This is a genomic window from Allonocardiopsis opalescens, from assembly GCF_003002095.1.
GTDB classification, from domain to species: Bacteria; Actinomycetota; Actinomycetes; order Streptosporangiales; family Streptosporangiaceae; genus Allonocardiopsis; species Allonocardiopsis opalescens.
This window is the reverse complement of the sequence record NZ_PVZC01000001.1, coordinates 1,483,586-1,598,928: the sequence shown is the minus strand read 5'-3', so window position 1 is coordinate 1,598,928 and position 115,343 is coordinate 1,483,586. Positions and strand designations below refer to the sequence as shown.

Here is a 115,343-nt window from a genome sequence, read left to right as displayed (position 1 = left end):
CGAACGGCCCGCCGAACCGGAAGAGCCCGCCGTGCCACTCGGACCCGTGCCCGCGTCGGCGCTGCACGTCGACGAGGACGGCCACGACGCGGTCCGGTCGCTCGCCGAGCGGCTGGGCGTGGCCGACGCGGCCGAGGCGCTGCTGGCCCGTACGGACCTGCCCGTCCGCGCGGCGGTGGCGGACTACCTGGCGGTGGCCGGCTCGGAGCGGCTGGCCGGTTCGGAAGGACGGCGGAACGACGTGCTGCGCGATCTGCTCCGCTCCTTCGGCGGCGACCACGGCCACGCGGTGGGCGCGGCGGCCGAGGTCTGGGCGGCGCACCGGCTGCTGGCCGAGGACCGGCTCGCCCCGGGCAGCCGCCTGGCGCTGGACGCGCGGAAGGGCGAGCGGATCGCCCTGGGCTCGGGCACGCTGGTGGACACGGGGACGGTCCCGCAGGCTGACCTGGTGTACCGCACGGCGGACGGGGTGGTCCACTTGGACGAGGTCAAATACGCCGCCCAGACGCTCGCGGACAAGTTGCGCAAGGAGCCTCAGCAGCTGGAAAGGATGCTCAACTGGCGCGCCGGAGACGCCGACCATCGGCACTGCGGGGTGTGGATACGGACCGACCACAGGTGGACCGGTCTTTTCAGCCAGGTGATCCGGAACGGATTGAAGATGCCCGCCATCGAGGTGCTGATCAGGAACGCGGTGCCGGTGAGGGTCGGCGAGCGCGAGTTGCGGACTGATCACCTAGCGGCCCTGCGCGACGCGGTCAAGCGCGCCTTCGACGATCCGGCCAACGCCGTAGCGGGCAAATCGGGAGAATGGTTCAATCAGTACGTACCGGATCTCGATGCGGCACGAACATTTTTGCGGCCTTATGGAGCTGATTTCCTGTGAACTTCCCACCGTTCCCTGCTTCATTGCGACGGCTGCCCGGTCCTTGGTCCATCTCCAGCCCGGATTCGCGGCGCAAGGCGGTGGAAAGCCTGCCTCCCAGTTCGGAGCGCCGGTCGGAAGCGCTGGATGCGCTGGAACGCGTACTCGCCGCCGTCATCGACCTCTGGGACGCCCGCAAGGACGCCTACTCCATGCCGGGGCACTTCGACGACGCCTGGTGGACATATGACCATAACTTCGACCAGCGGATGCCTACGTTTGACGACGTCAGTCCTGAAGCGGTCAGTGATGTCCTGGCCGCCGAGGTCGATCCCCAGACCCTTTTCGGGCTGCCCTGGACCGGGCTTCCCGATGACATCGCCGAAAGGGTCGGGCGGATCTGGCTCTGGTCCAGAGTCGGCGACACCGCTGACCACCTGCTGAAGTGGCTGCACTTGGCGCTCCGCGCCGACGCTGCGGACGATCAGGGAATCGGCCGCGATCGCGCCCGCCTGCTGGTTCTGGTCAAGGAGGCCCTGCCCCGGCTGCCGGAGTGGACCGGATTCCTCGCACTGCTGGTGATCGAGACGCTGGGCGGATCGGACGAGATCGCCTACCTCACCGAACTCGCGAACGACCCGGACGTCCCGGAGCAGACCCGGGCGAACGCCGCCGAGTCGCTGGGCAACCTGCGGGACCGGCTGGCGAAGGAGGGCGGAGCGTCCGCCTCCCCGGAGCGCGCGAGCTGAGGGGGCGAGGGCCTCAGGCGAGGTAGTCGCGCAGCACCTGGGTGCGGGACGGGTGGCGGAGCTTGGCGAGGGTCTTGGACTCAATCTGGCGGATGCGCTCGCGGGTGACGCCGAACTCCTTGCCAACCTGCTCCAGGGTGCGCGGGTGGCCGTCGGCGAGGCCGAAGCGCAGCGCGATGATGCGCTGCTCGCGGTCGGAGAGGGTGTCCAGGATGGAGCCGAGCTGGTCCTGGAGCAGCAGGAAGGCGGCGGCTTCGACCGGGGACACGGCGTCGCCGTCCTCGATGAAGTCGCCGAGGTCGGAGTCCTCCTCGCCGATCGGCGCCTGGAGGGAGACCGGTTCCTGGGCGATCCGCTGGATCTCGATGACGCGCTCGCCGACCAGCCCCATCTCGTGGGCGATCTCGGCGGGGCTGGGCTCGCGGCCGAGCTGCTGGTGCAGCTGGCGCTGGACCCGGACCAGCTTGTTGATGGTCTCGACCATGTGCACCGGGATGCGGATGGTGCGCGCCTGGTCGGCGATCGCCCGGGTGATGGCCTGCCGGATCCACCAGGTGGCGTAGGTGGAGAACTTGTAGCCCTTGGCGTAGTCGAACTTCTCCACCGCGCGGATCAGGCCGAGATTGCCCTCCTGGATCAGGTCCAGGAACATCAGCCCCCGGCCGACGTAGCGCTTGGCGATGGAGACCACCAGCCGCAGATTGGCCTCGATCAGGCGTTCCTTGGCGCGCTCGCCGTCGTGCACCAGCTGTTCGAGGTCCCAGCGCTCGGCCGCGGAGAGGGGCTGGCTCCAGCTCAGCTTCTCCACCGCGAAGAGCCCGGCCTCGATCGATTTGGCAAGGTCGACTTCGTCTTCAGCCGTCAGCAGAGTCACACGGCCGATCTCACGCAGGTAGATCCGGACCAGGTCGCTGGTGGGTGCCCGTCTGCCCAGATCGGTGTCGACCGGGGCCGCGTCCTCGGGGTCCGCGGTCTCGATGACGTCCACGCCCTGCTCCGCGAGGTGGCGGACGACGCGTTCCATCGCGTCGGCAGAGACGTCTGGGCGGTCGAAGGCCGCCGCGATGTCGTCGACTGTGACGCCACCGCGGGCTTTACCACGCGCGACGAGGTCCGCCACCTGGTGGTCCGGCAGCGGCTCGCTCGGCAGCACCGAAAGGCCCACACCCCCAGTGTGCGTCACAATCGTCCGAAATGGTTAGATCTAATTTTGTCACCCTGGTGTTACACAGCCCCGCGACCCCGCTCGTTCAACATGCGTCGGCGCTGTTCAAGCTGGATCAGCTCCAGGAAGAGGGCGTTGTACTCCTCGGCCTGCGCCGCCGGGTCGATCCGCTGCAGGCGTGATTTGACGTTTGCGATCCGCGGATTGATGGAAAGCTCATTGATTCGATCAAGGACCGAGGCGGCGTATCGGTCCAGGGACTCGTCACTGCTGGGTCTGGGCGCCTCGACGGCCAGCTGCGCCACCCGGGCCCGCAGGGCGTCGTCGGCGGCGGCCTCGCGCAGGGCGCTCACCCAGTGCGCGCCGCCCTGCTGGGCGGCGGGCGATGCCAGGCCGCCGAGCTTGGCGATCAGCTGCGCCACGGCGGCGTGCTCGGGGAGTTCGAAGACCTCGGCCGGCAGCTCGTCGAAGCCGGGCAGCAGCGCGGGCTGCTGCACGGCGAGCTTCAGCGCCTCCCAGGCGAGGAATACCATCCGGCCGTCGGCGTTCAGCTGGCTGCGCAGCGGCGCGGGCGGGCGCGGGCGGGCCGGCGCCTCACCGGAGCGCTCGCGGCCGGACTGGTGGGCGTGCTGCCCGACCCGGCGCAGCACGAAGCGCTCGTCCATCAGGCCGAGCCAGCGGTCGAGGTTCACCGCGTAGCGCTGGCGGAGCCCTTCGTCCTTGATGGCGGCGACGATGGGGGCGGCGGCGTCGAGGGCGGCGAGGCGGCCCTCGGTGGTGTCGAGCCTGTGCTGCTCGATGGTGGACCGGATGGCGAACTCGTACAGCGGGGTGCGGGCGGCCACGAGGTCGCGCACGGCCGCCTCGCCCTGGCCGACCCGGAGGTCGCAGGGGTCGAGGCCGTCGGCCTGCACCGCGACGAAGGTCTGGGTGGCGAAGCGGTGCTCGTCGGCGAAGGCGCGCAGCGCGGCCTTGCGGCCGGCTTCGTCGCCGTCGAAGGTGAAGATGACCTCGCCGCTGAAGCGGTCCTGGTCCATCAGCAGCCGGCGCAGCACCTTGATGTGGTCGGCGCCGAAGGAGGTGCCGCAGGTGGCGACGGCGGTGCCGACGCCGGAGAGGTGGCAGGCCATGACGTCGGTGTAGCCCTCGACCACGACGGCCTGGCGCTGCCGGGAGATCTCGCGCTTGGCGGCGTCGATGCCGTAGAGCAGGGTGCTCTTCTTGAACAGCGGGGTCTCGGGGGTGTTGAGGTACTTGGGGCCGTCCTCGGCCGGGTCGAGCTTGCGGGCGCCGAAGCCGACGACATCGCCGGTGACGTCGCGGATGGGCCACATCAGGCGGTTGCGGAAGCGGTCGTAGACGCCGCGCCGGCCCTGGCTGGCGAGGCCGCCTCGGATCAGCTCCTCCTCGGTGAAGCCCTTGCCGCGCAGGTGCCGGGTCAGCGCGTCCCACTCGCGGGGGGCGAAGCCGACGCCGAAGCGCTCGGCGTCGGCCCGCTCGAAGCGGCGCTCGGTGAGGAAGGAGCGGCCCGCCGAGGCGTCGGGGGCGAGCAGGCGCTCGGCGTAGAACTCGGCGGCGGCGCGGTGGGCGTCGAGCAGCCGGGCCCGCTGGCCCTGCTCGTTGCGCGGGACGTACCCGCCCTGCTCGTAGCGGAGTTCGACCCCGGCGCGCTGGGCCAGCCGCTCGATGGCCTCGGCGAAGGTGAGGTGGTCGATCTTCTGCACGAAGGTGATGGCGTCGCCGCCCTCGCCGCAGCCGAAGCAGTAGTAGAGCCCGCGGGCGGGGGTGACGTTGAAGGAGGGCGAGCGCTCGTCGTGGAAGGGGCACAGGCCCTTCAGCGAGCCGCCGCCGGCGTTGCGCAGCTGGAGGTAGTCGCCCACGACCTCGTCGATGGGCGAGCGCTCGCGGACGAGGGCGATGTCCTCGTCACGGATCCGGCCGGCCATGGCCATGAGTCTAGGACGGCGGGCCGACGACGCGGTGCGCCGGAGTGAACTTCCTCCCGCGATGGGGAATCCTGCCCGGGCATGTTCTACTCTCTTCGGTGACAACGTTGTCAACGTCAGCGAGCAGGCGTGACGGCGCATGTCGCACCGGCTCGGCACCTTCGGCCCCCTGGGCAGCCTGGAAGGACCCTCGCACCGTGAGCGGCGCTACCACTCCTGTCGTCGGAGTCGACATCGGCGGGACCACCATTACGGCGGCACTCGTGCACCCCGACGGCACCGTGCTGCACACCAGGGGCACGGCCACCCCGCAGGCCGCCGACGACGGCTCGACCGTGTACGCCGCGCTGGCCGGCCTGGTCGGCGCGGTGATCGCCGACGCGGGCGGCCCGGACGCCGTCGGCGGGGTGGGCGTGGGCAGCGCGGGCCCGCTGGACGCCGCGGCGGGCACGGTCAGCCCGGTCAACATCCCCAGCTGGCGCGGCTTCGCCCTGCTCGACCGGCTGCGCGCGGACTTCCCCGGCCTGCGGGTCCGCCTGGACGGCGACGCCATCTGCTTCGCGCTCGGCGAGTACCGCCACGGCGCCGGGCACGGCAGCGACGGCCTGCTCGGCATGGTCGTGTCCACCGGGGTCGGCGGCGGCCTGATCCTGGACGGCGGCGTCTACCGCGGCCCGACCGGCAATGCCGGGCACATCGGCCACGCCATCGTGGACATGGACGGACCGCCCTGCCCGTGCGGCAGCAAGGGCTGCCTGGAGGTGCTGTCCAGCGGCCCGAACATGGTGCGCTGGGCGCGGGCCGAGGGCTGGGCTCCGCCCGAGGGGGCCGAGCCCACGGCGCGCGAGCTGGCCGAGGCGGCGCGGGCCGGCGATCCGACGGCGCTGCGGGCCTTCGCCCGGGCCGGGCGCGCGGTGGGCGCGGCGATCGTCTCGGCCGCCGCCGTGGTGGACTTCGAGCGCGTGGTCATCGGCGGCGGGGTGGCCCAGGCGGGCGAGCTGCTGTTCGCGCCGGTGCGGGAGGGAATGGCCGAGTTCGCGACGCTGGCCTTCCTGCGCCGGGTGACGGTGCTGCGGTCGGCGCTGGGCGACCGCGCGGGCCTGCTGGGCGCCGCCGAACTCGTCGCCTGAGCCGCACGGCCCGGGCGCTCAGCCTCCGTCGGCCGCCCGCCGGCGGGACCGGTAGGCGCGCATCTTGTGCCGGGCGCCGCAGATGGCCATGCTGCACCACACGCTGTTGTTGCCGGGCGAGCGGTCGTAGAAGACCCAGCGGCACTCCTGCGCCCGGCACACCTTCAGCCGGGCCCGCCGCCCGGCCAGCTCCTCGGCGGCGAGCACGGCCAGCAGCCGGCCCGCCAGCAGGTCCGGACCGGCGGACGCCGTCACGGGCAGCTCGGCGCCGCCGCCGGCCCGCCAGCGCGGCGGCCCGAGCACGGCGGCCGCCCGCGCGCTGAGTTCGGCGGCGGCCCGCTCCGAGCCGCCGGCCAGGTGGTCGCGGAGCGTCTCGCGGAAGCGCACCAACTCGGCGCGGCCGGACTCGTCCAGACCGCCGCCGACACCGGCCCGCTCCCGCAGCCAGGCGCGCGCCCCGGCGAGTTCGGCGAGCGCGTCGTCGCCGGTGAGCCGGTTCACGGTGTTGCAGAAGCGCTCGACGGGGGCCAAGGGGTCCGGCGCGGGCTCGCGGTCGTAGACCATAGCACCACGTTACCGCCTGAGGGTGTTCTGCAGTAACAGGAGCTGTTACCTTCAGATCTATATTGACGGTAACAATCAAGGAGGCCGAGATGACCTGGCAGCTGCCCGAGCGCTTCGACAGCCCGCACGGCGCCGTCCGCTGGACCAGCCGGGGGCGCGGCCGCCCGCTGGTCTTCCTGCACGGCACGCCCTTCTCCTCCTACGTCTGGCGGGAGGTCGCCGCCGCGCTCGCCGAGTCGCACACCGTCTACCTGTGGGACATGCCCGGCTACGGGCGGTCGGAGATGGCCGACGGGCAGGACGTCTCCCTGCCCGCCCAGCAGCGCGTCTTCACCGCGCTGCTGGACCACTGGGGGCTGCGCGAGCCCGACGTGGCCGCGCACGACTTCGGCGGCGCCGTCGCGCTGCGCGCCGCCGTGCTGGACAAGGTCCGCTACCGGCGGCTGGCGCTGCTGAACCCGGTCGCGCTGCGCCCGTGGGGCAGCGACTTCTTCCGGCTGGTGCGCGAGCACGCCGGCGTGTTCGGCGCGCTGCCCGCCGCCCTGCACGAGGCGCTGGTGCGCGGCTACCTCGCCTCCGCCACCCACGGCTCGATGCGTCCCGAGGTCGCCGACGCGCTGGTGGCGCCGTGGCTGGGCCCGGCCGGGCAGGCGGCCTTCGGCCGCCAGATCGCGCAGGCCGACGAGCGCTTCACCGCCGAGGTCGAGGACGGCTACGGCCGGATCGACGTACCTGCCCTGGTGCTGTGGGGGCGCGAGGACCGCTGGCTGCCCGCGAGCCACGCCGGGCGGCTGGCCGAGCGGCTGCCCCGCGCCCGGGTCCGGCTGCTCGACGGCGCCGGCCACCTGGTCCAGGAGGACGCGCCCGCGCGGCTGACCGCCGCCCTGTCCACCTTCCTGGACGCCGAGGACTAGAGCCCGCCGGGCGGGCTCAGCCGCCCGACAGGCGGCGGTGCCAGGCCAGCGCGGAGGTGTCGGTCAGCGAGGCGACCTGGTCCACCACCACCCGCAGCGCGGCGCCGTCGTCGGCCGCGGCCAGGTAAGCGGGGGCGAAGGCGGCGTCCAGGGTGCGCGGCGCGCCGACCCGGATGAGGTGCACCAGCTCCTCGACCAGCTCCCGCTCGCGCGCCTGCTGCTCCCTGGCGCCCGCCCGGGTCATCACGTAGTGGGCGGCGACGGCCTTGAGCACCGCGCACTCCAGCAGCCGACGGCGGGGCACCCGCAGCTCGGCGTCGTAGCGGCGCAGCGCCCCGGCGCCGTGGGCGGCCCGGGTGGCGTCCTCGGCCCCCTGGCAGAAGCGGCCGATCAGCTCGCTGGTGAGGTTCTTCAGCGCCGCCAGCGAACGGATGTCGCCGGTGTACTCGCGCGGCCAGAACGGCTCCGCCAGCAGCCGCTCGAAGACCTCGGCCAGCTCGGCGGGGTCGGCGTCGGTGTAGTCGGCCGCGGCCCGCTCGCACACCTCGCGGCGCTCGCCGGGGTCGCGCAGCGCGCCCAGCTTGATGTGCCCGGTCTGCAGGCCGTCCTCCAGGTCGTGGACGGAGTAGGCGACGTCGTCGGCCCAGTCCATCACCTGGGCCTCGAAGCAGGTGCGCCGGCCGGGCGCCCCCTGCCTGACCCAGGCGAACACCTCGGCGTCGTCGGCGTAGTGGCCGAACTTGCCCGACGGCTCCCCCGGCGCGCCCGCGCGCCGCGGCCAGGGGTACTTCACCGCGGCGTCCAGGGCGGCGCGGGTGAGGTTCAGCCCGGCGCTGGCGCCCTCGGCGGTGAAGACCTTCCCCTCCAGCCGGGTGAGCAGCCGCAGGGTCTGCGCGTTGCCCTCGAAGCCGCCGCACGGGCGGGCGATCGCGTCCAGCGCCGCCTCGCCGTTGTGGCCGAAGGGCGGGTGGCCGAGGTCGTGGGCCAGGCAGGCGGTCTCGACCAGGTCGGGGTCGCTGCCCAGCTCCTGGCCGAGTTCGCGGCCGATCTGCGCCACTTCCAGGGTGTGGGTGAGCCGGGTGCGCGGGAAGTCGCTGGCGCCGGGCTGCACCACCTGGGTCTTGGCCGCCAGCCGGCGCAGCGCCGAGCTGTGCAGCACCCTGGCCCGGTCGCGCCCGAAGGCGGTGCGCCGCCGGCTCTTGGCCGGCTCGGGCACCCAGCGTGCGCGGTCGGCGGGACGGTAGCCGTCGGGCAGGGTCTCGGGCATGGTCAGACGGCGTCGATGGCGACGTCGGTGCTGGTGCCGAAGATCCGGTAGTAGATCAGCGCCCCGGTCTCGCGGGTGATGTAGTTGATCTGGGTCTCGCGGCTCCACACCGCGGGCCCCGAGCGGGTCGGCGAGGTGACGGCGTCGATGCCGTAGTCGCCCGCGATCACCCGCGAGCGCAGGCTGTGCCAGGGGTCGGTGACGATGATCGCGGTGCTCCAGCCGCGTTCGGTGAAGACCTCGGAGACCGCCTGGATGCTCTGCAATGTGTCGCTGCCGACGTCCAGGGCGGTGATGCTGGTCTCGGGCACGCCCGTCTCGACCAGCCAGTCGCGTCCCGAACCGGCCTCGGTGAACAGGTCGCCCGGCTGGGAGCCGCCGACGGTGACGATCTGGTCGGCGACGCCGCTCTCGTACAGCTCGGCCGCGTGCTCGAGCCGGGCCTGGAAGATCTGCGACGGGGTGCCGTTGAACTGGCTCGCTCCGAGCACGATGATCGCGTCGGACGGCGGGCGGTCGTCCAGCCGCGCGGTGTACCAGATCGCGACCCAGGTGCCGCCCGGGATCAGCAGGGCGACCAGCAGGAGCAGCGCGATCGTCCAGAGCACGAAGCGGCGGACCGGGTGGCGCCGCCTGCGGGCCCTGGCCGGGCCCTCGGGCTCCTCGGCCTCGGCGGGCGTGCCGGCCGGACCGCCGCCGCGCTCGAACATCCGGGTCTCGCGCCGGTCCTCGTCGTCGGGTGCCGAGCGCGTGAACGAGCGGGTGCCGCCCCGCTCGGCGGCGCGGCGGAACACCTGGGTCTTGTCGTTGTCGGTCACGGAGCCTGCCAGCACTGATCAGCGGGACGGTGTGGGGAAGTCCTGTCTACGCTAGGGGTCCCCGGCCGCGTGGGCACTTACCAGTATCGGCCATGGCCGCACGGTGCGGGTCCTCAGCGGGCCCTCAGGGCGCCGAGCGCGCAGTTGAAGGCGCCGGGGTTCTCCAGCGGCGCCAGGTGGGCGGCGCCGGGGATCACCACCAGTTCGGCGCCGCCGATCCCGGCGGCCAGCGCGCGGGCGTTGTCGCGGATGCCGGGCAGGTCGTGCTCGCCGACCGCGACCAGTGCGGGCGCCGCGAGCTCCCCGAGCCGGGAGGCGAGCGAGGGGTCGGGCGGGACCTCGCGGGCGGTGTCGCCGAGCGCTACCTCCCTGGCCAGCGCGGCGCGGTTCATCTCGCGGGTCAGCGCGAAGACCTCGGGGCCGACGGCGTCCTCGCCCCGGGCGGAGACGGCCGGCCACAGCCGGGTCTCGGCCGGCGCGACCGTGTCGACGTCCTCGGGGTCGCCGTCGCCGAGTTCGGCGGCGAACAGCGCGTCCAGCCGCGCCGACCAGTCGCGCCCGGGCAGCGCCGAGCCGCTGAGGGCGAGCCGGGTGACCCGGTCGCGGTGGTCCGGCGCCACCTCGATCGCGGCGGCGCCGCTGAAGGAGCAGGCCACCAGGGTGGCGCGGTCGATCTCCAGCGCGTCGAGCAGCGCGAGCAGGTCGCCGGTGCGGCTGAACGGGCCCGCCGCGTCGGAGGAGTCGCCGAAGCCGCGCAGGTCGACCGCGATCGCCCGGCACGGCCCGCCGAACTCGGCCGGCTGCGCGCGCCACATCCTGCGGTCGGCGATGCCCGCGTGCAGGAACACGATCGGTTCGCCGGCGCCGCCTCGTCGTAGGCGAGGCGGGCGCCGTCGATCTCGGCGGTGCGCATGGCGGCCACCCTAGCGGCGATGATCGCGGCGCCGGGCGCGCTCAGCCGCCGGCGCCGTTCAGCGCGGCCCGGCCCGCCTCCAGCCGGGCGACGGGGACGCGGAAGGGCGAGCACGACACGTAGTCCAGGCCGCAGTCGTGGAAGAAGTGCACGGAGTCGGGGTCGCCGCCGTGCTCACCGCAGATCCCCAGCTTGATGCCGGGGCGGGCCGCCCGGCTCTCCTCGACCGCGACCCTGATCAGCCGGCCGACACCGTCGACGTCCAGCGACTCGAAGGGCGAGACGCCGAACACGCCGCGCTCCAGGTAGGCGGAGAAGAAGGACGCCTCCACGTCGTCGCGGGAGAAGCCCCAGGTCGTCTGGGTGAGGTCGTTGGTGCCGAAGGAGAAGAACTCGGCCCGCTCGGCGATCTCGCCCGCGGTGAGCGCGGCGCGCGGCAGCTCGATCATGGTGCCGATCGGGCACTCCAGTTCGACGCCGTAGTCCTCGCCGACCTTGCGCAGCACCTCGAGCGCGTCGTCGCGGACGATCTCCAGCTCCTGCACGGTGCCGACGAGCGGGATCATCACCTCGGGCCTGGGGTCGCCGCCCTCGCGCAGCCGCTGCGCGCAGGCCTCGGCGATCGCCTGCACCTGCATGGTGAACAGGCCCGGCACCACCAGGCCGAGGCGCACGCCGCGCAGGCCGAGCATCGGGTTCTGCTCGTGCAGGCGGTGCACGGCCTGCAGCAGCCGCAGGTCGTTCTCGTACTTCTCGCCGCGCGACTCGGCGACGGCCACGCGTACCGACAGCTCGGTGATGTCGGGCAGGAACTCGTGCAGCGGCGGGTCGAGCAGCCGCACCGTCACCGGCAGGCCGTCCATCGCGGCGAAGATGCCGACGAAGTCCTCGCGCTGGAGGGGCAGCAGCGCGGCCAGGGCCTGGTCGCGCTCCTTGTCGGTGTCGGCCAGGATCAGCCGCTCGACCAGGGACCTGCGGTCGCCCAGGAACATGTGCTCGGTGCGGCACAGGCCGACGCCCTTGGCGCCCATCCTGCGGGCCCGGGAGGAGTCGTCGGGGCTGTCGGCGTTCGCGCGCACCCCCAGCCGCCGGACGCCGTCGGCGTGGGCCATGATGCGGTGCACGGCCCGCACCAGCTCGCCGGCGTCGGCCGCCTCCGGGTCGATCTCGCCGTCGAAGTAGCGCACCACCGGCGAGGGGACCACCGGCACCTCGCCGAGGTAGACATTGCCGTTGGTGCCGTCGATGGAGATGACGTCGCCCTCCTCCACGACCGAGCCGTCGGGCGCGGTGAAGCGGCGGTTCTTGGTGTCCACCCGCAGGTCCTCGGCGCCGCACACGCAGGTCTTGCCCATGCCGCGGGCGACGACCGCGGCGTGCGAGGTCTTGCCGCCCCGGCTGGTCAGGATGCCGCGTGCGGCGATCATGCCGTCCAGGTCGTCGGGGTTGGTCTCCCGGCGGACCAGGATGACGTCCTCGCCGCTGCGCGACCACTTGATCGCGGTGTAGGAGTCGAAGACGGCCTTGCCGACGGCGGCGCCGGGCGAGGCGTTCATGCCGTGGGCGATGCGGTGCCGGCGCGCCTTCTCGTCGAAGCGAGGGAACATCAGCTGGGCCAGCTGGTCGCCGGTGACTCTGCGCACCGCCTCGTCCAGGTCGATCAGGCCCTGGTCGACCAGCTGGTCGGCGATGCGGAAGGCGGCGGCCGCGGTGCGCTTGCCGACGCGGGTCTGCAGCATCCACAGCTTGCCGCGCTCGATGGTGAACTCGATGTCGCACAGGTCGCGGTAGTGGTTCTCCAGCGTCTCCATGACGCCCAGCAGCTCGCGGTAGGAGGCCGGGTCGATGCGCTCCAGCTCGGCCAGCGGCACGGTGTTGCGGATGCCGGCGACGACGTCCTCGCCCTGGGCGTTTTGCAGGTAGTCGCCGTAGACGCCCTGCTGGCCGGTGGCGGGGTCGCGGGTGAAGGCGACGCCGGTGCCGGAGTCCATGCCGAGGTTGCCGAAGACCATCGAGCAGACCGACACGGCCGTGCCGAGGTCGCCGGGGATGCGCTCCTGGCGGCGGTACAGGATGGCGCGCGGCGCGTTCCAGGAGGTGAACACGGCCTGGACGGCGAGGAACAGCTGCTCGCGCGGGTCCTGCGGGAAGGGCTTGCCGGTGTGGTCGGCGACGATCTTCTTGAAGGCGTCGACCAGGCCGCTCAGGTCGGCCGCGGTCAGGTCGAGGTCGTCGGTGCTGCCCTTGGCGCTCTTGACCGCCTCGATGGCGTCCTCGAAGGCGCCGCCGTCGATGTCCAGCACGGTCTTGCCGAACATCTGGACCAGGCGGCGGTAGGAGTCCCAGGCGAAGCGCTCGTCGCCGGACTGGGCGGCCAGGCCGGCGACGGACTGGTCGTTGAGGCCGACGTTGAGGACGGTCTCCATCATGCCGGGCATCGAGTGCTTGGCGCCGGAGCGCACGCTCACCAGCAGCGGGTCGTCCGGCTCGCCGAGCCGCTTGCCCATCCGCCGCTCCAGGGCCGCCAGGTGCGCGGTGATCTCGTCGGCGAGGCCGTCGGGGAGTTCGCCGTGCGCCAGGTAGTGCCGGCAGGCCTCGGTGGTGATGGTGAAGCCGGGGGGTACCGGGAGCCCGAGGTTCGACATCTCGGCAAGATTGGCTCCCTTTCCGCCGAGCAGGTCCTTCAGTTCCTTGTTGCCCTCGGCGAAGTCGTACACGTATTTGGGCACCGCTACTCCTTTACCGGACGGCCTCGGGACGGCTGTCAGCAGCTCGCGCCAACCCGGAAGCAACCAACACCGGGACCTTACCCACACAGCAGGAACACATGTGCTACCGGCTGACCGTAGCGTCATCTGCGCAGCTCAGCACGGTACGATTGGTTTAGACCAAAGGTCTAGATGGGTGCTCCGGTATACACGCAGTTCAGAGCGGGTTCATCTCGCGGTCCGTGGACTAGACCATATATTTGACGCGAGCTTTTTCTGCTTCAATTCTGATCGTTCAGACCTCTGCACGCCTTTTGTTCTGGCGCGCAACTTAGGACCGGCCGAGACCCGAAAGAGAGACCGACGCCACAGCCGTGCCCCGGGAAAGTTCCGCACTTCTTCCCAAACCGAAGACCGGACGGGGAGCCGGCCCGCCCGCACCGCGGACGGCCCCGGCACCGCGCCACCTGCCCGGCGGCGGGCGTGACATTCGCCCCACTCACCCTGTACCGACGAGTAACCTACGATGCCGTAGGTTTAATGGAGATGATGATCCACTCCGACGCCACGCCGCAAAGGACTCCGGTATGACCCCCGATTCGGCGCACCGACCCGACGCCTCCGACGTGCTGGCGGCCGGGCAGGACGCGGTGGAGCGCGCCGGGCGCGCCGCCTCGGCCGCCGCCGCCGCGGTCAAGCCCCGGCTGCGCGGCTGGCTGCACCTGGGCGCCGCCCCCCTGGCCCTGGCCGCCGGGATCGTCCTGGTCGCACTGGCGCCCGCCGGGCTGCCCCGGATATCGGCCGCCGTCTACGCCGCCGCCTCCGTGCTGCTGTTCGGCACCTCGGCCGTCTACCACCTGGGCCGCTGGGGCGCCGCCACGCACGCCGTGCTGCGGCGGATGGACCACGCCAACATCTACCTGATCATCGCCGGCACCTACACGCCGTTCGTGCTGCTGGTGCTCGAAGGCCGGCTGCGGGTGTGGATGACCTCGCTGGTGTGGGGCGCCGCCCTGGCCGGGATGGTCTTCAAGGTGCTCTGGCTGAACGCGCCGCGCTGGCTGTCGACCGCCCTCTACATCGCCCTGGGCTGGGTGGCGGTCTTCTTCATCCCGCAGCTCGTCGGCGGCAGCGGCATGGCGGCCTGGATCCTGATCCTGGTCGGCGGCCTGCTGTACAGCCTCGGCGGGGTCGTCTACGCCACGAAGTGGCCCGACCCCGCGCCGCGCTGGTTCGGCTTCCACGAGGTCTTCCACGCGCTCACCGTCGCCGCCTACGTCGTGCAGTACGTCGCGGTGTCGTTCGTGGTCTACGCGGCGGCATGAGCGCGGCGGCGCCCGGACCGGGTCCGGGCGCCGCCGTCCGTTCGGGCCGCCGGGCTCACACGCCGGGCAGCCGGTCCAGCAGGTACCGCTCCACCTGGTCCAGCGCGATGCGCTCCTGCGCCATGGTGTCGCGCTCCCGGATGGTGACGGCGTCGTCCTGCAGGGTGTCGAAGTCGACGGTGACGCAGAACGGGGTGCCGATCTCGTCCTGGCGCCGGTAGCGGCGGCCGATGGCGCCGGCGTCGTCGAACTCGACGTTCCAGCGGCGGCGCAGCAGCGCGGCCAGGTCGCGCGCCTTGGGCGAGAGGTCGGCATTGCGCGACAGCGGCAGCACGGCGGCCTTGACCGGCGCGAGCCGGGGGTCGAGCCGCATCACGACCCGCTTCTCCATCTTGCCCTTGGCGTTGGGCGCCTCGTCCTCGGAGTAGGCGTCGATCATGAAGGTGAGCACGCAGCGGTCGACGCCGGCGGCCGGCTCGATGACGTACGGGACGTAGCGCTCGTTCTTCTCCTGGTCGAAGAAGGAGAGGTCGGCGCCTGATGCCTCGGCGTGGGTCTTCAGGTCGAAGTCGGTGCGGTTGGCGACGCCCTCCAGCTCGCCCCACTCGGTGCCGGTGAAGTTGAAGCGGTACTCCACGTCGACGGTGCGCTTGGCGTAGTGGGCCAGCTTCTCCTTGGGGTGCTCGTACAGCCGCAGGTTGTCCTTTGCGATGCCGAGGTCGACGTACCACTGGAGGCGGGTGTCGATCCAGTACTGGTGCCACTCCTCGTCGGTGCCGGGCACCACGAAGAACTCGCACTCCATCTGCTCGAACTCCCGGGTGCGGAAGATGAAGTTGCCCGGGGTGATCTCGTTGCGGAAGGACTTGCCGATCTGGCCGATGCCGAACGGGATCTTCTTGCGCGAGGACTGCTGGACGTTGAGGTAGTTGATGAAGATGCCCTGCGCGGTCTCAGGGCGCAGGTAGGCCAGGCCCGACTCGTCCTCGGTGGGGCCCAGGAAGGTCTTGAGCAGGCCGTTGAACATGCGCGGCTCGGTGAACGCGCCCTTGGTGCCGCAGTTGGGGCAGGTGATGTCGGCCAGGCCCTGCGCGGGCGGGCGGCCGTGCTTGGCCTCGTAGCCCTCTTCGAGGTGGTCGGCGCGGTAGCGCTTGTGGCAGGACTGGCACTCGGTGAGGGGGTCGACGAACTGCTTGACGTGGCCGGAGGCCACCCACACCTCGCGGGCCAGGATGACGCTGGAGTCCAGGCCGACGATGTCCTCGCGCTCGGTCACCATCGAGCGCCACCACTGGCGCTTGACGTTGTTCTTCAGCTCGACGCCGAGCGGACCGTAGTCCCACGACGCGCGCAGGCCGCCGTAGATCTCGCTGGAGGGGTAGACCAGGCCGCGGCGCTTGCTGAGGCTGACCAGGGTGTCCATGATGTCGGGAGTACGGGGCATGGAAGATACTCTCCATCCGGCTGGCGGTCGGTGGAGCTCGCTGGGATCCGGGATACGGGGTCGGCCGGGCCGCGATGCTCTCGAAGGGCTCGCCCGCGGGCGCGCCGCGTGCGAGTTGACGTGAGTCCAGCTTAGGGGAGGCCCACAGGGGCCACAGCCGGATTACCTGCGCGGCGGCTCAGCGGGCCGGAGCGGGGACGACGTCCAGCACCTCGTAGGCGGAGGGCTCGTCCAGCGCCTCCGATAGCAGCGGCACCGCCGAGACCTTCACCGTGTAGTCCGACAGGGCGCGGCGGTAGAAGCCGGGCCCCTCCCACTCGGTGACCAGCGCCCACAGCCCGGGGTCGTCGGCGTTGCGGCCGAGCCGGCCGCCGGTGTAGCCGGGGCGGGCGGCGAGCGCGGCCAACGCGGCCGCGGCGCGCTCGCGGAAGTCCGCGGCCGCCGGCTCGGCGACGCGGAAGCGGATGACGACGATCACCCGCCCATCGTCCCACGGCGCCGCCGCGCGCACGCGCCCGGCGGTGCGCGCTCAGGTGAGGCCGGCGAAGAGGCGGTCGGCCAGCCGCGCGGCGGCGTTCCCGTCGTCCAGCGGGCAGAAGCGGCGCACGAAGGCGTCGTAGCGCTCGGCGTGGGCGGCGTGCACGGCGTCGATGTCGCGGACCGCGCCGATCACCTCGTCGGAGGTCAGCAGCAGCGGGCCGGGGGCGGTGGCCGGGAAGTCGAAGTAGAAGCCGCGCAGGTCGTCGCGGTAGGCGTCGATGTCGTAGGTGAAGAACAGCATCGGGCGGCCGGTGTTGGCGAAGTCGAACATCATCGACGAGTAGTCGGTGATCAGCACGTCGGTGACCAGGAAGAGCTCCTGGATCTCCGGGTACAGCGACACGTCGAAGACGAAGTCGCGGCCCACGATCGGCACCCGGTCGACCACCCGGGGGTGGCGGCGCACCAGCAGGACGTGGTCCTCCCCCAGCAGCTCGTACATGCGCCGCAGGTCAAGGTGCAGGTCGAGCTTGTGCTTGCCGCGCGAGTAGTACTTGTCGTCGCGCCAGGTGGGCGCGTACAGCAGCACCTTCCTGCCCTCGGGGAGGCCCAGCACGCTCCGCACCCGCTCGGCCATGGCGTGGCGCTCGGGCCGGTGGAAGACGTCGTTGCGCGGATAGCCGGTCTCCAGGATCTCACCGTCGAAGCGGAAGGCCTGGCGCAGGATCGGGGTGGCCCACGGGCTGGGCGAGACGAGGTAGTCCCACTGGGCGACCTCCCAGGCCAGCTTGTCGTGGTAGTCGCGGGACTTGCCGCGCACCCGCTCGATGTCGAAGCCGATCCGCTTGAGCATGGAGCCGTGCCAGGTCTGCACGACGGTCTGCCCCGGGCGGCGCTCGAACCAGCCGGGCTGGCGGGAGTTGGTGACCACCCAGCGGGAGCGGCCCAGCGCCTCGTAGTACTCGCGCCCGGTGTAGCGGACGGTGCGCAGGTCGCCGGGGACGGCCGCCTGGCCGTCGCGGACCAGCCAGGCGCCGGGGTAGCCGATCCCGCGGCGGCGCAGCTCCTCGTACAGGGCGCGCGGGCTGTCGGAGAACTGGCGGCCGTTGTAGCTGTCGAAGTAGATCTCCTCGACCAGCGGCTCGGTGCGGGCGAGCGGGTAGCGCTCCTCGCGCAGCCGCCGCTGCGCGAAGGCGCCCCGCTCGGCGGGGAGCAGGTCGCTGCTGACCTTCAGCGCCGGGCTGTCGGCTCCGGTGTCGGTGAGGGAGACGGTGCGGCCGCCGGGCGCGGGGTCGGCGCCGCGCGGCATGTCGAGCGGGAGGCGGCCGATCAGCGCGGGGGCGATCTCGGCGCGCACGTCGGGCCGCCCCTCGCCTTCGCCGTCCCCGGCCGGGCGGGCGCGGGTGAACAGGTGGTAGGTGCCGGCGCCCAGCGGCAGGCTCGCGCCGAAGGCGGCCACGGCCGTGGGGGTCAGCTCCACCTGGAAGCGGCCCTGGCTCAGCGCCATCGGCACCAGGTGCTCCTCGTCGCGGCCGCGCGCCTTCAGCACCAGGTCGGCGCCTGCCGCCCCGGCGGCATCGGGGTGCTCGGCGGTGTCGTCGGCGCCGTAGTGGCCCGACAGCAGCAGTCGGGCGCCGTCCCAGCGGGCGTCGTCGAGGACCGGGCGGGCCGGGCCGATCTGCAGCAGCAGTTGGCCGGTGTGCTCGCGCTTGACCGCGATCTCCTCGGCGCCGACGGCGAAGCGGTGCTGGTCGACGCCGTCGGCCAGCACCAGCGGCAGGGCCTGGTCGCCGACGGCGATCTCGGCGGTCCACAGCTCGGAGCGGGCGGCGGCGCCGACGGTGGAGCGGGTCAGCTCGACGCCGTCCAGCAGCTCGGGCACCGGGACGCGGACGCCGAAGGCGCCCTCGCCGGCCGCCGGCCGCAGCGGGAACTCGCGGACCAGCGCGCCGGAGCGCCACGACAGCCGCAGGGCGGCGCGCTCGCGGCCGGCGAGCGCCTCGCCGCCGAGCACGCCGGCCAGCTCGACGGCCTCGCCGTCGAAGGAGCAGGCGGTGACGGCGGCGGGCCGGCGGTCCAGCCGGATCAGCAGGGTGCGGTCGCCGGTCCAGGAGGGGCGCGCCCACAGGCCGGGGGTGAGCTCGCGGTGCCCGGGGCGGCGGGCCGGCCCCTGCACCGGCGAGCCGACCGGGACGGTGCGGGTGAGGCCGCGGTTGAACAGGGACAGTTCGAGCCGCCAGGCCCCGGCCCGGCCGGCGGCGCGGCGCAGCACCTCGGCGTCGACGACGACCTCGAAGCCGCCCCAGTCGTGCCGGGCGGCGTTGTCGACATTGGGCAGCCGGTACTCCGCCGCCCGCACGCTGCTGACCGGCACCTTGACGCGGGCGCTCCCCTCGGCGTCGACCAGGTGGGCGGTGAGCAGCTGCTGCCAGCGCCGGCGCGGCGGCAGGAAGCGCAGCCCGACCCGGCCGGTGACCACGAGCGCGCCGTCGCGCCAGGCGACGCCCTCGGTCTTCAGCCGCGGGCGCAGCTCGTCGCCCAGGCGGTAGACGCTGCGTGGCACGCCGGCGGCGGGGTCGTCCAGGAACGGGTAGGCGACGTAGAAGCCCAGGCCGTGGCGGACCGCGCGGGCCTTGCGCAGCTCGACGCTCTTCTGGAAGGTCAGCACCTCCAGCAGCCGCGGGGTGAGGCGGCGGCGGACCAGGTGCCAGTTGAGCCGGTCGATGGCGCGCAGGCCGGTGAGCACCTCGGCGGGGACGGTGGCCAGGTACTTGCCGGCGCGGTCGTAGAAGGCGTCGCGGACGGCGTCGTCGGCCTCGTCCAGGCCGAGCAGGAGCCGGCGCAGGTCGCCGCCGAGGGCGGTGGCGTCCCACAGGCGCTTGGCGCGGTCGGAGGCGTGCTCGGCCAGGAAGGCGCTGAGCCCGGCGACGGCGGCGACCCGGTCGGCCACCGGGTCGGCGGGCACGGCGGTGTCCTCGGCCGCGGCGACGGCCTCGTCGCCCTCGTCCCCGTCGGCGGTGTCGGAGCCGTCGGCCGTATCGGCCGCCTCCGCCTGGTCCCCGAGGTCGCGGCGCAGGTAGACGGGGGCGGGCAGCACGTCGACGGCGTCGGCGAGGAAGTGGGCGGGCAGCGCGACCCGCAGGTCCTCGTGCTCGCCCACCGCCGTGCCGGTGCTCGGGGCCGGGGCGGTGAGCCCGGCACCCCGCGCGAGCAGGGAGTCGAAGAAGGCGCGGCGGAAGACCTTGTTGCCCAGCAGCCGGTCGGCGACGAGTTCTGGCCGGTCCAGGATGCGGACCCCGCGCCGCGTGGTGGTGAACGCGGCCCGGTGCGCCGCCGAGGCGCGGGTGCCCAGCTCGTTGACGCGGTGGACGTTGCCGGTGGCGAAGTCGGAGCCGCTGGCCGCCAGGCTGTCCAGCGCGTAGCGGTAGGCGTAGGGCGGGACCAGGTCGGTGGCCTCGGCGAAGGCCAGGTACTCGCCGGTCGCGGCGCGGGCCCCGGTGGCGCGCGCCTCGGCCGCGGTGGCGCCGGGCGCCTCGACCACCCGGAAGCGCGAGCCCGGCGCGGCCCAGCGGTCCAGCAGCGCGCCGACGGAGCGGGCCGCGCCGTATCTGACCAGCAGGATCTCCAGATCGGGCACGGTCTGGCGCTCCAGTGCCTCCAGACCGGCCCTGAGGTGCTCCTCTCCGCGGGCGTGCTCCCGGTCGGAGACGGGGACGACGACGCTGAGCGCGAGAACCAAGGAGACCTCCACAGGGACCGCCGCGAGCGGGCGGGACGGGAACGGGCGGGTGAACGCCAGGGGTCGGGTGGACGTCCACATCCGGACGAAGCGTCATCCTAGCGGCGTCCCCCGCGTCCGCCGCGGCGATCCGGCGGCTCCGCGGGCCGGCCCGGGCGCGGTGCGCGCGGGACCGGGGCGCTCGCGCGAGCCGCTAGAAAGTAAGGAAGCGGAAGCGGCCGGTGCGGGCCGCCGCGCGGGAACGCGGAGAGACGAGGAGTGTGCTGCCGATGTCACCCAAGCGCAAGCGGCGCGGCCGGGCGCCCGGCCGTCCGGGGCAGGGCGGACCGCGGCGGCCGCTGCCGGAGGGCGACTCCTTCTACACGCCCGCCTCCTCGCCGCTGCGCCGGGCGATCGAGCGGCGCAGCGCGGCCCCGCTGGTCTACCTGCACCAGGCGCCGCGCTGGCTGCTGCCGGTGGCGCTGACCGCGGTGCTGCTGGTCGGCATGCTGGTGGCCGGGCCGCTCGGGGCCCTCGCGCTGGTGGTGCTGGCCGCGTTCATCGCCTGGCTGTGCTACCTGTCGTGGCCGCGGCTCACGATGGGCAAGCGGCTGGTGCGCCTCGGCCTGGTGGCGCTGGTGCTGGTCGGGGCGCTGCTCCAGGCCGGCATCCGGTTTTGACAACCGTTTTCATTTTCATAATAATTGTCCGATGAGTGACGTGGCCTTCCGTACGGTCGGCTGCCGGGTCGAGTACGACCGGCAGCCGGTGCTGCACGGCATCGATCTGGAGGTGGCGTCCGGCGAGGTGCTGGCCGTGCTCGGCGCCAACGGCTCCGGCAAGTCCACTCTGGTCAAGGCGCTGCTCGGCCTGGTGCCGCTCGCGAGCGGCCGCGTCGAGGTGCACGGCCGCCCCCTGCGCGCCTTCCGCGACTGGTCCCGGATCGGGTACGTCCCGCAGCGGCTGAACGTCGGCGGCGGCGTGCCCGCCACCGTGCGCGAGGTCGTCGCGGCCGGGCGGGTGTCGGTGGCCAAGTACGGCTGGTTCTCCTCGCGCGCCGAGCGCGCCGCCGTGCACCGCGCTCTGGACCGGGTCGGCCTGGCCGACCGCGCCGCCGACGCGGTGCACGAACTCTCCGGCGGCCAGCAGCAGCGCGTGCTGATCGCGCGGGCGCTGGCCGCCGAGCCCGACACCTTCGTGATGGACGAGCCCATGGCCGGGGTCGACGCCGCCAGCCAGGCCGCGCTGGCCGGGACCGTCTCCGAACTCGCCTCCCGGGGCAGCACCGTCGTGGTGGTGCTGCACGAACTCGGTCCGCTCGCCCCGGTGATCCGGCGCTCCATCGTGCTGGCCGAGGGCCGGATCGCGCACGACGGCCGCGCCCCGGAGCCGGTCGGCGACTGCGCGCGGCCCGGCCACGACCACGTCCACCCGCACGCCGGCCCCCCGGCCCGCACCGGCCTGCCGCTGGCCCCGGTGCCCGGCGGCGGCGAGGAGGACGGGCTCCGATGATCGAGATGCTGGGCTTCGACTTCATGCAGCGGGCCATCCCGGCGGCCGTCCTGATCGGCCTGGCCGCGCCGGCCGTCGGCACCTTCATGGTGCAGCGGCGCCTGGCGCTGCTCGGCGACGGCATCGGCCACGTGGCGCTCACCGGGGTGGCCATCGGCTTCCTGACCGGCACCGCGCCGGTGCTCACCGCGATCATCGTGGCCGTGCTCGGCGCGGTGGCGATGGAGCTGATCCGGGTCCGCGCCCGCACCGGCGGCGACGTCGCGCTCGCCCTGCTGTTCTACGGCGGCATCGCGGGCGGCGTGCTGCTGATCGGCCTGGCGCCCGGGCAGAGCGGCTCCACCCTCACCGCCTACCTGTTCGGCTCCGTCACCAGCGTCGACCAGACCGACGTCTACCTGGTCGCCGCCCTGGCGGTGCTGGTGGTCGGGGTGATGCTGCTGTTCGGCAGGCAGCTGTTCGTGCTCTGCCAGGACGAGGAGGTCGCCCGCGCCCACGGCCTGCCGGTGCGCTTCCTGAGCCTGCTGATCGCGGTCACCGCGGCGCTCACCGTGGTGATCGCGATGCGGGTGGTCGGCCTGCTACTGGTCAGCGCGCTCATGGTGGTGCCGGTCGTCACCGCCCAGCAGCTCACCCGCAGCTTCCGCGTCACCCTCGTGCTCGCGATGGCCATCGGCGCGCTGTCCGCGCTGGCCGGCCTGAGCACCGCCTTCTACGTCGACGTCGCGCCGGGCGCCGCCATCGTGCTGATGGCGCTGAGCGGGTTTATCGTGGCCGTCGCGGTGGGATGGGCACTGCGCGGGCTCAGGGCCCGCCGCCTCGCCGCGCCCCGTCCGGCCGCCGCGCCGCCGCCTTCCGCCACCCCACGGGAGAGTGTGACCCGATGACCAACCGCCGCGATGCCGTACGGCAGGTGCTGAGCCACAGCGATGGCTTCCGCAGCGCCCAGGACCTCTACGCCGACCTGCGCGCCGACGGCGCCAAGATCGGCCTCACCACCGTGTACCGCGCTCTCCAGTCGCTGTGCGAGGCCGGCGAGATCGACGTGCTGCGCACCGACGACGGCGAGGCCGTCTACCGCGCCTGCGCCACCGGCGACCACCACCACCACCTCGTCTGCCGCCGCTGCGGCCGCACGGTGGAGGTGGCGGGCCCTGCGGTGGAGAAGTGGGCCGCGGCGCTCGGCGCCCGCCATGACTTCACCGATGTCACCCACACCATCGAAATCTTCGGCACCTGCCGGGAGTGCGCCGGGGCCGACCGCTGATCCGCCGCGCGGCGCCCGCTCCTCAGCCCGTGCTGGGGGCGGGCTCCACCGGGTTCGGCACCGCGCCGCCGTAGCGGCGGTCGCGGCTGGCGTAGATCTCGCAGGCGTGCCAGAGGTGGCGGCGGTCGAAGTCGGGCCAGAGGGTGTCCAGGAAGACGAACTCGGCGTAGGCGGACTGCCAGAGCAGGAAGTTGGAGAAGCGCTGCTCGCCCGAGGAGCGCAGGAAGAGGTCGACCGGCGGCATGTCGGGCTGGTAGAGGTAGCGGGCCAGGGTCTTCTCGGAGACCTTGTTCGGGCTCACCTTCCCGGCCGCCACGTCGCGGGCCAGCGCCGCGGCGGCGTCGGCGATCTCGGCGTGCCCGCCGTAGTTCACGCAGAACTGCAGGGTGAGCACGGAGTTGCGGCGGGTCATCTGCTCGGCCTCGGTCAGCTCCGCGATGACGCTCTTCCACAGCCGGCCCGGCCGCCCCGACCAGCGCACCCGCACGCCCATGGCGTTCAGGTCGTCGCGGCGGCGGCGGATCACCTCGCGGTTGAAGCCCATCAGGAAGCGGACCTCCTCGGGCGAGCGCCGCCAGTTCTCGGTGGAGAAGGCGTACGCCGAGAGGTTCGGGATGCCCATCTCGATGGCGCCCTCGATCACGTCGTACAGCGAGGACTCCCCGGCGCGGTGCCCCTCGGTGCGGGGCAGCCCGCGCTGCTTGGCCCACCGCCCGTTGCCGTCCATCACGATGGCGACGTGCCGGGGCACCAGGTCGGGCGGCAGCTCGGGCGGCCGCGCGCCGCTGGGGTGCGGAGCGGGTGGGCGGGCGGGGGCGGTCATGTTCGCTCCACGAGGCGCAGGGAACGGATGCTGTGCTCAAGGTGCCACTGGAGGTACGCGGCGACGAGGCCGCTGCACTCCGAGCGGTGGCGGTGCTCGCTGGCGTCGGCGACCTCCCAGTCGCCTCGGAGCAGCGCGATCATCAGCGTAACGGTCTCCGCGGCCGGGGAGGCCGCTCCGGGCGGCCGGCACTGCGCGCACATCAGTCCGCCGGACTGCACCGAGAACCAGCGCCGCTGCTCGGGCCGGCCGCAGCCGGCGCAGGCGTCCAGGGCGGGCGGGTACCCGGCCACCGAGAGCGAGCGCAGGAAGAAGGCGTCCAGGACCAGCCTGGCGTCGTGGTCGCGCTCCCCCAGGGTGCGCAGCCCGCCGATCAGCAGCAGGAACTGCCGCAGCGCCGGCTCCTTCTCGACCGCGACCAGGCGCTCGGCCGTCTCCAGCATGGCCGTGCCGGCGGTGAAGCGCGGATAGTCGGTGGCCAGCGGCTCACCGTAGGCGCGCAGGGTGTCGGCCTGGGTGACCACGTCGAGCGAGCGCCCGGCGTGCAGCTGGAGGTCGACGTGGGTGAAGGGCTCCAGCCGAGCGCCGAAGCGCGACTTGGTACGGCGCACCCCCTTGCCGACGGCGCGGACCAGGCCGGTGCGCCGGGTGAGCAGGGTGATGATCCGGTCGGCCTCTCCCAGCTTCTGGGTGCGCAGGACGACGCCCTCGTCGCGGTAGAGACTCACCCGCCCATTCTCGCACCGCGCGCCGACGCCCGCTCCCGAGCCGCCGGGACGGGCGCCGCCCGGCCCGGCTGTCTCGACTCGGGCACGGCGCCGTCACCGCTGGGGGAACACTCCACGCGAAGCGGGCGTACCGGGCTATCGTCGCGGCATGCGCCAGCGGACCGACATCTACTTCTCCGCCGACATCGAGGCCGACGGGCCGGTACCCGGCCCCTACTCCATGCTCAGCCTCGGACTGGCCGTCGCGGGCAGCTTCGACGGGCTGGTCTTCACGCCCGCCGACCCCGCCGAGCGCACCTTCTACGCCGAGCTCAAGCCGATCTCCCCGGACTTCGACGCCGAGGCGCTGGCCGTGAGCGGGCTGGACCGCGAACTGCTGGCCCGGCAGGGGCGGGAGCCGGCGGAGGCCATGACCGAGGCGGCCCGCTGGGTGCGCGGCGCGGCCGGGCGGATGAGCCCGGTGTTCGTGGCGTACCCGCTGGGCTTCGACTGGATGTGGTGCTACTGGTACTTCACCCGCTTCGCCGCGGGCGGCTCGCCCTTCGGGCACTCCCGCTGCCTGGACCTCAAAACCCTCTACGCGGCCCGCGCGGGGGTGCCGGTGACCGGCGCCGTGAAGCGGGCGATGCCGGCCGAGCTGCTGTCGTCGCGACCGCACACCCACCACGCCCTCGACGACGCCATCGAGCAGGCCGAGCTGTTCATCAACCTGATGACCTGGGGGGTCGGCCGCCCGGACCCGGACCGGCGGGCCGGGCTCCCGCCGGGTGCCGGGCCGGAGGGATCGATCGGCCCTACCCCGATCGGATGATCGGTTATCCCCACTTCCGTCCCAACAAGCTCACAATTGCTCCCTTATCGCACTATCATCCCACCGAAGCGGACAGACCCGAGCGGAGCGGGAGTCACCGGTGGATCCAAGCCCCACGAAACGACCGCGCGGCCGCCGCGCGGCGGCCCTGGCCGCCGCTGCCCTGGCGCTGAGCGGCTGCGAGGCCCCCTCCTCGCCGGCCGCCGCCCCGGCCGGCGACGGCGCCGCCTACGCGCTGTTCCCCGAGATCGCCGGCACCTCGCCGGCGGACGCCTCCCCGTCCCCCGAGGCGGCCCCCGAGCCCGAGCCGTCGGCCGCGGCGTCCGGCCCCGCGCACGGCGCCGCCATCCCCGAGGCGTCGGCGTCCGCGGTCGCCTCACCCCAGGCGCCGGCCGACGACGATGAGGAGGACGCCGACGGCGGCGGCGACACCGCCGAGCCCGCGCCCGAGCCCGGTGGCGGCGGCGCCGGGACCGAGCCCCCGCAGACGGGCCAGAGCCCCATCGAGGACGAGGTGGTGGCGCTCACCAACCGCGAGCGCACCGCCGCGGGCTGCCCGGCGCTGAGCGTCGACGAGCGCCTGCACGCCGCCGCCGAGGGCCACAGCGGCGACATGGCCGAGCGCGACTACTTCAGCCACGAGAGCCCCGAGGGCGACGGCCCCGGCGAGCGCGCCGCGGCCCAGGGCTACCCCCGCTGGTCGGGCGAGAACATCGCGATGGGCCAGCCCGACGCCGCCTCGGTGGTCCAGGCGTGGATGGACAGCCCCGGCCACCGCGACAACATCCTGAACTGCTCCTCCACCGACATCGGCGTCGGCGCCGTCGACAGCGGCCGGGGCATCTACTGGACCCAGTTGTTCGGCATGGCCTGAGGGCGGTGCCGCGGCCGCGCCGGGCGGACCCCGCCCGGCGCGGTGCGGCGGCTCAGCCGATGGCGCGGTTCACCGCGCTGCACACGGCGCGCATCGAGGCGGTCATCGTGTTGGGGTCGATGCCGACGCCCCAGTACACCGTCCCGCCCACCTCGCACTCCACATAGGCGGCGGCCAGGGCGTCCTCGCCGGCGCTGAGGGCGTGCTGGTGGTAGTCGAGCACCCGCGCCTCGACGCCGATGCCGCTCAGCGCGGCCACGAAGGCCGCCACCGGGCCGTTGCCGTGGCCGACGATGCGGCTGGCCGAGCCGTCGAACTCCACCGTGGCGTCGACCTCGGTCTTGTCCTCGCCCTGCGAGACGGTGTAGTCGGCGGCCGAAAGGCGGCCGCCGGCCAGGTAGGTGCCGGAGAAGATCTCCCAGATGCGGCCGGCCTCCACCTCGCCCCCCTCGGCGTCGCTGTGCGCCTGCACGACCCGGGAGAACTCGATCTGCAGCCGCCGCGGGAGGTCGAGGGAGTGCTCGGTCTTCAGGATGTAGGAGATGCCGCCCTTGCCGGACTGGCTGTTCACCCGGATGACGGCCTCGTAGCTGCGGCCGACGTCCTTGGGGTCGATGGGCAGGTACGGCACCTGCCAGCGATGATCGGCCGCCGGCACGCCCGCCGCCGCGGCGTCGGCGTCGTGGGCCTCCAGGCCCTTCTTGATGGCGTCCTGGTGGGAGCCGGAGAAGGCGGTGTAGACGAGGTCGCCGCCGTAGGGGTGGCGGGGGTGCACCGGCAGCTGGGTGCAGTACTCCACCACCCGGCGGATCTCGTCGATGTCGGAGAAGTCGATCCGCGGGTCGACGCCCTGGCTAAACAGGTTCAGGCCGAGGGTGACCAGGCAGACGTTGCCGGTGCGCTCGCCGTGGCCGAACAGGCAGCCCTCGATCCGGTCGGCGCCCGCCATCACCGCCAACTCGGCGGCGGCCACCCCGGTGCCGCGGTCGTTGTGGGGGTGCACCGACAGCGCCACGTGCTCCCGGTGCGACAGGTGGCGGTGCATCCACTCGATCTGGTCGGCGTAGACGTTGGGAGTGGCCCGCTCGACGGTGGCCGGCAGGTTCAGGATGATCTCCCGGTCGGGTCCCGGCCGCCAGACGTCCATGACGGACTCACAGACCTCCAGGGCGAAGTCCATCTCGGTGTCGATGAAGATCTCCGGGGAGTACTCGTAGCCGAAGACCTCGGTGCCGGCCAGGTACTTCTCCGCGAAGCGCATGACGTGGCGGGTGCCGTCGACGGCGATCCCGCGGCACTGCTCGCGGTCGACCTTGAACACCACCCGCCGGAACACCGGCGCGGTGGCGTTGTACAGGTGCACGGTGGCGCGCCTGGCGCCGACCAGGCTCTGCACGGTGCGCTCGATGAGGTCCTCGCGGGCCTGGGTCAGCACCGAGATCTGGACGTCGTCGGGGATGTGGTCGCCCTCGACCAGCTGGCGGACGAAGTCGAAGTCGGTCTGGCTGGCGGCCGGGAAGCCGACCTCGATCTCCTTGTAGCCCATCCGTACCAGCAGGTCGAACATTGCCCGCTTGCGCTCGGGGGTCATCGGGTCGATCAGCGCCTGGTTGCCGTCGCGCAGGTCGGTGGAGAGCCAGCGCGGCGCCGCGGTGATCGTCTTGGCGGGCCAGGTGCGGTCGGGGAGGTCGACCGGGCGGAACGGGGCGTACCTATGCACGGGCATGCCACTGGGCTGTTGCTGCGGAATCACGGAGGCTCCAGATGTCCGGACCGGCACTCGGGACCGGTCGGGCGAGCAGGTCATGGCCGACGCGCACACGGCAACCCCGCGGCGAGGGAGCCGGCCTATCGGCCCCCGCCGCGGCCGCTAAGGAGGAGCAGCTCGCGCAGCATGACGAGACGAGACTACCAAACGGCCGGGCGGAGCGCGGCCACCGGGGCGGGACCGACACCTCGCCCCGGCGCGGCCGCCCGCTGTCCGGCACCGGCCAGAGGGGGGCGCGAAACGGACGGGATGTCCGGCGGCACGTCCGTTCCGGCGCGCCGCCCGCCCCTTTTCCGGCGCAATCAATAAAGGATCTTGAAAAGGCGGGCCGGATGCGGACCGGAAACCGGCCGCGGAGACGCCGCGGAAATAACATGGCACAATCGGCTCACCATCGAAACGGTTCGGACAATCGGGGAGGCAGGGTGCCTGAGGTCGTCCGATTCGAGCTGAGCCCCGGTATGGCGGTCTATGTCGACGCCGACGACCTCGCGGACGGCCCCACCCACCTCTCCCGCCGCGGAGCCGAGGGCGCCCGCCCGGCGGCCCATTCGCTCCCCGCGGTTCTGGACCAGGTCGGAGCCACAATTGACGCGGCCATGACCCGCCTGCGCGCGCTCGGAGACGCGCCGGAAGAGGTCGAAATCGAATTCGCCGTCCGGCTCAGCGGCGAGTACGGCGCCGTGATCACCAAGATGACCGGCGAGGCCAGCATGCGCGTCCGAGCCGTCTGGAAGAAGGCGCAGGACTCATAGCGGTGGAGCGCTCCCCCGGCGCGCTGTGGCGCGCGGACATTCGCGATCGCGACGGATTCTCGCGGGGAGGGGGTGTCCTCATCGACGACCGCCACATCCTCACCTGCGCCCACGTCGTCGCCGACGCCCTGGGCATCCCCCGAGACGCCCGGGAGGCCGCCGGCGAGGTCTCCGTCTGGTTCCCGACCTCGCAGACGGAGCGCCCGGTCCCCGCCGAGGTGCTGCCGCAGTGCTGGGTGCCCGCCGCCGACCGCGTCAGCGGCGCCGACGTCGCACTGCTCCGGCTCGCCCGCGACCGCCCCCGTGACACCCACTACGCCTCGCTGGCCCGCTGGTACGACCTCGGTTTCGCCATCTCCGAGCTGCGGGTCTTCGGCCCCGTCGACACCGGGAGCCGGCGCTTCCACGAGTGGGAGTCGCTGCGGGCCCTGGGCACCGGCGGGCCCCGCGCCGAACTGGTGCAGCTGCGCGCCACCGGCCCCCGCCCGCTGGGCGGCGGCACCAGCGGCTCCGGGCTGATGGCCGTGGTCGGCAGCGCCTCCCCGGTGATCGGCTTCATCGTCGGCGGCGAGCCGGGCGTCCCCGACAGCAGTTCGTGGATGATCCCGATGGAGACGGCCGAGCGCTACCTGCCGCGGCTGGGCGACCTGCTGCCGCCGCACGGCGTGCCGCTGGACGCCTGGCGGGAGCTGATCCGGATCTTCGACGGCTTCCCGCGGATGCGCAAGGCCGCCGACCGCGACCTCCTCGTCGGCAACCTGGAGCGCGCCTACCCCCGGATGGCGGCGCTGCCCCGCTTCGCCGAGGCCGACCGCGACATCCGCGCGCTGCTGTCGGGCGCGCTGCGGCGGCCCGGCGGCCTGGTCGAACTGCACCGGCTGATCACCGGCGCGCCGCTGGAGCCCGAGCGCCCGGGGCCGCCGGGCTCCGCCGAGGCGGCGCTGGCCGGCTGGATCGCCGCGCAGGCGCTGGAGCCGGTCCTCACCGTCCGCCGGCGGGCGGAGCTGTACGACACACTGGCCGCGGCCCAGGCCCACCGCGACGAGATCGACTTCCGCGAGCTCTACACCCGGGCCAGGGGCGAGTTCAGCGACCCGCCGCACACCCGCACCGACGACCTCATCACCCTGGCGCGCGAACTGGAGGACGCCAACCGCAGCGCCGAGGCCGGCCGCCCCCTGTTCGCCTTCGCCCGGCTGCTCACCGGCGAGCTGCGCCGGATCCGCAGCCCCGGGCCGGTCGCCGACCGGCTGGCCGACTGGCTGGCCGAGGCCGGCCCGCGCGAGCCCGTGCTGCTGCCGCCGGCGGCGCCCGACGACGCGCCCTGGTACTGCGTCGCGCGGCTGCGCCGCGGCGGCGGCGACACCGGCGGCTACTTCAGCCAGATCTCGGTGCAGCGCGCCGCCGAGCCGCCCGTGCCGGTGTTCACCGCCGAGCGGCCGTCCCCCCTGGACGAGGTCAAGAGGCTCTTCCGGCACCACTACAGCGAGGACGCCGTCGCCCGGATGCCGCGCGGCACCTACCCGGTGATGGAGTTCTTCCTGCCCGACGACCTGCTGGAGGAGCCGGTGGAGCACTGGCCCCTCCAGGAGCACCCCTTCCGGATGCCGCTCGGCCGCTCCTTCCACGTCGTGGTGCGCGCCCAGGACCGGCTGTCGGTGGGCATGGTCCGCGAGACCTTCCTGCCCGGCAAGTGGCGGTGGTTCCGCGAGCGGTCCGCGCGGCCCGACCACCTCACCGTGGCGCGGCTGCCGTCGGGGCGGGGCGAGGATGCCGACCTGCTCTGGCTGGAGGCCCACGTCACCGGCGAGCGCTCGCTCGCCTGCCTGGCCGTGGCCGGCACCGAGCGGCCGATGCGGGCGGTGGAGATCGCGGTCGGCGCCGGGCTGCCGGTGGTGCTGTGGCTGCGCACCGGTGCGCCCGACCGCGGCGCGGCCGAGGCCATCGACGCGCTGCTCGACGGCGGCGATCTCGCCGAGCTGCCCGAACGCCTGCACCGCCTGCGCAGAGCGGCGTGGGACGCCGACGACCATCCCGGCAACCACCTGACCCTGCTGTGGTGCGACGCCGACCGGCTGCCGCTGCGGCCGACCGGCTAGCCCCGCCCCCGGGGCGCACCACCGCCCGACCGCACGACGAAGGAGACGACGGTGAACGGTGTCGACGGCCAAGGCTCGGGTCAGGCGCGTCCCGCTCCGCGACCGGCCGACGACTGGCGCGTCTACCGGGGCACCGGCGAGCCGCACGACGGCTGGAGCGCCCTGCCCCCGCCGCCGCCGTGGCGGGAGTTCGGCCCGCCTCCCGCGTACGCCCCGGCCGACGACGCCGGCGGCGAGCCCGCGCCCGGCGACCTGGAGCGGGCCCGCACCTACCGGCCGGCCGAGCACGTCGTCGACCTGGTGAACGCGGCGCTCTACCTGCGCCGCCCGCTGCTGGTCACCGGCAAGGCCGGGGTGGGCAAGTCCACCCTGGCGCACAGCATCGCCTACGAGCTGCGGCTCGGGCCCGTGCTGACCTGGCCGGTCACCAGCAGGTCGGAGCTGCGCCACGGCCTGTACGACTACGACGCGATCGGGCGGCTGCAGGAAACCCCGCCCGAGGCGGCCAGATCGGCCGAGCGGCCGCCGCCCGGCATCGGCCGCTACATCCGGCTCGGCCCGCTGGGCACCGCGCTGCTGCCCAGGGCGCGGCCCCGGGTGCTGCTGGTCGACGAACTGGACAAGGGCGACATCGACCTGCCCAACGACCTGCTGCACATCTTCGAGGAGGGCGACTTCACCCTGCCGGAGCTCCAGCGCCTGCCCGACGCCCGGTCGGGCGTGGAGGTGATGACCTCCGACCCGCTGGGCCGCGCGCGGGTGGAGGGCGGGCGGGTGCGCTGCCACGCCTTCCCGGTGGTCGTCATCACCAGCAATGCCGAGCGCGAGTTCCCGCCCGCCTTCCTGCGCCGCTGCGTGCGCCTGGAGATCCAGCCGCACTCCGCCGAGGCGCTGGCCGAGATCGTCGCCACCCACCTCGGCGAGGCGGCGCTGAGCCGTGCCGAGCCGATCATCGAGCGCTTCCTCGCCGAGCGCCGCAGGGGCGAGATCGCGACCGACCAGCTGCTCAACGCGGTCCAGTTCGCGATGGCCGGTGTGCACGTGCCCGACGGCACCCGGTCGGAGCTGATCGAGCAGCTGCTGCGCCCGCTCGACCTGCCGGGTTCCACATGATCGCCGACCTGGTCGGGCTGCTGGCCGGCCTGGACGAGCCGCCCACGGCCCAGGAGGTGGCCGAGGCGCTGTGGCTGGCGCCCTACCTGCCCGAGGACGCCTCCGCGCGGGGCGCCGCCGCGGAGGCCCCGTCCGGCGCGGGCGGCGAGCCGGCGCGAGCCGAAGGGGGCCGGGCGGGCCGGGAGGGGGCGGACGCCGCGCCGCCCGGCGACCCGCGCGACCCCACCGGGACCGTCCACCTGCCCGGCACCGCGGGCGACGGCGGCGGCCCGGTCGGCACGGCCGTGCACGCCCGGCTGTCGGGGGTGGCGGCGCTGCCCGGGCCGCTGCGCACCGCCCGCGCGCTGCGGCCGCTGCGGCGCACGGTGCCCTCGCGCCACCGCCGCGTCCTGGACGAGGAGGCGACCGCGCGGGCCGCCGCGGCGACGGGCCGCTGGCTGCCGCGGCTGCGGCCCGAGCGCGAGCGCTGGCTCGACCTGGTGGTCGTCTGCGACGAGAGCCTGTCCATGCTGACCTGGGCGCAGACCGTCCGCGAGTTCACCGAGCTGCTGCGGCGGCTCGGCGCCTTCCGCGACGTGCGCGTGTGGCGCTTCGACGGCGACCGGCCCGGTCCCGGCGGCCCGGAGCTGCGCACGGCGGCCGGGGAGCGGCGCGGGCCGCCCGAACGCCTGCTCGACGCCACCGGGCGGCGGCTGGTGATGGTGGTCAGCGACTGCGTCGGCCGCGCCTGGGGCACCCCCGGCATGGACCGGTTGCTCGCCCTGTGGTCGCGGCGCAACACCGTCGTGGTGGTGCAGCCGCTGCCGGAGCGGCTGTGGTCGTGGTGCGCGGCCGGCTTCACCGAGGTGGAGCTGCGCGCCGACACCGACACGCGGCGGGGCCGCCCGCACGCGCCCGCCCGCGCCGACGTCCGCGAGCAGGGGCCGGACCACGTCCCGGTCGTGGAGCTGAGCCCTGACTGGCTGAGCGGCTGGGCGCGGGTGGCGGGGGCCTCGGCGGCCGCCCGGGCACCGGGGGTGGGCCTGCTGCCCGCGGCCGCCCGCCCGGAACCGGCATCGGAGCGGGGCGAGGACCCCGCCGAGAGCCCGACCGACCGGTTGCGCCGCTTCCGCGCCTCGGTGTCGCCCACGGCCTTCGCGCTGGCCAGGTACCTGTCGGCCGCGCCGCTCAGCCTGCCGGTGATGCGGCTGGTCCAGCGCGTCATGCTCCCCGGCGCCGCCCCCGCGCACATCGCCGAGATCCTGCTGGCCGGACTGGTCCGCCCCATCACCGTCGGCCGCGCCGGCGGCGGGCCGGGCGGCGGCGAGCTGTACTACGACTTCGTGCCGGGCGTGCGCTCGCTGCTGCTCGCCTCGCTCAACCGCAGGGACACCCGCCGGATCTTCGACCAGACCTCGGAGTTCCTGGAGCCCCGCACCGGCCAGGCCTTCGACTTCCCCGTCACCCTCGCCGCGCCCGGCGACGGCGGCGTGGACCTCGGCCGCTACTTCGCGGCGGTGCGGCACGAGGCGCTGCGCGCGATGGCCGTCGGACCGACGCCGGGCCGCGAGGCGCCCGCACCGAGCGAACCCGTCCCGGCCGGGCGGGACGCCCCACGAGCGGCGCCCGGCCGCTCCCCCGCCGTCGCCGTCACCGCCCAAGCAGAGCCCGAAGGAGCGAACATGGTCCATCCGACAAGCGAGCCGGCCCGCGCCGACCGGCCGCCGGAGGTGTGGGGCGAGGACATCCCGCCGCGGCACGCCGACTTCACCGGCCGCGACGCGCTGCTGCTGACCCTGCGCAACCGCCTCAGCCGGCAGGCGACCGCGGTGCTCCCGCACACCCTGCACGGCATGGGCGGGGTCGGCAAGACCCAGCTGGCGGTGGAGTACGTCTACCGCTTCCGCAACGACTACGACCTGGTGTGGTGGATCTACGCCGAGCACGCCGACCAGATCAGGTCCTCGTTCATGGAGCTGGCGCAGGTCCTCGGCCTGCCCGCCGAGGACACCGACCGCACCATCCAGCAGGTGCTGGACATCCTCAACCGCGGCGATCGCTTCCCGCGCTGGCTGCTGGTGTTCGACAACGCCGGCTCGCCCGACACGCTGCGCCGCTTCCTGTCCAACCCGACCGGCCACGTCCTGGTCACCTCGCGCAACCGCAGCTGGCGCGGGGTCACCCAGCTGCTCGAAGTGGACGTGTTCGAACGCGACGAGAGCGTCCGGCTGCTGCGCCGCGTCATCGGCGACATCTCCGCGGACGACGCCTCCCAGGTGGCCGAGCAGCTGGGCGACCTCCCCCTCGCCGTCGAGCAGGCCGCCGCCTGGCTGCGCCAGACCTCGATGCCGATCGAGGACTACCTGGAGCTACTGGACGAGCGCATCTCCGCCGTCCTGGAGGAGGAGCCCGAGAGCTACCCCAGGTCGGTCCGCGCCACCTGGGACATCTCCTTCAACGGCCTGGAGGAGGACGACCGCGCCGCCGCGGCGCTGCTGCGGCTGTGCTCCTTCTTCGGCCCGGAGCCGATCGCCTTCCAGCTGCTGAAGATGGGCCGCCTGGTGCCCGACACCCCCGAACCGCTCGCCCAGGTCTTCAGGGACGCCCTGTCGCTGAGCCGCGCCATCCGCAAGATCGGCCTGTACTCGCTGGCCCAGACCGATCCGATCGACAACAGCGTCCAGATCCACCGGCTCGTCCAGGCCATCATCCGCGACCGGCTGCCCGAGGACGAGCGCGAGCGCTACGCCGGCCTGGCCACCCGCCTCATGGCCGCCGCCAACCCCAGCGAGCCCGACAACCAGGAGCACTGGCCCAGGCTCGCCGAGATCAGCAGGCACGCCCGCGCCACCAACATCATCGACAGCGACGACTACGAGGTCCGCACCGTCGTCCTCGACCTCATCCGCTACCGCTACCGCCTCGCCGACTACGAGGGCAGCTACGAACTCGGCGACCTCGCCATCCGGACCTGGCGCGAACGCTACGGCCCCGACGACGAGCAGACCCTGGTCGCCTGCCGCCACGTCGGCATCACCCTGCGCGAACTCAAGCGCAACGAGGAGGCCCGCCGCCTCAACGAGGACACCCTGGAGCGCATGGTCCGCGTCTTCGGCGAGGACCACGACCACACCCTGCTGCTGCGCAACAGCTACGGCGCCGACCTCCGCTTCCTCAACCGCTACGACGACGCCCTCAAACTGGACGAGGAGAACCTGGCCAAGCACCGCCAGATCTTCGGCCCCAACAGCCTGTGGACGCTGCGCGTCATGAACAACCTCGCCCTCGACTACCGCCTCCAGGGCGACTCCCGCCGGGCCAGGGACCTGGACCGGCGCGCGCTGCAGATCAGCGAGCAGATCCTCGGACCGCGCAACCGCGACACCCTGTTCACCATGACCCAGCTCGCCCGCGACCTGCGCGGCACCGGCGAGTACACCGAGGCCCTGCGGCTGCTCGAAGCCGCCATCCCCGCCTACGAGGCGCTGCTGGGCAAGCAGCACCGCGAGGTCATCGAGGCGCACCTGGGCTACGCGATCACCCTGCGCCGCTTCGGCCGGATGACCGAGGCGCAGGCCGAGGCGCAACTCTGCCTGGACCTGCTGCAGCGCGAGACCGGGACGGACCACTCGCTGACCATCAGCGCCATGTGGACCCTGGCGGACGCGCTGCGGCTGCAGGGCGACATCGACGGCGCCGAGCGGCTCGCCGAGCTGGCGGTCGCCACCGCCCTCTCCCGCTTCGGCGAGGAGCACCTGTGGACCACCATCTACCGCAGCAACCACTCGATCCTGGTCACCGAACGCGGGCAGCACCAGCGCTCGCTGGAGATCAACACCCGGGTCTACGAGCACCTGAACGCGCTGCGCGGCGCCGACCACCCGTACACGCTGTGCATCATGGCCAATCTGGCCTCCGACCACCACTACCTCGGCGACCACGCCACCGCGCTGAGGATGTCGCGGGAGACGGTCGAGCGCTCGGTGCGGGTGCGCGGCGAGGAGCACCCGCTCACCCGGCTGTGCTACCTGAACTACGCGATCGACCTGCGTGAGGCGGGCCGTCCGGACGAGGCCGACGCCATCAGCGGCCGGGCGCTGGAAGGCTTCAAGAAGGTGGTGAGGGACGACCACCCCGAGATCCGCAAGATACTCACGGGCGAGCGGCTCCAGTTCGACATCGAGCCGCCGATCCTGTGACCGCCCCGGCGGCGCCCGGCCGTCATTCCGGCGCGTCCGCCGGCGCGGACAGCCAGTCGGCCAGGCGCGCCGGCTCGGCCGGCCGTCCCCGCTCACGCAGCCGCCGGTACAGACCGGCGACCACCTCCGGCCTGGTGCGGAGCGGATCGGCGGCCGAACGGCCGCGGCCGCGGGCCACGGCCAGGCCGGCCCACGCGGAGGTCAGCGACGGATCGGCCGCGATGAGCCGCAGGTAGCCGGACTCGGCCGCACGGTGGTCCCCGGCCAGCAGGGCGCGGTCGGGCACGGACAGCGGCTCCGCTCCGGGCGGCGGCGATCCGGGCCGTTCGAGCAGCCCCGCGAGCAGCTCGATCCGCCCGCCGAGCACCGTGCCGTCCGGGTCGGGCGCGACGCTCACCGGTACACGGGCCGCCGGCGGGCGGCGCTCCAGCCACCGCTCGGCCAGCTCCTCCACCGCCCCCGGGTCGGGACGCAGGTGGCGCAGCCGCCAGGTCACCTCGTGGTCGGCGGCCGCGTCCTCGGCGAGGCGGCCCGCCTGCTCCGGCACCGGCGCGTCCAGCTCGGCGAGCCGCCGCCGCAGCCCGGCCACGAAGCGTCGCCCGTACGCGTTGAGCAGGCCGCTGTCGGCGACGGCGCGGGCCGCCTCACAGGTGGGCCGGTACCAGCGGGCGTACTGGAAGTCGGCGTACCGCGCGGCCGGCCCCTGGACGAGGGTGCGCTGGGTCCGCCAGAAGTCCACCACGCCGGCGTGGGCGTACACCCCCTGCAGCAGCCCCGCCAGCGGACGGGGATCGTCCCGCCACGGCGCGTACAGCCGGTTCCCGGCCGGATGGTCGTGCAGCGCGACCAGATCGAGCAGGGCGCTGAGTTTGGTGTGCTGGAACTCGTGCAGCAGCGCCACGGCCAGCGCGGTGCCGTCGGCCGGCTCCGACAGCGCCGTGCTGCCGAAGGAGTCGCCGGCCGTTGCGCTGCGGTCCCGGCCGTCAGGCGCCGCGGCGAGCGGGACGAGCTCGCGCAGCCCGGCCGCGATGCCCTGCGCGTAGCCGGGATGGTGCCGCACCAGCAGCTCCCACGCGTCGGCGAGCTTGCGCCGCCACCGTCGCAGGGCGTCGTGCGGGAGGCGGTCGGCCACGGCGAGGCCGTGGCCGTCCCGGTAGGGGTCGATGTCCTCGATCGAGAGCTCCAGCCGCTCGCCGTCGCACACCGCCGCGAGCCGCCGGAGCGGCAGCCAGTGCGGTGCCTCGGCGGACAGGTCGCCGGGCAGCGCGGTCGTCCGCCCGCTCGACCGCAGCACCAGCGCGCCCCCCGTGCGCCGCAGCAGGCCGGTCCCGCCGGCCGCGCCGTCGAGCAGCAGCGCCCCGATCCCGGGCAGCACGAGGCGGGCGCCGCGCAGCGGTACCTCGGCGGAGAAGTCGTCCCCCGCCGCCACCAGGGCCGCCGCCGCGATGGCGCCCAGGTGGCGCAGGTCGGCGGCGAGGGCGGCGGGATCCGGCCGGGCCGTGCGCAGCCGCCGGAGCGTACGCGCCGCCCACGAGCCGACCTGCGGCCGGAGCAGTGCGGAGGTCACCGCCTCCGGGCGGGTGCGCTGAGCCTGGGCCAGCAGGTCGTAGGCGGCGCGGACCTGTCCGGCGTGGGCGGTCCCGGCCGCGAGGTCGCGCACGGCCCGCAGCTGCAGCAGCCGCCTGCTCAGCTGCGCTGAGCGCAGCACGGCGATCGTCGGCCGGTCGCCGCCGCCCGCGCTCAGCGCGTCGAAGGCGTCGGCGGGCAGGGTGTGCCGGGGAAGCGGGGCGGTGCCGGTCATCCGGGCGCACCTTTCAGCTCGCGCAGGTCGCGCCGGACGTTCTCGCCGATGTGCCGGATCAGGCGGGCCAGGTCGGCGCAGTAGACGGAGGGATTCCGGAAGCCGGAGCCGGCGCGGTAGCGGTGGGGGTAGTAGCCGCCGCCGCAGACGGCGACCAGTGGGCAGGCCCGGCACTGGTCGGACAGGCCCGCCCGGCCCGCCTGGCGCACGGCGACGGCCGGATGGACCAGTGCGGCGTCCAGGCGGTGGGTGTGGACGTTCAGCCCGGTCGCCGCGGCGCCGTCATAGGCGGACTTGAGGGTGTCGACCTGTTCGAGGCCGCCGTCGGTGTCGATGACGATGACGGCCACCGGGCTCAGGCCGATCGACTCCACCCGGCTGCGCCCTCCCAGCAGCAGGCCGATGATCTCCTCGAAGAACCGGATCCCGGTCTCGCGCACCGGCGCCCGGTACCAGCGGTCGAACAGTTCGATGAGCCACGTCGCGTAAGGCGTCTCGGCCGAGCCAGGGATCCGCCCGGGCGGAGGCTGGGACCAGTTGCCGTGCGGAAGCGAGAAGTCGATCGCCGGCGGATCGAATCGCAGCAGGCTTTCGTAGACGGCGACCGGATCGGAATCGACGTCAATGGTGCACAGCAGTCCGCTGAAAAGTCCGCGCGTGGCGGGTCCGTTCAGTCTGCGCACCGCCGCGGCGGTCTCCGCGTGGCTTCCCCGGCCGTTGCGGAACACTCTCCGTCTGTCGTGCGTCGCGGGATCGCCGTCCATGCTGACGCCGACGGAGATCCGGTGCCGCGCCAGCACCTCGGCGATGGCGTCGTCCAGCAGTACCGCGTTCGTCTGGAGGCACAGGTCGAGACCGACGCCCCCGGGCAGCGCGGCCCGGATCCGGGCGGCCGCGTAGTCGATCAGTTCGGGGCCGGCCAGTAGGGGCTCGCCGCCGTGCAGGACCACCCGGACCCGCTCGGTGGCGTGGGCGGCGGCGTGTTCGGCGATGCGGTCGGCGGCGCGGTCGAGCGTGGCCCGGTCGATGAGCCGGGGCCGGGAGCGCCAGCCCTGGTCGGCCATTTCATAGATATAGCAGTATGAGCACGCGAGATTGCAGCGGCTGCTCATTTTCAGGACGAACTCCTGGAAGGGGACGGGCACCCATCCCGCAGCAGCGAGTTCGCGGATGTCGACAGCCTCGGGCCACTCGACCGTCCGGTCGCCAAACACGGCTCGACTATATACTCGAATTGAATCCGGCCACAGTTGACGAAGAATTGTCGGCATCCGACAGCACACGGCGAATGGCGTGGGCGAGGGCCGAGTCATCGAGGCGGCCCAGTTCGGCCAGGCCGATACCGCCGAGGTCGACCAAATCCGAACTTATCGGCTGGTCGTCGGATACCTGTGCTGTCACGAGGCGATCGTACCGCCCTACCCAGTTCCGTTCAGGTCAACACGCGACACGGCCCATACCACTTCTGAAAACAGGCGAGATGAACGGGATACGCAGTAATATGTCCGGATAAAATTGCCCGCTGCCGTCCGTACCGCTCCGATCGCGGAGCGCGTTCGCCTCACTCCTGGAAGCCCAGGCGGCGGAGCTGTTTGGGGTCGCGCTGCCAGTCCTTGGCGACCTTGACGCGCAGGTCGAGGAAGACCCTGGTGCCGAGGAGCGCCTCTATGTGGCGGCGGGCCTCGGAGCCGACGTCTCGCAGGCGGGCCCCGCGGGTGCCGATGACGATCGCCTTCTGGCTCGGGCGCTCCACGTACATGATCGCGTAGATGTCGGTGAGCCCCCCACCGGGGCGGGGCGCCATCTCGTCCACGACCACGGCGATGGAGTGCGGGAGTTCGTCGCGGACACCGTCGAGGGCGGCCTCGCGGATGAGTTCGGCGACGAGCTGCTGCTCGGGCTCGTCGGTCGGTTCGCCGCCGGGGTACAGCGGCGGGCCCTCGGGGAGGTGCCGGACGAGGACGTCGGCGACCACGTCGACCTGGTGGCCGGAGACGGCGGAGACCGGGACGATGTCGGCCCACTCGCCCAGGGCGCTGACGGCCAGCAGCTGCTCGGCGACGGCCTGCGGCGGCACCCGGTCGGTCTTGGTGACCAGCGCGACCACCGGGGTGGAGCGCAGCTGCGCCAGCTCGCGGGCGATGTACTGGTCGCCGCGGCCCACGGGGTCGCCGGCCGGCACGCAGAAGCCGACCACGTCGACCTCGGTGAGGGTGGAGCGGGCCAGGCTGTCCAGCCGCTCGCCGAGCAGGGTCTTCGGCTTGTGCAGGCCGGGGGTGTCGACCACGATGAGCTGGGCGTCGTCGCGGTGCACGATGCCGCGGATGGCGCGGCGGGTGGTCTGCGGCTGGTCGCTGGTGATGGCCACCTTCCGGCCCACCAGCGCGTTCATCAGGGTGGACTTGCCGACGTTGGGCCGGCCCACGAAGCAGGCGAAACCGCTGCGGAACGGCGGCTCGGCCGCTTCGGCGCGGTGGGGCGTGGATGGCTCGGTCGGCTTCGTCACCCTTCCATCCTCGCGCATCGCGGGGAGTGCTCGGCTTCCTCCGGTGCGGTCCGCGCCTAGTCGCGCACGGTTGCGCGCAGCCCGCCCGAGGGGTCGGCGAGGTGGAGGGGGGCGGCCGGGCCGAGGTCGCGGACGGCGGCGAGGTCGTCGGGGGACGGCTCGGTGGCCGGGCCGACGACGACGGCGGCCTCCAGGGAGCGCGCGCCGCTGGACACGGCGGCGGCGACGGCGGCGCGCAGCGCCGACAGCCGGAAGGACGGCAGCCGCACCGTGGTGGCCACATAGGTGCGGCCGGTCTCGTCGCGCACCGCCGCGCCCTCGTCGGTTTCGTTGCGGGCCCGCGCGGACCGGGCCAGCGTCACCAGCTTGGCGTCCTCGGCGTCCATCAGCTCTCCGTCTCCATCCGTTCGCGTTCGGGTCCGCTCCGGCCGGTCGGTCACGGGCGGGGCCCGGCGGAGTCGCGCTCGACCAGGACCGTGCGGATGCGGTTGCGGCGCCCGGCCGGGGTCTCCGCGGTGAACCGCAGCCCTTCCATGGTGACCGTGGACCCGGCGATGGGCACCCGGTTCAGCGCGTAGGCGAGCAGGCCGCCCACCGTCTCGACGTCGTCCACCCGCAGTGCCACGCCGAAGTGGTCGGCCAGCTCGTCCAGCGGCAGCCGGGCCAGCACTCGGGCGTCGCCGCCGGGCAGCTCCTCGATCGGCGCGATCTCGTTGTCGTACTCGTCGGTGATCTCGCCGACGATCTCCTCGATGATGTCCTCGATGGTGATCAGCCCGGCGGTGCCGCCGTACTCGTCGATCACGATCGCCAGGTGGGTCTGCTCGGCCTGCATCTCGCGGAGCAGGCCGTCGATGGGCTTGGTGTCGGGCACGTAGCTGGCCGCGCGCATCACCCGCTCCACCGGCTCCGCCTCGGCCTCGCCCGGCCGCTCGTGCATGGCGGCGACCACGTCCTTGAGGTAGAGGATGCCGACGATGTCGTCGGCGTTCTCGCCCTCGACGGGGATGCGGGAGAAGCCGCTGCGCAGCGCCAGCGACAGGGCGTCGTCCAGATCGCGCTCGCGCTCGATGGCGACCATCTCGGTGCGCGGCACCATCACCTCGCGCACGGCGGTGTCGCCCAGCTCGAACACCGAGTGGATCATCTCGCGCTCGTCGGCGTCGATGAACCGCCGCTGCTCGGCCAGGTCGACCAGGTCGCGCAGCTCGGCCTCACTGCTGAACGGCCCCTCGCGGTGGCCGCGCCGGGGCGTCAGCCCCCGGCCGAGCAGCACCAGCAGCTGGCTCAGCGGCCCGAGCAGCCGGCCGAGCAGGACCACGGCGGGCGCCGCCACCAGAGCGACCCGCTCGGCGGACTGCCTGGCCAGGATGCGCGGCGCCACCTCGACGCCCACGTAGGTGACGACGGCCATGACCGCCGCCGCCGAGGCGAAGGCGGGCCAGCCGACGCCGAGCAGCCGGACCGCGACGAAGGTGGCCAGCACGGCGGCGGCCAGCTGGCAGGTGATGCGCAGCAGCGCCAGCAAATTGAGGTAGCGGGGCGGGTCGGCGCTGATCTGCCGGAGCCGGGCCGGCTCGCGGCCGACCGACGCCGCCAGCTCGCCGATCCGGGCCGGCGACATCCACGACAGGGCGACCTCGGCGCTGACCAGCAGCGCCGCCAGCACCAGCAGAGCGGCGACCGCCCCGATCCAGCCGAGCAGCCCGGAATCCCACTGCCCGGCCGGTGCGGCGAGCGCCGCCGCTGCGGCCGGGGGCATCAGGCCGGTGCCTCCTCGCCCCGCGACTCGCGCCAGCCGGCCAGCAGTTCGGCCTGCTTGCCGAACATCTCCTTGTGCTCGTCCGGCTCGGCGTGGTCGAAGCCGAGCAGGTGCAGGATGCCGTGGGTGCACAGCAGGTGCAGCTCGTCCTCGGTGCTGTGCCCGGCCTCCTTGGCCTGCTTCTCCGCCACCTGCGGGCAGAGGATGACGTCGCCGAGCAGGCCCTCCTGGCTGCGGCCGCCCTCCTGGCCGGGCCGCAGCTCGTCCATCGGGAAGGCCAGCACGTCGGTGGGGCCGGGCTCGTCCATCCAGCGGACGTGCAGCTCGGTCATTGCCGGCTCGTCGACCAGCACCACCGACAGCTCGGCCAGCGGGTGCACCCGCATGGCGTCCAGCACGTACCGGGCCAGCGCGGCGAGGGTCTCCTCGTCGGCCGCCATCCCGGACTCATTGGCAACGTCGATGCTCATCGGTAATGCGTGCGTCTTTCCGTTCGTACCGCGCCGGAGCGGGCTCAGCCCGCGGAGCCCGGAGCGGGGGTGCCGTTGCCCGCGGTGGCCGGTGCCGCCGGAGCGCCGCCCGGGCGGCTCCGGCCGATCCGCCCCCGGGAGTCGGACCGGCGGGCGTCGTAGCGCCCGTAGGCGTCCACGATCTCGCCGACCAGCTTGTGCCGGACGACGTCGGCGCTGGACAGCCGGCAGAAGTGGATGTCGGAGATGCCGTCCAGGATGTCCTGGACCACCCGCAGGCCGCTCTGCTGGCCCTCCGGAAGGTCGACCTGGGTGACGTCGCCGGTCACCACCACCTTGGAGCCGAAGCCCAGCCTGGTGAGGAACATCTTCATCTGCTCGGGCGAGGTGTTCTGCGCCTCGTCCAGGATGATGAAGGAGTCGTTCAGGGTGCGTCCGCGCATGTACGCCAGCGGCGCCACCTCGATCGTGCCGGCCGCCATCAGCTTGGGGATGGAGTCGGGGTCGAGCATGTCGTGCAGCGCGTCGTAGAGCGGGCGCAGGTAGGGGTCGATCTTCTCGTACAGGGTGCCGGGCAGGAAGCCCAGCCGCTCCCCCGCCTCGACGGCCGGGCGGGTCAGGATGATCCGGTTGACCTCCTTGGCCTGGAGGGCCTTCACGGCCTTGGCCATGGCCAGGTAGGTCTTGCCGGTGCCCGCCGGGCCGATGCCGAACACGATGGTGTGCTTGTCGATGGCGTCGACGTAGCGCTTCTGGTTCAGCGTCTTGGGGCGGATCGTCTTGCCCCGCGACGAGAGGATGTTGAGGGTGAGCACCTCGGCGGGGCGCTCCTTGGTGTCGGCGCGCAGCATGCTCATGCTGCGCTGGATCGCGTCGGGGGTGACCTCGGCGCCGCTGTCGAGGAGTTCGCGCATCTCGTCGATGAGGCGGACGATGAGGGCGTTCTCGTCGGGCGGGCCGCTGATCGTGATCTCGTTGCCGCGGACGTGGATGTCGCTGCTGAACGAGCGCTCGATGACGCGGAGCAGTTCGTCCCTGCGGCCCAGTAGTCCGACCATCGTGTGCTCGCCCGGCACCACGATCTTGACCTGGGCCCTCGGCTGAAGTGACTTAACCATGAGCGGGCCTTGCGCCCCGTCGTCCCTGCCTTCCGCCTTGTCGTCACCGCGCTGGACGGCCGGGTGACGAGTGATCCCCCGGCCGGTCCCCATCGTAGTCCTCTCAACGGACACGGCACCCGGATTAATCCGGCGCCCGGCCGCGGCCGGGCTCAGCCGGGCGGCCAGGTGAGGCCCCGCCCGCCGAGCACGTGGGCGTGGGTGTGGTACACGGTCTGCCCGGCCCCGGCGCCGACGTTGAAGACCACGCGGTACCCCTTGTCGGCCGCGCCGGCCTCGACGGCGACGTCGCGTGCGGCCAGCACAAGCTCGTCGAGCAGGCCGCCGCCCGCAGCGGCCAGCTCGGCCACGTCGCGGTAGTGGCCCTTGGGGATGACCAGGACGTGCAGGGGCGCCTGCGGGTTGATGTCGCGGAACGCGAGCGCGCGGGGGGTGTCGAGCACCACCTCGGCCGGGATCGCTCCCGACACGATCTTGCAGAACAGGCACTCGGCGTCGAAGGGCCGATCCGCTCCCGCGGTCCCGGCGGCTTCCGTCACGGCGCGCTCCTCACTACCCGGACTACCGGACTGGCTGGACCTGCCGGGACTCCCGGCTCCCCGCCCGGCCGGGTCCGGCCGGGCCCGGGGTTCAGCATGCTAGGGCATCGCGGTGCGCCGGCGCCCGCGCGGCACGGCACCGCGGGCGCCCCGTCCGCGGGCGCCGGCTTCGCGCGGTACCGGGCGACGAGCCCCGGCGCGCGGCTAAGGTGGGAAGCGACCAGTTTGCGGCGGAACCGGCCTGTCCCCGCAGGCGGCCGCGCGGCCATGACGACCTAGCGAGAGCGTGGAATGCCTCTGCCCTTCCGCAAGCCCAAGGGTGTAGAGGGGGCGAGCGTCGAGTCGCAGCCGTTCGGTAAACCGGGCGGTACGAACGAGCGTCCTACTGACGTGACGGAAACCCTGGTAGCGGGCACGGCCGCGGGCCGCGTGGCGGTCGGCGCCGCCGGGTGGGACGCCGATCAGGCGGTCACCCAGCTGTACGGCTCCCATTACCAGTCCCTGGTGCGGCTCGCCGTCCTGCTGGTGCGCGACTTCGCCACGGCCGAGGAGGTCGTGCAGGACGCCTTCGTGGCGATGCACGGCGGCTGGCGGCGGCTGCGCGACCCGGAGAAGGCGCTGTCCTATCTCCGCCAGTCGGTGGTGAACCGCTCCCGCTCGGTGCTGCGGCACCGCGCGGTGGTGGAGAAGTACGCGCCCAAGGGCCTTCCCGACGCACCGAGCGCCGAACACGGCGCCATCGGCGAACTCGAGCGCTCGGCGGTCATCGAGGCGCTGCGCGGCCTGCCCCGCAGGCAGCGCGAGGCCTTGGTGCTGCGATACTACGGCGACCTCTCCGAAGCCCAGATCGCCGACGCGATGGGCATCAGCAAGGGAGCGGTCAAGAGCCACACGGCGCGCGGGATGGCCGCGCTGCGCTCGGTTCTGGAGCAGACCTGATGACCCGACCCATGGACGAACACGGTGAGCAGTCGGAGCGGCTGCGCCGGGTGCTGCAGGCGGAGGTGGACTCCGTCAAGGGCTCCCACGACGCCCTGGAGCGCATCCGCGCCCGCACCGAGCGGCAGACGCCCGCGTGGCTGCCGCTGATCCCGTGGCTGCGGCCCGCGCTGGCGGCGTGCGGCGCGGCCTTCATCGCCGGCTCCGTGGTGGTGAGCACCCCGGGCCTGCGTGAGATCGCCTGGGAGACCTTCAACGCCGAGCCGCCCGGGGCCGCGTCCACCGACCCCGTGGTCGAGCCGGAGGAGACCGTGGCGCTCCCGGCGCCGCCGTCCTCGCCCTCCGGCCCCGCGGAGGAGCCGACGGCCGAGCCGAGCCCGCCGGCGCCCGAGGACTCCGCCTCGGCACCCGGCGGCATGACCATGCTGGGCTGCCGCACCGAGGCGCCGGATCCGCAGCCGAGCACCAGCGGGCAGGTCACCACGCAGCAGGACCGGCGCACGCCCGAGGACTGCTCGCCCACCCCGGAGCCCGAGCCCTCGACCGAGACGCCGCCGAGCAGCCCGCCGCCCCAGCAGCCCACCGACGAACCCACCGGCGAGCCCGGCGGCGACGTCCCGCCGGGGGTGGACCTCGGCCAGGAGGCGCCCGGCGGTTCCGGCGCCTCCGAGCAGTCGGCCGTGACCGAGGTCACCCGGTAGCGGTGGGCGAGGCCGCCTCGGTCACCAGCGCCCGGTGCGGGTGAAGACGACCGCGGCGCCGGCCAGCCCGGCGGTGGAGGTGCGCAGCACCGTCGGCCCCAGCCGCACCGGGTGCGCGTCGACGGCCGCGAAGGCGGCGAGTTCGGCATCGGTCACCCCGCCCTCCGGACCGACCACCAGCACCACCTCGGCGGCGTCGGCGGGCAGGGCGGTGCTGAGCGGTTCGACGGCCGATTCGTGCAGCACGGCGGCGAAGTCCGCGGCGGCCAGCAGCTCCACCACCTGAGGGGTGCCGGCCGGCTCGCGCACCCGCAGGAAGCGGCGGCGGCGCGCCTGCTTGCCGGCCTCGCGGGCGGTGGAGCGCCAGCGCTCCAGCGCGCGCCCGCCGCGCTCGGCCCGCCACTGGGTGACGCAGCGCTGGGCGGTCCAGGGCACCACGGCGTCCACGCCCGCCTCGCTCATCAGCTCCACCGCGCGCTCGCCCCGGTCGCCCTTGGGCAGCGCCTGCACCACGGTGACCGAGGGGCGGGGCGCCGGCTCGACCTCCTCGTCCAGCACCTCGAACACCACTTCGGAGCGGCCGACCTCGCGGGCCGCGCAGTGCGCGACCCGGCCGGCGCCGTCGGTGAGGTCGGCCCGCTCGCCCGGGGCGATGCGCCGCACCCGGGCCGCGTGGTGGCCCTCGGCGCCGGAGAGCACGATCCGGTCGCCGTCGGGCCAGCCGCCGTCGACCACGAAGACGGGAGCGCTCACCGGCCCTGGAAGGCGTCCCGCAGCCGGGAGAAGAAGCCCTGCTGGCCCGGGGTGAACTTGCCCGGGGGATGGTTCTCGCCGCGCAGCTCGGCCAGCTTCTTGAGCAGGTCCTCCTGCTCCTCGTCGAGCTTGCTCGGGGTCTCGACCGTGACGTGGATCATCAGATCGCCCCGGCCGGACTCGTGCAGGTGGCGGGTGCCGTGCTCGTACAGCGGGATGACCTGGCCGGACTGGGTGCCGGGCCGGATGTCGACCTCCTCGGGACCGTCCAGGGTCTCGACCGTGATGGCGGTGCCCAGGGCCGCGGCGGTCATCGGCAGGGTGACCGTGCAGTGGAGGTCGTCGCCCCGGCGCTCGAAGATGGGGTGCGGGCGGACCACGACCTCGACGAAGAGGTCGCCCTTGGGGCCGCCGCCGGGGCCCACCTCGCCCTCGCCGGCCAGCTGGATGTGGGTGCCGTCCTCGACGCCGGCCGGGATCGGCACGGCGAGGGTCTCGGACTTGCGCACCCGGCCGTCGCCGGAGCAGTCGGGGCAGGGGTTGCGGATGATGGTGCCGAAGCCGCCGCACTGCGGGCAGGCGCGGGTGGTCATCACCTGGCCGAGGAAGGTGCGCGAGACCTGGGAGACCTCGCCGCGCCCGGCGCACATGTCGCAGGTCTCGGGCTCGCTGCCCTGCGCGGTGCCGGCGCCCGAACAGGTCTGGCAGACCACGGCGGTGTTGACGGTGACCTCGCGGTTGGTGCCGAAGGCCGCCTCGGCGAGGTCGAGTTCGACCCGGACGGTGGCGTTGCGGCCGCGCCTGGCCCGGCTGCGCGGGCTTCGGCCGCTCTGCGCCTGGCCGAAGAAGGCGTCCATGATGTCGCTGAACGGGAAGCCCGCCCCGAAGCCGCCGCCGGCCGCGCCCGCGCCGGCGAAGGGATCGGCGCCGAGGTCGAACATGCGGCGCTTCTCGGGGTTGGACAGCACCTCGTAGGCCTGGGTGACGTCCTTGAAGCGCTCCTGGGTGGCCGGGTCGGGGTTGACGTCCGGGTGGAGGTCGCGGGCGAGCCGGCGGTAAGCCTTCTTGATCTCTTCAGGGGTGGCGTCCCTGCGCACCCCGAGGATCGCGTAGTAGTCCCTGCCCATGGACGCGCTCACCTACGACCCTGCCAGGATCTGACCGACGTACCTTGCCACCGCGCGCACTGCTCCCATCGTTCCGGGGTAATCCATCCGTGTCGGGCCGAGCACTCCGAGCTTGGCGAGTGCCTGGTCGCCGACGCCGTAGCCGGCGGACACGACCGACGCCGTGTGCAGGCCCTGGTGCAGGTTCTCCGCGCCGATCCGCACCGTCAGGATCGACGGATCGGACGCCTCTCCCAGCAACCGGATCAGCACTACGTTTTCTTCCAGTGCCTCGAGCACCTCACGCAGGCTAGCCGAGAAATCCCCCGCCGCGAGATTCGCGGTGCCGCCCAGCACCACGCGCTCCTCGTGCTTCTCGACCAGGCTCTCCAGCAGCACCGACAGGACGGTGGCGGCCAGCGGGCGGTCGGGGGCGGGCAGCTGCTCGGGGAGGTCGGCGACCAGGTCGGGCACCTCGGTGAGCCACTTGCCCGCCAGCCTGGCGTTGAGCACCGAGCGGAGGTCGGCCACCGCGGTCTCGGTGAAATCCTGGGCGTCGCCGTCGACCACGCGCTGCTCGACGCGGCCGGTGTTGGTGATGAGCACCATCATCACCCGGCTGGGCCCCAGCGGCACCAGCTCGATGTGCTGGACGTAGGAGCGGGTCAGCATGGGGTACTGCACCACGGCGACCTGGCGGGTGAGCTGGGCGAGCAGCCGCACCGTGCGCAGCACGATCTCGTCGAGGTCGACGGCGCCGCCCAGGAAGGTCTCGATGGCGCGCCGCTCGGCCGGCGACAGCGGCTTGACCGTGGACAGGCGGTCGACGAAGAGCCGGTAGCCCTTGTCGGTGGGCACCCGGCCCGCGCTGGTGTGGGGCTGGGCGATGTAGCCCTCGTCCTCCAGCATCGCCATGTCGTTGCGGACGGTGGCCGGGGAGACGCCGAGGTTGTGCCGGTCGGCGAGCGCCTTGGAGCCCACGGGCTCATTGGTGGACACATAGTCTTCGACGATGGCGCGCAGCACCGCGAGTTTCCGCTCGTCCAGCATGTGCTCACCTCCTGGCCACCCGGGTCACGCAGCTCGTGTCTAGCACTCCGCGCTTCCGAGTGCCAATTCTATCCGGTTCCCGCCCGTCCGGCCCGTTGCGGTCCGGCCGCCCGCCCGGCCCGACGGATGGCCGGTCCGGACGTATGGCGGTACCTTCGCACACGTGCGGTCCAAGAACTACGGCTCCGATCCGCTGGCGGGCGACTGGCGCCGCCCGCGGAAGGGGCAGATCCCCGAGGTCCCCGCCGAGCCCGAGCTGGTGGTCGAGGACGCCGGCAGCGGTTTCTGCGGCGCCGTCGTCGGCTGCGGCAAGGAGGGGGTGACCCTTGAGGACCGCTTCGGCCGGCGGCGGCTGTTCCCGCTGGAGCCGGCCGCCTTCCTGCTCGACGGCGAGCCCGTCACCCTGGTCCGGCCGGCCGCGCCCGGGCAGGGCGCCGCGCGCAGCGCCTCGGGCTCGCTGCTGGTCCGCGGCCACACCGCCCGGGTGGCGCGCGGCAGCCGCATCTACGTCGAGGGCCGCCACGACGCCGAGTTGGTCGAGAAGATCTGGGGCCACGACCTCCGGGTCGAGGGCGTGGTGGTGGAGTACCTGGAGGGCGTCGACGACCTCCCCGCCATCGTGGCCGACTTCGGCCCCGGACCGGGGCGGCGGCTGGGGGTGCTGGTCGACCACCTGGTGCCCGGCTCCAAGGAGAGCAGGATCGCCGCCCAGGTCAGCGCATCCGCGCACGTGCTGGTCGTCGGCCACCCCTTCGTCGACGTGTGGGCCGCGGTGAAGTCCGAGCGCTTGGGCATTCGGGCCTGGCCGCAGGTCCCCAAGGGTGTACCGTGGAAAGAGGGCGTTCTGACCGAACTCGGCTGGGATCGGGACACCGGAGCGGCCTGGCAGCGGATCCTGGGCCGGGTGCGCGGATACGGCGATCTCGAACCCGAACTGCTCGGCCGGGTCGAGGAGCTGATCGACTTCGTCACCGCTCCCGGCACCGGCCAGGTGTAGCCCGCTCCCCTGGCGGGCCGGCCGTCCGTCCCCACCTCGGTCCCCCCGCCCGTCCGGAACATCAATCGTTGATCAGGAAGCGCGGCAGCACATGAGCAACTACGGCGGGTCGCAGCCCCCTCCACCCGACGGTGGTCCGTACGGCTACGGCCAGCCCTCCGGCGGCCAGCAGGGCTACGGGCAGCAGGGATACGACCAGGGCGGCTACGGCCAGCCCTCCGGCGGGCAGCCCGGTTACGGGCAGCAGGGATACGACCAGAGCGGCTACGGCCAGCCGTCGGGCGGGCAGCCGGGCTACGGCCAGCCGTCCGGGGGGCAGCCGGGCTACGGCCAGCCCTCCCCCGGGTACGGCCAGCCCGGTTACGGCCAGACCTCGGGCGGCCAGCCCGGCTACGGGCAGCCCTCCGGCGGGCAGGCCCCCGCCTGGGAGCAGCAGGGCCAGGGCTACGGCGCCGACCCCTCCTACGGCCAGGCGTACGGCCAGCCGGGCTACCCGGCGCAGCCCACCGGCCAGACGCCGGCCTGGGACCCCGCCTTCGGCGGCCAGCAGGTGCCCAGCTCGCCCGACGACCGCACCTGGGCGATGGTCGCGCACATCGGCGGCGGCATCTTCGGCTTCCTGGTGCCGCTGATCGCCTGGCTGGTGAAGAAGGACCAGTCGCCGTTCGTCGCCGACCAGGCCAAGGAGGCGCTGAACTTCCAGCTGACGATCCTGATCGCCTACGTGGTGTCGATGGTGCTGATGATCGTCGTGATCGGCGCCTTCACCTACCTGATCGCCTGGCTGGCCTCGCTGGGTCTGGGCATCATGGCCGGCCTCGCCGCCAACCGCGGCGAGTGGCACCGCTATCCCTTCGCGCTGCGCATCATCAAGTAGCCGGCGCGGTACGAGCGCTCTCCCGACGGCCGCACGGCTCCCGCCGTGCGGCCGTCGGCGTGCGCGGCCTCAGGTGAGTTCGCGCACCACGGCGTCGGCGAGGAGCCGGCCGCGGGTGGTGAGCACGGCCCTGCCCCGGGTGTGCGGACCGGCGGCCAGCAGCCCGTCGGCGACGGCGCGGGCGGCGGCCCGGCGGCCGTCGGGCGCGAGCAGTTCGAGCGGGATCCCCTCGGCGAGGCGGAGTTCGAGCAGCACCCGCTCGAAGCGGCGCTGGTCGGCGTCGAGGATCTCGCGGGCCTGTCCGGGGCTGGCACCCTCGGCGAGCCGCCCCGCGTAGGCGGCGGGGTGCTTGACGTTCCACCAGCGGGTGCCGCCGACGTGGCTGTGCGCGCCGGGGCCGATCCCCCACCAGTCGCCGCCCGTCCAGTAGAGGTTGTTGTGGGCGCTGCGCGCGGCGGGTCCGCGCGCCCAGTTCGAGACCTCGTACCAGTCGAAGCCGGCGTCGGAGAGCATGCGGTCGGCGAGGAGGTAGCGGTCGGCGAGCACGTCGTCGTCGGGCTCGGGCAGCTCGCCGCGCCTGACCCGGGCGCCCAGGCGGGTGCCCTCCTCCACGATGAGCGAGTAGGCCGAGACGTGGTCGGCGCCGGTGGCGATCGCGGCGTGCAGCGAGGCGCGCCAGTCGTCGTCGGTCTCGCCCGGGGTGCCGTAGATGAGGTCCAGGTTCACGTGCTCGAAGCCGGCGGCGCGCGCCCAGGCGACGCACTGCTGGGCGCGGCCCGGGGTGTGGGTCCGGTCGAGCAGGGCGAGGACGTGCGTGCGGGCGCTCTGCATGCCGAAGGAGATCCGGGTGAAGCCCTCGGCGCGCAGCCGTTCGAGGGCGGCCTGGTCGACGGTCTCGGGATTGGCCTCGGTGGTGATCTCGGCGCCCTCGGCCAGGCCGAACTCATCGCGCACGGCGCGCAGCACCCGGCCGAGGTCGCCGGGGGGCAGCAGGGTGGGGGTGCCGCCGCCGAAGAAGACCGTGCGGACCGGGATTTCGGCGCCGCCGAGCACCCGCCTGGCCAGCCGCACCTCCTGGACGGCCTGGTCGGCGTAGCTGCTGCGGGAGGCGCCGTTGCCCAGTTCGGCGGCGGTGTAGGTGTTGAAGTCGCAGTAGCCGCAGCGGGTGGCGCAGAAGGGCACGTGGACGTAGACGCCGAAGGGGCGGGTGCCGGCCTCGGCGAGGGCGGCGGCGGGCAGTGCCCCGTCGGCGGGTACGGGGTCGCCGTCGAGGGCAACAGCGGGCATGCCTCCAGTCTCGGCCATCGCCGCGACCGCTTCGTCCGCGCGGGACGAGTCCGGCTCGGCCGGGAGTGTTCGCGACCGCGGCGAGTACTCTGCTATTGCCGGAACGGGGCGTGGCCGGGCGGGTGGAGAGGATGACCGTGCAAGGACGACTGCTGGACGGCCGCTACCGCCTGGAGAGCAAACTGGGCGCGGGCGGCATGGGCGAGGTCTGGCAGGCCAGGGACGAGCGGCTGAACCGCTCGGTCGCGGTCAAGCTGATCCGGCAGGGCGCCGGCGACGCGCCTGGCGCCGTCGACCGCTTCGAGCGCGAGGCGCAGGTCACCGCGCAGCTGGCCGGGCATCCCAACATCGTGATCCTGTACGACTACGGCCGGCACGACGGCGCGGTCTTCGCGGTGATGGAACTGCTGGCCGGCCGCTCCATCGACGAGGTGCTGGCCGACGACGGCCCCGTCCCGGTGCCGCGCGTGCTGGAGTGGGGCTCCCAGGTCTGCGACGCGCTGTCGGCGGCGCACGCCGCGGGCGTGGTGCACCGCGACATCAAGCCGTCCAACCTGATGCTGACGCCGAGCGGCGCGGTGAAGGTCCTCGACTTCGGCATCGCCGGCTTCCACGAGACGGTGCAGACCGACGCCCGGCTGACCACCACCGGCTCGCTGATCGGCACCGCCGCGTACATGTCGCCGGAGCAGGCGCGCGCCGACGCGCTCGACGGGCGCAGCGACCTCTACGCGCTCGGCTGCGTGCTCTACGAGCTGCTGACCGGCGACCCGCCCTTCGGCCACGGCCCGATGGTGCGGGTGGTGGCGGCGCACGTCTCCGCCACCCCCAAGCCGCTGCCGGACCGGCGCCCCGACGTCCCCAGCGAGCTCGACCACCTGATCACGGCGCTGCTGGCCAAGGATCCGCTCCAGCGTCCGCAGGACGCCGAGCTGGTCGGCGGGGTGCTGCGGGCGATCGCCGCGCGGGCCGCGCCCACGGCCGGCGCCGAGCGCTCGGGCCCGCAGTTCTCGGCGGCCCCGGGGCCGGTCTCGGCCACGGCGGCCACCGCCGCCGGCCACCGTCCGCCGCCGATGGGCCAGGGGATGCCCGGCCAGGCCGCGCCGGGTCCGGCCGCGGCAGGGCCGAACCCGCTGGACCACCCCGAGCTGGCGCCCCGGCTGGGCGCCATCAACATGGCGATCGGCGCCGGCGACCACACCCAGACGGCCTGGCTGTACCAGCAGTTCGTCCCGGTGATCACGCGGCTGCTCGGCCCCGACCACCCCGAGACCCTGACGGCGCGCCACAACCACGCCCACTACACCGCAGAGGCGCGCGGCGGGCGCAAGGCCAACCGGCACGAGGCGCTGCGGCTGTACACCGAGCTGCTGCCCGACCTGGTGCGGGTGTTCGGCGCCGACCACCCCGCGAGCCTGACGGCGCGGCGCGCGATCGCGTTCTTCACCGGCGAGGTCGGCGACCAGTACCTGTCGCTCCAGCTCTTCCAGGAGCTGCTGCCCGACCTGGTGCGCGCCCTGGGCCGCGACCACGCCACCACCCTGGAGGCGCGGCGCAACCTCGCCGACCAGGTCGCCTACAACGGCAATGTCACCGAGGCCGTCGAGCTGTACAACCTGCTGATCACCGACCTTGAGCGGGTGTACGGCCAGAACCACCGCGAGCCGCGCAGCGCCAAGCGCCGGCTCGCGTACTGGAAGAGCATGCGCTACCTGGGCCGGCTGGAGGACCAGATCGGCCAGCGGCTCACCCAGTTCGAGCAGCAGCACGGCATCGGGCTCGGCCGCCGCACCGGGGCGCCGGAGGGCGAGTACCGCCCGGACGGCCCGCCGCCCGAGGCGCCGTGGCACGACCGGCCGCCGCCCGACGGCCGTCCGTCCGGCTGATCCACCGCGGGCGGCGCCCGCGTGTCCGTGCTTGCCCGCGGGCCGCTCCAAGGCTAATTTCAATACAGTACTGTTCTGTTTTATAAGTAGGAGCGAGATGGCGACGGTGCTGGTGGTCGGCGCGGGCCCGACCGGGCTCGCCCTGGCCTGCGAACTGCTCGGCCGGGGCGTCGACACGGTGGTGGCCGACCGGGCACCGGGTCCGGCCGCCGGTTCGCGCGCACTCGGGCTGACGGCGCGGGGCATGGAGATCCTGCACTGGCTCGGCGCCGCCGGCGAGCTGCCGCGGCGCGCGGTGGCCGCGATGGGCGCCGGGGTGTACGCGGGCCCCCGGCGGCTGGCGCACGTGCGGGCGCGTCCGCAGGAGCCGCCGTCCGTGTTCCTCATCGGCCAGGCCGAGGTGGAGGCGGCGCTGCGGGACCGGGTGGCGGAGCTGGGCGGCACGATCCGCTGGGAGCACGAACTCGTCGACCTCGCCGCCGGCGACGGGCGCGTCACCGCGATCCTCAAAGGGCCGCAGGGCGAGGCGCGGCATCCGGCCGACTGGCTGGTGGGCTGCGACGGCGCGCACAGCACCACGCGTTCGCTGGCCGGGATCGCGTTCGAGGGCGACGCACTGCCGCAGACCTTCCTGATCGCCGACGCCCGGATCGACTGGGACCGCCCCGCCGACGAGACCGCCGTGTGGCTGCACCCCGACGGCGTCCTCGCCGCGCTGCCGATGCCCGGCGACGGCCAGTGGCGGATCACCGCCTCGCTGCCCGAGGGGGCGCGGGTGGACACCGACCGGCCCGAGGAGCTGCTGCGGCGGCTGCTGGCCGAGCGGCGCGGCGAGCCCGCGCCCCGGCTGGAGGCGGGTGGCCCGGTGTCGGCCTTCCGGGTCCAGCGCCGGCTCGCCGCCCGCTACCGCTCCGGCCGGGTGCTGCTGGCCGGCGACGCGGCGCACGTGCACAGCCCGTCGGGCGGCCAGGGCATGAACCTCGGACTCGGCGACGCCCACAACCTGGGCTGGAAGCTGGCCCTGGTGGCGAACGGCCGGGCCGCGCCGGAGCTGCTGGACAGCTACGCCGCCGAGCGGCGGCCGGTGGCCGCCGCCACGGTGCGCGACACCACCGCGCTCACCGAGGCGGCGCTCAGCGACCGGGCGGCGCACCGGCTGCTGCGCGAATGGGTGGTGCTGCCGCTGAGCCGCACCGCGCCGGTGCGGCGGCAGCTCATGCGGGCCGTGTCCCAGCTCGACACCGGCTACCGCCGCGGGCCGCTGGCCCCGGCCACCGCCCCCGGCGGACGCGCGCTCGAGCTGCTCACCGGAGCGCCGCGCCCCGGCGACCGCGGCCCCGACGCCGAGGTGCGGCTGCCCGACGGCTCCACGGGCACGCTGCTGGCGCGGATGCGCGGCGGCTGGAGCCTGCTGCTGTTCGGACCGCCCACCCCGGTGCAGCGCGAACTCGCCACCGGCCTGCGCGAACGCCTCGGACCGGACCTGCGGGTGCTGAAAGTGGCGAACTCCACCAAGACGGCGAATACGGCAAGCTGGGTGGATGAACTCCTGGTGGACCACTGCCGCGCCGTCCGCCGCGGCTACCGCCCGGCCCGCAGGGACGCCGTGCTGCTCCGCCCCGACGGCCACATCGGCTGGCGCGCCCTGCGCGGAACGGACCCGGTGTCATGGCTGAGCGCCCTGCTGGACCGCGGCGCCGTCCGCTGACCGCCGCCCGGCGCACCACCCCGCTCCCCAGGCCGGCCGCCGCCCACCCCCGCACATCCCCCGCCCGCCCAGGGGGGCGTCCCCATAACCCAGTCTCGCGCACCGGCCGTGCGCCGCGCGCCGGCTACCGGTCGGTTGTGGACAAGTCGGGGGCGGCGGCCGCGGTTGTGGACGGCCGGGCCGCCGCCGCGGGGCTTCCGGGCGGCCCTGCCCTATACTCCGCGCGCCGCCCGGCCCCCACGCGCCGGACGGCGATCGCCGCGGGACGGCCGCGGTGAGCGCGGGCGGCGCCGTCGGCCGGCCGCGCGACCCGGCCACCGACCGCGCGATCCTGGCGGCCGCCCTCGACCTCTTCACCGAGCGCGGGGTCGACGGCACCACCATCGAGGGCGTCGCCAAGCGGGCCGGCACCACCCGGCTGAGCGTCTACCGCCGCTGGGCGGGCAAGGAGGAGCTGCTGCTGGGCGCCCTGGAGTACGCGCGCACCCAGGCGCCCGCCGACGCCGCCGAGATCCGCCGGATGTCGCTGGCGCAGGCGCTGGACAGCACCGTCGAGCTGATGGAGCGGCACAGCACCCAGCGGCTCGTCGCGCAGCTCGTCGCGGCGGCCGAGACCCATCCCGAACTGCTGCGCCGCTACTGGGACGGGGTGGTGGTCGAGCGGCGCGCCGCCCTGGCGGCGGTGATCCGCCGCGAGTCGGCCGCCGCTGCCCCGGACCGCGGGACCGATCCCGAACTCGTGCTCGACCTGCTGTTCGGCGCGCTGCTGTACAACCTGATGTTCCGGCCGGGGCCCCGCGCGCCGGGCGAGGTCCGCGCCTACCTGCGCGCCGCCGCCCGCCAGGCGGGGCTGCTGGTGCCCGAGCGCCCCGGCGCCGACGGCTGACGCACGGCGGGCTACTTCTTCTTCTCCCCCGCCGGCTCGTTGGACAGCGCCGCGATGAAGGCCTCCTGCGGCACCTCGACCCGGCCGACCATCTTCATCCGCTTCTTGCCCTCCTTCTGCTTCTCCAGCAGCTTGCGCTTGCGGGAGATGTCGCCGCCGTAGCACTTGGAGAGCACGTCCTTGCGGATCGCGCGGATGTTCTCACGGGCGATCACCCGCGAGCCGATCGCCGCCTGGATCGGCACCTCGAACTGCTGCCGGGGGATCAGTTCGCGCAGCTTCTTGGTCATCTCCACGCCGTAGGCGTAGGCGCGGTCGCGGTGCACGATGGCCGAGAAGGCGTCGACGGTCTCGCCCTGCAGCAGGATGTCGACCTTCACCAGGTCGGCCGCCTGCTCGCCGGTGGGCTCGTAGTCGAGCGAGGCGAAGCCGCGGGTCTTGGACTTCAGCTGGTCGAAGAAGTCGAAGACGATCTCGGCCAGCGGCAGCGTGTAGCGCATCTCGACGCGGTCCTCGGACAGGTAGTCCATGCCCAGCATCGACCCGCGCCGGCTCTGGCACAGCTCCATGATCGCGCCCACGAACTCGGCCGGCGCCAGCAGCGTGGCGCGGACCACGGGCTCGTGCACCGACGCGATCTTGCCCTCGGGGAACTCGCTCGGGTTGGTGACGATGTGCTCGGAGGCATCCTCCATCGTCACCTGGTACACCACGTTGGGCGCCGTGGAGATGAGGTCGAGGCCGAACTCCCGCTCCAGCCGCTCGCGCACGATCTCCAGGTGCAGCAGGCCGAGGAAGCCGCAGCGGAAGCCGAAGCCGAGCGCCGCCGAGGTCTCGGGCTCGTAGACCAGTGCGGCGTCGTTGAGCTGGAGCTTGTCCAGGGCGTCCCTGAGCACCGGGTAGTCGCTGCCGTCGATCGGGTACAGCCCGGAGAACACCATGGGCCGGGGGTCCTTGTAGCCCCCCAGCATCTCGGTGGCGCCCTTGGCCGCCGAGGTGACGGTGTCGCCCACCCGGGACTGGCGGACGTCCTTCACACCGGTGATCAGGTAGCCCACCTCGCCGACGCCGAGCCCGTCGGACTTGGTGGGCTCCGGCGAGATGACGCCCACCTCGAGCATCTCGTGGGTGGCGCCGGTGGACATCATCGAGATCCGCTCGCGCTGGCCCAGGTGGCCGTCGACGACCCGCACGTAGGTGACGACGCCCCGGTAGGAGTCGTACACGGAGTCGAAGATGAGCGCACGGGCGGGCCCGTCGGCGCTGCCCTGCGGCGGCGGCACCAGGCGCACCACCTCGTCCAGCAGCTCGGGCACGCCGATGCCGGTCTTGGCGCTGACCCGCAGCACGTCGGAGGGCTCGCAGCCGATGATCCCGGCCAGCTCGGCGGCGTACTTGTCGGGCTGGGCGGCCGGAAGGTCGATCTTGTTCAGCACCGGGATGATCTGGAGGTCGTTCTCCAGCGCCAGGTACAGGTTGGCGAGGGTCTGCGCCTCGATGCCCTGCGCCGCGTCGACCAGCAGGATCGCGCCCTCGCACGCCGCCAGCGAGCGCGACACCTCGTAGGTGAAGTCGACGTGGCCGGGCGTGTCGATGAGGTTCAGCACGTAGGTCTCGCCGTCGCTCGCCGTGTACGGCAGCCGGACGGCCTGCGACTTGATGGTGATGCCGCGCTCGCGCTCGATGTCCATCCTGTCGAGGTACTGCGCGCGCATCTGGCGGTCGTCGACGACACCGGTGAGCTGCAGCATCCGGTCGGCGAGCGTGGACTTGCCGTGGTCGATGTGCGCGATGATGCAGAAATTGCGGATCAGCGCGGGATCGGTCCGGCTCGGCTGGGGAGACGTCTTTCTCGGCGACACCGTGGTCCGTTCGCTTCCGTCGGTGGTGGTTTCGTCGGGCACAGGCTCCGGCTGGCGGCGTCGCGGCTAGGCTGACTGCCGGCACCCCCTATCGTCCCATGCCGCCACCGCGCCCTCGTACGGGACGCGAGCCCCCGAACGGAGACAGCAGGACGTGAAGTGGCTGTTGCAGCGCGTGCTCGCCGCCATCGCCGCCGTGCTGGTCGTCGCGGTCGCCGGCGGCGTGCTGATCCAGATGCAGTTCACCGGCGAGCCGACCGAATGGGCCCGGTCGAACGGCGGGAACGCGCTGTGGATGGGCCACGCCTGGGTCGACGGCCGCAACGGCCAGGCCGAGCTGGACGCCCTCGCGCCCAGGATATCCGCGGGCCAGATCAGTGACGTCTACGTCCACGTCGGCCCGCTCGAACTCGACGGCTCCCTCGACGCCGGGCTGTACCCGGGCGCCGAGGACTTCCTGCGGCGCTTCCGCGAGGCGCTCCCCGACGTGCGGGTCTCGGCGTGGGTCGGCCAGCGGGTGGAGGCCGGGCGGCTCGACCTCTCCGACGACGAGACCCGGGAGCGGATCGTCGCCGCCGCGTCCCAGGTCGTGGACGCCGGCTTCGACGGCGTCCACTACAACTTCGAGCCGGTGAACAACAACGACCGCTCGCTGCTCGACCTGCTCGACGCCACCCGCGAGGAGATCGGCGACGACGCGCTGCTGTCCAGCGCCGTGCCGCAGGTGGAGCCGCTGGCCGGGCTGAACTTCCCGATCCAGCTCGTCACGGGCAAGAGCAAGTACTGGTCCACCGGTTACCTCACCGAGGTCGCCGAGCGGCTGGACCAGGTCGCGGTGATGGCCTACGACACGGCGATGCCGATGGAGGGCCTGTACGGCGGCTTCGTGGTCCGGCAGACCCGGCTCGCGCTCGAGGCCGTACCCGAAGACGTGCAGCTGCTGATGGGCGTGCCCGCCTACCCCGACGACCACGCCACCCGCAATCCCGAGGCCGAGACCACCGAGACCTCCACCCGTGCCATCCGCCTCGGGCTGTCGTCCCTGCCCGAGCCGCGCGAGCGCTTCGGCACCGCCCTGTACGTCGATTTCACCGCGACCCCCGAGCAGTGGGCCGCCTACCAGGAGGGCTGGGTGCTGCCGGAGTGACGGCGGCCGACCGCGCGGCGCGGGGTGCGCCGGACGGCGGTGGCCCAGTTCACGGGGGCGATGGACCGAGCACCCGGTGGCGCGGGTCATAATGGAAGCCCGTGTCTCGGGCATTCGACATGAGTTCGGTCTGTTTCGCCGTGCCGAACTCGGTTACCCTTCGTCGACGCTCGCGGCCCCGTGGAACGGCTGCCCACGGCCTGACCGCTGAACGTCCGACGAATTCCTCATGATCAACTGGAGCAGGCTCTCGCATGGCGAACATCAAGTCGCAGATCAAGCGCATCAAGCAGAACGAGAAGCGCCGGATGCGGAACAAGTCGGTCAAGTCCTCGCTGAAGACCGCGATCCGCAAGTTCCACGAGGCCGCCGAGTCCGGCGACGCCGACAAGGCCCTCGAGCTGCAGCGGGCCGCCGCCCGCCAGCTGGACAAGGCGGCCAGCAAGGGCGTCATCCACAAGAACCAGGCCGCGAACCGCAAGTCGTCCATCGCCAAGCAGGCGGCGGCGCTGCAGCAGAGCTCCTGACCCGGCCGTCCCGCCGGCGGGACGCACACCCGGTCATCTGAACGGAGGGCCGCACCCGATGGGTGCGGCCCTCCGTTCGTGTCCGGGGCGTTCGGTTCCCGCGTCGGCCTCGCCGCGTCTTTGGGCGGCGCACACCACCGCGGCCCGCGTCAACCGACCGCCCGGTCGGGCTGTGGACAAGCCCGACTTGTCCACAGCCCGGGGCCGGAGCGGGACGCCGCAGGCCGCCGCCCGGCAGGCTGGCGCACATGAGAGTTCTCCTCCCCCTCCGCCGCCCGGTCCCCGACCCCGCCGCGGTCCGCGCCCGCCTCCGGCGCGTCACCGCCCCGGCCCCGGCCGCCGCCCCGCCCACTCCCGTCCCATCCGACCGGCCGCCGCCCCCTCCGTCCGCCCGCGGCCCCTCGCCCGCTCCGCCACCGGCGCGCCCCGCTCCCGTGTCCGCCGACGCCCCGACCGAACCGCTGGGCTTCGGTGCCGTGCACGCCCTCGTCCGGCGCCTCGGCACCGCCACCGCCGCACCCCCGTTCCCGCAGCAGCACCCCGCCGCACCGGCGGCCACGTCCGCCCTGTTCACAGCAGAAGCTGATGGGCGGCCAGAGGCGGGGGTACCCGACCCGCCGGCGCCAACTGACGGATCCGCCCGCGCGACCGGACCGACATCGTCCGAGGCCACCAGGTACTCACCTCGACCTGGCGGTCGATCGCCCACCGCAGGATCCGCCCCACCGGCGCCGTCCGACGAACGCGCCCGTGCGCACGGATCGACCGCAGGAGCGTCGACGTCATCCCCGGCCGTGGCACTCCCGCCGACCGGAGAACAGCGCGAGGCGGAAGTACCCGCCCGACCCGCGCCGATCAGCGGCCCGGCCGACGCGACCGGTTCGGAGCCGACCGCGCCGACGCCCTCGGCCGCGACCTTAGGGCGGCCCTGCGCGGCGGTGCTCCACCGAACTGGTGAACCGGAACCGACCGATCCGCCGGGACACGCGGCCGCCGTCCCGCTCGACCACGCGTCCGTACCGCCGCCACCGCCGTACGCTCGCGCCCCCGTCCCCGCGCCGTGGCCGAGCGAGAACCGTACGGCGGGACCTGCGAAGGGGGCGGCCGATGAACCCACGGGCGGTACCGAGCGCGCACGTGAGGGTCCGCCGCCCGACTTCACCGCGCCGCCCCCGCCTCCCTACACCGCGAACACCCCCAGGGCGGGCCCGGCGCCGCGCAGCGGCGCGCCGGACGACCGGCCGGGCGGAACCGGTGAAGCCGCGGCCGCGGCCGCCGACGGTGGCGACGCCCACGGGGGCGGGCCACTGGGCCGGCTGCGCGAGCGGCTGGCCGATCTCCCCCTCGCCCTCAACCCGGGCCTGCCCGGTGTGCTCGCCATCGCGGCGGTCTGCCTGCTCGCGGGCCTGGCGGCGCTGTGGTTCACGCTGGGCACCCGACCGCACACGAGCGGAGTCGCGGTGCCGACCGCCTCGGCGGCACCGCCGGCCACCTCGGCCGATCCGACCCGGCCGGCACCCTCGGCCTCGCTGCTCGTCGTGCACGTCGGAGGCCGCGTGCGCGAACCCGGTGTGCTGACCCTCCCGACGGGCTCACGCGTCGTGGACGCGCTGGCGGCGGCGGGCGGTGCCGAACCCGGCGCCGACACCGACACCCTGAACCTCGCCCGCGTACTGGTGGACGGCGAGCAGATCCTGGTCAACACCACCGCGCCCCCGGCACCCCCCGGCCAGGCTCCCGCCGCCCCACCCGGCACGGCCGGAGCCGCGCCCATCAACCTCAACACCGCGACGGTCCAGCAGCTCGACTCCCTGCCCGGCATCGGGCCCGTCCTCGCCGAGCGCATCATCCGCCACCGCACCGCCAACCAAGGCTTCACCTCGATCGACCAGCTACGCGACGTCTCCGGCATCGGCGAGGCCCGCTTCGCCGACCTGGCCGAACTGGTGACGCTGTGATCCCGCGTCGAGTCCACCCGCCCAGACCGCTCTACCGGCCCGGCCGCCCGTTCCGCGCCAAGCCGCTCATCGGCGGCCGCTCTCCCCAAGCACACGTCCACGAGTCCGCTCGCCGACACGCCGCACCGCCGCCCCTCCGGCGCGCTCAGGCACATCGACCGCGACGCCGACACTCGCCCCCTGGTGCCCCGCGGCACCGCGACCGACGCCATCGGACGCCGTGGCGGCCATCCGCACGAACGCACCCCGAGACGCGCCGAGCCGGCAGTCCGGGCCCACCTCGTTCGAGTTCGTACCGCCACGACCGCTGCCATCGCCTACCACCCCACGGGCGCCGGTGACTACGGTGCTCACATCCTCAAGCCCTCCACCACTGCGGCCGGTGCCGTCAGCCGCCGCGGCGGGACGCTGCATGACGGGGTTCCGATGAACCCGGAGCTGCTAGACGAGCCCGACGATCCCATGGCACCGCCGGATCTGCGGCTGGTGCCGCCGGCGGCCGGGGTGTGGGGGACGGCGCTGGTGCTGCTGGGGGCCGCGCCGGTCGTGGCGGCGGCCGTCGGGGCGACGGCCTTGGCGGGCTGCCTGGCGGCGCTGGTGGCCCACCGGCGCGGGGCGGGTGCGTGGGCGCTGGTGCTGGCGGCCACCCTGGTGTGCGTCGCGGCCGCGTCGGTGGCCGTCGGCACGCGCATGGCGGCCGTGCAGGGCGGAGCGGTGTACCGGCTGGCGGGTGAGGAGGCGCACGCGACGGTCGAGGTCACCCTCGGCTCCGACCCGCACGAGCGGCGGGGCGGGGCGGTGCCGGACGGCTACGTCCTCGAAGGCCGCACCGAGGCGGTGACGGTCGCGGGCGCCCGCACGGTCGACCGGGTGCCGGTGGTGCTGGTCGCCGCCGGGCCCGGCTGGCAGGACCTGCTGCCGAGCCAGCGCGTCACGGTGCGGGCCCGGCTGGTCAGGTCCGAGCAGGACGGGCTGGTGGCCGCCCTGCTGCTGGTACGCGGGCCGCCCCAGGAGCCGAGTCCCCCGTCGGCGGCCCACCGCGCGGCCGGGGCGGTGCGGGCGGCGCTGCGCGAGGCGTGCGAAGTGCTGCCGCCGGCCGAGGCAGGGCTGCTGGCCGCTCTGGTGGTCGGCGACACGTCACGGCTGGACGCCGACGTGGCCGAGGACCTGCGGCTCAGCGGCCTCGCGCACCTCACCGCGGTCAGCGGCGCCAATCTGGCGATCCTGCTCGGCGCGCTGCTGGGCGCGGCGCGGCTGCTGCGTCTGGGCACGGTCGCGTCGTGTGTGCTCGGCGGAGTCGGGATCGCCGCCTTCGTGCTGGTCGCGCGGGCGGAGCCGAGTGTGCTGCGCGCCGCCGTGATGGGCGGTGTCACCCTGCTGGCGCTGGTGCTCGGCAGGCAGCGGGCCGGGCTGGCGGCGCTCGCCGCCGCCGTCGTGCTGCTCGTGCTGTTCGATCCGGGGCTGGCCCGCTCGTACGGCTTCGCGCTCTCCGTGGTCGCCACCGGGGGAATCCTGGTCTGGGCGCCGCGCTGGCGCGACCGCCTGGGGCACCGGCTCCCCAGGTGGGCGGCCGAAGGGCTCGCCGTGCCGCTGGCGGCGCAGGTCGCGGTGGCACCGCTGCTGGTCGTCCTGGCGGCTGAGGTGAGCCTGGTGTCGGTTCCGGCCAATGTCCTGGTGGCGCCCGCGGTGGTACCCGCCACGGTGATCGGCGCCGCCGCGGCGGCGCTCGGCCCGGTCTGGCCGCTGGGTGCCGAACTCGCGGTCCGCCCGGCCGGGCTGGCGGTCGCGTGGATCGTCGCGGTGGCCCGCCTGGGCGCGGCGCTGCCGGGCGGCTCGCTCGGCTGGCCCGGCGGCTGGGCGGGGGCGGCGCTGCTGGCCGCCGCGCTACTGCTGCTGCTCGTGCTCTGGGGCAGCCCGCGGCGGCTGCTGGCCGCGGGCCTCACGGCCGTACTGGTGCTGGCGGGCGCCCGGTGCGCGGTCCCGGGCTGGCCGCCGCAGGGCTGGCTGCTGGTGGCCTGCGACGTGGGCCAGGGTGACGCGGTGGTGCTGTCCGCCGGCCCCGGCGCCGCCGTCGTGGTCGACGCGGGCCCCGACCCCCGTGCCGTCGACGGCTGCCTGCGGCGGCTCGGTGTCCGAACCGTGCCCCTGCTCGTCGTCACCCACGGCGACCACGACCACGCGGGCGGGGTGTCGGGGGTGGCCCGCCACCGCGAGCTGCACCAGGTGGTGGTGGGCGGTCCGCCCGAGCGGCCGCCGCCCGCCTCGGTCGCGGCACTCGGCACCGCCGTGCGGACGGTCGAGGCGGGCGACACGCTCGCGGCCGGCCCCGTCCACGCCGATGTACTCTGGCCCGCACCCGGCTTCACCGGCCCCGACAACGCCGGCAGCGTGGTCCTCCGCGTCCGCCGCACCCCGCCGGGCGAACCGGCCGCCGAGGTGACCTTCCTGCTCACCGGTGACATCGAGGAGGACGTCCAGGCGCGGCTGCTCGCCGGCGGCGTCGAGCCGGTGCACGTCCTCAAGGTCCCGCACCACGGAGCCGCCGGCCAGGACCCCGGCTTCCTCAGGGCGGCCTCGGCCCAGGTGGCCGTCACCTCCGTCGGGGCGGGCAATACGTACGGCCATCCGGTGCCCGCCGTACTCGACGTCCTCAGCGGCGCCGGCGCCGCGAACTACCGCACCGACCTCCACGGCGACATCGCCGTCTCCGCCACACCCGACGGGCTCCGCATCACCACCCGCGGCCCGTCCCGGCCGCCGTGACCGGCCCCCGCGTGACACCGGGCGGGGACGCCGTCGAGGTGCACGCTTCACCTCCGGCCGCGCACCATCCCGCCCGGTCCGGGTGTCGTCGCCCGGCGCCGTCCGGAGCAGCGGCTCACGGAGCCGCGCCGCACGAGACATGGTCAGGACCTTGGTGCCCGGGCTTCTCGACTGCATGGCCGACCTCGCCGAGGCCGCCGCGCACACAGCTGCTCGGTGCCCTCATCAAGACATGCGCGGCCCCCGGCACGGCGAGCACGAACGGACCCCGGCCGAGCGAACGCGCCGGTCTTCCCACCTGGTCCGGATCGCCCGGACCGGCCCGCTCGACCGCCCGCCGGCACGAACGCACCACGGCGCCCGCACCCCGCACGCGCAAGCAGAGCATCCCAACGCACAGGCGGTCATGAGCGGATCATGGTGCCTCCCCGGCCCGCGTCATGCGGCCTCCACCCGCTCGGCCACGACGGCGGCCGCGTCCCCGGAACGAACGCGGTCGCGTAGACGGCATGCGTCCGCTGTCGCACGCGGTCGTCCATGCCGGGTGCCGCCTCGGCTCCGGTACCGCCCACGGGCTGATGAGGCCGAGACTCCTGGTCCGCGACGCGGAAGCCGGAAGTGGATCCAGGCGAGGTCGCCGTGCGCCCCGGGCGATCGGATTCGCGCGTCTGGCGGTGGGACGCGGGCCGCGTCGCGGCGCACCGGCGCGGGAGCGGCTTCGGATCGGCGCGGGTCCGGGCGGGTGGGCCGCTCTCGTGCCCGAGCGGGTGGACGCCGTGCCATGCTGGGAGCATGAGTGGTGCGCCCGTCCCAGCCGTGTGTGTGGTGGTCGGCGACGAGGAACTGCTGGTGGAGCGGGCCGTCGCGAGGATCGCCGCGGCGGTGCGCGAGGAAGATCCCACCACGGAGGTGCACGAGCTCGCCCCGGGCACCTTCCATCCCGGCCAGTTCGCGGAGCTGACCTCCCCCTCGCTGTTCGGCGAGCGGCGGGTGGTGGTGCTGCGCGCCGCGCAGGACATCGTCAAGGACATGGTGCCCGGAGTCCTCGCCTACGCGGCCGACCCCGCCGACACCGCCGTGCTGGTCGCGGTGCACGCGGGCGGCGCCAAGGGCAAGGCGCTGCTCGACGGCCTGCTCAAGGCGGGCGCGCACCGGATCGACTGCGCGAAGCTGACCAAGCCGGCCGAGCGGCTGGAGTTCATCCGGGGCGAGTTTCAGCGCGAGGGGCGCTCGGTCACCCGGAACGTCGCCCAGACGATCCTCGACACGGTCGGCAGCGACCTCCGCGAGCTCGCCGCAGTATGCGCCCAGCTGTGCGCGGACACCGAAGGCCGCATCGACGAGGCGGCGGTGGCCCGCTACTACACCGGCAAGGCCGAGGTCAGCGGCTTCACCGTCGCCGACCGCGCCCTGGAGGGCAATCTGCCCGACGCGCTCGAACAGCTCCGCTGGGCCCTGGCCATCGGCACCTCACCGGTCCTCATCACCAGCGCACTGGCCCGGTCCCTGCGCGGTCTCGCCATCGCGGGCCAGCCGATCCGCGGCGTCGGCGAAGGCGAGGTCGCCAAGCGCGCCGGTGTCCCGCCGTGGAAGATCAAGTCCATCCGCCAGCAGGCCAGGCACTGGACCGCCCACGGCATCGCCCACGCCATCGCCGTGGTCGCCGAGACGGACGCCCAGGTCAAGGGCGCCGGAACCGACCCCGCCTACGCCCTGGAACGCGCCATCACCGCCATCGTCGCCGCCCGCCGCTGAGCGGCGCCCCTCGGGGTCACGCCGTCAGCGCCGCGAGGGGCGCGCCGCTCCCGTCCGCCAAGCCGCCCCGGACCGCGCCCAGGGCGGCCACACCCACCGCCCCAGCACCCGGCCGGACCGACCGACGAGCCGAGAACTCCACGGCCCCTCCGCGAGCCCGCGCACCGCCGACCCCATGTCCGCACCGGCGCGTTTCAGCGCTACCCGCTCACCCAGCCGTACGGCGCCCCGCCCGAGCACAGCGGTCCAAGGGACCGGACCCCCGCCCAGGAGTCCGACGGCATGCACCGCGTTCACCAGGTCACGGCCGACCGCCCACGGCCAGGCCGCCCACCGAGGTAGACCACGGCGAAGCCGCCCGCGCACGCCGAGAACCCCAGGAACTCACCGGCGCCATCGAGCACACATGTGTGCCTCCAGGCCGGCGCTTTCCAGCGCCTCCCCCCTCACACGGGCGTACGGCGGTCCGGCCGAGTGCAGCGGTGCGGTGGACCGGACCTGCCCACGAACCCGAAGGCGCGCACCGCCGTGGACAAGGGCGCAGCCGCCAGCGCGCCAAGAACGCCATGAGCCCACCGAGTGCCCCCCCGCCTACGACTGGCGCGCCGTCCAGCACGTCGCCCCGCACGCGGCCCCTGCGTCGATCCGCCGAGCGCGGCGGCGATCCTGCCCGGAACTCGGGGACCCACCGTCCGCACCGGCTCGCTCCCAACAGTTCGGCAACGCCGCCTACCGCCGTGAATCGGCCGGTCCGCCGAACGCGAAACCCCGGGCCGGTCGGGTACTCACCGGCATCGTCGAGCGCGGATGTCCACAGCACCAGGCATTCCATCGTCCAGGTCGTGCACGCCTCCGGCGGCGGCTCGGCCGAGCGCGGCGGCGCGGCGGGCCGGATCTACATGCAAGCCAAGGTCCTCACCGGCACCACCGGACCGTCCAGGAACGTGCCCATCGCCGCACCGCGCGGACCAGGCCGACGGCGAGTCGGCGGACGCGCAGACCGGGACAGCGCACTGGTCGCGCATGCGCCGTCGACCGTCCCTCGGGACGACGGCGGCCGACGCGCAGCGCCTCGGACGGTCTGACCGCGGTCCGGCCGAGCGGTGGCGGGCATGACTCGGGTGGCATGGAGCCGCCGGGACGACCTGCCCCGCAGGCGAGTCGGTCAACCGCCCGGACACCGGTGCCGCGGGACGCGGCGCGATCCGCAGTCAGCGCGGCCCCCGGTCGCGGACCGGACCCGGCGTCGCGGCCGCTCGGCCGGAGGTCCCGGCTCGCCACCGAGGTCTTCGGGCGACGTACGGCGGTACCGGGCGGCTCGGGCCCGGCGGTGCGGCCTGCGCCTCGCCCGGCCGGGTGCCGGGCGTCAGAGACGCCGGGCACCGTTCCGGTCCGGCACGGGCGCACGGCGAGCGCCGTACGCCCGCCCTTCCAGGCAGCGCGGCCGGCCGGAAGGGCGGGCGAGGAACCTCGTACCGCGATCCCCGAGCGCGCGCAGGCGGGACCGGCCTGCGGCTGGCCGTCCCGGCGGCGCGGTCAGCCCGGTGGGTACTCGTCGGTGAGGCGAGTGCTGTCGGCGGCGAAGATGCTGCGCGTCAGTGCGATCGGCAGCCGCTGGCGGTTGAGGCAGGTCTCGTCGCGGACCAGGACGAGTGCGTGGCCGCCGCCGGGCAGGTCGAGGGCGGCCGCCTCGGGGTCGGTGGCGGGCCGGGCGGTGATCACGGTGCTCAGCGCGGTGACGCTGTGGCCGGTGTGGGCGGCGATGGCGTCCAGCCACGGTTCGGCGAGGGTGTCGGGCGAGGCGAGCGGGGTGTCGTGGGTGAGGTGGGTGGGGAGGTAGCTGATCCGGATCTCGGCCGGCTGGCCGGTGGCGGTGGCCAGGATCTGGCGGCGGATGGTGACCGGCGCCTCCGGGTTGTGCAGGCGCAGCGCGGCCGCGACGGCGGCCGGGGCGCTGTCCTGGCTCACCTGGAGCACGACGGGGTGCAGGTCGCCGTCGTCGGAGCCGCCGTGGCGGCGGGCCGGGATCACCCGGGTCGGCTGGTCGCGGACCAGGAAGCGCGGGGTCGGCTGCACCGAGAGGCCGGCGTCGGTGACGAAGGTGCCGCTCCCCTGGCGCGCCGTCGCCTGCCCGGTCTCGACCAGGATGCGCAGCGCGTGCCGGGCGACGTTCTCGTTGACACCGTGCGTGGCGGCGAGGTCACGGTACGATGGCAGCATCGTTCCAGGTGCGTACTCACCCGCCAGGATACGGGTACGCAGCAGGCGTGCGATGCCCGCGGCGTCCACGGCGCGGTCGGTGTCGCTCATCGGTGTCCTCGGTCAAGGGAAGAGACACCTGCACCGTACCCGGTGCGGGCCGCGGTGAGTAATCATCGCCGGCCGGGCCCGCGCTCCCGCGCGGCGCCGCCGGACTCCGCAGGGCCGCCGGCTAGTTGATGGGTTCGCCGCCGCGCCACACCTTGAGGGCCTTGAGGTTCATCGACCAGGCGAAGGCGCCTTCGTGGTCGGCGTCCCACAGCACGATGTCGGCGTAGCGGTCGGGTGCCAGGGCGCCGCGGTCGGAGGCGCGCAGCGCGGTGGCGCCGCCGACGGTGGCGGCCCGCAGCGCCTCCAGCACGCTCATCTTGAACAGCGAGACCGCTAGCGAGATGACCAGCGGCATGGTGGTGTTGCCGGAGGTGCCCGGGTTGTGGTCGGTGCCGAGCGCGAGGTCGACGCCCGCGTCCAGCAGCGCCCGCACCGGCGGGGTGCGGCCGGAGCGCAGCGCCGACACGGGGCAGATGATCGCCGGTACGCCCGCTCGCGACAGCGCCTTGACGTCCTGCTCATCGGCTTCGTGCAGCAGGTCGGCGGAGGCGCAGTTCATCTCGGCCGCCAGCTGGGCGGCGCCGATGTTGTCGGCGGCGCAGGCGTGCAGCCGGGGCAGCAGGCCGACGGCGCGGCCCGCCGACAGCACCCAGCGGGCGTCCTCGGTGCCGAAGTTGCCGCTGTCGCAGAAGACGTCGACGCCGTCGGCGCCCGCCGCGGCGGCGTCCACGCACCACATGCCGATGGCGTCGACGTAGTCGCGCTGGCGGCCGAAGTACTCGGGCGGCACGGTGTGCGCGGCCAGGAAGGTGACGTGCAGCCGCGGCATGCCGGGCTCCTTCTCCAGCGAGCGCAGCAGCCGCACGTCGGCCAGTTCGCCGTCGCGGGTGAGGTGGTAGCCGGTCTTGGCCTCCACGGTGGTGGTGCCCGACAGCAGCCAGAGGCGCAGGCGCTCGCGCACGCCGTTGCACAGCGTCCAGGGGTCCGTGCCGCGGGTGACGGTGACGGTGGAGGCGACGCCGCCCCCGGCCGCGCTGATCTCGGCGGGCGAGGTGCCGTTGGAGCGCATGTTCAGCTCGGCCCAGCGGTTGCCCGCGTAGACGGGGTGGGTGTGCGCGTCGATCAGCCCGGGGGTGACGAGGCCGCCGCCGAGGTTCTCGACCTCGTCGGCCTCGACGATGTCGTCGATCACACCGGGGATGCCCCGGGGCAGCTCCGCGGCCGGGCCGACCCAGGCGACCCGGTCGCCCTTGATCACCATGGCGGCATTGCTGAGGATGTCGGCCCCGGTCCAGAGCCGGCCGATGTTGGTGAGCAGGCGTACCGTCATCGGTTCACCACCGGTCCGTGGATCGTCACGAACGGGCGGTCGGAGTAGGCCAACCGAGAAAACCGGAGGTCATGAGGGGTCACCTACCGTCACTTGTCGCGCCAGGACCAACCGGGGGCAGGGGGGACGGCTGCGCGCGAACCCGGCCCGGTCCACCGCATGCGAATCACGGTGGGGTCACCGTATTTCATCGAAGCCCGAATGTACAGCCTCAACAATGTGCCCGTTCACCCCACGACAATGACACAATACCCGATCCCGCGAGTGGCCATATTGGTCATTCTCGCCGTTGTTCGGCCGATTTCGTGTCGGATCAACAGCTGAGAGATCGCTGTGAATACGGACGGTATCCGGGCCTGTCACCGCCGTTGTGCACGCATCCGCCGCAGGTCACCCGGCCGGGCCGCGCGCTGAGCGCGGCCGTTTCCCCAGAAGGCGCCGGGGCGCCGATACGGGAACAAGGGGCCGAGTTCCGGCCATTCGCAATTGATCATCACAGATCGTGATCCGGCCTGGACGGCGCGGGGCGGACCGCCGATCGGCGGTCCGCCCCGCAGGGTGTCCGGTGTCACGCGGCCCGCTCAGCCGACGGCGCTGCGCTCCAGTTCGCGGGCGAGCGACCCGGGGACGCGGGCGGTCAGGCGGGTGCCGTCGCCGGTGTGCTCGGTGCTGAGCACGCGCCCCTGCTCGTGCGCCCGGGAGACGAGGTCGCCCCGGGAGTACGGCACCAGCACGCACACCTCTTCGTCCAGCACCGGCAGCGCGCCGGCGACCGCACGGGCCAGGACGTCCATTCCCGCTCCGGTCCTGGCGGAGACCTCGATCAGCCCGGGCTCGCGGCGGCGCAGCCGCTCGAGGGTCAGCGGGTCGGCCTGGTCGGTCTTGTTGACGACCACGATCTCGGCGACGTCGCCCGCGTCGATGTCGCCCAGCACCTCGCGCACCGCGCTGAGCTGCGACTCGGGGTCGGGGTGCGAGCCGTCGACCACGTGCAGCACGAGGTCGGCGTCGGAGACCTCCTCCAGGGTGGAGCGGAACGCCTCCACCAGCTGGTGCGGGAGGTGGCGGACGAAGCCGACCGTGTCGCTGAGCGTGTAGACGCGGCCGTCGGGCGTGCGCGCCCGGCGGACGGTGGGGTCGAGGGTCGCGAACAGCGCGTCCTCGACCAGCACCCCGGCACCGGTCAGCCGGTTCAGCAGCGAGGACTTGCCCGCGTTGGTGTACCCGGCGATGACCACCGAGGGCACCTGGCGGCTGCGGCGGCGGTACCGGTTCGCCTCGCGGGTGTTCTTCATACCGGCCAGCTGCCGGCGCAGCTTCGCGATGCGGGTGCGGATGCGCCGGCGGTCGGTCTCGAGCTTGGTCTCACCGGGACCGCGGGTGCCGACGCCGCCGCCCACGCCGCCGGCGCGGCCGCCGGCCTGCCGGGACATGGCGTCGCCCCAGCCGCGCAGCCGGGGCACCAGGTAGTTGAGCTGGGCCAGCTCGACCTGGGCGCGGCCCTCGCGGCTGCGGGCGTGCTGGGCGAAGATGTCCAGGATCAGGGCGGTGCGGTCGACGACCTTGACCTTGACGATCTCTTCGAGCTGGCGCAGCTGGCCGGGGGTCAGTTCGCCGTCGCAGATCACCGTGTCGGCCCCGGACGCGGCCACGATCTCGCCCAGTTCGGCCGCCTTGCCGCTGCCGACGTAGGTGGCGGGGTCGGGCTTGGGGCGGCGCTGGATCAGCCCGTCGAGCACTTCGGAGCCGGCCGTCTCGGCCAGCGCCTTCAGCTCGAACAGGGAGTTCTCCGCGTCGGTGAGGCTGCCGGTGGTCCACACGCCGATCAGCACCACGCGCTCCAGGCGCAGGGACCGGTACTCGACCTCGGTGACGTCCTGGAGTTCGGTGGACAGGCCCGCCACCCGCCGCAGCGCCTGGCGCTCCGCGAGTTCGAGCTGCTCTCCGTCGTAGTCCTGGGCCGGCAGGGAGCGGTCGGTCAGCGGGTCGACCAGCTCGTCGTCGAAGGGGTTCTGAGCCGTGGCGGCGGAAGTTACCGGAAAAGTCATCGTGTCCTTTGCAACGCGTTCCGCCCGCCGGGATGTTCCCGGCGGCGGGCGGTGGTGCCGCATCCACTGTCGGACGATTGCGCGGCCGGTGCAAGAGGTTTTGGCCGCGCGCCGCACATCCGTCCGGCGTCGGGCGCGGCCCGGCGGGCGGACGCGTTCGGCGGCGGCGTCCCGCCGGAGAAGATCGGCCGATTTCCCCGCCGCGTGATCGCGCGCCGTCCTTCTCGGCCAGGGGCTTTGACCGCCTCCGAAACCGGTGGGTAACGTCACTTTCGCATCCCAGAACTGAGTTTCCACTGTGCGGAAGGTGTTTCACCATGGCTGCACCCCAGGGTGTTGAGATCACCGGCCCCCTGCTGGACCGCTTCGACGAGATCCTGACCGCCCCCGCCCTGGAGTTCGTCGCCGAGCTGCACCGCCGCTTCGGCCGCCGCCGCGGCCAGCTGCTCGCCGCCCGCGCCGAGCGCCAGGAGGCGATCTCCCGTGGCGGCACCCTGGAGTTCCCCGCCGCCACCAAGCACGTGCGCGAGGACCCCGCCTGGCGGGTCGCGCCGCCCGCGCCCGGGCTGGAGGACCGCCGGGTGGAGATCACCGGCCCCACCGACCGGAAGATGACGATCAACGCGCTGAACTCCGGCGCCAAGGTCTGGCTGGCCGACTTCGAGGACGCCAACACTCCCCACTGGGAGAACGTGGTCGACGGCCAGCTGAACCTGCGCGACGCCCTCGACCGCACCATCGACTTCACCAGCCCCGACGGCAAGAGCTACGCGCTGCGCCCCGACGCCGAGCTGGCCACCATCGTGGTCCGGCCGCGCGGCTGGCACCTTGACGAGAAGCACGTCCTGGTCGACGGCGAGCGCGTCGCCGGGGCGCTGGTCGACTTCGGCCTGTACCTCTTCCACTGCGCGCGACGGCAGCTGGACCGGGGTCGCGGGCCGTACTTCTACCTGCCGAAGCTGGAGAGCCACCTCGAGGCCCGGCTGTGGAACGACGTGTTCACCGCCGCCGAGGAGCGGCTGGACCTGGCGCACGGCACCATCCGGGCCACCGTGCTGATCGAGACCTTCCCGGCCGCCTTCGAGATGGAGGAGATCCTCTACGAGCTGCGCGACCACTCCGCCGGGCTGAACGCGGGCCGCTGGGACTACCTGTTCAGCATCATCAAGACCTTCCGCACCCGGGGCCGCGCCTTCCTGCTGCCGGAGCGGAACGCGGTCACCATGACGGCGCCGTTCATGCGCGCCTACACCGAGCTGCTGGTGAGCACCTGCCACCGCCGGGGCGCGCACGCGATCGGCGGCATGGCCGCCTTCATCCCGAGCAGGCGCGACCCCGAGGTGAACGAGAAGGCGCTGGCCAAGGTGCGCGACGACAAGACCCGCGAGTCCGGCGACGGCTTCGACGGCTCCTGGGTGGCCCACCCCGACCTGGTGCCGATCTGCCGCGAGGTCTTCGACGCCGTACTGGGCGAGGCCCCCAACCAGCTCGGCAGGCTGCGCGAGGACGTGCGGGTGAGCGCGGCCGAACTGCTGGCCGTGGACACCGCGGAGGGCGGCGTCACCGAGGCGGGACTGCGCAACAACGTGAGCGTCGCGCTCCAGTACCTGGCCTCCTGGCTGGGCGGCAGCGGCGCCGTGGCGATCTTCAGCCTGATGGAGGACGCCGCCACCGCCGAGATATCGCGCTCGCAGATCTGGCAGTGGCTGCACAACGACGTCGTACTGGACGACGGCCCCCGGGTGACCCCCGAACTGGTGGACAGGATCATCGGCGAGGAGCTGGCCTCGATCCGGGCGGCGCTGGGCGAGGGCTACGACGCCGAGCGCTTCGACGGCGCCGTGGCGCTGTTCCGGCAGGTCGCGCTGGCCGACGACTACGCCGACTTCCTGACGCTGCCCGCCTACGAGCGGCTGCCGTAGCGGCGGCCGCCGCGAAGCGCCACCATGGAGGCGTCCGCCCGCCCGACGTGCCCGGTGCGCGGCGGGCCCCGGACCGGCCCGCGCCGGGCGACGCCCGAGGAAGGGGAGGAGCCCCGATGACCGACCTCGCGCCGCTCGTGCCGCGGCTGCGCGCGATCTGCGGCGACGACGGGGTGGTGACCGACGAGACCCGGCGCCGCACCTACGAGAGCGACGGCCTCACCTACCACGCGGCCGTGCCCGGCCTGGTGGTGCTGCCGACCACAACCGAGCAGGTCGCCGCCGTGGTGCGGCTGTGCGGTGAGCACGGCGTGCCCTTCGTGGCGCGCGGCTCGGGCACGGGCCTGTCGGCGGGCGCGCTGCCGCTGCCCGAGGGCGTGCTGATCGTGACCTCGCGGATGCGCCGGGTGCTGCGGGTCGACCCGGTCGAGCAGCTGGCCGTGGTGGAGCCGGGCGTGTTCAACCTGGCGGTCACCACGGCGGCGGCGCCGTACGGCCTGTACTACGCGCCCGACCCGTCCAGCCAGCAGGTGTGCTCGGTGGGCGGGAACGTCGCCGAGAACTCCGGCGGCGCGCACTGCCTGAAGTACGGCTTCACCGTCAACCACATCCTGGGCCTGGAGGTGGTCACTCCCGACGGCGAGATCGTGCAGCTGGGCGGCGGCCCCGACGCCCCCGGCTACGACCTGGTCGGCGCGTTCGTCGGCTCGGAGGGCACGCTCGGCATCGCCACGAAGATCACCGTGCGGCTGCTGCGGACGCCCGAGACGGTGCGCACGCTGCTCGCCGCCTTCCGCAGCACCGACGAGGGGGGCGTCGCCGTGTCCTCGGTCATCGGCGCGGGGGTGCTGCCCGCCGCGATCGAGATGATGGACGCGCTGGCCATCGAGGCGGCGGAGGCGGCCGTGGCCTGCGGCTACCCCGAGGGAGCGGGCGCGGTGCTGATCATCGAGCTCGACGGCCCGGCCGCCGACGTGGAACACGAGTTCGCCGAGGTGGAGCGGCTGTGCCGGGAGGCGGGCGCCTTCGAGGTGCGCATCGCGGCCGACGCCGAGGAGCGGGCGCGGATCTGGAAGGGCCGCAAGTCGGCCTTCGCCGCCGTGGGTCGGATCAGCCCCGCCTACATCGTGCAGGACGGCGTGGTGCCGCGAACGGCGCTGCCCGAGGTGCTGCGGCGGATCGCGGAGCTGTCGGCGCGCTCGGGCATCCGGGTGGCGAACGTGTTCCACGCGGGCGACGGCAACCTGCACCCGCTGGTGCTCTTCGACGACGCCGAGCCCGGAGCGGGCGAGCGGGCGGCCGAGGTGTCGGGCGCGATCCTGGACCTGTGCATCGAGCACGGCGGTTCCATCACCGGCGAGCACGGCGTCGGCGCCGACAAGGCCAAGCACATGCCGGCGATGTTCTCCGCCGACGACCTCGACACCATGCAGCTGCTGCGCTGCGCCATCGACCCCAGGTCGCTGTCCAACCCCGGCAAGGTCTTCCCCACCCCCCGGCTGTGCGGCGAGGTGCCCGGGGTGCGGCGCGGCGTCCACCCGTTGGTGGCGTCAGGCCAGGCGGAGCAGTTCTGATGGCGGCGAGCGCACACCCGCGCGACACCCCCCGCGGCAGCACCACCACCGGCCGCGGCCGTCGCCGCCACGCCCTCCCCCATCCCCCTCCCGCCCAGGGGGGCAGCCCCTACACCCATTCTTCCGCCGCCACGCCGGCGGCGGCCAGGGCGAAGCGGAGGCTGTGGACGAGCACGACCGTTCCGGGCGGCCTGTGGACGGACGGTGTGCGGACGGCAGCACGATGTGGTAACGGGACGGCTGGCGAGGGAGGCGGCATCGGGTGGGTGACAGGATGACCGCGGTGGACGCAGGCGACCGCGCCGTGCTGGCCGCGCTGGACGGCACCGGCGCGGCGGCCAGGGCGGCCGGGCCCGGCGACGCGGTCGCCGGGGTGCCGCCCCGGTTCGTGGCCGAGCCCGCCGACCTCGCGCAGGCGGCCGCCGTGATGCGGGTCGCGCACGACCACGGCCTCTCCGTGGCGCCGCGCGGCAGGGGCACCAAACTGGACTGGGGCTACCCGCCGAGCCGCTGCGAGCTCGTGGTGGACACCCGCCGGATGGCCCGGGTGGTCGAGCACGCCGCGGGAGACCTGGTGGTGCGGGTCGAGGCGGGCCTGCCCCTGGACGAACTCCAGGACCTCCTCGGCGCGGCCGGGCAGCGCCTCGCCCTCGACGTGCCGCTGCCGGGCGGCACGGTAGGCGGCGTGCTGGCCACCGCTCTCTCCGGGCCGCGCCGGCTGCTGTACGGCACCGCGCGCGACCTCCTCATCGGGATCACGGTCGTCCGCGCCGACGGCACCGTCGCCCGCTCCGGCGGGAAGGTGGTCAAGAACGTGGCCGGATACGACCTCGGCAAGCTCTACACCGGCAGCTACGGCACCCTCGGCCTGATCGCCGACGCCACCTTCCGGCTGCACCCGCGTCCGGCCGCGCAGCGCTTCGTGCTCGCGGAGGCCGACACGCCCGAAACGGCCCAGCGCTGGGTGGCGGCCGTCCGCGCCTCCTCGGTGGTGCCGACCGCCGTGGAGCTGGACCGCGCCGGGGGCGGCGGGCCCACGGCCGTCGCCGTCCTGGTCGAGGGCGCCGCGGCGGGGGCGGGTCCGCGCGCCGGCCAGGTGGCGGCCCTGCTCGGGGCCGGCGCGTCCGTGCGCGAGGAGGCGCCGCCGTGGTGGAACCGGTTGCCGGGCCGGCCGGGCGGCCTCCTGCTGCGGATCGGCTGCCCCACCGGCGCCGTCGCGGGCGTGCTGGCCGCACTCGACCGCGCGGGCGCGTCCGCCGTGCGCGGCTCGGCGGGCACGGCGTCGCTGTTCGCCACTCCCCCGGAACCGCTGCCGTCCGCCGAGGACCCGGCCGGGTGGGTCGAGCGGGTGCGCGCCGACGTGGCCGCGCTGGGCGGCACCGCGGTCGTGCTGCGGGCGCCCGCCGGGGCCGCCGACCGGCTCGACCTGTGGGGGCCGGTGCCCGGAGCGGCGCTGATGCGCGCGATCAAGTCCCAGTTCGACCCCGATCACCGGCTGAACCCGTCCCGATTCCTAGGGTGGCGTGCGTCATGACCGAGTTCTCCTCGCCCGAGCGGCTGCTCGGCCTGGCCGACGACTGCGTGCACTGCGGCTTCTGCCTGCCGAGCTGCCCGACCTACCTGCTGTGGGGAGAGGAGATGGACTCCCCGCGCGGCCGCATCCACCTGATCCGGCAGGGGCTGGAGGCCGGCGGGATGCCGGAGGCGGCGACGGAGCACGTCGACGCCTGCCTGGGCTGCCTGGCGTGCGTCACGGCCTGCCCGTCAGGGGTGCGCTACGGTCCGCTGATCGAGGCGGCCAGGGCCGACGTGGAGGAGGCCGCGCCGCGCGGAGCCGGGGATCGGCTGCTCAGGCGGTTCGTCTTCAGCCTGTTCCCGTACCCGGAGCGGCTGCGGCTGCTGCGCGGCCCGCTGCGCGCCTACCAGGCGAGCGGTCTGCCCGCCGTGGTGCGGCGGCTCGGCTGGCTGGACCGCTTCGCTCCGCCGCTGGCCGCGCTGGAGCGGATCGCGCCGCCGCTGCGTTCGGCGCCGCGGCTGCCGGAGCGGGTGCCGGCCCGGGGGCCGCGCCGGGCGGTGGTCGGCATGCTCACCGGCTGCGTGCAGAGCGCCTTCTTCCCGCAGGTGAACGCGGCGACGGCGCGCGTGCTCGCGCTGGAGGGCGCCGACGTGATCATCCCGCGCGGCCAGGGCTGCTGCGGCGCCCTGTCGGCGCACTCCGGACGCCGTGAGGAGGCCCGGCGCTTCGCCCGGCGGCTGATCGCCCGCTTCGAACGGGCGGGCGTCGACGCGATCGTGGTGAACTCCGCCGGCTGCGGCTCGGCGATGAAGGAGTACGCCGAACTGCTGCACGACGACCCCACCTGGGCGGAGCGCGCCCGGCGGCTCGCCGGCCGGGTGCGCGACCTGTCGGAGTTCCTGGTGGAGCTGGGCCCGGTGGCGCCGCGCCACGAACTGGCGGCCACCGTCGCCTACCACGACGCCTGCCACCTCTCCCACGGCCAAGGGGTACGCGCCCAGCCCCGCGCGCTGCTGGCCGGAGTACCGGGGCTGCGGCTGGCCGAGATCGAGGAGCCCGCCGTCTGCTGCGGCTCGGCCGGGGTGTACAACGTGCTGCAGCCGCGGGCCGCCGCCGATCTGGGCGAGCGCAAGGCGAGGAACGTGGCCGCGACCGGCGCGCAGCTACTGGTGGCGGCGAACCCGGGCTGCACCCTGCAGATCGCCTCGGCGCTGCGCCGCCAGGGCACCACGATGGCGGTGGCGCATGTGGTAGAGGTGCTGGACGCCTCGCTGCGCGGCCGGAGCGTACGCTCCCTGATCGCCGAGCGCCCCCTGCCCTCCGCCACTGGAACGGAGTCGCCATGACGGCCGCACCCGCACCGCGAAGACCCCCGTCCACCCACCGCCCGTCCACCCACCAGAGCCCGCCGGCACGCCCCGCCCCCTCCTCTTCCCCCGCCCGCCCAGGGGGGCGACCCCGATATCCATTCTCCCGCGACACCGTGCGCCGCGGTGAGGGACCGCGGGTACCTGTGGACAACTTCAGGCTCCGGCCCGGGGCTGTGGACGACTCCCGGCTCCGGTCGCTGGCCGCCTTGGACGCGCTCGGACGCCGACTGCGGGCCATCGACGCCTTCGGCCCCCGGCCGCGGCCTGTTGTCACCCTCGCCTCCCGGCCGCAGCCTGCCGACACCCTCGGTCCCCGGCCGCAGACTGCCGGCATCCCCGAGCCCCGGCCGCGGGCTGCCGCCCCCCTCGGTCCCCAGCCCCAGGCCGCCGACGCCCCCGCCCCCCGCCCGCGCCCCGCGGCGCCCCCCGGGCCCGGGTCCCAGGTCGTCGCCGAGTGGACGGGAGCAGGCGCGTGAACGACTCCGACGGGCGTGCCGACGGCGGCGCGAGGAACGCCGTGGCCGCGGCGGAGGGGGGCGCGGGGCGGCGCGGCGACGGGGTGCAGTCGGTGGAGCGGACGCTCGATGTGCTCGAGGCGCTGGCGGCGGCCGGCGGGCAGCTGGGGCTCTCGGAGATCTCCGCCCGCACCGGGCTGCCCTACGGCACCACGCACCGGCTGCTGCGCACCCTCATCGACCGCGGCTACGTGCGGCAGGACGCCGACCGCAAGTACGCGCTCGGCGCGGCCCTGCTGCGCCTGGGCAACGCCACCGAGCAGCTCTTCGGCAGCTGGGCCGGGCCCTACCTGGCCCGGCTGGTGGAGCTGTCCGGTGAGACCGCGAACCTCGCGGTCATGGAGGGTGACGCGGTGGTCTACGTGGCGCAGGCGTCTTCGCCGCGGTGGCTGCGGATGTTCACCGAGGTCGGCCGGCGGGTGCTGCCGCACTGCACCGCCGTCGGCAAGGTGCTGCTGGCGGAGCGGACCGACGCCGAGTGCGCGGCCCTGCTGCGCCGCACCGGGCTGCCCCGCCACACCGCGAGCACCATCACCGAGCCGGCCGCGATGCTGGCCGAACTGGCGCGCGTCCGCACCGCCGGGTACGCGGTCGACCGGGGCGAGCAGGAGCTGGAGGTGCGGTGCGTGGCCGTGCCGGTGCGGCACCGCGGCGAGGTGATCGCCGCGCTGTCGGTGTCCGGCCCGGCCAGCCGGATGGCAGGCCACGACCTGCGCACCCTGGTCGCCCGGATGCACACCGTCGCCGAGGAGTTCAGCGCCGAGGTGCTGGGCCGGGGCTGAGGCGGCGCCCCCGCCTCAGCGCATGAAGCCGATGTCGGCGTAGTCGATCGAGAGCAGCCCCTCGGCGCCGAGGTTGGCCAGGGCCGACGGCACGGCGACGAACTCCGGCCGCTGGTACAGCGGCAGGGTGTGCCCGGCCTCCCACAGCAGCCGGTCGGCGGTGTTGAGCTGTTCGCGCGCCCGCTCCTGGTCGGTCTCGGCCACGGCCGCCGCCAGGGCCGCGTCGATCTCGGCGGAGCCGATGCGGCCGACGTTGTTGCGCCACTGCGGTTCGCCGTCGTCGCCGGGGACCGCGTCCATCCACTGGGCGCGCGACTCCGAGATGGGGAAGGCCGAGCCCACGTTGGAGAAGGCGACCAGGTCGAAGTTGCCCGGGATCACGTAGTCGCTGAACAGGGTTTCGCCGGGCACCTCCTCCAGGTCCACCTCGATGCCGACCTGGGCGAGCATGTAGCGGATCAACTCGCCCTCGGCGCGGGCGGTGCCGAAGCCCTGGGGCAGCGGCATCCGCAGCACCAGCTCCTCGCCGTCGCGCACCCGGGTCGCCGACGCCCCGTCGGAGCGCTGGTCGGCGCCGGGCGGCAGCTCCCAGCCGGCCTCCTCCAGCAGCCGCTCCGCCCTGGCGGTGTCGTAGTCGCCGAGTCCGTTGCTGGTGTCCTGGTATCCGGGCTGGCTGGGCAGCAGGAACCGGTTCTGCTGTACGGCGACCGGCCAGTCCAGCCCTTCCAGCGCCGACTCCGCCAGCACGGTGCGGTCGATCGCGGCGAAGACCGCGTGTCTGACCCGCTGGTCGGACAGGATCGGGCCGCCGCCGTTGAGCGTGACGTGCCGGATGTCGGGGGCGATGGCGCGCCGGACGGTCACCTCGTCCAGGGCGAGCGCCTGCCGGTAGGCGCTGGGGCCGGCCGGCAGCTGCACCACGTCGAGCTCGCCGTTGGCCAGCCCTGCGACCTGCGCGTCGGTGGGGACGGCGCGGAACACGATGCTGTTCAGCAGCGCGGGCTCGCCCCACCAGTCAGGGTCGCGCCGCACCGTGAGGGACTGCACGCCCGGGTCGGTGCCGGCGGGCTCGAAGGGGCCGGCGGTGACGGGGATGTCCTCGGCGTAGCCGGTGTTGAAGGCGTCGGGGTCCTCGGTGTAGGCGAGCGGCAGCAGCGGGCTGAACAGCTGGGCGTACTCGGCGTAGGGCTCGCGGAAGGTGACGACGGCCTGGAAGTCGTCGACGCCGCGCTCGACGGACGCGATCCGGTCGTAGCCGGTGCTGCCGGCGATGCGGTAGTCGCCGTCTTCCCCCGACAGCGCCTCGGCCTGGCCCGCGTAGTCGCGCCAGGTGATGGGGCTGCCGTCGGACCAGCGCGCCTGCGGGTTGAGGGTCAGGGTGAGGGTCTGGCCCTGGTCCAGGTCGAGATCGGCGGCGAGCACGTAGTCGGGGTCGGGTTCGGCGTTCCCGAGCTCGTCGGTGCGGTACGCGCTGGGCATCAGCGCGCCCATCACCGTCTCGACCTGCTGGGTGTTGCCGTCGATGTGGTGCGGGTTCCACTGCGAGGGCAGCATGGACAGCGCCCACAGGAGTTCGCCGCCGGGCGCGAGCTCGTCCCTGGGGACCGGATTGGTGTCGGAGGCGGGCAGGTCCGCGGCCTGTCCGGGCTCGGGTTCACCGGTGGACGCGGCGCAGGAAGCGGTCAGCGCCAGGACGGCCGCGCAGGCCAGCCAGCGCAGGCGGGTCAGCCCCGCTCTTCCTATGTCCACGGTGCACATGCCTGGATCATCGCGCCCGCAACTTTCCGTACCCGGCCGCCGCCGGCCGCCGGCGCGTTCCGCGAGACGCGCCGCCAGGGTGCGGCACGGGGAACGCGAGACTGATCACCTGCTCAACAGGCAGGCCCAAAATAGCGGCATTTGCCCGTAATGCGCAGCTCAGTCAGATTAGAGGAGTTCTGGACATTTTTCAGCCGAGCGCGGCCGTGTCGAGCTCGCCGTGCGCGACCACCACGGCGGGTCCGGTCAGCAGCGCGCGCCCGCCGTCGAGCCGCACGGTGAGCTCGCCGCCGGGCACCGTGACCTGCCAGGTGCCGTCCTCCCGGCCGGAGGCGTGCGCCGCCGCGCGCGCGACGGCGACGATCCCGGTGCCGCAGGAGCGCGTCTCGCCGGAGCCCCGCTCGTGCACCCGCATCCGCAGCCGGTCGGCGCCGTCCCGCCGGTACAGCTCCACGTTGACGCCGTCGGGGAACACCGCCGGGTCGACCGCCGGGGCGCGGCCGAGGTCCAGCGCCTCGATCGGGCCGTCGACCTCGCAGGCGAGGTGGGGGTTGCCCACCGAGACCCGCAGGCCGCGGTACGGCCGGCCCGCGATCTCGGCGGTGCCCTCGCCGAGCACGCGGGCCGCCCCCATGTCCACCGTGATGGCGCCGTCGGCCCCCATCTCGACCGTGCGCACCCCCGCCCGGGTGGCCACCGGGAAGACCGGGGCGGCCACCAGGCCCGCCTGGGCGAGGTAGCGGGCGAAGACCCGCACCCCGTTGCCGCACATCTCCGCGACGCTGCCGTCGGCGTTGCGGTAGTCCATGAACCACTCCGCCTCCTCCGCGCCGTCGGGCAGGGCGCCGCCGAGGGCCTTGGTGCGCACCACGCGCAGCACGCCGTCGGCCCCGATGCCGGCGTGGCGGTCGCACAGGGCGGCGACGAGGCCGGGGGCCAGATCGAGGCGGCCGTCGGGGTCGGGCAGGATCACGAAGTCGTTTTGGGTGCCGTGTCCTTTTGCGAAACGCATGTGACCAGGGTAAGGGCTGATTCGTGCCCTGTTCGGTGACACCGCGCCGGGTGTCACCGGATCATCGCGGCGCCGACTCCGCGCACAGCGCCAGCGCCCGCTCCAGCAGGTCGGGGGCGTCGTAGGGCAGCCAGCGCACGCGCGGATCGCGCCGGAACCACGACTCCTGGCGGCGGGCGAAGCGCCGGGTGGCGGCGACGGTGGCGTCCCGCGCCTCCTGCTCGGTGCAGCGGCCGGCCAGGTGGTCGAGCACCTGGGCGTAGCCGAGCGCCCGGCTGGCGGTGCGTCCGTCGGCGAGCCCGTGCGCGGCGAGGGCGCGCACCTCCGCCACCAGCCCGTCGCGCCACATGCGGTCCACCCGCAACTCGATGCGTCGGTCGAGTTCGGGCCGCGGCACGGCCAGCCCGATCTGCGCCGACGGATACAGCGCGGTGTAGTCGGGCAGGGTGGCGCTGAACGGCCGGCCCGACAGCTCGATGACCTCCAGGGCGCGCACGATGCGCCGGCCGTTGCTGGGCAGGATCGCCGCCGCGGCGGCCGGGTCGCGCTCCCGCAGCCGCTCGTGCAGCACCCCGGGGCCGACCTCGGCCAGCTCCGCCTCCAGCCGGCGCCGCGCGCCGGGGTCGGTGCCGGGGAACTCCAGCCGGTCCAGCGCGGCGCGCACGTACAGGCCGGAGCCGCCCACCAGGACCGGCACCCGGCCGCGCCCGGTGATGTCGTCGATGCGCTCGCGCGCCATCGCCTGGTACTCCGCCGCGCTCGCGGTGCGGCGGACGTCCCACACGTCCAGCAGGTGGTGCGGGACGCCGCGCCGCTCGGCCGGGCTGAGCTTGGCGGTACCGATGTCCATCCCCCGGTACAGCTGCATGGAGTCGGCGTTGACCACCTCGCCGCCCAGGCGCAGGGCGAGGTCGGTGCCGAGGTCGGACTTGCCCGCGGCGGTGGGACCGACCACCGCGATCACGCTGGATGCCATTCCCCCAGTGTCGCCCCTCGGCGCGACCGGTCCCGACGGGCGGCCCCGGCCGCGGCTAGCCGCGCCAGGCCGCCACGAAGTAGCCCACTCCGTACGGCGCCTCGTCGAACAGCAGCCGGCCGCTGAACGCGTCGGCGCCGCCCGCCAGCGCGGCCCCGGCCAGCACCTGCCAGGCGGCGCGGCCCTCGGCGCCCAGCTCGGCGCCGACCGAAGGGCTGAGCCTGGCCAGCTTGCGCGGGTTGGCGGCGGCCAGCGCCGCGGCGACGGCGGTGTCGTAGGGCTCGGCGCGCTCGTCGTAGTAGCCGGGCGAGCGGGAGCCGCGGCAGGCGGTGCCGTCGCCCATGACCAGCAGCGCCACCCGCTCGGCGCTCGCGACCAGCTCGGCGCCCAGCCGCAGGCACTCCTCGGGGGCGGCGTCGGCCGCCACCTCCTGGTAGCGGTCGGGCGCGGGCCCGGGGAAGGCGCGTTCGAGCAGCCAGCGGCCGATGGTCAGCGACAGCGGCAGCTCAGTGCCGGCCGGCCCGGCCGGGCCGAGGTCGACGGGAACGCCGTAGGGGCGCAGGCTCGCCGGCGGGTCGGCGCCGCGGTCGGCGGTGTCGGCGCCGCCGCCGACCACCACGGTGCGGTCCGCGCCGGCGGCGCGCAGCGCCGCGAGGGCGGTGCCGCACGCCTCGCGCAGCGGGTCGAGTTCCTCCGCGGCGCCCGCCGCCGCCTCGGGCACGAGCATCGGCGGGTGCGGGCAGACCGCTGCGGCGATGAGCACAAGCGCGAGAGTACCCGCAGGAACGGCGTTCTTGACGCTTCCCTGACGCCGCCGTCCCTGTCCCGCCGAGCCCTCCGCGACTAAAATGACCTTATGACCGGATTCGAAATCTGGTCATACAGTCACGGCCGCGAGGAGGTCCCCTGGCATGGCGGCGAGCAGGCCCGTACCCGGCGCGGCGGCGGAACGCGAGCGGCGCGCCGAGCGCATCCTCGACACGGCGCGCGAACTGCTCGTGTCCTGGGGCTACCGGCGGGTCACCGTGGAAGAGGTGGCGCGCCGGGCCGGAGTGGGCAAGGGCACGGTCTACCTGCACTGGCGCACCAAGGAGGCGCTGTTCCTCGCGGTCCTCGCCCGCATCAAGCTCGCGCTGAACCGCCTGGTGGTCGCCGCGGTCCGCGAGGACCCCGCCGGGCTGATGCCGAGCAGGATGGCCCGCACCGTCTACCTGGCCGCCCACGACGACCCCGCCGCCCGCGTGGTGATGCTCGGCGACACCGAGACCCTGGGCCGGCTGGCCCATGTGGCCGCGGAGTCGCACGCCGACGTGAGCGCGATGGCCATGGACACGGTCGTCGGCCTGTTCGAGCTGATGCGCGAGCACGGGCTCCTCAGGGACGAGCGCACACCGCGCGAGCAGTTCCAGATCTACCTGGCGGTCGTCACCGGCTTCATGCTGAGCCCGCAGCTGGCTCCGGCGGTGGCGGCCGACCGCGCCGCCGCCGTCGCGGACCAGTTGGAGCACACCCTGCGCTCCGCCATCGAGAACCCCCCCGACCCGGCGGCGCTCGCCGCGGTCGCACCGGTCTTCATCGCCCGCTACGAGCACCTGATCGAGCGCCTGCAGAAGACGGTCGACAGCCAACTCCACCTGTGACACCCACGAGGAGAGGCACGATGACCACACCCGCCGACCACGCCCCCGCCACCATCGACATAATGGATTCCGAACTGCTGCGGGATCCCTACGGCGGCTACAGCCGACTGCGCGAGCAGGCACCGGTCATGCGGATCTCGATGATGGGCGGCAGCCCCATCTGGCTGGTCACCCGCTACGACGACGTGCGCGCCGTACTGAGCGGCCACGGCTTCGCCAACGACGCGGCCTCGGTGCCCGGCGGCACCGCGAACCTGCGCGCCGACGCGATGAAGTCGCTCGGCGTCGACGAGGACCTCCTGCCCTACCTGAAGTCGGTGCTGGAGACGGATCCGCCCGACCACACCCGGCTGCGCAAGCTGGTCTCGCGAGCGTTCACCGTGCGGCGGGTGGCGCAGCTGCGGCCGCGCGTGGAGGAGATCGCGGAGCGCCTGATCGCCGGACTGCCCGAGCACGCCGAGGACGGCGCGGTCGACCTGATCGAGCACTTCGCCTACCCGCTGCCGATCACGGTGATCTGCGAACTGGTCGGCGTCGCCGAGGAGGACCGCCCCACCTGGCGCGACGCGGCCGCCGAGATCATGACCCTCAAGCCCGGCGCGATGAGCCGATCCACGCGGATCTTCGTGGACCAGTCCTACTCCCTGATCGAGCGCCGCCGCGCCCACCCTCAGGACGACCTGGTCAGCGCGCTGGTCCGCGTCCAGGACGAGGACGGCGACCGGCTCACCGACCGCGAGATGGTCACGATGATCCTCACTCTGGTCGTCGCCGGGCACGAGACCACCGCCCACCTCATCGGCACCGGCACCTACGCGCTTCTCACCCACCCCGACCAGTTCGCGCTGCTGCGCGAGGACCCCTCGCTGGCCCCCAGGGCGGTGCACGAGCTGATGCGGTGGACCGGCCCGGTGCTGGGCACCCGCGTGCGCTACGCGACCGAGGACGTCGAGATCGGCGGCACCCTCATCCGGCGCGGCGAGGCCGTGATGGCCAGCCTGGCCGCGGCCAACCGCGACCCCAGGGAGTTCGGCGAGCCCGACCGCTTCGACATCACCCGCGAGCCCGGCCGGGCCGAGACCCACGTCGGCTTCGGCCACGGGCTGCACTACTGCCTGGGCGCGGCTCTGGCCCGCCAGGAGGGCGAGGTGGCCTTCACCGCGCTGCTGCGCCACCACCCCGGCCTCGCGCTCGCGGTGCCCGCGGACGAGGTGGAGTGGGTCCCGGTGCCCGGCCTGCGGCGGGCGGCCCGCCTGCCGGTGCGGCTCTGACGTGCGCGGCCGGCCGGGGCGCGGGGGCGTCCCGGCCGGTCAGCGCTCGGGCGCGGCGCAGCCGGTGGCGGCGGGCAGCGGCTCGGGCCGCCCGACCGCGGGCATGCCCAGGGTGACCGACGGCCGTGCCGCCGGGGCGCCCTGGCGCGCCGCCCAGGCGTCGCCCGCCCGGGTGCGCCGCACCGCGAGCGGCGCGCCGTCGGCCACGAGGTGGTGCGGGGCGCCGTAGGTCACCTCCACGGTGGCGAGGTCGCCGGGGCGCGGCGGCTCCTCGCCCGCGGCGAAGTGCACCAGCCGGTTGTCGGGTGCCCGTCCCGACATGCGGTGCCGCTCGTCGTCCTTGCGGCCCTGCCCCTCGGCGACCAGCAGCTCGACCCGGCGGCCGACCAGTTCGCGGTTCTGCTCCCAGGAGATGGCGTCCTGCAGCGCGACCAGCCGCTCGTAGCGCTCCTGCACCAGCTCCTTGGGGAGCTGGCCGGGCATGGTCGCGGCCGGGGTGCCGGGCCGCTTGGAGTACTGGAAGGTGTACGCCTGGGAGAAGCGCGCCTCGCGCACCACGCGCAGGGTCTCCTCGAAGTCGGCGTCGGTCTCGCCCGGGAAGCCGACGATGATGTCGGTGGTGATCGCCGCCTCCGGCATGGCCGCCCGCACCTTGGACACGATGCCCAGGAAGCGGTCGGAGCGGTAGGAGCGGCGCATGGCGCGCAGCACGGCGTCGGAGCCCGACTGCAGCGGCATGTGCAGGTGGGGCATGACGGCCGGGGTCTCGGCCATCGCCTCGATCACGTCGTCGGTGAAGTCGCGCGGGTGCGGCGAGGTGAAGCGGACCCGCTCCAGGCCCTCGACCCGCCCGCAGGCCCGCAGCAGCTTGGAGAAGGCCTGCCGGTCGCCGAACTCCACCCCGTAGGCATTGACGTTCTGGCCGAGCAGGGTGACCTCCGCGACGCCCTCGGCGACCAGCGCGCGCACCTCGGCGAGCACCTCTCCGGGCCTGCGGTCCTTCTCCTTGCCGCGCAGCGCGGGCACGATGCAGAAGGTGCAGGTGTTGTTGCAGCCCACCGAGATCGCCACCCAGGCGGCGTAGGCGGACTCCCGGCGCGCCGGGAGGGTGGACGGGAAGTGCTCCAGCGCCTCGGCGATCTCCACCTGGGCCTGCTCGCGCACCCGGGCGCGCTCCAGCAGCGCCGGCAGCGAGCCGATGTTGTGGGTGCCGAACACGACGTCGACCCAGGGCGCCCGGCGGACGATCTCGCCGCGGTCCTTCTGCGCCAGGCAGCCGCCGACGGCGATCTGCATACCGGGCCGGCCGGACTTGACCGGCCGCAGCTGCCCGAGGTTGCCGTACAAGCGGTTGTCGGCGTTCTCCCGGACGGCACAGGTGTTGAACACGACGACGTCGGGGGTGGCGTCCCCGGCGGCCCGGACGTATCCCGCGTCCTCCAGCAGCCCGGACAGGCGCTCGGAGTCGTGGACGTTCATCTGGCAGCCGAAGGTGCGCACCTGGTACGTACGGCTCTGGCTCACCGTTCCAGGCTAAGGGAGCGCCGGCGCCCCGCGGACCGCCCCGCCACCCGGCCGGGGCGGTCGGAACGGCCTCCGCGCCGCCCATCGAAAGAAAACGTAAAACGGTCATCATAGCCACGTATCAGGGAAAACAGGGCACTTCAGGTCCAACCTGTAACAACTCGGCGACCCGACCACAACAAACCGGCTTTGGAGATAGCGCTCCCCGCGCCCAGGCGTTAGTTTCAGCGGACATGACCGCTGATCCGAACGCCGAGCCGGCCGCACCCGTCGACGCCCGGCCGCTCGTCGTGCTCACCGACGTCAACAAGCACTTCGGCGAGCTCCACGTACTGCGCGACATCAACCTCACCGTGCACTCCGGCGAGGTCGTGGTGGTCATCGGCCCATCGGGGTCGGGCAAGTCGACGCTGTGCCGCACGGTCAACCGGCTCGAGCCCATCGACAACGGCACCATCACGATCGACGGCCAGCCGCTGCCCGAGGAGGGGCGCGGACTCGCCCGGCTGCGCAGCGACGTCGGCATGGTCTTCCAGTCCTTCAACCTGTTCTCGCACAAGACCGTGCTGGAGAACGTCACCCTGGGCCCGGTCAAGGTGCGCAAGGTGAACAAGTCCGAGGCGCACGAGACCGCCATCCGGCTGCTCGAACGCGTCGGCATCGCCGACCAGGCCGACAAGTACCCCGCCCAGCTGTCCGGCGGCCAGCAGCAGCGCGTCGCGATCGCCCGGGCGCTCGCGATGAACCCCAAGGTCATCATGTTCGACGAGCCCACCTCGGCCCTCGACCCCGAGATGGTCCAGGAGGTCCTCGACGTCATGACCTCCCTGGCCCGCGAGGGCATGACCATGATCGTCGTCACTCACGAGATGGGCTTCGCCCGCCGCGCCGCCGACCGGGTGGTCTTCATGGCCGACGGCCGGATCGTCGAGGAGAACACCCCCGACGAGTTCTTCACCAACCCCGCCAGCGAACGCGCCCGCGACTTCCTCTCCAAGATCCTGACCCACTGAGCCGCCCGCGCGGCCGCGCCGCGCACCCGCCACGAGCGACCCGAGCATCCGCGCGGCCCACAACGGGCCGCGACGCACCAGCAGCAGTCCCCGCCCCCACACCGCGGCGGGAACCGACAAGAGAGGTACCCCGATAATGCGAGTACGCCGGATCGGCGCCATCACGGCCGCCGCCGCCGCGGCGACCCTCGTGCTCTCCAGCTGCGGGCTGGTGGGCGGTTCCGCCGAGTACGAGTCCATCCTCCAGAAGGCCGAGGAGACCGGCACCCTGGTCATCGGCGTCAAGTACGACCAGCCCGGCCTGGGCCTGGAGACACCCGAGGGCCCGGTCGGCTTCGACGTCGACGTCGCCACCTACGTCGCCGGCCAGCTCGGCGTCACCCCCGAGAACATCGAGTGGGTGGAGACCGCGTCGTCCAACCGCGAGCCGTTCCTGGAGCAGGGCCAGGTCGACCTGGTCTTCGCCACCTACTCCATCACCGAGGAGCGCCAGGACATCGTCAGCTTCGGCGGCCCCTACTACGTCGCCCAGCAGGACATCCTGGTCGCCGCCGACAACAACGACATCAACAGCCCCGAGGACCTCGCCGACCAGCCGCTCTGCTCCGCCAGCGGCTCCCGGTCCGCCGAGACCATCACCGAGACGATGGAGATCCCGGCGCAGCTGCGCGAGGCCGGCAACTACTCCGAGTGCATCGAGCTGCTGTCCGGCGGCAGCGTCGCCGCGGTGACCACCGACAACATCATCCTGGCCGGCTTCGCCGCCCAGCGCCCGGGCGAGCTGCGCATGCTCAACCAGCCCTTCCAGGAGGAGCGGTACGGCGTGGGCATGCCCCACGGCGACACCGAGACCTGCGAGGCCGTGAACGCCGCCATCGCCCAGATGTGGGAGGACGGCTCCGCGGCGGAGTTCCTGGAGAACCACTTCGGCGAGACCGACTTCGCCTACGCCGAGGAGCAGCCCGACTTCGAGCCCTGCCCGGCGGCCTGATTCGACCGGGGCGCCGACGCCCCGCTCCCGTCCGGTGGGCCGCCTGAGGCGGCCCACCGGACCCGTTTTCGAACCGGCTGGGACTCCTGGGACCTATGGACGACATCTTCAACAACCTCGACAGCTTCGTGGACGGCTTCTCCTGGACGATCCGGCTCACGCTGGTCAGCGCGGCCTTCGCGTTCGCCATCGGGGTGCTGCTCACCGCGATGCGCGTCTCGCCGGTGCCGCTGCTGCGGGCCTCGGCCACCGTCTACGTTGAGACGATCCGCAACACCCCGCTCACCCTTGTGCTGCTCTTCTGCGGCCTGGGCCTCGGCAACACCATGCAGCTGCAGTTCAGCGACCGGGTCGAGTGGGACGTCTTCTGGCTGGCGGTGGTCGGCCTGTCCGCCTACACCGCCTGCTTCGTGGCCGAGAGCCTGCGGGCCGGCATCAACACCATCCCGTTCGGCCAGGCCGAGGCGGCCCGCTCGCTCGGGCTCACCTTCGGCCAGAACCTGCGGCTGATCGTGCTGCCGCAGGCGCTGCGGACCGTCATCGGCCCGCTGGGCAGCGTCTTCATCGCGCTCACCAAGAACACCACGGTCGCCTCGGTGGCGGGGCTCGGCGTCCAGGAGGCGTCGCGCGAGATGCGGCTCCTGTTCGACCAGGGCCAGACCGACGTGCTGGTCGTGTTCATCGGCTTCGCGATCGGCTTCATCATCCTGACCCTGCCCGTCGGCTACTTCTTCGGCTGGCTCAGCAAGCGACTGGCGGTGGCCCGATGAACCTGCTGCAACAGAGCCAGGCCAGCGTCCTCTTCGACGCCCCGGGCCCCAAGGCCCGCGCCCGCTACACCGTCTACAGCGTCATCACGATCGCGGCGCTCATCGCCCTGCTGGCCTGGGTCGTCATCCAGTTCGACCGGCGCGGCGACCAGTGGGCGGCCGAGAAGTGGACGCCCTTCCTGCAGCCGGAGACCTGGACCGCGTTCATCCTGCCCGGCATGGCCAACACGCTCGGCGCCGCCGCGGTCGCCACCGTGTTCGCGCTCGTGTTCGGCGTCATCTTCGGCATCGGCCGGCTCTCCGACCACGCCTGGGTGCGGGTGCCGGCCGGCATGGTGGTGGAGTTCTTCCGCGCCATCCCGCTGCTGATGCTCATCTTCTTCACGATGGCCATCGGCGGGCCGCTCGGACAGGCCCTCACCTTCGTCTTCGCGGTGCCGTTCCGCATCGTGGTGGACCCCTTCACCGCCGTCGTCATCGGCCTGACCCTCTACAACGGCTCCGTGCTGGCCGAGATCTTCCGGGCCGGCATCAACGCGGTGCCCAAGGGCCAGTCGGAGGCGGCCTACTCGCTGGGCATGCGCAAGTCGCAGGTGATGCGGCTGGTGCTGCTCCCGCAGGCCGTCACCACCATGATGCCCGCGATCATCATGCAGCTCGTGGTGCTGCTGAAGGACTCCGCCCTCGGCTACATCGTCGCCTTCCCCGAGATGCTGCGCGCCTTCACCCTCATCGCCACCGGCGAGCAGAACGTGATCCCGGCCGCGATGGTCTGCGCCGTCATCTACATCGCCATCAACCTGTCGCTGACCCGGCTGGCGATCTGGCTGGAGCGCCGCAACGCCCGCCGCGGCCGCGCCACCGCGCACGTCGGCGCCGCCCCCGGCGTGGATGCCGCGGTCGCCGCCGTACCGGCCGCCTCGGTGCCCACCCCGTCGGTCCAGCCCGACGACACGCCCGAACCGGTCGACCGCGACGGCACCGACCCGGCCGGCCCCGACGCGCCCGGCGGCGGGCGCCCCGCGGGCTGACCCGGCGGACGGGCACCGCCCCGCCCGCCACGGACCCGGCGGTGCGCCTCTCCGGGAGGGAGGCGCACCGCCGCACCCGCACCTGTCCCCACCTGGCCGGAATCGGCACCCGACCCCATCCGGACCGGCCCACACCCTCATCAAACGGGCGCGGCGGCGATAGGGTCGAGGCTCCGCGACGATCCCAACGACCGACGGGCACGCTCACCGCCATGACCGACCCCGTGACGACCCCCTACGGCTCCTGGCCCTCCCCGCTCTCCGCCACCGACGTCGCCCAGGCCGGACGGCAGCTCGGCTACCCCTCCATCGTCGGCGACGACGTCTGGTGGCAGGAGAGCCGCCCCGACCACAACGGCCGCATCACCGTCATGCACCGCGCCGCCGACGGCACCGTCACCGAACTCCTCCCCGCCCCCTGGCAGGCCAGGACCCGCGTGCACGAGTACGGGGGCCGCTCCTACCTCCCCGTGCCGCTGCCGCGCCCTCGCGACGGCTCCGGCGGCCGGCGCAGACGCGGCATCGTCTTCGCGAACTTCGCCGACCAGCGCCTCTACCTGCTCGACCCCGCCGACGGCACACCCAGGCCGCTCACCCCCGAGCCGCCCGTCCAGGCCGCGCACCGCTACGCCGACTTCGTCCTCGCCCCCGACCGCCGCCACCTGCTGTGCGTGACCGAGCGGCACCACACCGGGCAGATCACCCGCGCCATCGTCGCCGTCCCCCTGTCGGGCCGCGCCGCCGAGGACCCCGCCGCCCTGCGCGAACTCGTCGGCGGCGCCGACTTCTTCGCCTCCCCGCGCCCCTCCCCCGACGGCCGCCACCTCGCCTGGGTCACCTGGAACCACCCCAGGATGCCCTGGGACGGCAGCGAACTGCGCGTCGCCGAGGTCACCGCCGAAGGCGCCCTCGCGCACGCCCGCACCGTCAAGGGCGGCCTCACCGAATCCGTGCTCGCCCCCGCCTGGCGCGACAGCGAGAGCCTGTACGTCGTCTCCGACTGGACCGGCTGGTGGAACATCTACCACGTCGGCCTGTTCGGGCAGTCGCCGCACGCGCTGTACCCCGTCGAGGAGGAGTTCAGCCAGCCGCTGTGGCGGCTCGGCAACGACCCCTACGCCGTCCTCGCCGACGGCCGCCTCGTCGTCCTGCACGGCCACGCCGACCTGCGGCCCGCCGTCTTGGACCCCGAGGACGCCGAACTCACCCCGCTCGACCTCCCCTACGACAGCTGGCTCAGCGAACTGGCCACCGACGGCCGCCACGTGGTCGGCGTCGGCGGCGGACCCGCCACCGCCCCCGCCGTCGTGCGCATCGACCCCGACGCGGGCACCGGCACCCCGCTGCGCACCGGGCTCGACCGGCTGCCCGACCCCGCCTACCTGCCCCGGCCCACCGCACTAAAGTTCGAGGGCCGCTTCGGCCAGACCGTGCACGCCCACCTGTACCCGCCCACCAACCCCCGCGCCACCGCCGCCGGCCCTGCGCCCTACGTCGTGTGGGTGCACGGCGGACCCACCAGCGCCGCCGGCACCGCACTCGACCTCACCAGGGCCTACTTCACCAGCCGCGGCATCGGCGTCATCGACGTCAACTACGGCGGCTCCGCCGGATACGGCCGCACCTACCGCGAGCGGCTGCGCCACCAGTGGGGCGTCGTCGACGTCGAGGACGCCCAGGCCGCCGCCCACCACCTCGCCGCCACCGGCCTCGCCGACCCCGCCAGGATCGCCATCCGCGGCGGCAGCGCCGGCGGCTGGACCACCCTCGCCGCCCTCACCCGCACCACCACCTTCGCCGGCGGCGTCTCCTACTACGGCGTCACCGAGCTGCTCGCCTTCGCCGAGGAGACCCACGACTTCGAATCGCGCTACCTGGAGGGCCTCGTCGGCCCCCTCCCCGGCTACCAGGCCCGCTACGTCGAACGCTCCCCCATCACCAGGGTCGACGCCGTGCGCGCCCCCGTGCTCCTCCTCCAGGGCACCGAGGACCCCGTGGTCGTGCCCGGCCAGTCCGAACGCTTCGTGCAGCGGCTGGCCGCCAACGGCGTACCGCACGCCTACCTCGACTTCGAAGGCGAGGCCCACGGCTTCCGCCGCCCCGAGACCATCGTCGCCGCCCTGGAGGCCGAACTCTCCTTCTACGCCCAGATCTTCGGCTTCGACACCGACGTGCCGCCGCTCGAACTCAAACACGGCACCCCGGCCGGCTGGTCCCTCGGCGGCGCGCCGGCCACCGACCAGGACGGGTAGCCCGTGCCCGTCCCCACCCCTGCCTCCCCCAGCGGCACCCCGGCCGCTCCCGGACAGAGCGGATGCGCCGCACCGTGATCCTCCTCCTCGCCCTCGGCGTCCTCGGCGCCGGCATCCTCCTCCAGCAGCGGCGCACCAGGGCGCTGCTGCGGCTGCTGCGCCGCCATCCCACCCTCGACCTGGCCGCGGCCGCCGACCAGGCCAGGGACCGGCCCGGCGCCGCCGCCGAGATCGTCGGACGGGCCGAAGCCGCCGCCGAACCCGCCACGGCCCCGATCAGCGGCCGCGACTGCCTCTGGTACAGCCTGCGGGTCCGGCCCCGCAAGCGCGTCTTCGCCTTCGGCGGACGCGGCTACGTGCCGGTGCCGACCGACCATCCGTCCAGCCGCTCCTTCGTGCTCTCCGACGGCGTCCGGCGCGTCCGCGTCGAGCCCGCGGGCGCCACCGCCCCGCTCGGCCGGGCCGCCCTCATCCGCTCCGAGAGCATCGACAGGGCGGCCGCCCGGGCGCCGGCCGCCCCCGACGGCACCCGCCCCGCGCTGCCGCCCATCACCCAGCACGTGCTGCGGAACTGGCCCGAAGCCGTCGAAGAGCACCTCGCGCAGCCCATCGTCGGCTTCGACTACAGCGAGTGGACCATCGAACCCGGCCAGGACCTCTTCGTGATCGGCGCCCTGCACCCCGCCCCGCCCGGCGACGACAGCGGCGTGGCGGCCACCGTCACCGCCGGCCCCGACGGCCTCCTCATCGCCACCGCCGCCGAACCGGAGGTCGCCGGACGCCTCCAGCGCGAAGTCCGGCGCTCCACCGCCGTCGGCACCGGTCTCGTCGTGCTGGGCTGCGTGCCCATCGCCATGTGGACCATGTCGGCGCTCGGCGTCATCCCGCCCCCGTGACCGGCGGGCCGCCCGGCCCTCAGCGCGCGTACTCGCTCGCCCGCGACTCCCGGACCACCGTGATCCTGATCTGGCCCGGGTAGGTCAGCTCGTCCTCGATCCGCTTGGCCACGTCGCGGGCGATCACCTGCGCCTGCACGTCGTCGACCACCTCCGGCCGGACCATCACCCGCACCTCGCGGCCCGCCTGCATCGCGAAGACCTTCTCCACACCGTCGTGCGCGGCCGCGATCCGCTCCAGCCGCTCCAGCCGCTCGACGTAGGCCTCCAGCGACTCCCGCCGCGCCCCCGGACGGCTGCCGCTGATCGCGTCGGCCGCCTGGGTGAGCACCGCCTCCACCGTGCGGACCTCCACCTCGTTGTGGTGCGCCTCGATCGCGTGCACCACATCGTCGTTCTCGCCGTAGCGGCGGGCGATCTCGGCGCCGATCAGCGCGTGGCTGCCCTCCACCTCGTGGGTCAGCGCCTTGCCGATATCGTGCAGCAGCGCGCAGCGCCGCAGCAGCAGCGGATCCAGCCCCAGCTCACTGGCCATCATCCCGGCCAGATGCGCCGACTCCACCAGGTGCTTGAGCACGTTCTGCCCATAGGAGGTGCGGTAGCGCAGCTGCCCGAGCAGCGCCACCAGCTCCGGGTGCATGTCCGTGATCCCCACCTCGACCAGGGCGTCCTCACCGGCGCCCACGCACAGCCGGTCGATCTCGGACTTGCTCCGCTCGTAGACCTCCTCGATCCGCTGCGGATGGATCCGGCCGTCCAGCACCAGGGTCTCCAGCGTGAGCCGCCCCACCTCCCTGCGCACCGGATCGAAGCAGGACAGCAGCACCGCCTCAGGGGTGTCGTCGATGATCAGGTTCACGCCGGTGACCGTCTCGAAGGCCCGGATGTTGCGGCCCTCGCGGCCGATGATGCGGCCCTTCATATCGTCATTGGGCAGATGCAGCACCGACACCACCGACTCCGCCGTCTGCTCGGCCGCCAGCCGCTGGATCGCCAGGGTGATGATCTTGCGGGCCCGCACGTCGCCCTCCCGGCGGGCCTCCTTCTCGATCTCGCGGACGGCCAGCGCCGCCTCCCGCTTCGCCTGGTTGGAGATCTCCCCGACCAGCTCCGCCCGCGCCTCCTCGGCCGTCAGGCCCGCCACCCGCTCCAGCACCGCCCGCCGCTCGCCGGCGAGCCGGTCCAGCTCCGCCTCCCTGCCCGCCAGCTCCCGCTCGCGGTCCACCTGCTCGCGCCGCTGCACGGCCAGCCCCCGCATATCGGCGTCCAGCCGCCGCTCACGCTCCGCGAGTCTGCTCTCTCTGCCCTCGGCCTCGGCCCGGCGCTCCCGCAGCGCGCTCCGCCCGGCCTCCGCCGCCGCCTGCGCGGCCGCACGCAGCCGCTCGCCCTCCGCCACCGCGGCCCGCGCCTGCGCCTCCGCCGCCTCCAGCCGGCGCACCGCCTCCGCCTCGGCCCGCGCCGCGATCTCCTCCGCCCGGCGGTCGGCCGCCGCCAGCACCTCGCCCGCCCGCGTCTCACGCTCCAGCCGCGCCGCCGCCGTCACCGCCCGCAGGCGCCAGGCCAGCCCGGCCGCCACCGCCGAGGCGACCAGCGCCGTCCCACCGAGCACAATGGCGACGAGCCCGCCCATGGCGCCTACCCCATCTCTGTTGTCCCGGCCGCGGCCCGCTCCCGCGTCCGGCCCCATCGGCGGCGCATCCACACGCAAACGAAGGCCGCAGGGAGCGACCCGGCACCCCGCGGCTCAGCACCACGCCATCCGACGGCATGCACCCGCGCCGACCCGCGAATCGCAGCACACAGCCGCCGGTTGACCCGTCAAGATTTCAAGCGTTCCGGTATGGCTACCCGCCGTACACCGGGTTAACTCCTCACTCGCGAGAGGTTAAGCCGCCGATGCCCCCCGGGCAAGCCGACCGCGGACGCGGGCATGCGGACGGCAGGAAGGCCGCCGCCCGGGGCCGCTTCCGGATCTCAGGCCGGGGCGAGGCCGCCGACCGCCACCTAGTGCCGCCGAGGTGCAGGAGCGCGGCGCCGAGCCGCTAGCGACCGATGTGGGGTCCGGATTCGACGGAGCCGACGTGCTGGAGGTGCGGAGGACGCTGCGCAGGCGAACTCCCGCTCCCCGAACCTCACTCGTCAGCCTCGCCGAACGCCTCCAGGTCCGCGCCGGCGGCGCCGTCGGCCTCCAGGGCCTCGCGCACCACCCGGTAGGCCAGCCCGGCGGGGTAGCCCTTGCGCGCCAGCACGCCCATCAGCCGGCGCATCCGCACCGGCGCGGCCAGCCGGCCGGTGGCGGGCAGCCGGCGGCGCACCAGCTCGCGCGCCGTCCGCTCCTCCTGCTCGGGGTCCACCCCCTCGACCGCGTCGCGCACCGTCTCCTCGGCCACCCCGCGCCGGCGCAGCTCGGCGGCGAGCGCCCGCCGCGCCAGGCCCCGCCCGCTATGCCGGGAGTCCACCCAGGCCGCGGCGAACAGGGCGTCGTCGATCAGCCCCACCTCACCGAAGCGGTCGAGCACCTGGGCGGAGACGTCGTCGGGAACGTCCTTGCGCCGCAGCGCCTCGGCCAACTGCGCACGGGTGCGGGGCTGGGAACTCAGCAGGCGGAGGCAGAGCCGGCGGGCCCGCGACTCGGGATCGGCGTCCGGCGCGGCGCCCGCCTCATCCGCTGGGTCCGCGGTGCCGGGGAATGGACCTTCCCCTGCCCCTCTCCCGACACCGCGGATTCGTCGCCGGTCCCCGAAGGCCCGGCCGTCTTCGCTCCGGGGCGCTGTGCGCCCCGGTCGCTCGTGCTCGTCTCCTCGCATGCTATCTCTGCAGAACTGCCGCCGCCGGGAATCGGCGTCACGCCTTGACGGACGGATCCGCCGCCACGGGCGCCGCCGGCGCGGCGGTGGCCCGGGCCCGGGTGGTCCGCTTGGCCGACGCGGCCGGAGCCGACTCCGCCACCGCCACCGACGGGTCCGCCGCGGGCGCGGCCTCAGCCGCACCGCCCTCGGCCTTCTTCGGTCCGATCCCCAGCTTCTCCTTGATCCGCCGCTCGATCTCGTTGGCGATGTCGGGGTTCTCCTTGAGGAAGTTCCGCGCGTTCTCCTTGCCCTGCCCGAGCTGCTGCCCCTCGTAGGTGTACCAGGCACCGGACTTGCGCACGATCCCCTCCTCCACCCCGAGGTCGATCAGCCCGCCCTCCCGCGAGATCCCCACACCGTAGAGGATGTCGAACTCCGCCTGCTTGAACGGCGGCGCGACCTTGTTCTTCACCACCTTGATCCGGGTGCGGTTGCCCACCGCGTCCGTACCGTCCTTCAGCGTCTCGATCCGCCGGACGTCCAATCGAACTGAAGAATAGAATTTCAATGCGCGTCCACCGGTGGTCGTTTCGGGAGACCCGAACATCACACCCACCTTTTCCCTAAGCTGATTAATGAAAATTGCCGTTGTATTTGTCTGATGCAAAGCACCGGCAATTTTCCGCAATGCCTGCGACATCAGGCGGGCCTGCAGGCCGACGTGGCTGTCGCCCATCTCGCCCTCGATCTCGGCCCGGGGCACCAGGGCCGCCACCGAGTCGATGACGAGGATGTCGACCGCCCCGGAGCGGATCAGCATGTCCGCGATCTCCAGCGCCTGCTCACCGGTGTCGGGCTGGGAGACCAGCAGCGCGTCGGTGTCGACCCCGAGCTTCTTGGCGTACTCGGGGTCCAGCGCGTGCTCGGCGTCGATGAACGCCGCGATCCCGCCGGCCCGCTGCGCGTTGGCCACGGCGTGCAGGGCGACGGTGGTGTTGTGGGAGAGCACGCCGTTCGCGATGAAGCTGTGGGTGCGCGGGACGACGAGGTCGAAGGTCGGCTGCTTGCCGAGGTCCTCGATCGTGCTGATCCGCTCGTAGGTGTAGTCGGCCTCCGCGAGCGTCCTGAGGTAGCCGATCATGGACTGCATACCGAGTGAGAAGCGGTCGAGGCGCGGCTCGCACCAGGCGACGATCTTCTGCAGCCGGGTGCGGCTGCACGAGAGCTCGGTGTCACTGCGGAAAAGGTCCCCCGCGATACGGTCGAATTCCCGGTCGCCGCCGATGTCGTCGCGCAGGTCCCGGATGATTCCGGAGATATGCGGAATGTTCTCGTAGAAGGCGTCGCGCTCGGCGGTGCGGAAGTTCTTCTCGACCTGGGCCGCCCGCCGCCGGGACCGGAATCCAACCTCGCGCAGGAAGAGCTCCGCGCTGGACGGATTGATGATGACCGACCAGTAGTGCCGCTCGTACTCCGTGTTGTACTTCTTGTAGACGGACGAGGGGACGCCGAGGCCGTAGAGCATCAGCTGGACGTCGTGCGCCAGCTTCTCGGAGGCCGTGCCGAGGCCCACCGAGGAACTGGGGTCGATCCAGCCGTCGCCCTCGAAGAGCGCGGACAGGAAGGCCCGCTGCATCTTGTGGCCGGCCGTGCGGACACAGCTCGGGATGCTCTTTCCGGGCGCGTTGACGTAGTCGAGGCCGTAGTGGTCGGCGAACTTCGCGCGGAGTTCCTTGCCGTAGGAGACGTACTCGGTGCGGTTGCGCCCCGCGTAGGTCTTGACCTCCGCGCCGAAGAGGCCCTCCATCAGCGCGGTGTACTCGGCCCCGACCTCGTCGTCGCCGTTGGTGAAGCGGACGGCCGTCTCCACTCCGAGGGCGCCCTCGGCGACGAGGTAGCCCAGGAGCACGGCCTCGTCCTCGCTCAGGCCGCCGCCCCCCGCCGCCTCCACCGCGCCGAACTTCGCCGACACCAGGGTGTCGCCGGCCTTGAGCTCGCCGACCTTGCGCCAGATGATGAACCCGCGCTCGCTGACCACGCGCAGCGGGTGGTTGTGCGTGGCGGTGACGGAGCGGCCCGAGCTGAGCGTGATGCGGCGGACGGGCTTGCGGTTGTTGTGGGTCAGGGCGGTGACCTGCTCCAGTTCACCCCGCTCGTTGACGACCCTGATGTCGAGGTCGCTCACATCGGTGACCCTGCTCATGCAGGAGGCGGCCTGCCCGGCGCGGGCGAAGACCTCCTCGATCGTCTCCAGACCCCGGTCCGTCCAGATCCGGGTGTCGGCGACGAGACACTTTCCGGAAGACTCGGGTCCGAACACCTCTACCACCCGGCCGCGGGGGAGGCCGCCCACGCCGAGGGCGACGTCGAGGGCGATGCTGCCGGTGGGGATGATCGCGATCGGGGGGCGGTTCTCCTCGCCGAGGCGCATCACCGAGCCCTTGCCGAACTGGCGCTCGATCTGGGCGAGCGCGGTTTCGAGAGCTTTCTCCCGGTCGGTTGCTGCCATGGGGGTCCCCCGTAGGGTCGGAGTCTGCTGGGTGCTGGATGTCTTTTTCTTCATCGCGGAGCCGACGCTACGCGCCAGGTCCGACACTGCGCGACCGGCCGCGCCCTCCTGTGGAAAAGGTGCGTGCCTTCGTCCACAGGGCGCCGGTCCGCGTGGTCGGCTCGACCGTGCGGACAGCATAGCCGAACACGTGTTCGACCGTGGCCCGACACGCGGACCGGTCGGCGCGGGCCCTAGCGGGCGCGGGCGGGGACGTCGAAGGTGACGCAGACGGCGCGCCAGACCTCCTTGGCCGAGATGCCGTCGGCCAGGGCCTGGCGCACGGTGCGGGAGCCCAGTTCCTCGATGACGTAGTCCTTGGCCAGGCTCTCGGCGTAGGCTTCGCCGAACAGAGCGTGCATCCGCTGCCAGAAATCCGATAGCCGCATACTCCCAGTATGGGCGCGCGCGGGGATCACGCGATCCGGGTGCCGCCCGGGGGCTCCTCCATCGGGGTGCGCAGCCGCCGCACGGTGATCCACAGCGCGCCCGCGCCGAGCGCCACGTTGAAGGCGAGCCCGTAGGGCCACACGGGTCCGCCGTCCTCGGCCTCCCCGGTCCGCGGATCGATGGCGACGGCGTCGCCGTACGGGGTGTACTCGCCATAGGCCCCGTAGTCGTCGGCGGGCGGGACGCGCAGGCCGCGGACGCCGTTCCTGATCCACTCCATCGGGTCGATCACCGGGCCGACGACCGCGTACTGGCTCGCCCGCCCCGCCTCGAAGCCGAGCACGTACCCCGCCGGTCCCGCCGGGATGGCGCTGGGCACCGCGTCGGCGAGGATCACGTAGGGGTTGGGCGCGAGCCAGCCCCACACCCGGTGGGTCTGCGGGACGCGGGTCTCGACGGTCCGCTCGCCGTAGGTGCGCTGCACCGTCTCGGCCGTCAGCGCGCTGGCCAGCAGGAAGGCGATGAGGGTGCCGAAGGAGAGGGCGAACACGGCCAGGTAGGCGGCGAGCGCGGAGGTGGTGGTGCGCGGGAAGACGGCGGAGGCGGCCAGCGAGACCGCGCAGACGACGCCGATCAGCAGGGCGACGACGGCCAGTACCGCGAGGGCCCGCAGCCAGCCGACGCCGCCCTCCAGCACGGCCCATCCGGCGAAGGGCGTGGTGAGCGCGAGGGCGACCAGTCCGGTGCCCCAGGCGGCGGCGAACTTGCCGATGGCGATGTCGGCGGCGGTGAGCCGGGTGACCTGCACGGAGGCGAGGGTGCCGCGCTCGCGGTCGCCGTTGACGGACTGGGCGGAGGTGGCGGGCATGACGAGCAGGGCGAGGGAGAGCACGAACAGCATCAGGGTGCTGAACATGGTGACGCCGATCGAGCTGGTGACGCCGAGCCACTGCAGGGCGCTCCACAGCAGCAGGCTGAACAGGCCGATGACGGAGGTCCAGACCATGAGCGCGGTGCGCCACCGCCCGGTGCGCAGCCGGACCCGGAACTCCTGGCGGGCCATGGTGCGGATGCCGGACAGGGTCATGCGGGCTCCCGGGTGCGGACGGCGCGGGTCATCGGCGGTCGTCGGTGAGGTCGAGGTAGGCGTCCTCGAGGGTGCGGCCGAGCGGGGTGAAGGCGGTGACGCGCACGCCGTCGGTGACGAGGTCGGCGAGCAGGTCGGCGGCGGCGTCGTCGCCGTCGAGTTCGACCTCGTGTCCGCCGCCGGCCTCGGTGGCGGTGACGCCGAAGGCGCTCAGCGCCTCGGCGAGGTCGTCGGGGTCGCGGGCCTGGATGCGCCAGCGGTGGGTGGCGGGGGTGAGTTCGTCCAGGCGGTGCTCGCCGGCGGTGACGCCGTCGGCGACGAAGACGACCCGGTCGGCCATCTCCGACAGTTCGGCGAGGATGTGGCTGGAGACCAGGACGGCGGCGCCGTCGGCGGCGAGGCCGCGCAGCAGGTCGCGCAGTTCGACGCGCGAGCGGGGGTCGAGGCCGGAGGCGGGTTCGTCGAGGAGGAGGATCTCGGGTTCGTGCACCAGTGACCTGGCCACGCCGAGCCGCTGCTTCTGGCCGCGGGACAGGACGTGGACGGGCTGGTGGCGGTACTCGGTGAGGTGGACGAGTTCGAGGAGTTCGGCGATGCGCCGGGCGGCCGCGGCGGCGGGCAGCCGGTAGGCGTCGGCGAAGAAGGTGAGGTACTCGTCGGTGGTGAGCTGGTCGTAGACACCGAAGCTGTCGGGCATCCAGCCGATCTTGGCGCGCACCGCTCCGGGATCCTCGACGGGGTCGTGGCCGGCGACGCTGACGCCGCCGTCGTCGTGCATGAGCAGGGTGGCGAGGATGAGCAGCAGGGTGGTCTTGCCCGCGCCGTTGGGGCCGACGAGGGCGGTGACCTCGCCGTAGGGCACGGTGAGGTCGACGCCGCGCAGCGCCTGGACCCGGCCGAAGGCGCGCTGGATCCCGCGGGCCACGATGGCGGGCGGACGTTCGGGCATGCGGGACGGCTCCGAGTGCGGCGGGGCGGGATGGGACGCGCCGGTGCCCGGCGAAAGGTATGGGCGCTTCGGTACGAAATCTAGCGGACCCGCCGCGGGCCCGGGGTCGGCGCGCCGAGGTGACCGGTGGCGGTCCGCGGACGGCCCGGCGGTGCGGACGGCGTGCTGCCGGTGGTCCGTCAGAACGGGCGGGCAGACTGGCGGCCATGACCCACGAGTCCCCCGACGCCGCGCTCGACCTGTTCTCGCCGACGGCCCGCGCGTGGTTCCGCGGCGAGTTCGCCGCGCCCACTCCGGCGCAGGCGGCGGCCTGGCGCTCGATCGGCGGCGGTGCGAACACGCTGGTGGTGGCGCCGACGGGGGCGGGCAAGACGCTGGCGGCGTTCCTGTGGGCGCTGGACCGGCTGGCGGTCGAGCCGGTTCCGGCGGATCCGCTGCGGCGCTGCCGGGTGCTGTACGTGTCGCCGCTGAAGGCGCTGGCGGTGGACGTGCAGCGCAATCTGCGCCGCCCGCTGGAGGGGATGCGCCGGGTGGCGCGCGGGCTGGGGCTGGCCGAGCCCGCTATCGAGGTGGGTTCGCGTACCGGTGACACTCCGGCGCGCGAGCGGCGGGCGTTCGCGCGGCGGCCGCCGGACGTGCTGATCACCACGCCGGAGTCGCTGTTCCTGCTGCTGACCTCGCGGGCGCGGGAGAGCCTGCGGGGGGTGCGCACGGTGATCGTGGACGAGGTGCACGCGCTGGCGGGCACGAAGCGGGGGGCGCATCTGGCGCTGAGCCTGGAGCGGCTGGACGCGCTGGCGGCCGACGGTCCCGGGCAGCGGATCGGGCTGTCGGCGACGGTGCGTCCGGCGGCGGAGGTGGCGGCGTTCCTGGGGGGTCCGCGCCCGGTGGAGGTGGTGCGGCCGCCGTCGGCCAAGCGGCTGGAGCTGGAGGTGGTGGTCCCGGTCGAGGATCTGAGTGAGCCGGGGGCGGGCCTGGAGGCGGCGGCCGGGGACCGGGCGCGGCGGCGCACGGTGTGGCCGCATGTGGAGGAGCGGCTGTTCGACGAGATCGCGGCGCACCGCTCGTCGATCGTGTTCGTGAACGCGCGGGGGATCGCCGAGCGGCTGTGCGCGCGGTTGAACGAGCTGGCGGCGGAGCGGGCGGGGCTGCCGGTGCCGGAGCCGGGCCGGCCGGCGCAGGTGATGGCGCAGTCGGGTACGGGGGCGGGGCTGGCGCCCGTGGTGGCGCGGGCGCACCACGGCTCGGTGTCGCGGGAGGAGCGCGCGCTGATCGAGGAGGAGCTGAAGGCGGGGCGGCTCCCGGCGGTGGTGGCCACGTCAAGCCTTGAGCTGGGCATCGACATGGGCGCGGTGGACCTGGTGGTGCAGGTGGCGGCGCCGCCGTCGGTGGCGAGCGGGCTGCAGCGGGTGGGCCGGGCGGGCCACCAGGTGGAGGGGGTGTCGCGGGGGCTGTTCTTCCCCCGGCACCGGGGCGATCTGCTGCCGTCGGCGGTGGTGGTGGAGCGGATGCGCACGGGCGGGATCGAGGAGCTGCGTACGCCGCGCAATCCGCTGGACGTGCTGGCGCAGCAGGTCGTGGCGATGGCGGCGATGGACGAGTGGCCGGTGGGCGAGCTGGCCGCGCTGGTGCGGCGGGCGTATCCGTTCGCGGAGCTGACCGACGACGTGCTGGCCTCGGTGCTGGACATGCTGGCGGGCCGCTATCCGTCGGACGCGTTCGCGGCCTTCCGGCCCCGGCTGGTGTGGGACCGGGAGGCCGATGTGGTGGCGGCGCGGCCCGGGGCGCAGCGGCTGGCGGTGACGAGCGGCGGCACGATCCCCGACCGGGGCCTGTTCGGGGTGTTCCTGGTGGGCGCGGAGCGGGGGGCGCGGGTCGGCGAGCTGGACGAGGAGATGGTGTACGAGTCGCGTGTGGGCGATGTGTTCGTGCTGGGGGCGTCGTCGTGGCGGATCGAGCAGATCACCCCGGACCGGGTGATGGTGTCTCCGGCGGCGGGGCAGCCGGGGCGGCTGCCGTTCTGGCACGCCGACGCGCAGGGGCGCCCGGCTGAGCTGGGCCGGGCGCTGGGGGCGCTGACGCGCGAGCTGGTGGGTCTGGACGAGGACGCGGCGCTGGCGCGGGCGCGCTCGGCCGGCTTGGACGCCTTGGCGGCGCGGAACCTGGTGGCGTACCTGGCGGAGCAGCGGGACGCGACGGGTTCGGTGCCCGACGACCGCACGGTGGTGGTGGAGCGCTTCCGCGACGAGGTGGGCGACTGGCGGGTGGTGGTGCACTCCCCGTTCGGGGCGCCGGTGCACGCGGCGTGGGCGCTGGTGGTGGCGGCGCGGCTGGGGGCGCGGTTCGGGGTGGAGGCGCAGGCGGTGCCGTCGGACGACGGGATCATGGTGCGGGTGCCCGATACGGAGGCGCCGGCCGGGATGTCGGTGGCCGATCTGGTCGTGGTGGCGGCCGATGAGGTGTCGTCGCTGGTCACGGCGGAGCTGGGGGCGTCGGCGCTCTTCGCGGCGCGGTTCCGCGAGTGCGCGGCGCGGGCGCTGCTGCTGGCGCGGCCGGCGCCGGGGCGGCGGATGCCGCTGTGGCAGCAGCGGCAGCGGTCCGCGCAGCTGCTCCAGGTGGCCAGCGGTTTCCCGGAGTTCCCGATCGTGCTGGAGGCGGTGCGCGAGTGCCTGCGGGACGTGTTCGACGTGCCCGCGCTGGAGGCGCTGATGCGCGACATCGCGGCGCGCCGGGTGCGGGTGGTGGAGGTGGAGACGCCGCAGGCGTCGCCGTTCGCGCGTTCGCTGGCGATGGCGTTCACGGCGGCGTACCTGTACGCCGACGACGTCCCGCTGGCGGAGCGGCGCGCGCAGGCGCTGACCGTGGACGCGGGCCTGCTGGCGCAGCTGCTGGGGCAGCCGGAGCTGCGGGAGCTGCTCGATCCGGAGGTGGTGGCGGAGGCGGATCTGGAGCTGGCCCGGTTGGCGCCGGACCGGCGGGTGCGGGCGTCCGACGCGGCTCAGGGCGTGGAGCGGGCGGCGGACCTGCTGCGGGAGCTGGGGCCGCTGAGCCCGGAGGAGGCGGCGCGGCGGGGTGTGGAGGGCGGCTGGCTGGCGCGGCTGGGTGAGGCGGGCCGGGCGGTGCTGGTGCGGGTGGGCGGTGAGCCCAGGTGGGCGGCGGTGGAGGACGTCTCGCGGCTGCGCGACGCGCTGGGGGTGGAGCCGCCCGCGGGGCTGCCGGGCGCGCTGCTGGAGCCGGTGGCCGATCCGCTCGGCGACCTGCTGTCGCGCTATGCCCGCACCCACGGCCCGTTCCGGGCGGAGGAGCCCGCGCGGCTGCTGGGGATCGGCCCGGCACCGGTGGCGGAGGCGCTGGAGCGGCTGGCGGCGCGGGGGCGGGTGGTGTCGGGGGCCTTCCGGCCGGGCGGCCGGGGGGCGGAGTGGTGCGACGCGGACGTGCTGCGGATGCTGCGCCGCCGCTCGGTGGCGCGGCTGCGGCGCGAGGCGGAGCCGGTGGGGCGGGCGGCGCTGGCTCGTTTCGTGCCGTCGTGGCAGGGGGTGGCGCCGTCGTCCTCGGCCGGGCGCGGCGAGGAGGGGCTGCTGCGCGCGGTGCGCACGCTGCGCGGTGCGGTGGTGCCGGCGTCGGCGCTGGAGGCGCTGGTGCTGGGTTCGAGGGTGGAGGGCTACGGCCCTGCCGTGCTGGACGCGCTGACCGCCACGGGCGAGGTGGTGTGGGCGGGGGCGGGTGCCCTGGGCGGGGGCGACGGGTGGGTGGCGCTGGCGCCGTCGGACGAGGCGGAGCTGGTGCTGCCCGACCCGGCGCCGGTGGCGGAGCTGGGCGAGCCGGAGCTGGCGGGGGCGGTGCTGGACGCGCTGGGCGGCGGCGGGGCGCTGTTCTTCCGCGGTATCGCCGAGCGGGTCGCGGCCGCCGTCGGGGAGGTGGTGGCGGACCAGCGGCTGGTGGAGGTGGTGTGGGAGCTGGTGTGGGCGGGCCTGGTCAGCAATGACACCCTGGCGCCGCTGCGCGCGGTGCTGTCGGCGGGCGGGGTGTCCGCGCGGCGCGCTCCCGGCCGCCGCCCGGCCCTGCCGAGCCGGAGCGGCCCGCCGACGGTGTCGGGCCGCTGGTGGGCGCTGCCGCCGCGCGGCGGTGCGGGGGGCGGCACTGGTGGGGTGCACGGCGGCGCGGTCGACGGCGCGGGCGCGGCCGGCCGTCAGGACGCCGCCCGCCGGAGTGCGGAGCGGGGCTGGGCGGTGGCTCGCGCGCTGCTGGACCGGCACGGCGTGGTGACGCGCGGCGCGGTCGTGGCCGAGCGGGTGGCGGGCGGCTTCGGCGCCGCCTACCCGGTGCTGCGCACGGCGGAGGAGGCGGGCCGCACCCGGCGCGGCTACTTCGTGGAGGGTCTGGGCGCCGCCCAGTTCGCGGTGGAGGGCGCGGTCGACCGGCTGCGCGGCACCCCCGCCCGCACGGGCCCGGTCCTGCTGGCGGCGGCCGACCCCGCCAATGTGTACGGCGCCGCGCTGCCCTGGCCGGAGGCGTCGGCCGAGGGCCACCGCCCCAGCCGCCGCGCGGGCGCGGCCGTCGTGCTGGTCGACGGCGAGCTGGTGCTGTACGTCGAGCGGGGCGGCCGCAGCGTCCTGTCCTTCACCGCCGACTCCGCTCCCCTGCGCGAGGCCGTCGCCGCGCTCGTCGCGGCCGTCCGCGACGGCCGCCTGCCCGCCCTCACCGTCCGCCGCGCCGACGGCGTACCGGTCTTCGAGTCCTCCCTGGCGGACCTGCTGGAGCGCGAGGGCTTCCACGCCACCCCGCAGGGGCTGCGGCTGCGGGTCTGAGAATCCGCGTCGGACGTGGGCAGCGGCCGACCTGGATAGATGTCGTTCCAGACACGGGCCACCCTCGCTACCTCATGGTTGCCATTGACAGGTGCGAGGGCGAACCCTTCACAGAATTGATGCCCGTTCGGTCCCAAGGTCGGCGATCGGAATTCGGCAGGGAAGCAGTCGCTCCCCATCGGGTGCAAATGGTTTGTCCGGTACCGCCCGCACGTCAGGATGCCGGAGCGCCCGCACGTAGGCGACCCCGATCGTGCGGGGCGGCGCGTGCGGGGCGGCGCGCGGCTCGCTACGATGGTCGCCTTGCGACTGGCGTGGGGGCGCAGCGCCCCCGAGGTGGAATCGACCACCGGGAAGCTCCGACCGCCGCACCGTACGCCTGGGTGCGCCGGAACGTCGAGCACGCTGGAGCGCGCCATGATGTTCACCTCTTCCTCCGGTTCGCACACCGCCGCGCTGGCGGTCACCGATCCCCAGGTCGCCGCCCTGGTCGCCGACGAGGAGCGGCGGCAGGGCGAGACCCTGAAGCTGATCCCGTCGGAGAACTACGTGTCGGCGGCGGTGCTCGCGGCCACCGGTTCGGTGTTCACGAACAAGTACTCCGAGGGCTATCCGGGCCGCCGCTACTACGAGGGCCAGCAGGTGGTCGACCGGCTGGAGACCCTGGCGGCCGAGCGCGCCCGCGCGCTGTTCGGCGTCGAGCACGCCAATGTGCAGCCGTACTCCGGCTCCCCGGCCAATCTCGCCGTCTACCTCGCGTTCGCGAGCCCGGGCGACACCGTGATGGGCATGGCGCTGCCGATGGGCGGGCACCTCACCCACGGCTGGCCGGTGTCGGCGACGGGCACGTGGTTCCGCCCGGTCCAGTACGGCGTGCGCCGCGACACCGGCCGGGTGGACCTGGACGAGGTGCGCGAGCTGGCGCGCCGCGAGCGGCCGCGGCTGATCTTCTGCGGGGGCACGGCGGTGCCGCGCACCATCGACTTCGCCGGCTTCGCCGCGATCGCCCGCGAGGTCGGCGCGCTGCTGGTGGCCGATATCGCGCACATCGCCGGCCTGGTCGCCGGGGGCGCGCACCCCTCGCCCGTGGGCCATGCCGACGTGGTCACCACGACCACCCACAAGACGCTGCGCGGCCCGCGCGGCGCGATGATCCTGACCGGTGCCGAGCACGCCCGCGCCGTCGACCGCGCCGTCTTCCCCGGCCTGCAGGGCGGTCCGCACAACCACACCACCGCCGGGATCGCGGTGGCACTGGGCGAGGCGGCCCGCCCGGAGTTCGGCGAATACGCGCGGCGGGTGGTGGCCAATGCCGCGGTGCTCGCCGACGAGTTGGCCGCGCGGGGCTTCGAGCTGGTGTCGGGCGGCACCGACAACCACCTGGTGCTGATCGACCTGACGAGCAGGGGGGTGGGCGGCAAGCCCGCGGCGCGGGCACTGGACGCCGCCGGCCTGGAGACGAACCACAACGCGGTGCCCTTCGATCCGCGCAAGCCCTTCGACCCCTCGGGCCTGCGGATCGGCAGCCCCGCGCTGACGAGCCGCGGCATGGGCGCGGCCGAGATGCGCCAGGTTGCGGCCTGGCTGGACGAGGTGGTCGGCGCGCTGGCCGCCGGTGACGCCGCCGCGCTGGACGCCGTCGTCAAGCGGGTGCGCGGCGAGGTGGCGGAGCTGTGCGCCCAGTACCCTGTCCCCGGCGTGCACTGACGGGCGGCGGCGGGCCGCCGGTGGGCGGACGGAGGGGCGGGAGCATGGCCATCTCGGGCTACATCGGGCGGATGCGCGAACTGGTGGGCCACCGGCTGCTGCTGGTGCCTTCGGCGGCGGCGTGCGTGTTCGACGCCGAGGGGCGGCTGCTGCTGGTCCGCCAGCACGGTTCGGCCGACTGGGCGCTGCCCGGCGGCGCCGTCGAGGTGGACGAGACGCCCGAGCAGGGCGCGGAGCGCGAGACCTTCGAGGAGGTCGGCCTGCGGGTGCGGGCCTACGCCCTGCTCGGGGCCTACGGCGGTCCCGGCCACCGCGTCACCTACCCCAACGGCGACGAGGCGGCGTACGTGTGCACGGTCTACGCCTGCGAGGTGCTGGAGGGCAGCCCCGTCCCCGACGACGATGAGATCGCCGAGCTGCGGTTCGTCTCCGAGGCGGAGGCCAAGGAGCTGACGCTGCGGCCGTGGCTGGTGGACCCGCTGCCCGGTATGTACGCCTGGTGGCGCGCCCGGCCGCGCTGAGCCGCGCGGCGCCCGCCCGCCGCGGGCGGGCTCAGCCGGAGCCGCTGGAGAAGACCTCTTCGCGGGCGTGGTCCAGCGCGGCGAGCAGGGCGCCGCGCAGCACCGGGTTGCCGGTCACCCCGGTGGTGGCGACCCGGACCGTGTTGGGTCCGAGCCGGCTCACGGCCGCGGCGACCCGCCGGGCCAGTTCGGCGCCGCCCACCCGGCCGACCTCGCCGCTGAGCACCACCAGGCCGGGGTCGAGCACCACGCACACCGAGGCGACGCCCAGGGCGATGCGGTGCGCCAACTCGTCCAGGAAGGCGGCTCCGTCGGCGCCCGCGGCGAGCGCCTTGACGACGGCGGCGGCGGCCGAGCCGCTGGGGAAGCCGTGCGAGATGGCCAGCGACTGCACCTCGTGCCCGCCGACCAGCGACTGGTAGCTGTGGCTGAGCGGCTTGGCGCCCTCGACGGCCGGGGCGAGGGAGGCGAAGCCCTCGGGGGCGCCGACGTCGTCGGGCAGCGGGGCGCCGGCCACCGGCAGGTAGCCGATCTCGCCCGCGCCTCCCCCGCTGCCGCGGTGCAGCCGGTCGCCGAGCATGATCGCCATGCCGACGCCGCCGCCGAGCCAGAGCAGCACGAAGTCCTCGGCCTCCGCGGCGGCGCCGACGGAGTGCTCGGCGAGCGCGGCGAGGTTGACGTCGTTCTCGATGACCACGGTCCTGCGCAGGTCGCGGCGGAGCAGGTCGAGGACGCCGTCGTGCCAGGCGGGGAGATCGTGGGAGTAGCGGACGTCGCCGCTGCGGGGGTCGACCACGCCGGGGGTGCCGATCACGAAGGAGCGGAGCCGCTCCATGGGCACCTTGGAGCTGTCGACGAGGGCCATCACGGTGTTGTGCACCAGGGTGACGGGGTCGTCGGAGCCGTTGGGGTCGATGGTGACCTCGGTGACGAGCCGCCCGGTGATGTCCGCGATCCCGGCGCTGATCTCGCTGGGTCCGACGTGGAGCCCGGCGACGTAGCCGCACGAGGGTACGACGGAGTAGAGCGCGGCGTTGGGGCCGCGCCCGCCGCCCTGCCGGCCGACGACCTGGACTAGACCACGTTCCTCGAGCCGCCCCAGGAGCTGCGAGGCGGTTACCTTGGACAGGCCGGTCATCTCACCCAGCTGGCTGCGGGTCAGTGATCCCGCAGACAGAAGCAGCTCCAACGCGGCACGATCGTTCAGCTCGCGCAGCAGACGCGGAGTGCCCGGGCGTCGAGACATAACCGTGATGCCCCTCTCCCTATTTATTAGGAAACTTTCTTGTTAGTTTAGCGCCCAGTCCTCAAGAACTCATCTTGGAGCCTCCACAACACCACTCGGTGCCGTACAAAGTACGCCACCAACAATGCACCAGCCCGCGAACGTGTGCGTGGACCATCCGGTTCGGTTGCGTCCTCGGGGCGCACGCCGCACGCGTGGCGACGCCGAAGGGAGATGTATCGGTGGAACGTGTGGAACGCCTGATGCCGGCGAAGATCGCCGCGGTCGCCGCGGCCCTGCTGTTCGCCGCCGCGTGCGGGGGCGGTGCGCCCGAGGGCGGGAACGCCGCGGCCGGCGGTGAACTCGACCCGGCCGACGCGCCGGAGAACCTCACCATCTGGGTGATGGGCTCGGCCCAGGAACCCCTCAACGACTTCCTGCAGAACGAGGTCGGCGGGCAGTTCCAGGAGACCTACCCCGACACCGAGATCACCGTCGAGTGGATTCCGTGGGACGGCTACGCCGACCAGTTCCAGACCGCGCTCGCCGCGGGCGAGGGCCCCGACATCGTCGAGATCGGCAACGACCAGAACGCCCTGTGGGCCAGCTCGGGCGCGCTGACCGACATCACCGAGCTCGTCGGCGCCTGGGATGAGACGCCCAACCTCAATCCGGAGATGCTGGAGTACGCCGCCTACGACGGCGTCCAGTACGGCGTTCCCTGGTACGGCGGCGTGCGGACCCTGTGGTACCGCGCCGACTGGCTGCGCGAGCTCGGCTACGAGCCGCCCGAGACCTGGGCCGACGTCGAGGAGGTGGCCGAGGCGATCGAGGCGGAGTACGACGTGCCCGGCTTCGGCGCCCCGTCCCGCTTCCAGAACGGCCTGTGGAGCCTGATCTGGAGCACCGGCGGCGAGCTGGCCGTGCAGAACGAGGACGGCTCCTGGGAGGGGCAGATCGACTCGCCCGAGGCCGTCGAGGCCTTCGAGTGGTGGGCGTCGCTGACCGAGTCCGAGATCTCCCCGCAGTCCTACGTCGGCGAGAACGAGCTGATCCCGCTCGCGGACATGGCCAACGGCCAGCTCGGCATGTACATCGACGGCAGCTGGGCCATCGGCCAGATGGAAGAGCAGAACGACGAATTCATCGAGGACCTCGCGCCCGGCGTGATCCCCGGCCGCGACGGCATGGCGCCGGCGATGGCGGGCGGCTCCAACCTGTCGGTGTGGGCGAACTCCGCGAGCCCCGAATTCGCCTTCGAGTTCATCACGCTGCTCAACAACCAGGAGAACGCGGCGCGCTGGTCGGAGCTGGCCGGCTTCTTCCCCGCCTACCCGGCCCTCCTGGAGGACGAGCGCTACCAGACCGACCCGATGCTGGCCGCGGGCGCCCGGCAGATGACCGACGTCCGCTTCCCGCCGAACACCCCCAACTGGGCGTACGCCACCCAGGACCTCGACCTCTTCCACGTCGCCTCGCTGCGCATCGCCGAGGGCGAGGACGCCGCCACGGTGCTGGGCGAGGTCAACGCGGAGCTGACCGAGGCGCTGAACCGGCCCATCGAGTAGGGCTTCCGGCCCGCCCCGTCGAGAACGGCGGCCGGCGGTCCCCACCGCCGGCCGCCGCCGCCCTTGACCCGATTGGCGAAGCCACTTCCATGGCGAACAGAGCGAACACCGCGAACACAGCCGACACCGCGAGCACCGGCGCGGACCGCGCCGGAGCCGAGCCGCGGCGCGGCGGCCCCGAGCGCCCGGCCGCGAGCCACCGCTCGCGCCGCGAGCGCCCCTCCTCGTCCAGACGCAGGTTCAGATACGGCCCCTACCTGCTGATCCTGCCCAGCCTGGCCGTCCTGTGCGTCGTGCTGGTCTGGCCGATCATCCAGATGGTCTGGATCTCGCTGCACAGCTACACGCTGCGCCACCTCAACAGCGGCAGCCCGGAGTGGAACAGCTTCGCCCACTACGTCAGCATCCTGTCCGACGGCTACTTCTGGCGGGTCTTCGCGAACACCATCGCGGTCACCGCCATCATGGTCGTGCTGACGATGGTGCTGGGCACGCTCGTCGGCCTGCTGCTGCACAAGCTGCCCCGCTGGTTCTCCACCATCGTCGCCGTCGGCCTGATGCTGGCCTGGGCCACCCCCGTGCTCACCGCGTCCTTCGTCTACCGGTGGATGTTCTGGACCGAGCGCGGCCTGGTGAACTACCTGCTGCAGGTGCTGCCCGACTGGCTGGTGGGCTCCGGCTGGGACGACTACAACTGGTTCATCGACGCGGCCTCGCTGTTCACCATCCTGATCCTGATCGTGGTGTGGCAGTCCTTCCCGTTCGTCGCCGTGTCCGTGCTGGCCGGGCTGAAGAGCATCCCGCACGAGATGTACGAGGCGGCGCGGGTGGACGGCGCCGGGCCGTGGCGGTCGTTCTGGTCGGTGACCTTCCCGATGCTGCGGCCGCTGTTCGCGCTGATCCTGATCCTGCAGATCATCTGGGACTTCCGCGTCTTCACCCAGCTGTTCGTGCTGGCCAACGGCTTCCAGAACCGCGACGTGTTCCTGCTGTCGTACTACTCCTACCAGCAGGGCTTCGCGGCCACCCCGGCCAACTACGGCATGGGCTCGGCCATCGCCGTGATCATGACCGTGCTGGTCCTGGTGATCACCGCCTACCACATCCGCATGATGATCCGGCAAGGAGAGCTCCGATGACCCCCCGGCTGATGCGGCGGCTCAGGAGCGTCGGACTGTACGCCGCGGGCGCGGCCGTGTTCGTCTTCGCGGTCTTCCCGGTGTACTGGATGGTCGCGACGGCGCTGAAGCCGCAGAGCGAGATCTTCGCGCCCACCCCCACCCTCGTCCCGCAGGCGCCCACCCTGGAGCACTTCGAGCGGGTGCTGTCCGGTGTGCTGATCCCGGGCACCTCGTTCTGGTCCTTCCTGACCAACAGCCTCATCGTGACGCTCGGCTCGGTCGCGGTGGCCTCGGTGTTCGCGCTGCTGGCCGCGGTGGCGGTGGCCCGCTTCCGGTTCCGGCTGCGCACCGCCTTCGTAGTGCTGCTGCTGATCATCCAGATGGTGCCGATGGAAGCGATCATCATCTCGCTGTTCCTGAACTTCCGGCAGCTGGAGCTGAGCACCGGCCTGGAGCTGATCGGCAACCTGTCCAGCGTCCTCATCGTCTACATCGCCGTCTCGCTGCCGATCACGATCATGTTCCTGCGCGGCTTCGTCGCGGCGGTGCCCAGGGAGCTGGAGGAGGCGGCGGCCATCGACGGCGCCGGGCACTGGACGGTCTTCTGGCGGGTGCTGTTCCCGCTGGTGGCCCCCGGCATGGTCGCGGCGAGCATCTTCGCCTTCATCACCGCGTGGAACGAGTTCATCGTCGCCTTCGTCTTCCTGCAGACCAACAGCGAGTCCTACACCCTGCCCGTGTCGCTGTCGTACTACTTCGGCCGCACCGGCACCGAGTGGGGGCCGATCATGGCCGCCTCCACCCTGCTCACCATCCCCGTGATGGCCTTCTTCCTGTTCGTGCAGCGCCGCATGGTCTCCGGCCTGACGATGGGCGCGGTGAAGGGATGAGCGCGCCGGACCACCCCGCCGGCGGCCCCGACCGGGAGCCGCCGTCCCACCGACCGCACCACCCCCGTAGCCGTACCTCAGGATCGGAGCGCCGCCATGCCAGCTGACCGGGCCCTGGAGAGCCTGGCCAACTCGACCCTCCTGGTGCCGTTCCGCGGCACGACCGCGCCCCGCTGGGTGCTGGACGCGGCCGAGAACGGCCTCGGCGGGGTCTGCCTGTTCGCCTTCAACATCACCGGGCCCGAGCAGCTGCGCGCCCTGTCCGACCAGCTGCGCGCCGCCGGCGGCGACCCGCTCGTCTCGCTGGACGAGGAGGGCGGCGACGTCACCCGCGTCTGGCACAGCGACGGCTGCCCCTATCCGGGCAACGCGGCCCTGGGCGCCGTGGACGACGTGGACCTCACCGAGCGGGTGCACCTCTCGCTGGGCGCCGAACTGGCCGCCGTCGGCATCAACCTGGACCTGGCCCCCTCCGTCGACGTCAACACCGCCGACGACAACCCGGTGATCGGCACCCGCGCCTTCGGCGCCGACCCCGACCTGGTGAGCAGGCACGCCGCCGCGGCCGTCACCGGCCTGCAGGCGGCCGGCATCGCCGCCGCCGCCAAGCACTTCCCCGGCCACGGCTCCACCCGCCAGGACTCCCACCACGTCCTGCCGCTGGTGGACGCCGACCTCGACCTGCTGGAGTCCCGCGAACTGGCCCCGTTCCGCGCCGCGATCGGCGCGGGGGTGCACTGCGTGCTCACCGGCCACCTGCTGGTGCCCGGCCTCACCGGCGGCGGCCCGGCCACCTTCTCCCCGGCCGTCGTCGGCGAACTGCTGCGCGGCCGGCTGGGCTTCGACGGGCTCGTCATCACCGACGCGCTGGAGATGCGCGCCGCCAGCGCCGACATCGGGCTGCCCG

89 protein-coding genes (2 of these 89 running past the window's edge) are annotated in these 115,343 nt (G+C 73.9%); 47 read left to right on the top strand and 42 right to left on the bottom strand.

What is annotated here, in order from left to right:
• Together CLV72_RS06575 and CLV72_RS06570 are read left to right on the top strand one after the other, a co-directional pair.
• Window positions 1-886, top strand: the 3' portion of a protein-coding gene (locus CLV72_RS06575) for a hypothetical protein (protein ID WP_106240825.1). It extends 245 nt beyond the left edge of the window; only the last 886 of its 1,131 coding nucleotides appear in the window; the start codon falls outside the window, past its left edge; its stop codon occupies window positions 884-886.
• Entirely contained in the window at window positions 883-1,614 is a 732-nt protein-coding gene (locus CLV72_RS06570; protein ID WP_146159362.1) for a hypothetical protein, read from the top strand. Before CLV72_RS06575 ends, CLV72_RS06570 begins: the two co-directional genes overlap by 4 nt.
• Window positions 1,615-1,627: 13 nt before the next feature.
• Here CLV72_RS06570 and rpoD read toward each other — a convergent pair whose 3' ends face one another.
• On the bottom strand, window positions 1,628-2,767 hold the full coding sequence (gene rpoD, locus CLV72_RS06565; RefSeq protein ID WP_106241515.1) for an RNA polymerase sigma factor RpoD: 1,140 nt from the start codon (window positions 2,765-2,767) through the stop codon (window positions 1,628-1,630).
• Window positions 2,768-2,838: 71 nt separating this feature from the next.
• Window positions 2,839-4,725, bottom strand: coding sequence for a DNA primase (gene dnaG / locus CLV72_RS06560; protein ID WP_106241512.1), 1,887 nt, complete (start codon window positions 4,723-4,725; stop codon window positions 2,839-2,841).
• A gap of 197 nt (window positions 4,726-4,922) precedes the next feature.
• Here dnaG and CLV72_RS06555 point away from each other — a divergent pair, with 197 nt between their 5' ends.
• Window positions 4,923-5,855, top strand: a complete 933-nt coding sequence (locus CLV72_RS06555; protein WP_106240818.1) for an ROK family protein — start codon at window positions 4,923-4,925, stop codon at window positions 5,853-5,855.
• A gap of 18 nt (window positions 5,856-5,873) precedes the next feature.
• Here CLV72_RS06555 and CLV72_RS06550 read toward each other — a convergent pair whose 3' ends face one another.
• Window positions 5,874-6,419, bottom strand: a complete 546-nt coding sequence (locus CLV72_RS06550) for a CGNR zinc finger domain-containing protein (protein ID WP_106240814.1) — start codon at window positions 6,417-6,419, stop codon at window positions 5,874-5,876.
• An 89-nt stretch (window positions 6,420-6,508) separates the two neighbouring features.
• On the opposite strand from CLV72_RS06550, the gene CLV72_RS06545 reads away from it, so the two are divergent.
• Window positions 6,509-7,333, top strand: coding sequence for an alpha/beta fold hydrolase (locus CLV72_RS06545; RefSeq protein WP_106240811.1), 825 nt, complete (start codon window positions 6,509-6,511; stop codon window positions 7,331-7,333).
• Between the two features lie 16 nt (window positions 7,334-7,349).
• On the opposite strand, the gene CLV72_RS06540 is transcribed toward CLV72_RS06545, so the two are convergent.
• The 4 genes from CLV72_RS06540 to ppdK all read right to left on the bottom strand — a co-directional run bounded on the left by CLV72_RS06540 (window position 7,350) and on the right by ppdK (window position 13,060).
• Window positions 7,350-8,600: a deoxyguanosinetriphosphate triphosphohydrolase gene (locus CLV72_RS06540; protein WP_106240807.1), complete on the bottom strand. Its 1,251-nt coding sequence runs from the start codon at window positions 8,598-8,600 to the stop codon at window positions 7,350-7,352.
• Window positions 8,601-8,602: 2 nt separating this feature from the next.
• Complete coding sequence (locus CLV72_RS06535) at window positions 8,603-9,418, bottom strand: YdcF family protein (RefSeq protein ID WP_342755652.1); 816 nt, start codon at window positions 9,416-9,418, stop codon at window positions 8,603-8,605.
• Window positions 9,419-9,531: 113 nt separating this feature from the next.
• Window positions 9,532-10,266 (bottom strand): alpha/beta fold hydrolase, encoded by a 735-nt coding sequence (locus CLV72_RS06530; RefSeq protein WP_106240804.1) that lies wholly within the window; start codon window positions 10,264-10,266, stop codon window positions 9,532-9,534.
• A 106-nt stretch (window positions 10,267-10,372) separates the two neighbouring features.
• The gene (ppdK, locus tag CLV72_RS06525; RefSeq protein ID WP_106240801.1) at window positions 10,373-13,060 is read right to left on the bottom strand and encodes a pyruvate, phosphate dikinase; all 2,688 of its coding nucleotides are present in this window, start codon (window positions 13,058-13,060) and stop codon (window positions 10,373-10,375) included.
• 566 nt (window positions 13,061-13,626) lie between these two features.
• On the opposite strand from ppdK, the gene trhA reads away from it, so the two are divergent.
• A complete protein-coding gene (gene trhA / locus CLV72_RS06520) occupies window positions 13,627-14,364 on the top strand; it encodes a PAQR family membrane homeostasis protein TrhA (RefSeq protein ID WP_106240797.1) in 738 nt (245 codons plus the stop codon).
• 55 nt (window positions 14,365-14,419) lie between these two features.
• Here the strand turns inward: trhA and CLV72_RS06515 are convergent, their stop codons facing one another.
• From CLV72_RS06515 to CLV72_RS33585, 3 genes are all read right to left on the bottom strand, one after another.
• Entirely contained in the window at window positions 14,420-15,787 is a 1,368-nt protein-coding gene (locus CLV72_RS06515) for a glycine--tRNA ligase (RefSeq protein WP_106240793.1), read from the bottom strand.
• Between the two features lie 199 nt (window positions 15,788-15,986).
• The gene (locus CLV72_RS06510; protein WP_106240790.1) at window positions 15,987-16,286 is read right to left on the bottom strand and encodes an antibiotic biosynthesis monooxygenase family protein; all 300 of its coding nucleotides are present in this window, start codon (window positions 16,284-16,286) and stop codon (window positions 15,987-15,989) included.
• 51 nt (window positions 16,287-16,337) lie between these two features.
• Window positions 16,338-20,027: a bifunctional glycosyltransferase/CDP-glycerol:glycerophosphate glycerophosphotransferase gene (locus tag CLV72_RS33585; protein ID WP_281262392.1), complete on the bottom strand. Its 3,690-nt coding sequence runs from the start codon at window positions 20,025-20,027 to the stop codon at window positions 16,338-16,340.
• Window positions 20,028-20,296: 269 nt separating this feature from the next.
• Here CLV72_RS33585 and CLV72_RS06500 point away from each other — a divergent pair, with 269 nt between their 5' ends.
• Genes CLV72_RS06500 through CLV72_RS06485 form a run of 4 tightly spaced genes read left to right on the top strand, consistent with a single transcriptional unit; the run spans window position 20,297 to window position 22,785 of the window.
• Window positions 20,297-20,686: a DUF6703 family protein gene (locus CLV72_RS06500; protein WP_211302730.1), complete on the top strand. Its 390-nt coding sequence runs from the start codon at window positions 20,297-20,299 to the stop codon at window positions 20,684-20,686.
• Window positions 20,687-20,717: 31 nt separating this feature from the next.
• Window positions 20,718-21,518 (top strand): metal ABC transporter ATP-binding protein, encoded by an 801-nt coding sequence (locus tag CLV72_RS06495; RefSeq protein WP_106240784.1) that lies wholly within the window; start codon window positions 20,718-20,720, stop codon window positions 21,516-21,518.
• Complete coding sequence (locus CLV72_RS06490; RefSeq protein WP_106240782.1) at window positions 21,515-22,405, top strand: metal ABC transporter permease; 891 nt, start codon at window positions 21,515-21,517, stop codon at window positions 22,403-22,405. Before CLV72_RS06495 ends, CLV72_RS06490 begins: the two co-directional genes overlap by 4 nt.
• Window positions 22,402-22,785, top strand: coding sequence for a Fur family transcriptional regulator (locus tag CLV72_RS06485; protein WP_106240779.1), 384 nt, complete (start codon window positions 22,402-22,404; stop codon window positions 22,783-22,785). The genes CLV72_RS06490 and CLV72_RS06485 overlap by 4 nt, the downstream gene beginning before the upstream one ends.
• 22 nt (window positions 22,786-22,807) lie before the next feature.
• Here the strand turns inward: CLV72_RS06485 and CLV72_RS06480 are convergent, their stop codons facing one another.
• Complete coding sequence (locus CLV72_RS06480; protein WP_106240776.1) at window positions 22,808-23,608, bottom strand: isoprenyl transferase; 801 nt, start codon at window positions 23,606-23,608, stop codon at window positions 22,808-22,810.
• Complete coding sequence (recO, locus tag CLV72_RS06475) at window positions 23,605-24,336, bottom strand: DNA repair protein RecO (protein ID WP_106240772.1); 732 nt, start codon at window positions 24,334-24,336, stop codon at window positions 23,605-23,607. The genes CLV72_RS06480 and recO overlap by 4 nt, the downstream gene beginning before the upstream one ends.
• A 148-nt stretch (window positions 24,337-24,484) precedes the next feature.
• On the opposite strand from recO, the gene CLV72_RS06470 reads away from it, so the two are divergent.
• Entirely contained in the window at window positions 24,485-25,147 is a 663-nt protein-coding gene (locus CLV72_RS06470; RefSeq protein ID WP_211302729.1) for a 3'-5' exonuclease, read from the top strand.
• A gap of 100 nt (window positions 25,148-25,247) precedes the next feature.
• On the top strand, window positions 25,248-26,021 hold the full coding sequence (locus CLV72_RS32735; RefSeq protein WP_245929888.1) for a CAP domain-containing protein: 774 nt from the start codon (window positions 25,248-25,250) through the stop codon (window positions 26,019-26,021).
• A gap of 52 nt (window positions 26,022-26,073) precedes the next feature.
• Here the strand turns inward: CLV72_RS32735 and leuA are convergent, their stop codons facing one another.
• Window positions 26,074-27,774, bottom strand: coding sequence for a 2-isopropylmalate synthase (leuA, locus tag CLV72_RS06460; protein WP_106240768.1), 1,701 nt, complete (start codon window positions 27,772-27,774; stop codon window positions 26,074-26,076).
• 440 nt (window positions 27,775-28,214) lie between these two features.
• Between leuA and CLV72_RS06455 the strand changes: the two genes are divergently transcribed.
• The 4 genes from CLV72_RS06455 to fxsT are packed head-to-tail and all read left to right on the top strand — an operon-like array spanning window position 28,215 to window position 35,934.
• The gene (locus CLV72_RS06455; protein ID WP_106240764.1) at window positions 28,215-28,544 is read left to right on the top strand and encodes a CU044_2847 family protein; all 330 of its coding nucleotides are present in this window, start codon (window positions 28,215-28,217) and stop codon (window positions 28,542-28,544) included.
• A gap of 2 nt (window positions 28,545-28,546) precedes the next feature.
• Window positions 28,547-30,643, top strand: coding sequence for a VMAP-C domain-containing protein (locus CLV72_RS06450; protein WP_106240760.1), 2,097 nt, complete (start codon window positions 28,547-28,549; stop codon window positions 30,641-30,643).
• 51 nt (window positions 30,644-30,694) lie between these two features.
• Window positions 30,695-31,756, top strand: coding sequence for an AAA family ATPase (locus tag CLV72_RS06445; RefSeq protein ID WP_106240755.1), 1,062 nt, complete (start codon window positions 30,695-30,697; stop codon window positions 31,754-31,756).
• Window positions 31,753-35,934, top strand: a complete 4,182-nt coding sequence (fxsT, locus tag CLV72_RS06440; RefSeq protein ID WP_106240752.1) for an FxSxx-COOH system tetratricopeptide repeat protein — start codon at window positions 31,753-31,755, stop codon at window positions 35,932-35,934. The genes CLV72_RS06445 and fxsT overlap by 4 nt, the downstream gene beginning before the upstream one ends.
• A gap of 22 nt (window positions 35,935-35,956) precedes the next feature.
• Here fxsT and CLV72_RS06435 read toward each other — a convergent pair whose 3' ends face one another.
• From CLV72_RS06435 to CLV72_RS06395, 9 genes are all read right to left on the bottom strand, one after another.
• Window positions 35,957-37,735, bottom strand: coding sequence for an HEXXH motif domain-containing protein (locus tag CLV72_RS06435; RefSeq protein ID WP_106240749.1), 1,779 nt, complete (start codon window positions 37,733-37,735; stop codon window positions 35,957-35,959).
• Window positions 37,732-38,949 (bottom strand): FxsB family cyclophane-forming radical SAM/SPASM peptide maturase, encoded by a 1,218-nt coding sequence (locus CLV72_RS06430; protein ID WP_245929887.1) that lies wholly within the window; start codon window positions 38,947-38,949, stop codon window positions 37,732-37,734. The genes CLV72_RS06435 and CLV72_RS06430 overlap by 4 nt, the downstream gene beginning before the upstream one ends.
• A gap of 7 nt (window positions 38,950-38,956) precedes the next feature.
• A complete protein-coding gene (fxsA, locus tag CLV72_RS06425) occupies window positions 38,957-39,136 on the bottom strand; it encodes an FxSxx-COOH cyclophane-containing RiPP peptide (RefSeq protein WP_106240742.1) in 180 nt (59 codons plus the stop codon).
• Window positions 39,137-39,296: 160 nt separating this feature from the next.
• Window positions 39,297-40,241, bottom strand: a complete 945-nt coding sequence (gene era / locus CLV72_RS06420; RefSeq protein WP_245929886.1) for a GTPase Era — start codon at window positions 40,239-40,241, stop codon at window positions 39,297-39,299.
• A gap of 56 nt (window positions 40,242-40,297) precedes the next feature.
• Window positions 40,298-40,627: a cytidine deaminase gene (locus CLV72_RS06415; RefSeq protein ID WP_106240737.1), complete on the bottom strand. Its 330-nt coding sequence runs from the start codon at window positions 40,625-40,627 to the stop codon at window positions 40,298-40,300.
• Between the two features lie 50 nt (window positions 40,628-40,677).
• Entirely contained in the window at window positions 40,678-42,003 is a 1,326-nt protein-coding gene (locus CLV72_RS06410) for a hemolysin family protein (RefSeq protein ID WP_106240734.1), read from the bottom strand.
• Entirely contained in the window at window positions 42,003-42,473 is a 471-nt protein-coding gene (ybeY, locus tag CLV72_RS06405; RefSeq protein WP_106240730.1) for an rRNA maturation RNase YbeY, read from the bottom strand. Before ybeY ends, CLV72_RS06410 begins: the two co-directional genes overlap by 1 nt.
• Before the next feature lie 44 nt (window positions 42,474-42,517).
• Complete coding sequence (locus tag CLV72_RS06400; protein ID WP_106240727.1) at window positions 42,518-43,591, bottom strand: PhoH family protein; 1,074 nt, start codon at window positions 43,589-43,591, stop codon at window positions 42,518-42,520.
• A gap of 152 nt (window positions 43,592-43,743) precedes the next feature.
• Window positions 43,744-44,130, bottom strand: a complete 387-nt coding sequence (locus CLV72_RS06395) for a histidine triad nucleotide-binding protein (protein ID WP_106240723.1) — start codon at window positions 44,128-44,130, stop codon at window positions 43,744-43,746.
• Window positions 44,131-44,520: 390 nt separating this feature from the next.
• On the opposite strand from CLV72_RS06395, the gene CLV72_RS06390 reads away from it, so the two are divergent.
• Window positions 44,521-45,069 (top strand): SigE family RNA polymerase sigma factor, encoded by a 549-nt coding sequence (locus CLV72_RS06390; RefSeq protein WP_245929885.1) that lies wholly within the window; start codon window positions 44,521-44,523, stop codon window positions 45,067-45,069.
• On the top strand, window positions 45,069-45,770 hold the full coding sequence (locus tag CLV72_RS06385) for a hypothetical protein (RefSeq protein WP_146159360.1): 702 nt from the start codon (window positions 45,069-45,071) through the stop codon (window positions 45,768-45,770). The genes CLV72_RS06390 and CLV72_RS06385 overlap by 1 nt, the downstream gene beginning before the upstream one ends.
• A 21-nt stretch (window positions 45,771-45,791) precedes the next feature.
• On the opposite strand, the gene CLV72_RS06380 is transcribed toward CLV72_RS06385, so the two are convergent.
• Genes CLV72_RS06380 through hrcA form a run of 3 tightly spaced genes read right to left on the bottom strand, consistent with a single transcriptional unit; the run spans window position 45,792 to window position 48,679 of the window.
• Entirely contained in the window at window positions 45,792-46,523 is a 732-nt protein-coding gene (locus tag CLV72_RS06380) for a 16S rRNA (uracil(1498)-N(3))-methyltransferase (RefSeq protein WP_106240711.1), read from the bottom strand.
• Window positions 46,520-47,650 carry a molecular chaperone DnaJ gene (gene dnaJ / locus CLV72_RS06375; protein WP_106240707.1) on the bottom strand — a complete coding sequence of 377 codons (1,131 nt, stop codon included), beginning with the start codon at window positions 47,648-47,650 and terminating at the stop codon, window positions 46,520-46,522. The genes CLV72_RS06380 and dnaJ overlap by 4 nt, the downstream gene beginning before the upstream one ends.
• 12 nt (window positions 47,651-47,662) lie before the next feature.
• Window positions 47,663-48,679 (bottom strand): heat-inducible transcriptional repressor HrcA, encoded by a 1,017-nt coding sequence (gene hrcA, locus CLV72_RS06370; RefSeq protein WP_106240703.1) that lies wholly within the window; start codon window positions 48,677-48,679, stop codon window positions 47,663-47,665.
• A 163-nt stretch (window positions 48,680-48,842) separates the two neighbouring features.
• On the opposite strand from hrcA, the gene CLV72_RS06365 reads away from it, so the two are divergent.
• Together CLV72_RS06365 and CLV72_RS06360 are read left to right on the top strand one after the other, a co-directional pair.
• Window positions 48,843-49,676, top strand: coding sequence for a DUF3097 domain-containing protein (locus CLV72_RS06365; RefSeq protein WP_106240700.1), 834 nt, complete (start codon window positions 48,843-48,845; stop codon window positions 49,674-49,676).
• A gap of 91 nt (window positions 49,677-49,767) precedes the next feature.
• Window positions 49,768-50,553 carry a DUF4870 domain-containing protein gene (locus CLV72_RS06360; RefSeq protein WP_106240697.1) on the top strand — a complete coding sequence of 262 codons (786 nt, stop codon included), beginning with the start codon at window positions 49,768-49,770 and terminating at the stop codon, window positions 50,551-50,553.
• Window positions 50,554-50,622: 69 nt separating this feature from the next.
• On the opposite strand, the gene hemW is transcribed toward CLV72_RS06360, so the two are convergent.
• Window positions 50,623-51,840, bottom strand: coding sequence for a radical SAM family heme chaperone HemW (hemW, locus tag CLV72_RS06355; protein ID WP_106240694.1), 1,218 nt, complete (start codon window positions 51,838-51,840; stop codon window positions 50,623-50,625).
• 137 nt (window positions 51,841-51,977) lie between these two features.
• Between hemW and CLV72_RS06350 the strand changes: the two genes are divergently transcribed.
• The 3 genes from CLV72_RS06350 (at window position 51,978) to CLV72_RS06340 (ending at window position 56,320) form a co-directional block, all read left to right on the top strand.
• The gene (locus CLV72_RS06350) at window positions 51,978-53,726 is read left to right on the top strand and encodes a serine/threonine-protein kinase (protein WP_170140892.1); all 1,749 of its coding nucleotides are present in this window, start codon (window positions 51,978-51,980) and stop codon (window positions 53,724-53,726) included.
• Between the two features lie 97 nt (window positions 53,727-53,823).
• Window positions 53,824-55,434, top strand: a complete 1,611-nt coding sequence (locus tag CLV72_RS06345) for an FAD-dependent monooxygenase (protein WP_106240687.1) — start codon at window positions 53,824-53,826, stop codon at window positions 55,432-55,434.
• A gap of 274 nt (window positions 55,435-55,708) precedes the next feature.
• Window positions 55,709-56,320: a TetR/AcrR family transcriptional regulator gene (locus CLV72_RS06340; protein WP_106240683.1), complete on the top strand. Its 612-nt coding sequence runs from the start codon at window positions 55,709-55,711 to the stop codon at window positions 56,318-56,320.
• Window positions 56,321-56,331: 11 nt separating this feature from the next.
• Here CLV72_RS06340 and lepA read toward each other — a convergent pair whose 3' ends face one another.
• Window positions 56,332-58,182, bottom strand: a complete 1,851-nt coding sequence (lepA, locus tag CLV72_RS06335; RefSeq protein ID WP_106241497.1) for a translation elongation factor 4 — start codon at window positions 58,180-58,182, stop codon at window positions 56,332-56,334.
• 154 nt (window positions 58,183-58,336) lie between these two features.
• Between lepA and CLV72_RS06330 the strand changes: the two genes are divergently transcribed.
• From CLV72_RS06330 to holA, 5 genes are all read left to right on the top strand, one after another.
• Window positions 58,337-59,329, top strand: a complete 993-nt coding sequence (locus CLV72_RS06330) for a glycoside hydrolase family 18 protein (protein WP_106240679.1) — start codon at window positions 58,337-58,339, stop codon at window positions 59,327-59,329.
• 254 nt (window positions 59,330-59,583) lie between these two features.
• Entirely contained in the window at window positions 59,584-59,856 is a 273-nt protein-coding gene (rpsT, locus tag CLV72_RS06325) for a 30S ribosomal protein S20 (RefSeq protein ID WP_106240675.1), read from the top strand.
• Window positions 59,857-61,226: 1,370 nt separating this feature from the next.
• Window positions 61,227-61,814 (top strand): ComEA family DNA-binding protein, encoded by a 588-nt coding sequence (locus tag CLV72_RS06315; RefSeq protein ID WP_245929941.1) that lies wholly within the window; start codon window positions 61,227-61,229, stop codon window positions 61,812-61,814.
• Window positions 61,815-62,240: 426 nt separating this feature from the next.
• The gene (locus CLV72_RS06310) at window positions 62,241-64,577 is read left to right on the top strand and encodes a ComEC/Rec2 family competence protein (protein ID WP_106240666.1); all 2,337 of its coding nucleotides are present in this window, start codon (window positions 62,241-62,243) and stop codon (window positions 64,575-64,577) included.
• A gap of 792 nt (window positions 64,578-65,369) precedes the next feature.
• A complete protein-coding gene (gene holA, locus CLV72_RS06305) occupies window positions 65,370-66,332 on the top strand; it encodes a DNA polymerase III subunit delta (protein WP_106240662.1) in 963 nt (320 codons plus the stop codon).
• 1,536 nt (window positions 66,333-67,868) lie between these two features.
• Here the strand turns inward: holA and CLV72_RS06300 are convergent.
• The 3 genes from CLV72_RS06300 to hflX all read right to left on the bottom strand — a co-directional run bounded on the left by CLV72_RS06300 (window position 67,869) and on the right by hflX (window position 72,020).
• Complete coding sequence (locus CLV72_RS06300; protein ID WP_106240659.1) at window positions 67,869-68,642, bottom strand: GntR family transcriptional regulator; 774 nt, start codon at window positions 68,640-68,642, stop codon at window positions 67,869-67,871.
• A gap of 121 nt (window positions 68,643-68,763) precedes the next feature.
• Window positions 68,764-69,972, bottom strand: a complete 1,209-nt coding sequence (hutI, locus tag CLV72_RS06295; protein ID WP_106240656.1) for an imidazolonepropionase — start codon at window positions 69,970-69,972, stop codon at window positions 68,764-68,766.
• Between the two features lie 581 nt (window positions 69,973-70,553).
• A complete protein-coding gene (gene hflX, locus CLV72_RS06290; RefSeq protein ID WP_106240652.1) occupies window positions 70,554-72,020 on the bottom strand; it encodes a GTPase HflX in 1,467 nt (488 codons plus the stop codon).
• 317 nt (window positions 72,021-72,337) lie between these two features.
• Here hflX and aceB point away from each other — a divergent pair, with 317 nt between their 5' ends.
• From aceB to CLV72_RS06260, 5 genes are all read left to right on the top strand, one after another.
• A complete protein-coding gene (gene aceB / locus CLV72_RS06285; RefSeq protein ID WP_106240649.1) occupies window positions 72,338-73,942 on the top strand; it encodes a malate synthase A in 1,605 nt (534 codons plus the stop codon).
• A 116-nt stretch (window positions 73,943-74,058) separates the two neighbouring features.
• Window positions 74,059-75,516 (top strand): FAD-linked oxidase C-terminal domain-containing protein, encoded by a 1,458-nt coding sequence (locus tag CLV72_RS06280; RefSeq protein WP_106240646.1) that lies wholly within the window; start codon window positions 74,059-74,061, stop codon window positions 75,514-75,516.
• Between the two features lie 274 nt (window positions 75,517-75,790).
• Window positions 75,791-77,050, top strand: a complete 1,260-nt coding sequence (locus CLV72_RS06275) for an FAD-binding oxidoreductase (protein ID WP_106240643.1) — start codon at window positions 75,791-75,793, stop codon at window positions 77,048-77,050.
• Window positions 77,047-78,378: a (Fe-S)-binding protein gene (locus CLV72_RS06270; RefSeq protein WP_106240638.1), complete on the top strand. Its 1,332-nt coding sequence runs from the start codon at window positions 77,047-77,049 to the stop codon at window positions 78,376-78,378. Before CLV72_RS06275 ends, CLV72_RS06270 begins: the two co-directional genes overlap by 4 nt.
• Before the next feature lie 496 nt (window positions 78,379-78,874).
• On the top strand, window positions 78,875-79,699 hold the full coding sequence (locus tag CLV72_RS06260; RefSeq protein ID WP_245929884.1) for an IclR family transcriptional regulator: 825 nt from the start codon (window positions 78,875-78,877) through the stop codon (window positions 79,697-79,699).
• A gap of 15 nt (window positions 79,700-79,714) precedes the next feature.
• On the opposite strand, the gene CLV72_RS06255 is transcribed toward CLV72_RS06260, so the two are convergent.
• From CLV72_RS06255 to CLV72_RS06240, 4 genes are all read right to left on the bottom strand, one after another.
• A complete protein-coding gene (locus CLV72_RS06255) occupies window positions 79,715-81,448 on the bottom strand; it encodes an ABC transporter family substrate-binding protein (RefSeq protein WP_245929883.1) in 1,734 nt (577 codons plus the stop codon).
• A gap of 199 nt (window positions 81,449-81,647) precedes the next feature.
• A complete protein-coding gene (gene dapF, locus CLV72_RS06250; protein WP_106240627.1) occupies window positions 81,648-82,469 on the bottom strand; it encodes a diaminopimelate epimerase in 822 nt (273 codons plus the stop codon).
• A gap of 61 nt (window positions 82,470-82,530) precedes the next feature.
• A complete protein-coding gene (gene miaA / locus CLV72_RS06245) occupies window positions 82,531-83,445 on the bottom strand; it encodes a tRNA (adenosine(37)-N6)-dimethylallyltransferase MiaA (protein WP_106240623.1) in 915 nt (304 codons plus the stop codon).
• Between the two features lie 55 nt (window positions 83,446-83,500).
• Window positions 83,501-84,208 (bottom strand): class III extradiol ring-cleavage dioxygenase family protein, encoded by a 708-nt coding sequence (locus tag CLV72_RS06240; protein ID WP_106240619.1) that lies wholly within the window; start codon window positions 84,206-84,208, stop codon window positions 83,501-83,503.
• A 148-nt stretch (window positions 84,209-84,356) separates the two neighbouring features.
• Between CLV72_RS06240 and CLV72_RS06235 the strand changes: the two genes are divergently transcribed.
• Together CLV72_RS06235 and CLV72_RS06230 are read left to right on the top strand one after the other, a co-directional pair.
• A complete protein-coding gene (locus CLV72_RS06235; protein ID WP_106240616.1) occupies window positions 84,357-85,085 on the top strand; it encodes a TetR/AcrR family transcriptional regulator in 729 nt (242 codons plus the stop codon).
• Between the two features lie 20 nt (window positions 85,086-85,105).
• Window positions 85,106-86,356, top strand: a complete 1,251-nt coding sequence (locus tag CLV72_RS06230) for a cytochrome P450 family protein (protein ID WP_106240614.1) — start codon at window positions 85,106-85,108, stop codon at window positions 86,354-86,356.
• Window positions 86,357-86,395: 39 nt separating this feature from the next.
• On the opposite strand, the gene miaB is transcribed toward CLV72_RS06230, so the two are convergent.
• Window positions 86,396-87,856 (bottom strand): tRNA (N6-isopentenyl adenosine(37)-C2)-methylthiotransferase MiaB, encoded by a 1,461-nt coding sequence (gene miaB, locus CLV72_RS06225; RefSeq protein WP_281262396.1) that lies wholly within the window; start codon window positions 87,854-87,856, stop codon window positions 86,396-86,398.
• A gap of 257 nt (window positions 87,857-88,113) precedes the next feature.
• On the opposite strand from miaB, the gene CLV72_RS06220 reads away from it, so the two are divergent.
• The 6 genes from CLV72_RS06220 (at window position 88,114) to CLV72_RS06195 (ending at window position 94,833) form a co-directional block, all read left to right on the top strand.
• A complete protein-coding gene (locus tag CLV72_RS06220) occupies window positions 88,114-88,893 on the top strand; it encodes an amino acid ABC transporter ATP-binding protein (protein WP_211302727.1) in 780 nt (259 codons plus the stop codon).
• 136 nt (window positions 88,894-89,029) lie between these two features.
• A complete protein-coding gene (locus tag CLV72_RS06215) occupies window positions 89,030-89,884 on the top strand; it encodes a glutamate ABC transporter substrate-binding protein (RefSeq protein WP_106240610.1) in 855 nt (284 codons plus the stop codon).
• 95 nt (window positions 89,885-89,979) lie between these two features.
• Window positions 89,980-90,654, top strand: coding sequence for an amino acid ABC transporter permease (locus CLV72_RS06210; RefSeq protein ID WP_106240608.1), 675 nt, complete (start codon window positions 89,980-89,982; stop codon window positions 90,652-90,654).
• Window positions 90,651-91,685, top strand: coding sequence for an amino acid ABC transporter permease (locus tag CLV72_RS06205; protein ID WP_106240604.1), 1,035 nt, complete (start codon window positions 90,651-90,653; stop codon window positions 91,683-91,685). Before CLV72_RS06210 ends, CLV72_RS06205 begins: the two co-directional genes overlap by 4 nt.
• Before the next feature lie 212 nt (window positions 91,686-91,897).
• Window positions 91,898-93,937, top strand: coding sequence for a S9 family peptidase (locus tag CLV72_RS06200; protein WP_106240601.1), 2,040 nt, complete (start codon window positions 91,898-91,900; stop codon window positions 93,935-93,937).
• A 62-nt stretch (window positions 93,938-93,999) separates the two neighbouring features.
• Window positions 94,000-94,833, top strand: coding sequence for a hypothetical protein (locus CLV72_RS06195; RefSeq protein WP_106240598.1), 834 nt, complete (start codon window positions 94,000-94,002; stop codon window positions 94,831-94,833).
• 19 nt (window positions 94,834-94,852) lie between these two features.
• On the opposite strand, the gene rny is transcribed toward CLV72_RS06195, so the two are convergent.
• From rny to CLV72_RS06165, 6 genes are all read right to left on the bottom strand, one after another.
• On the bottom strand, window positions 94,853-96,463 hold the full coding sequence (gene rny, locus CLV72_RS06190; RefSeq protein WP_211302726.1) for a ribonuclease Y: 1,611 nt from the start codon (window positions 96,461-96,463) through the stop codon (window positions 94,853-94,855).
• Between the two features lie 502 nt (window positions 96,464-96,965).
• Window positions 96,966-97,640 (bottom strand): regulatory protein RecX, encoded by a 675-nt coding sequence (locus CLV72_RS33885; RefSeq protein WP_106240591.1) that lies wholly within the window; start codon window positions 97,638-97,640, stop codon window positions 96,966-96,968.
• Between the two features lie 37 nt (window positions 97,641-97,677).
• A complete protein-coding gene (recA, locus tag CLV72_RS33880) occupies window positions 97,678-100,185 on the bottom strand; it encodes a recombinase RecA (protein WP_425428035.1) in 2,508 nt (835 codons plus the stop codon).
• A 179-nt stretch (window positions 100,186-100,364) separates the two neighbouring features.
• Window positions 100,365-100,559, bottom strand: a complete 195-nt coding sequence (locus CLV72_RS06175) for a DUF3046 domain-containing protein (RefSeq protein ID WP_106240585.1) — start codon at window positions 100,557-100,559, stop codon at window positions 100,365-100,367.
• A 26-nt stretch (window positions 100,560-100,585) separates the two neighbouring features.
• Window positions 100,586-101,647: an ABC transporter permease gene (locus tag CLV72_RS06170; protein ID WP_106240581.1), complete on the bottom strand. Its 1,062-nt coding sequence runs from the start codon at window positions 101,645-101,647 to the stop codon at window positions 100,586-100,588.
• A gap of 28 nt (window positions 101,648-101,675) precedes the next feature.
• Window positions 101,676-102,596: an ABC transporter ATP-binding protein gene (locus CLV72_RS06165; RefSeq protein ID WP_106240578.1), complete on the bottom strand. Its 921-nt coding sequence runs from the start codon at window positions 102,594-102,596 to the stop codon at window positions 101,676-101,678.
• Window positions 102,597-102,802: 206 nt separating this feature from the next.
• Here CLV72_RS06165 and CLV72_RS06160 point away from each other — a divergent pair, with 206 nt between their 5' ends.
• The 3 genes from CLV72_RS06160 to CLV72_RS06150 all read left to right on the top strand — a co-directional run bounded on the left by CLV72_RS06160 (window position 102,803) and on the right by CLV72_RS06150 (window position 109,632).
• Window positions 102,803-107,404, top strand: a complete 4,602-nt coding sequence (locus tag CLV72_RS06160; protein WP_106240575.1) for an ATP-dependent helicase — start codon at window positions 102,803-102,805, stop codon at window positions 107,402-107,404.
• 420 nt (window positions 107,405-107,824) lie between these two features.
• The gene (locus CLV72_RS06155) at window positions 107,825-109,111 is read left to right on the top strand and encodes a serine hydroxymethyltransferase (protein WP_106241480.1); all 1,287 of its coding nucleotides are present in this window, start codon (window positions 107,825-107,827) and stop codon (window positions 109,109-109,111) included.
• A 44-nt stretch (window positions 109,112-109,155) separates the two neighbouring features.
• Window positions 109,156-109,632: an NUDIX domain-containing protein gene (locus CLV72_RS06150; RefSeq protein ID WP_106240571.1), complete on the top strand. Its 477-nt coding sequence runs from the start codon at window positions 109,156-109,158 to the stop codon at window positions 109,630-109,632.
• Window positions 109,633-109,663: 31 nt separating this feature from the next.
• Here the strand turns inward: CLV72_RS06150 and CLV72_RS06145 are convergent, their stop codons facing one another.
• Window positions 109,664-110,878 (bottom strand): ROK family transcriptional regulator, encoded by a 1,215-nt coding sequence (locus CLV72_RS06145; RefSeq protein ID WP_106240568.1) that lies wholly within the window; start codon window positions 110,876-110,878, stop codon window positions 109,664-109,666.
• Between the two features lie 221 nt (window positions 110,879-111,099).
• Here CLV72_RS06145 and CLV72_RS06140 point away from each other — a divergent pair, with 221 nt between their 5' ends.
• The 4 genes from CLV72_RS06140 to CLV72_RS06125 all read left to right on the top strand — a co-directional run.
• A complete protein-coding gene (locus CLV72_RS06140) occupies window positions 111,100-112,425 on the top strand; it encodes an extracellular solute-binding protein (RefSeq protein WP_342755650.1) in 1,326 nt (441 codons plus the stop codon).
• A gap of 89 nt (window positions 112,426-112,514) precedes the next feature.
• Complete coding sequence (locus tag CLV72_RS06135; protein ID WP_106240564.1) at window positions 112,515-113,564, top strand: carbohydrate ABC transporter permease; 1,050 nt, start codon at window positions 112,515-112,517, stop codon at window positions 113,562-113,564.
• Complete coding sequence (locus tag CLV72_RS06130; protein ID WP_106240560.1) at window positions 113,561-114,436, top strand: carbohydrate ABC transporter permease; 876 nt, start codon at window positions 113,561-113,563, stop codon at window positions 114,434-114,436. Before CLV72_RS06135 ends, CLV72_RS06130 begins: the two co-directional genes overlap by 4 nt.
• 96 nt (window positions 114,437-114,532) lie before the next feature.
• Window positions 114,533-115,343 carry the 5' portion of a glycoside hydrolase family 3 protein gene (locus CLV72_RS06125; RefSeq protein ID WP_106240556.1) on the top strand. The gene runs 662 nt beyond the window's last position, so only the first 811 of its 1,473 coding nucleotides appear in the window; the start codon lies at window positions 114,533-114,535; the stop codon falls past the right edge of the window.

Bases quoted from the DNA above. Each gene is read 5' to 3' on its own strand.
- CLV72_RS06485 (WP_106240779.1), top strand. From the start codon at position 22,402: ATGACCAACCGCCGCGATGCCGTACGGCAGGTGCTGAGCCACAGCGAT.
- hutI (WP_106240656.1), bottom strand. From the start codon at position 69,972: ATGACGGTACGCCTGCTCACCAACATCGGCCGGCTCTGGACCGGGGCC.
- CLV72_RS06130 (WP_106240560.1), top strand. From the start codon at position 113,561: ATGACCCCCCGGCTGATGCGGCGGCTCAGGAGCGTCGGACTGTACGCC.
- CLV72_RS06490 (WP_106240782.1), top strand. From the start codon at position 21,515: ATGATCGAGATGCTGGGCTTCGACTTCATGCAGCGGGCCATCCCGGCG.
- ybeY (WP_106240730.1), bottom strand. From the start codon at position 42,473: ATGAGCATCGACGTTGCCAATGAGTCCGGGATGGCGGCCGACGAGGAG.
- CLV72_RS06150 (WP_106240571.1), top strand. From the start codon at position 109,156: ATGGCCATCTCGGGCTACATCGGGCGGATGCGCGAACTGGTGGGCCAC.
- CLV72_RS06165 (WP_106240578.1), bottom strand. From the start codon at position 102,596: ATGCCCGAACGTCCGCCCGCCATCGTGGCCCGCGGGATCCAGCGCGCC.
- hemW (WP_106240694.1), bottom strand. From the start codon at position 51,840: ATGCCCGCTGTTGCCCTCGACGGCGACCCCGTACCCGCCGACGGGGCA.
- CLV72_RS06540 (WP_106240807.1), bottom strand. From the start codon at position 8,600: ATGCCCGAGACCCTGCCCGACGGCTACCGTCCCGCCGACCGCGCACGC.
- CLV72_RS06210 (WP_106240608.1), top strand. From the start codon at position 89,980: ATGGACGACATCTTCAACAACCTCGACAGCTTCGTGGACGGCTTCTCC.
- CLV72_RS06400 (WP_106240727.1), bottom strand. From the start codon at position 43,591: ATGGTTAAGTCACTTCAGCCGAGGGCCCAGGTCAAGATCGTGGTGCCG.
- CLV72_RS06175 (WP_106240585.1), bottom strand. From the start codon at position 100,559: ATGCGGCTATCGGATTTCTGGCAGCGGATGCACGCTCTGTTCGGCGAA.
- CLV72_RS06275 (WP_106240643.1), top strand. From the start codon at position 75,791: ATGACCGCGGTGGACGCAGGCGACCGCGCCGTGCTGGCCGCGCTGGAC.
- CLV72_RS06360 (WP_106240697.1), top strand. From the start codon at position 49,768: ATGAGCAACTACGGCGGGTCGCAGCCCCCTCCACCCGACGGTGGTCCG.
- miaA (WP_106240623.1), bottom strand. From the start codon at position 83,445: ATGGCATCCAGCGTGATCGCGGTGGTCGGTCCCACCGCCGCGGGCAAG.
- CLV72_RS06495 (WP_106240784.1), top strand. From the start codon at position 20,718: ATGAGTGACGTGGCCTTCCGTACGGTCGGCTGCCGGGTCGAGTACGAC.
- CLV72_RS06310 (WP_106240666.1), top strand. From the start codon at position 62,241: ATGAACCCGGAGCTGCTAGACGAGCCCGACGATCCCATGGCACCGCCG.
- CLV72_RS06170 (WP_106240581.1), bottom strand. From the start codon at position 101,647: ATGACCCTGTCCGGCATCCGCACCATGGCCCGCCAGGAGTTCCGGGTC.
- CLV72_RS06435 (WP_106240749.1), bottom strand. From the start codon at position 37,735: ATGACCGGCACCGCCCCGCTTCCCCGGCACACCCTGCCCGCCGACGCC.
- rpsT (WP_106240675.1), top strand. From the start codon at position 59,584: ATGGCGAACATCAAGTCGCAGATCAAGCGCATCAAGCAGAACGAGAAG.
- CLV72_RS06145 (WP_106240568.1), bottom strand. From the start codon at position 110,878: ATGTCTCGACGCCCGGGCACTCCGCGTCTGCTGCGCGAGCTGAACGAT.
- recA (WP_425428035.1), bottom strand. From the start codon at position 100,185: ATGAAGAAAAAGACATCCAGCACCCAGCAGACTCCGACCCTACGGGGG.
- CLV72_RS06155 (WP_106241480.1), top strand. From the start codon at position 107,825: ATGTTCACCTCTTCCTCCGGTTCGCACACCGCCGCGCTGGCGGTCACC.
- CLV72_RS06410 (WP_106240734.1), bottom strand. From the start codon at position 42,003: ATGCCCCCGGCCGCAGCGGCGGCGCTCGCCGCACCGGCCGGGCAGTGG.
- dnaG (WP_106241512.1), bottom strand. From the start codon at position 4,725: ATGGCCGGCCGGATCCGTGACGAGGACATCGCCCTCGTCCGCGAGCGC.
- CLV72_RS06545 (WP_106240811.1), top strand. From the start codon at position 6,509: ATGACCTGGCAGCTGCCCGAGCGCTTCGACAGCCCGCACGGCGCCGTC.
- hflX (WP_106240652.1), bottom strand. From the start codon at position 72,020: ATGACTTTTCCGGTAACTTCCGCCGCCACGGCTCAGAACCCCTTCGAC.
- CLV72_RS06195 (WP_106240598.1), top strand. From the start codon at position 94,000: ATGCGCCGCACCGTGATCCTCCTCCTCGCCCTCGGCGTCCTCGGCGCC.
- CLV72_RS06135 (WP_106240564.1), top strand. From the start codon at position 112,515: ATGGCGAACAGAGCGAACACCGCGAACACAGCCGACACCGCGAGCACC.
- fxsT (WP_106240752.1), top strand. From the start codon at position 31,753: ATGATCGCCGACCTGGTCGGGCTGCTGGCCGGCCTGGACGAGCCGCCC.
- CLV72_RS06470 (WP_211302729.1), top strand. From the start codon at position 24,485: ATGCGCCAGCGGACCGACATCTACTTCTCCGCCGACATCGAGGCCGAC.
- holA (WP_106240662.1), top strand. From the start codon at position 65,370: ATGAGTGGTGCGCCCGTCCCAGCCGTGTGTGTGGTGGTCGGCGACGAG.
- CLV72_RS06480 (WP_106240776.1), bottom strand. From the start codon at position 23,608: ATGACCGCCCCCGCCCGCCCACCCGCTCCGCACCCCAGCGGCGCGCGG.
- CLV72_RS06230 (WP_106240614.1), top strand. From the start codon at position 85,106: ATGACCACACCCGCCGACCACGCCCCCGCCACCATCGACATAATGGAT.
- CLV72_RS06415 (WP_106240737.1), bottom strand. From the start codon at position 40,627: ATGGACGCCGAGGACGCCAAGCTGGTGACGCTGGCCCGGTCCGCGCGG.
- hrcA (WP_106240703.1), bottom strand. From the start codon at position 48,679: ATGCTGGACGAGCGGAAACTCGCGGTGCTGCGCGCCATCGTCGAAGAC.
- CLV72_RS06345 (WP_106240687.1), top strand. From the start codon at position 53,824: ATGGCGACGGTGCTGGTGGTCGGCGCGGGCCCGACCGGGCTCGCCCTG.
- CLV72_RS06515 (WP_106240793.1), bottom strand. From the start codon at position 15,787: ATGGACACCCTGGTCAGCCTCAGCAAGCGCCGCGGCCTGGTCTACCCC.
- CLV72_RS06200 (WP_106240601.1), top strand. From the start codon at position 91,898: ATGACCGACCCCGTGACGACCCCCTACGGCTCCTGGCCCTCCCCGCTC.
- CLV72_RS06270 (WP_106240638.1), top strand. From the start codon at position 77,047: ATGACCGAGTTCTCCTCGCCCGAGCGGCTGCTCGGCCTGGCCGACGAC.
- CLV72_RS06500 (WP_211302730.1), top strand. From the start codon at position 20,297: ATGTCACCCAAGCGCAAGCGGCGCGGCCGGGCGCCCGGCCGTCCGGGG.
- aceB (WP_106240649.1), top strand. From the start codon at position 72,338: ATGGCTGCACCCCAGGGTGTTGAGATCACCGGCCCCCTGCTGGACCGC.
- rny (WP_211302726.1), bottom strand. From the start codon at position 96,463: ATGGGCGGGCTCGTCGCCATTGTGCTCGGTGGGACGGCGCTGGTCGCC.
- CLV72_RS06235 (WP_106240616.1), top strand. From the start codon at position 84,357: ATGGCGGCGAGCAGGCCCGTACCCGGCGCGGCGGCGGAACGCGAGCGG.
- dnaJ (WP_106240707.1), bottom strand. From the start codon at position 47,650: ATGGGCAGGGACTACTACGCGATCCTCGGGGTGCGCAGGGACGCCACC.
- dapF (WP_106240627.1), bottom strand. From the start codon at position 82,469: ATGCGTTTCGCAAAAGGACACGGCACCCAAAACGACTTCGTGATCCTG.
- CLV72_RS33885 (WP_106240591.1), bottom strand. From the start codon at position 97,640: ATGCGAGGAGACGAGCACGAGCGACCGGGGCGCACAGCGCCCCGGAGC.
- trhA (WP_106240797.1), top strand. From the start codon at position 13,627: ATGACCCCCGATTCGGCGCACCGACCCGACGCCTCCGACGTGCTGGCG.
- CLV72_RS06280 (WP_106240646.1), top strand. From the start codon at position 74,059: ATGACCGACCTCGCGCCGCTCGTGCCGCGGCTGCGCGCGATCTGCGGC.
- CLV72_RS06220 (WP_211302727.1), top strand. From the start codon at position 88,114: ATGACCGCTGATCCGAACGCCGAGCCGGCCGCACCCGTCGACGCCCGG.
- CLV72_RS06205 (WP_106240604.1), top strand. From the start codon at position 90,651: ATGAACCTGCTGCAACAGAGCCAGGCCAGCGTCCTCTTCGACGCCCCG.
- CLV72_RS06160 (WP_106240575.1), top strand. From the start codon at position 102,803: ATGACCCACGAGTCCCCCGACGCCGCGCTCGACCTGTTCTCGCCGACG.
- CLV72_RS06300 (WP_106240659.1), bottom strand. From the start codon at position 68,642: ATGAGCGACACCGACCGCGCCGTGGACGCCGCGGGCATCGCACGCCTG.
- CLV72_RS06215 (WP_106240610.1), top strand. From the start codon at position 89,030: ATGCGAGTACGCCGGATCGGCGCCATCACGGCCGCCGCCGCCGCGGCG.
- CLV72_RS06550 (WP_106240814.1), bottom strand. From the start codon at position 6,419: ATGGTCTACGACCGCGAGCCCGCGCCGGACCCCTTGGCCCCCGTCGAG.
- CLV72_RS06385 (WP_146159360.1), top strand. From the start codon at position 45,069: ATGACCCGACCCATGGACGAACACGGTGAGCAGTCGGAGCGGCTGCGC.